Raw genomic sequence first — 115,343 nt, 5'->3', positions numbered from 1 at the left:
GTGGCACATGGCGCAGTTGATGCGGAAGAGCTCGGCGCCGTTGGCGGCGTCGCCCTCGCCGTCGAGGTACTGGCCCTCGGGGATCGCGGGGCCGGGGGCCAGCGACGCGACGTAGGCGGCGAGCTGCTTGACCTGGGTGTCCGTGAACTGGACGGGCTTCTCCTGGGCCTGGACCGTCGTCGCCTGGAGCGGCATGCGGCCGGTGCCGACCTGGAAGTCGACCGAGGCCGCGCCGGCGCCGATGAGGCTGGGCGCGATCTCCGAGCCGGTCGCGTCCATGCCGTGGCAGGTGGCGCAGTTGGAGCCGAAGAGCTTCTGGCCCTCGTCGATGGTCTGCGCCGACTTGAGGTCGACCTCGGCGGAGGCGGTGCCCGACTGGATCAGCGCGTAGGCGCCGCCCGTGAAGAGCAGGCCGATGGCCAGGAGGGCGACGGTGGTCAGGGGACTGCGGCGACCGGTGCGACGGGCGCGTGCTGTGGTGGTGCTCATGCTGTGTTCGATGCTCCCGCTCGGTGCTATTTGAGGACGTAGATGACCAGGAAGAGCCCGATCCAGACGACGTCGACGAAGTGCCAGTAGTAGGACACGACGATGGCGCTCGTGGCCTCCCGGTGCCCCATCGACCGGACGGCGAAGATGCGCCCGATGACGAGGAGGAAGGCGATGAGTCCGCCGGTGACGTGCAGGCCGTGGAAGCCCGTGGTCATGTAGAACGCCGAGCCGTAGGCATTGCTGCTGAGCGTGATGCCCTCCGTGACGAGGGTGGCGTACTCGAAGATCTGGCCGACGACGAAGATCGCGCCGAGGGCGTAGGTGAGGAAGAACCACTCGACCGTGCCCCACTGGCTGGGCTTCCATCCCGTGGCGCGCGCCTGCAGGCGCTCGGCCGCGAAGACGCCGAACTGGCACGTGAACGAGCTCGACACGAGGATCAGCGTGTTCACGAGGGAGAAGGGCACGTTGAGGCGGCCCGCCTCGAACTCCCAGAGGGCGCCGGACGTGGATCGGAGGGTGAAGTAGATCGCGAAGAGACCCGCGAAGAACATCACCTCGCTGCCGAGCCACACGATGGTGCCGACGGCGACCGTGTTCGGCCGGTTCACCACCGGCGCGGTAGATGCTGGGGAGATTGAGGTGGTCGTCACAGGTTCCATTATGTCCCAGCCCGACCGCGCCCGACGCCCACCGGGCCGCCCGTGAGATCCGATCCAGCCTCTCGTTAGGCTGATCCCCATGCCCTCCGCCCCGACCTGGCCCGCGCTGATCACGACCCTGATCGAGGGCCGCCACCTGTCGGTCGCGGAGTCCACCTGGGCCATGCGCCAGGTGATGCGCGGGGAGGCCACCGGCGCCCAGCTGGGCGGCCTGCTGGTGGCGCTCCGGGCCTCCGGCGAGACGGTGGACGAGATCGTCGGTTTCCGGGACGCCGTCCTCGAGGACGCCCTGCCGCTCGACGTGGATCCGCGCGCGCTCGACATCGTGGGCACGGGAGGCGACCCTTACGGCGCCGTCCTCAACATCTCCTCGGTGGCCTCCGTCATCGCCGCGGCGGCCGGCGTGCCGGTCGTCAAGCACGGCAACCGCGCGGCGAGCTCGTCGTCGGGCGCCTCGGACGTGCTGACCGCGCTCGGCGTGGACCTCACCATCCCGCCGGCGCGGGTGGCCGAGGTGCACCGCGAGACGGGGATCACGTACGCGCACGCCGCCGTCTTCCACCCGGGCTTCCGGCACGCGGCCGCCACGCGACGGGAGCTGGGCATCTCCACGCTCTTCAACGTGCTCGGCCCGCTCTGCAACCCCGCGCGTCCCGAGGCGTCGGCGGTGGGCGTCGCCGACCTGACGCGGGTCCCCCTGCTGGTGGGCGTCTTCCGCACCCGCGGCGCGACCGCCCTGGTCTACCGCGGGGACGACGGGATCGACAAGCTCACCACGACCGGCCACAGCCACATCTGGGAGGTGAGCCGGGGCGCCGTCACCGAGCACGACCTCGACCCGCTGGAGCTCGGGATCCCGCGCGCGCCCATCGAGGCCCTCCTCGGCGAGGGCCCGGAGCAGAACGCCGAGGTCATCCGCCGCGTGCTGGCGGGCGAGCGCGGGCCGCAGCGCGACGTCGTGCTGCTGAACGCGGCGGCGGGCCTCGAGTCCTTCGACCTGATGGGCGACCCCGCCCGCGTGCAGCAGCCCATGGCCCGACGCCTGCGCGAGAAGCTCGCCGTCGCGGCCGAGGCCGTGGACTCCGGCCGCGCGGCCGCCAAGCTCGAGGAGTGGGCCGCCGCCACGCGCGCGTGATCGGACGCCGCCCCGGCGACGTCGCCGGGGCGGGGGATGATGGGCGCATGTGCGGGAGATTCGTGGTGGCGCGGGCGACGGGCGACCTCGTCGGGGACTGGGCGGTCGACGACGTCGAGGGCGAGGATCCGGCGCCGTCGTGGAACGTCGCGCCGACGACGACCGTCCGCATGGTCGCGGACCGGCGGCCGCGCGACGACGCGGACGGCGAGGCCCGCCGCGTGCTGACCGCCGCCCGGTGGGGGATCGTCCCGCCGTGGGCGAAGTCCCCTCAGGGTCCGCCGCTCATCAACGCGCGCGTCGAGACGGTGACGGAGAAGCCGACCTTCCGCCGGGCGGTCCTCACGCGTCGCGCGGTCGTGCCGGCCGACGGCTACTACGAGTGGCAGGTCACGGCGAGCGGGAAGCAGCCGGTCTACCTGCACGGCGAGGACGAGGGCACGCTGGCCTTCGCCGCCGTCTACGAGCACTGGCGGGACCCGCGCGTCGCCGAGGGCGAGCCCGGCGCCTGGCTGCGGAGCCTCGCGATCATCACCTCAGCGGCGAGCGATGCGCTGGGGCACATCCACGACCGCACCCCGGTCATCGTCCCGGCGGACCGCCTCGACGACTGGCTGGATGCGGGCACGACCGCCGTCGACGACGTGCGGCACCTGCTCGGATCCCTGCCGGAGCCGCACCTCGTGCCGCGGCTCGTGTCGACGCGCGTCAACAGCGTGCGCAACGACGGCCCCGACCTGGTCGCGCCCGTCGACGACGCCCCCGCGGAGGACGGGCAGCCGACGCTGATCTGACGATCGGGGGAGGTCCGACGGCATCGCGCGCCCGGACGCGCCGCACGCCCCGTCACCGAGGCGAAGGGGCGTGCGGATCGTGCGGGTGCGGTCTACTGCACGTCGTCGTCGACCCAGTCGAAGGTCTTGGTGACGGCCTTCTTCCAGAGGCGCAGCTGGCGCTCGCGCTCCGCGTCGTCCATGTCCGGCGTCCAGCGGCTGTCCTCCTGCCAGTTGCTGCGGAGGTCGTCGAGGTCCTTCCAGAACCCGACCGCGAGGCCCGCGGCGTACGCGGCGCCGAGCGCGGTGGTCTCCGCGACGACGGGGCGGACGACGGGCACGCCGAGGATGTCGGCCTGGAACTGCATGAGCAGGTTGTTGGCGATCATGCCGCCGTCGACCTTGAGCTCCGTGAGGTCGACGCCCGAGTCGGCGTTCACCGCGTCGAGCACCTCGCGGGTCTGGAATGCCGTGGCCTCCAGGGCCGCGCGGGCGATGTGGCCCTTGTTCACGTAGCGCGTGAGTCCGACGAGCGCGCCGCGGGCGTCCGAGCGCCAGTACGGCGCGAAGAGGCCCGAGAACGCGGGGACGAAGTACACGCCGCCGTTGTCCTCGACGGTCGCGGCCAGCGTCTCGATCTCCGCGGCGCTCGACACGAGGCCGAGGTTGTCGCGCATCCACTGCACGAGCGAGCCCGTGACGGCGATGGATCCCTCGAGCGCGTAGTGCGGCTCCGCGTCGCCCAGCTTGTAGCCGAGCGTGGTGAGCAGGCCGTTCTGCGAGTGGATGATGTCGGTGCCGGTGTTGAAGATCAGGAAGTTGCCGGTGCCGTACGTGTTCTTCGACTCGCCCTGGTCGAACGCCGCCTGGCCGAACGTCGCCGCCTGCTGGTCGCCCAGGATGCCCGCGATGGGCACCTCGCGCAGGAGGCTCGAGGACTCGACGGTGCCGTAGACCTCGGAGGAGCTCTTGATCTCGGGGAGCATCGAGCGCGGGACGTCGAAGGCCGTCAGGATCTCGTCGTCCCACTGGAGCGTCTCGAGGTCCATGAAGAGGGTGCGCGACGCGTTGGTGACGTCCGTGACGTGGACGCCGCCGTCGGTGCCGCCCGTGAGGTTCCAGAGGATCCAGGTGTCGGTCGTGCCGAACATGAGCTCGCCGGCCTCGGCCTTCGCGCGGGCGCCGTCGACGTTCTCGAGGATCCAGACGATCTTCGTGCCCGAGAAGTAGGTGGCGAGGGGGAGCCCGACGGTGGGCTTGAAGCGCTCGACGCCGCCGTCGGCCGCGAGGCGGTCGACGATCTTCTGGGTGCGCGTGTCCTGCCAGACGATGGCGTTGTAGACGGGCTTGCCGGTGGTGCGGTCCCACACGACGGCGGTCTCGCGCTGGTTGGTGATGCCCACGGCCTCGACGTCGTGGCGCGTGATGTCGGCCTTGGACAGCGCCTGGCCGATGACCTCGCGGGTGTTGCGCCAGATCTCCATCGGGTCGTGCTCGACCCAGCCTGCGCGGGGGAAGATCTGCTCGTGCTCGAGCTGTCCCGTGGAGACGATGGATCCGGAGTGGTCGAAGACGATGGCGCGCGTGCTGGTGGTGCCCTGGTCGATGGCGACGATGTACTTCTCGCTCATGTGGTCTCTCCTTGTGGGGTCGAGGGGTTCTAGAGGATGGGGAGCAGCGCGTAGGACGCGAGGCCGGCGAGGACGCCGCCGATGGCGGGACCGACGACGGGGACCCAGGCGTAGGACCAGTCGCTCGAGCCCTTGCCCTTGATCGGCAGGATCGCGTGCGCGATGCGGGGGCCGAGGTCGCGGGCGGGGTTGATGGCGTAGCCGGTCGGTCCGCCGAGGGACGCGCCGATGCCGACCACGAGGAGGGCGACGGGGACGGCGCCGAGCGCCGAGAGGCCGGCGGGGGTGGAGGCGTCGGAGTCGGGGTTGTTGGCGAGGCTGAAGCCGAGGATCACGATGACCAGCACGAACGTGCCGATGATCTCCGTGACGAGGTTCCAGCCGTAGTTGCGGATGGACGGGCCGGTCGAGAACACGCCGAGCTTGGTCGCCGCGTCGGGCTCCTCGTCGAAGTGCTGCTTGTAGGCGAGCCAGCAGAACACGGCTCCGATGATCGCGCCGACCATCTGGGCGAGGATGTAGACCGGCACGCTCGCCGGGTCCTCGACCTTGCCGGCCGCCAGCAGGCCGAGCGTGACGGCGGGGTTGAGGTGCGCGCCGGACGCGTACGAGACGGTGACGCCGGCGAAGACCGCGAGGCCCCAGCCGAAGTTGACCATCAGGGTGCCGCCGGCGAGACCCTTCGACTTGATGAGCGCGACGTTCGCCACGACTCCGCATCCCAGGAGGATGAGGAGGGCGGTGCCCACCGTCTCCGAGAGGAATATGACTCCAAGATCCACTGAGTGGTGCTCCGATCGTTCGTCGAGGCGCGGGGGCGGCCTCTGCCGCATCATCGCGGTGCCTCCAACCTAGTGCCGGGGGACTCCCCGCCCGGGCCGTGGCGGGCCGCTCCGCGACGCGGATCCCGGCCCCGCGGCAGGGGTTCGTCCGCGCCCGTCCGCACCGCCCGGGGCTGTCCCCGCGCGTGCCGCCGGGCGTATGTTGGCGGCACGCCCGAGTCGCCGCCGACCGAGTCCCGTCCTCGATCCGGCTCGGATGCGCGGCGGCCCCGCTGCCGCCCGAGACCCGCGAGGAGCCGGCCGTGAAGAAGCTGATCAACGACCCGAGGTCGGTGGCCGAGGAGGCCGTCGCGGGCTTCGCCGCCGCGCACGCCGACCTGGTCGTCCTGAGCGCCGACCCGCTGTTCGTCCGTCGGGCCGAGCCGACCCGATCCGGCCGCGTCGCCCTCGTGAGCGGCGGCGGCAGCGGGCACGAGCCCCTGCACGCGGGGTTCGTCGGGCACGGCATGCTCGACGCCGCCGTGCCGGGACCCGTCTTCACGAGCCCGACGCCGGATCCGGTCGTCGCCGCGACCCTCGCCGTGGACGGCGGGGCGGGCGTGCTGCACATCGTCAAGAACTACACGGGCGACGTCCTCAACTTCGAGACGGCGGCCGAGCTCGCCGAGGCGGAGGGGGTCCGCGTGCGGACCGTGCTCGTCGACGACGACGTCGCGGTCACGGACTCCCTCTACACGGCCGGCCGGCGCGGCGTCGCGGGCACCGTGCTCGTGGAGCGCATCGCGGGCGCCGCGGCCGAGCGCGGGGACGACCTCGACGCGGTCGCCGCGATCGCCGAGCGCGTCGTCGGACGGGTCCGCAGCATGGGCGTCGCGATCCGCGCCTGCACGGTCCCGCACGCGGGCGAGCCGAGCTTCGCGCTGGCCGACGACGAGATGGAGATCGGCATCGGGATCCACGGCGAGCCCGGACGGGTCAAGCTGCCGCTCGAGCCGGTGGACGCCATCGTCGACCGCCTGCTCGACCCCGTGCTCGAGGACCTCGCGGCGCCCGCGGGCAGCCGCGTGCTCCTGCTCGTGAACGGCATGGGCGCCACGCCGCTGTCCGAGCTCTACATCGCGTACCGGCGGGCCGCCGCCGTGCTCGAGGAGGCCGGCCTGACCGTCGCGAGGAGCCTCGTGGGAGACTACGTCACGGCCCTCAACATGGAGGGGCTGTCCCTCACGGTGCTGCAGCTCGACGACGAGCTCACCGAGCTGTGGGACTCACCCGTGCAGACCGCCGCCCTGCGGTGGGGGAGGTAGCTCATGGCACTCGGGACCGACTGGATCGTGGCCTGGACCGCGGAGGCGGCGCGCGTCGTCGCCGAGCGGCGGGGCGACCTCATCGCCCTCGACCGCGAGATCGGCGACGGCGACCACGGCGAGAACCTCGACCGGGGCTACGGCGCCGTCACGGCCAAGCTCGCGGGCCTCGCCCCGGACGCCTCCCCGGCCGACGCGCTCAAGACGGTCGCCACCACGCTGATCTCCACGGTCGGCGGCGCCTCCGGCCCGCTGCTCGGCACGGCGTACCTCAAGGCCTCGGCGGCCGTGGCGGGCCGCGCCGACCTGGACGCGTCCGCCGTCGCCGACCTCCTCGAGGCCGCCGTGGGCGGGATCGTGCTCCGCGGCAAGGCCGAGCGGGGCGACAAGACCATGGTCGACGCCTGGGGTCCCGCGGCCGAGGCCGCGCGTGCCGCCGCAGGTGCCGGGTCCAGCCCCGCCGACGCCCTCGCCGCCGCGGCCGACGCCGCCGAGCGGGGGGCCGAGGAGACCGAGCCGCTCGTCGCCCGCAAGGGCCGCGCCTCCTACCTCGGGGACCGCGCGATCGGCCACCGGGACCCGGGCGCGCAGTCGTCCGCCCTCATCCTCCGCGCCGCGGCCTCGACCGCCCGCGACGCCGACGGGTCGGCCTCGTGAGCGTCGGCCTCGTCCTCGTCTCGCACAGCGCCCTCATCGCGCACGGCCTCGTCGCCCTCGCGCGCCAGATGGCCCCGACGGTCGCGCTCGTGCCCGCCGGGGGATCCGGGGACGGCACGCTCGACGACGCGGGCATCGGCACGAGCTTCGACGTCGTGTCCGCGGCGCTCGCCGCGGCGGAGGGCGGCGACGGCGTGGTCGTGCTCGCCGACCTCGGATCCGCGTACCTGACGGCCGAGACCGCCGTCGACCTCCTCGACGAGGACGCCGCCGCCCGCGTCGTCGTGGTGCGCGCGCCGCTCGTGGAGGGCGCCGTCGCCGCCGCGGTCGCGGCCGAGACCGGGGGCACGCTCGAGCAGGTGGCCGCGGCCGCCGCCTCGGCCGCGGGACCCGATCCCGCGCAGGACGCGGACGCGGGGATAGCACCGGATCCCGAGGTCGCGGGCACGGAGTCCGCTCCGGCGAGCGGCACCGGCACCGTGCGCGGGGAGGCCGTCCTCGTCAATCGCGACGGCCTGCACGCCCGCCCCGCTGCCGACTTCGTCACGCGCGCGTCCACGTACTCCTCCGCCATCACCGTCAACGGCCAGAACGCCGCGTCGCTCCTCGGCGTCATGGCGCTCGGGCTGACCCGGGGCGCGCACGTGGTCGTCGAGGCCACGGGCGACGACGCCGCCGAGGCCGTCACCGCGCTCGTCGAGCTGATCGAGTCGGGCTTCGGGGAGGCCTGAGGACCCTCCAGCCCGTCGGCCGCGCCGCGGTCAGATCGCGTCGACGTAGACCCAGGATCCCGCGTGCCGGGCGAAGCGGCTCGCCTCGCGCTGGCTGCCGCGCCTCCCCTCGTGCCGGTACACGGCCTCGAACTCCACGACCCCGGTGCCGTCCTGCGGTCCGCCGAGCGAGGTCCGCACGATGGTGAGCCGGAACCAGCGGACGGCCGCGTCCAGCTCGAGCTCCGCCGGCCGGGTGGACGGGTGCCAGCTGCGCGCCAGGTACGCCGCGTCGCCACGCGCGTAGGCCGCGAAGCGGGATCGCATGAGCCGCTCGGCGGTGGGGGCCGGGGCGTCACCGCGGTGGAGTGGTCCGCAGCACGCGCCGTACGCGCTCCCGCTCGTGCAGGGGCACCACGCGTCGTCGTCGGGCGTCGACCACGGGGCGTCGGGGGAGAGGCGCGTCATCCCCCGAGCCTCCCATGGCGGAGGACCCGGAGCAGGATGGGGGAGCGGACGCGGACCCGTCCCCGACCCGAGGAGAGCACCATGACCGACGCCACCGACCTGCTCGTGGACGCCTACGGGCGCGTCGGCGGGATCGTGCACGACGCCGTCGACGGGCTCGACGCCGACGACCTCGCCTTCCGCCCGGATGCCGTGGCCAACTCCGTCGGCTGGCTCGTCTGGCACCTCGCCCGCGTCCAGGACGCCCAGGTCGCGGACGTCGCCGGCACCGACCAGACGTGGACGAGCGGCGGATGGGCCGAGCGGTTCGCCCTGCCCTTCGACGACGGCGCCACGGGCTACGGGCAGTCCCCGGAGGACGTGGCCGCGCTCGCGGGCACCGGCCCGGAGCTCCTCACGGGCTACCTCGACGCCGTCCAGGCGGCCACGCTGGCCTACCTCGCCGGCCTCGACGCCGGCGAGCTCGACCGCGTGGTCGACGAGCGCTGGACCCCCGTCGTCACCCTCGGCGCGCGCCTCGTGAGCGTCCTCGCGGACGACCTGCAGCACGCCGGCCAGGCGTCGTACCTCGCGGGCCTGATCGCGCGTCGACGCTGAAGCGCCCCGACCGGATCCGCCGCTCCCGCTCCCGCCGCCGGAGCGGGCCGCGCCGGATCAGCCGGGCAGCCCCGCCTCGATCGCCGCGATGACCTCCGGCGCGTCCGGCTCGACCGTGGGACGGAAGCGGTGGACGGCCCCCGACGGCGCGACCACGAACTTCTCGAAGTTCCACTTCACCCGCCCGGCCTTCCCGTCGGCGTCCGGCGTCTGCGTCAGCTCCGCGTAGACGGGGTGGGCGGACCGGCCGTTGACCTTGACCTTCTCCATCATCGGGAAGGTGACGCCCCAGGTGGTGGAGCAGTACTCGTCGATGGCCTCCGCGGATCCGAGCTCCTGCAGGAACTGGTTGCTCGGGAAGCCGATGACCGTGAAGCCGCGCCCCCCGTAGGTGCGCTGGAGCTGCTCGAGCTTCTCGTACTGCGGCGCGAGGCCGCAGCGCGAGGCGACGTTGACGACGAGCACGACCTTGTCGGCGTACGCGCCGAAGGTGGTGGCCTCGCCCTGGAGCGTGGTGAGCGGGATCGCGTCGAGCCGGGGATGCGTCATGGCCCGACCGTAGACCGCTCGGCTGACAGCGCCCGGCACGCGGCACCGACGCGCTCCCCGGACGCCGAGGAGGCCGGCTGCCTCTCGGCGACCGGCCTCCCGGCTGCGGACGGATCCGCGCGGCGTGACGCTAGTTGGCGAACTCCGTGACGGTCGCGTCGGCCGCGACCTTCGTGGCGCCCACGTCGACGCCGTGGTACGTGCGCAGCGTGTCGACGGTGTCCTGGATCTCGTCGTCCCGCTCGTCGTCGCTCCAGCCGAGCGCCTCCTGCAGCACGTCGGCGATCTCCGCGAGCATCTCGTGGGTCACGCCGCCGACGAACGCGAGGTTCGTGCGGCGCAGGACGACGTCGGCCAGGTGCACCGCGTCCTCGTGCGTGGCGAAGTACGCGATCTCGGCGCGCGTGAGCTGCGGGTCGGTCGCGAGCGGCGTCGAGGGCTGGCCCGAGAGCACGCCGATCACGCTCGTGGCGCGCGTGCCGTAGCGGTTGAGCAGCCGGTCGACCTGGTCGGTGCCGATGCCCTCCGCGCGGGCCGCCTGCGTGGCGATCCAGCGGGCGCGGGCGGTGCTGGAGGACGGGAAGTCCTTGCCGCCGCCGATGGGCATGCCCGTCGTGTCGACCGAGCGCTCGACGCCGAGGCGCGTGGTCGCCTCCGTCGAGAGGTGGGCGGACAGGGCGCGGAACGTCGTCCACTTGCCGCCGACGAGGCTCAGCACCTTCGCGTCGGGCAGGCCGGCGATCTCGGTCTCGACGATGCGGTAGTCGCGGGAGACGAAGCCGGGCGCCGTGTCCTCGTGCCGCGGCAGCGGGCGGATGCCCGAGTAGCGGTACACGATGTGGCCGCGGTTCAGCTCGATCTGCGGGAAGACGTGCTTGACGAGGTCGAAGAAGTAGTCGACCTCCTCCTCGGTGCACACGGCCGGCTCGCGCGGGTCGGCGTCGATGTCGGTCGTGCCGATGAGCACGCGGCCCTTCAGCGGGTAGATGAGGACGATGCGGCCGTCGTTGTTCTCGAAGAAGATCTCACGGCCCTTGGTGGCCTCGAGCAGCTCGGCGTTGTCGACGACGATGTGCGAGCCCTTGGTGCCGCCCATGAACTTCGTGTCGCCGCCCATGGCGTCGTTGGTGAGGTCGGTCCAGGGACCGGACGCGTTGACCACGACGTCCGCCGTCACGACGAACTCGGTGCCCGAGATCACGTCGCGCAGCTTCACGCCGCCGTCCTCGACGCCGACGGCCTCGAGGTAGTTGGCGCTCCGGGCGTGCTCGCCCGCGGCGAGGCCGTCCTTGAGGACGTCGAGCGCGAGGCGCTCCGGCTCGTGCACGGAGGCGTCGTAGTACGTGCCCGTGAACTTCACGTCCTTGTTGAGCGCGGGCATGTCCTCGCGGGCGGCCTTGCCGATGCGGAAGCGGTGTCGGGGGACCGAGCCGCCGTCGCGCGAGAAGGAGTCGTAGAGGGTCATGCCGACGCTGATGAGGAGCGCCCCGCGCTCCTTGGTCGAGCGCTGCTTGTGGGTGAGCATGCGCAGCGGCGCGTTGAGGATGCCGGAGAAGGCGGAGAAGATGGGCATCGTCGTCTGCAGCGGCTTCACGTAGTGGGGCGCGATGCGGATGAGGCCGTTGCGCTCCTCCACGGACTCGCGGACGAGCCGGAACTCGCCGTTCTCGAGGTAGCGGATGCCGCCGTGGATCATGTGCGAGCTGGCGGCCGAGGCGCCCGAGCCGTAGTCGGCGCGCTCGACGAGCACGACGTCGACGCCCTGGAGCGCCAGGTCCCGGAACGTCGCGATGCCGTTGATGCCGCCGCCGATGACGAGCACCTGCGCGCTCGGGCGGTCGTGGATGCGGGCGACGTTGTCCCGGAGGTCGGTCTTCTTCGACGTGGTCACGAGGAGGCTTCTTCCTGTTGTCCTGATGCGTGCGCTGGGCGCGTTCTCCGTCCATCATCCGCCCGCGAACGGATCTCGCGAAGCCCGTGCACGGATGTGCAACCATGACCGGATGGTCGACGGCATCGCGCACGAGCGCACCCAGGACGCGCTGCGGGCGGCGCACCTCTACTACATGCAGGACCTGACGATGGAGGCCATCGCGCGCGAGCTCGGCACGAGCCGGTCCTCGGTCTCGCGTCTCCTGTCCTTCGCCCGGGAGACGGGGCTCGTGGACATCCAGATCCGCTCGCCCCTGGATCTCGCGACCGTCCTGGGCGAGCAGCTGCACGAGCGCTACGGCGTGGTGGCGCACGTGGTGCCCGTGCCCGACCAGACCAGCGACGTCGACCGGGTCGACCGCGTCGCCCTCTCGGCTGCACGGATGCTCACCCAGTACGTGGACTCCAACATGGTCGTCGGCGTCGCGTGGGGCTCCACGGTGAGCGCCGTCAGCCGGTACCTCGTGCCGAAGCCCACGCACAACACCCTCGTGGTGCAGCTCAACGGCGCCGGCAACGTCCGGACCACGGGGATCATGTACGCGAGCGAGATCCTCCGTCGCTTCGGCCAGGCCTACGGCGCCACCGTGCAGCAGTTCCCGGTGCCCGCGTTCTTCGACGACCCCGCCACGAAGCTCGCCCTCTGGCGGGAGCGGAGCACGAAGCGCGTGCTCGAGCTGCAGGAGCGCATGGACATGGTGCTGTTCGGCGTGGGGTCGCCCGTGGCCCTCGTGCCGAGCCACGTCTACTCGGGCGGCTACCTCGAGCGGTCCGACCAGCGGGCGCTCGACGCGGACGGCGTCGTGGGCGACGTCTCCACCGTCTTCTTCCGGGAGGACGGGTCGTCGGCGGACATCGCGATCAACGCGCGGGCGAGCGGCCCGGACCTCGCCACGATCCGGAAGGCGCCCCGGCGCGTGTGCGTGGTCGCGGGCGCGTCGAAGGCGCGGAGCGTCCGCGGGGCCCTGGCGGCGGGGCTCGTCACGGACATCGTGCTCGACGAGGGGACGGCGCGAGCGCTGCTGCAGTGACGCCGCGCGGAGGGGGAGGGGGACGGTGGGCGATACCGGACTCGAACCGATGACCTCTTCCGTGTGAAGGAAGCGCGCTACCAACTGCGCCAATCGCCCGTGCTCGCACCGCGGACGGTGCGGATCCATGATGCCATACCGCGAGGGCGGCCACGGTCACCCGGGGCACGCGCGCGGCGGCCGGCCGTGCCCGCGGGCGCGACACGCCCGGGTCGACCCGCCGCGCGCGTCCACCCGATCCGCGTGAACACGGGGCAGCGGGCCCGTGAACGGGGCCATGCGCGCCCTCCGGCGGCCGTCGTTTTGCACCCGCGCCGGGAGATCGGCTAGAGTCATCGAGCACGCAGGGTCACCGGGAAGCCGGGGACAGCGTGCGGAATGCGGATGTGGCGCAGTGGTAGCGCATCACCTTGCCAAGGTGAGGGTCGCGAGTTCGAATCTCGTCATCCGCTCGAACAGGGGCCCCGAGAGGGGTCCCTTTCACAAGGTGGGAACCACCGGTGGTGGGGTGGCCGAGAGGCGAGGCAGCGGCCTGCAAAGCCGTCCACGCGGGTTCAAATCCCGTCCCCACCTCGAGCAAGTGCATGAGCGATTGGCGCAGCGGTAGCGCGCTTCCCTGACACGGAAGAGGTCGCTGGTTCGATCCCAGTATCGCTCACCACCCAGAAGGCCCCGGGCAACCGGGGCCTTCTGCTTTTCCCGGGCAGCCCGCGGTCGCCTCCGCTCGTCCGTCCGTGCCCGCATGCGCGCGCCTCCCGTCGAGGAGGCCCTCCCGCGCGCCGGTAGTCTGGATCGGTTCCGTCCCCGTCCCGCAAGGAGCCCTCAGTGGTAGACGCCGCCCAGCCCGAGATCCACGACGAGGCCGCGCCCGCGGAGACGACCGCGCAGCCGGTCGAGGCGACGGAGGCGGGCACGGGGTTCACGCTCTTCGCGGACCGCGCCGTCGTCGCGATGCGCATCGACGGGGAGCTCAAGGACCTCGCGGCCGATGTCGCGCCGGGCGACGTCGTCGAGCCCGTCCGCATCGACTCGCCCGACGGGCTCGCGATCCTCCGCCACTCGGCGGCGCACGTCATGGCGCAGGCCGTGCAGCAGATCAACCCGGAGGCGAAGCTCGGCATCGGGCCGCCCGTCACCGACGGCTTCTACTTCGACTTCGACGTCGCCGAGCCCTTCACGCCCGAGGACCTCAAGGCCATCTCCAAGAACATGGAGCGGATCATCCGCCAGGGGCAGCGGTTCACCCGCCGCGTGGTCTCCGAGGAGGAGGCGCGCGAGCTCATGGCCGGCGAGCCCTACAAGCTCGAGCTCATCGGACTCAAGGGCGGATCCTCCGAGGAGCTCGGCGAGGACGGCGAGTCCGTCGAGGTCGGCGGCGCCGAGCTCACGGTCTACGAGAACGTCGACGGCAAGACCGGCGAGGTCTTCTGGCGCGACCTGTGCCGCGGCCCGCACCTCCCGAGCACCCGCATGGTGGGCAACGGCTGGGCACTGTCGCGCGTCGCGGCCGCCTACTGGCGCGGATCCGAGAAGAACCCGCAGCTGCAGCGCATCTACGGCACGGCCTGGCCCACGAAGGACGAGCTGCGCGCATACCAGGGCCGCATCGAGGAGGCGCTGAAGCGCGACCACCGCCGCCTCGGCGCCGAGCTCGACCTCTTCTCGTTCCCGGACGAGATCGGCTCCGGCCTCGCGGTCTTCCACCCCAAGGGCGGCATCATCCGCCGCGAGATGGAGGACTACTCGCGCCGTCGGCACGAGACGGCCGGCTACGAGTTCGTCTACTCGCCGCACATCACGAAGTCGAACCTGTTCGAGACGAGCGGGCACCTCGACTTCTACAAGGACGGCATGTTCCCCGCCATGCACCTCGACGAGGCGCGGAACGACGAGGGCGAGATCACGCGCCAGGGCGCGGACTACTACCTCAAGCCCATGAACTGCCCGATGCACGTGCTGATCTACCGGTCACGTCAGCGCTCGTACCGCGAGCTGCCGCTGCGGCTGTTCGAGTTCGGCACGGTGTACCGCAACGAGAAGTCCGGCGTGATCCACGGCCTCACGCGCGTGCGCGGCATGACGCAGGACGACGCCCACATCTTCACGACGCGCGAGCGCATGGCGGACGAGCTGAAGGGCACGCTGGAGTTCGTGCTGTCGCTGCTGCGCGACTACGGCCTCGACGACTTCTACCTCGAGCTCTCCACGAAGGACCCGGAGAAGTTCGTCGGCTCCGACGAGGTCTGGGAGGAGGCGACCGAGACGCTCCGGCAGGTCGCGATCGACACCGGCCTCGAGCTCGTGCCGGACCCCGCGGGCGCCGCCTTCTACGGGCCGAAGATCTCCGTCCAGGCGCGGGACGCGATCGGGCGCACGTGGCAGATGTCCACGATCCAGCTCGACTTCAACCTGCCCGAGCGCTTCGGCCTGGAGTACACGGCCAACGACGGCACCCGCAAGCAGCCGGTCATGATCCACCGCGCGCTCTTCGGATCGATCGAGCGCTTCTTCGGCGTGCTCACGGAGCACTACGCGGGCGCGTTCCCCGTGTGGCTGTCGCCCGTGCAGGTCGTCGGCATCCCGGTGGCGGAGGACTACGAGGAGTACCTCGGCGGCGTCCTCGACCGCCTCCGCGCGGAGGGCGTCCGGGTGCAGCTCGACACGTCCGACGACCGGATGCCGAAGAAGATCCGCACCCACACCAAGCTGCGCGTACCGTACCAGCTCATCGCCGGCGAGGACGACCGCGCCGCGGGATCCGTGAGCTTCCGCTTCCGCGACGGCACGCAGGTCAACGGCGTGCCCTTCGACGAGGCCGTCGAGCGGATCACGGGTGCCATCGCGCGCCGCGAGCAGGTGGTGACCGCGTGGCCCGTCTGACCCTGTCGGACCACGAGTCCGGGGGAGACGACGAGCAGGGCGCGCCGCGCGTGGACGACCCCGGTCACCTCGCCGGCGTGCCGGACGAGTTCCAGCGCCTGTGGACCCCGCACCGCATGGTCTACATCCAGAAGGGGCAGCAGCCCGACCGCGACGACTGCCCGTTCTGCATCGCGCCGTCGATGTCGGACGAGGACGCGCTCATCGTCGCCCGCGGCGAGCACGCCTACGTGCTGCTGAACCTCTTCCCCTACAACAGCGGCCACCTGCTCGTCTGCCCGTACCGGCACATCGCGACCTACGACCTCGCGAGCCCGGAGGAGGTCGCCGAGATCGGCTCCCTCACGCAGACCGCCATGCGCGTCGTGCGCGAGGTGTCGCGGAACGACGGCTACAACATCGGCATGAACCAGGGACAGGTCGCGGGCGCGGGCATCGCCGAGCACCTGCACCAGCACATCGTGCCCCGGTGGGGGCAGGACGCGAACTTCCTGCCGATCATCGCCAAGACCAAGGCGCTGCCGCAGCTGCTGGGCGACGTCCGTGCATCCATCGCAGCAGCCTGGCCCGCCCCCGCGGGCGAATAGGATGGGACCACAATGACTGACACCAACACCCCCGGACAGGTCGGCTCGAGCCGCGTCAAGCGCGGACTCGCGGAGATGCTCAAGGGCGGCGTCATCATGGACGTCGTCAACGCCGAGCAGGCGCGCATCGCGGAGGACGCCGGAGCCGTCGCCGTCATGGCCCTCGAGCGCGTCCCCGCGGACATCCGCTCGCAGGGCGGCGTCGCCCGCATGAGCGACCCCGACCTCATCGACCAGATCAAGGCCGAGGTCTCCATCCCCGTCATGGCGAAGGCGCGCATCGGCCACTTCGTCGAGGCGCAGGTCCTGCAGTCCCTCGAGGTCGACTACATCGACGAGTCCGAGGTGCTGAGCCCGGCCGACTACGTGAACCACATCGACAAGTGGGGCTTCACCGTCCCGTTCGTCTGCGGCGCCACCACGCTCGGCGAGGCCCTCCGTCGCATCACCGAGGGCGCGGCCATGATCCGCTCCAAGGGCGAGGCCGGCACGGGCGACGTCTCCGAGGCCACCAAGCACATCCGCACCATCAAGTCCGAGATCCGCGCGCTCAGCGCCCTCACGCACGACGAGATCTACGTCGCCGCGAAGGAGCTGCAGGCGCCGTACGACCTGGTGCTCGAGGTCGCGAAGACGGGCCAGCTGCCCGTCGTCCTGTTCACCGCGGGCGGCGTGGCCACCCCGGCGGACGCGGCCATGATGATGCAGCTCGGCGCGGACGGCGTGTTCGTCGGATCCGGCATCTTCAAGTCCGGCAACCCGGTCGCGCGCGCGAAGGCCGTCGTCACGGCGACCGCGCTCTACCAGGACCCCGACGCGATCGCCCAGGCGTCGCGTGGGCTGGGCGAGGCCATGGTCGGGATCAACGTCGCCGACGTCCCGGCACCGCACCGCCTCGCCGAGCGTGGCTGGTAGCACCGGGGCTCCGCACGGCGACGGACCGTTCGTCGGCGTCCTCGCGCTCCAGGGGGACGTCCGCGAGCACGTCCGCGTCCTGGAGGGCTTCGGTGCCCGGACGCGGCTCGTCCGCCAGCCGAAGGACCTGCCGGGGTTGTCCGGCCTCGTGATCCCCGGTGGCGAGTCGACCGTGATGGACAAGCTGTCACGCCAGTTCGGGGTCGCGGAGCCGCTGCGCGCCGCGATCGACGACGGGCTGCCGGTCTACGGCACGTGCGCCGGGCTCATCATGCTGGCCGACGAGATCGTCGACGCGATCCACGGGCAGCGGAGCATCGGCGGCCTCGACGTGTCGGTCCGGCGGAACGCCTTCGGATCCCAGACGGCCTCGTTCGAGGTCGACCTCGACGTCCCGGCGATCGGCGATCCGCCGGTGCACGCCGTCTTCATCCGCGCCCCCGTGGTCGCGTCGGTGGGCGAGGCCGCGACGACGCTCGCCGCGCTCGACGACGGACGCGTGGTCGCGGTCCGGCAGGGCGCGCTGCTCGGCACGTCGTTCCACCCGGAGGTCACGGGCGACCTCCGCTTCCACCGCCTCTTCCTCGACATGGTCGAGGAGTCGGGCCGCACCCTCTGACCTCGCGGCCCCTCGGCGGGGCCGCCCGATGGTCCATCATGGACAGCGATCACACGCCGCGTTAGGAGAACCACCCGTGTCCGGACATTCCAAGTGGGCGACCACGAAGCACAAGAAGGCGATCATCGACTCGCGTCGCGCGAAGTCGTTCGCGAAGCTGATCAAGAACATCGAGGTCGCGGCGAAGATCGGCGGCGCCGACATGTCGGGCAACCCGACCCTCGTCGACGCGGTGCAGAAGGCCAAGAAGACCAGCGTCCCGAACGACAACATCGACCGCGCCGTCAAGCGCGGGGCCGGCCTGCTCGGCGAGGTCGTCGACTACCAGACGATCATCTACGAGGGCTACGCGGCCAACGGCGTCGCCATGCTCGTCGAGTGCCTCACGGACAACAAGAACCGCGCGGCCGCCGAGGTCCGCACCGCCATGAGCCGCAACGGCGGCACCATGGCCGACCCGGGCAGCGTCGCCTACAACTTCCACCGCAAGGGCGTCCTCGCGGTGCCGCACGCGGAGGCCCCCACGGAGGACGACGTCCTCGCGGCGGTCCTCGACGCGGGCGCGGAGGACGTCACCGACCACGGCGAGGTGTTCGAGATCCAGTGCGAGCCCGCCGACATGGTGGCCGTCCGCCAGGCGCTGCAGGAGGCGGGCATCGACTACGACTCCGCCGACGTGGAGTTCGTGCCGCAGGTCAAGGTCGAGGTCGACCTCGACACGGCGCGCAAGGTCAACAAGCTCGTCGACGCCATGGAGGACCTGGACGACGTGCAGAACATCTACATCAACAGCGACGTGCCCGCCGACGTGCAGGCCGCGCTGGACGACGAGGACGAGGAGTAGGTCCTCATCGCCGGGGCGCGGGGGAGCGGCGCGGGCGGCAGCGGCCCGTCCGTGCGGATCCTCGGGATCGACCCCGGCCTGACGCGCTGCGGCGTCGGGGTGGTCGACGTCTTCGCCGACCGCTCCGCGCGAATCGTCGACGTGCAGGTCGTCCGCACGAGCCCCACGGATGAGCTGCACCACCGGCTGATGGCCGTGGGCGACGGCATCGAGGAGCTGGTGGACCGGCACCGGCCGTCGGTCGTGGCCGTCGAGCGCGTGTTCGCGCAGGACAACCTCTCCACCGTCATGGGCGTGGCGCAGATCACGGGCGTGGCGCTGGTCGGCGCGGCACGGCGCGGGCTCGACGTGCGGATGCACACGCCGAGCGAGGTCAAGGCCGCCGTCACCGGCTACGGCCAGGCCGACAAGAAGCAGGTCGCGACCATGGTCGCGCGCATCCTGGGGCTCGACGAGCTGCCCTCTCCCGCCGACGCGTCGGACGCCCTGGCCCTCGCCATCTGCGCGGGGTGGCGCGCCGGGATCTCCCGCGCGGGCATCGCCGGGACGCCCGCCCCGGCTGTTCGCACGGCTGCTCCCGGCGTCGCTCCCGGGTCCCCGGCCGCCGCGGGTCCGACGGCCGCGCAGGCCGCGTGGATCGCCGCCGAGCGTGCGCAGCGGGGTCGGCGCTAGCTCATAGGGTGGGAGGCGTGATCTCCTCCCTCCGCGGCACCGTGCTGTCCGTCTCCGGTCAGACCCTCCTGCTGGAGGTGCACGGGGTGGGCTACGGCGTCTCCGTGACGCCCCGGCACGCGCTCGAGCTGCGGCACGGATCCGAGGCCACCGTCCTCACGTCCCTCGTGGTCCGCGAGGACTCGCTCACCCTCTTCGGCTTCCCGGGGCCGGACGAGCTGCGCGCCTTCGAGCTCCTCTGCGGCGTCACGGGCGTGGGACCCAAGTCGGCCCTCGCGGTGCTGGAGCACCTCGACCCCGAGGCCATGGCGCAGGCGGTCGCCGTCGAGGACGACGCTGCGTTCCGCCGCGTCTCCGGCATCGGGCCGAAGACGGCCAAGCTCATCGTGCTGCAGCTCGCGGGGAAGCTGGTCGTCACGCAGCGCGCACGGGCCACGACGTCCGCCGCCGCCTCCACCGTCACGGCCGACGTCGTCACGGCCCTCATCGGCCTCGGCTGGTCCGAGCGCGTGGCCCGCGTCGCCGTCGACGACGCGGCCGCCGCCGCGGCCGAGCAGGGCGCGCCGGCCGACATGGGGCGCCTGCTGCGCGTCGCGCTGGGGATGCTCGGACCGCAGCAGCCCGCGGGCCAGGCCCCGGCCGGCCAGGCGGCGGAGAGGTGACCGGCATCGCGCACGGCGACGCGGCGAGCCCCGTCCCCGAGTCCGACGCGGAGCTCGCGTTCGAGGGCGCGCTCCGGCCGCGCTCGCTCTCCGAGTTCGTCGGGCAGGTCAAGGTGCGGGGTCAGCTGGAGCTGCTCCTCACCGCCGCCGCCATGCAGAACCGCTCGCCCGACCACATCCTGCTCGCCGGCCCACCCGGGCTCGGCAAGACCACGCTCGCGATGATCGTCGCCGAGGAGAGCCGCCGGCCGCTGCGGCTGACGAGCGGACCGGCGATCCAGCACGCGGGCGACCTGGCCGCCGTGCTGTCCGCGCTCGTGCCGGGCGAGATCCTCTTCGTCGACGAGATCCACCGCATGGCGCGCTCCGCGGAGGAGATGCTGTACCTCGCGATGGAGGACTACCGCATCGACATCATGGTCGGGAAGGGCGCGGGCGCCACGTCCATCCCGCTCGAGCTCTCGCCGTTCACGCTCGTCGGCGCGACCACGCGCTCGGGCATGCTCCCGAGCCCGCTGCGCGACCGCTTCGGCTTCACCGCGCACCTCGAGTTCTACGAGACGCACGAGCTGGAGCAGGTGATCGAGCGGGCCGCCCGGATGCTGCACCTGGAGATCGAGCACGAGGCCGTCGCGGAGATCGCGGGCCGCTGCCGGGGGACGCCGCGCATCGCCAACCGCCTGCTCCGTCGGGTGCGCGACTACGCGCTCGTGCACGGGACGGAGGCGGACCTCGCGTCCGTCCGGGCCGCGCTGGAGCTCTACGACGTGGACCCCCTCGGCCTCGACCGCCTCGACCGCGCCGTCATGCGGGGCATCCTCACGCGCTTCGGCGGCGGGCCCGTCGGGCTCAACACGCTCGCGGTGTCGGTGGGGGAGGAGGCGGAGACGATTGAGTCGGTCGTCGAGCCGTTCCTCGTGCGCATCGGGCTCGTGACGCGCACTCCGCGGGGGAGGGTGGCGACGCCCGCCGCGTGGCGGCACTTCGGCCTGGAGGCACCCGCCGCGCCCGGCTCCGCGGCGCGCGCGTCCGGGGCTCCGGGAGCACCGGGGACCGCCGAGGCCCTCCGGGGCGATGGCCTATGATTCAAGCTGGCCTCCCGCGGAACGTCGCCGGTTCGTCGTGTCCGTCACCCCCCAGAACCTGAAAGGCCCGTCCCGCATGGACCCGTTCACCCTCATCATGTTCGCCGTCCTGGCGCTGCTCATCTTCTTCATGTTCCGCAACAGCCGGAAGCGCCAGAAGGACCTCGCCGACCTGCAGACCCAGATGGTCCCCGGCGCCGAGGTCATGACCGCGTCCGGCATCTACGGCACGCTCGTCTCCTTCGACGAGGAGAACAACCTCGCGTACCTCGAGGTCGCGCCCGGCACCGTGCTGAAGCTGCACCGCCAGACGATCGCCCGCGTGGTCGAGCCGACCACCGCGGTCGCCGACGACGCCTCGGTGCTCGTGGACGACGCCCCCGCCGCAGACGCCCCCGCCGCCGTCATCGACGAGACCGGCACGCCGGACTCCGCCCGTCGCCTCGACGACGGCGACGCGCCGACCTCGCGCCCCTGATCCACCCGGCGGGCGTCCTCGTGACGCCCGCCGCACCCGGGCCGGATCGCGCCCGGGCCAGCTCCCACCCTCCATCCGGGAACCGCGCCGTCGCGGCGGGCTCCCGTGAAGAAAGTCGAGTGTCCAGGTGGCCAAGTCGCCCACACCGGTACGCAAGGCCCGGCGCAAGCTCGTCTGGCTGCTCGTCATCATCGGCCTCCTCGCCGGCGGCAACGCCGCGAGCGTCGCGTTCAGCAACGGCTCGTGGACGCCGAAGCTCGCGCTCGACCTCGAGGGCGGCACGCAGATCATCCTCGCGCCGCAGCTCGACGGCGCATCCTCCGGCCCCACGAGCGAGCAGCTCGCCCAGGCGGTGTCGATCATCCGCCAGCGCGTCGACGCGAGCGGCGTCTCCGAGGCGGAGATCACCACCCAGGGCGGCAGCAACATCGTCGTGAGCCTGCCGGGTGAGCCCGACGCGGCCACCATGCAGCGCCTGCAGTCGTCCGCGAAGCTCGAGCTGCGCCCCGTCCTCGTCGGCGCGGCCGGCACCGCCTCGGTCGGCGCCACGCCCACTCCCGCGCCGACCGACGGGTCCGCCCCCGCGCCCGCCGACGGATCGACGCCCGCCGCCGAGACCCCCGCGGCCGAGGCGACGCCCGACCCCGCGACGCTGTCCGACGAGCCCACCGCCGAGCCGACGGGCCCCAGCGACGTCTCCTGGGTCACGCCGCGGCTCCAGGCCGAGTTCGCCGCCTACGACTGCGCGACCGCCCCGGAGAGCGACGGCCAGTCCGCGCCCGCCGACCGCGCGATCATCGCCTGCTCCGACGACGGAGCCGCGAAGTACGTCCTCGGTCCGGTCGAGGTCGACGGCAGCACCATCTCCGACGCGACGAGCGGCCTCCAGCAGTCCAGCCAGGGCGTCAGCACGGGCACCTGGTCGGTCAACCTCGTCTTCGACGGCGCCGGCACGAAGCAGTTCGGCGACATGTCGACCCGCCTCATCACGCTCGAGTCGCCGCGCAACCAGTTCGCGTTCGTGCTCGACAACGAGGTGATCTCGGCGCCGGTCACCCAGGGCGTCGTCACGAACGGCAAGCCCTCGATCACCGGCAACTTCACGCAGGAGAGCGCCAAGGCCCTGTCCGACCAGCTCAAGTTCGGCGCCCTGCCGCTCAGCTTCACGCTGCAGAGCTCGGACGTCATCTCGGCGACGCTCGGTTCCTCGCAGCTCACGAGCGGCCTCATCGCGGGCCTCATCGGCCTCGTGCTGGTGGTGCTCTACTCGCTCGTGCAGTACCGGGCGCTGGGGATGGTCACCATCGCCTCGCTCGTCATCGCGGCGGTGATCACCTACCTCCTCATCACCCTGCTCAGCTGGCGGGAGGGGTACCGGCTGTCGCTCGCCGGGGTGGCGGGTCTCATCGTGGCCATCGGCATCACGGCGGACTCGTTCATCGTCTACTTCGAGCGGATCAAGGACGAGCTGCGCGACGGCCGCGGCCTCGTCTCGTCCGTCGAGCAGGGCTGGAAGCGCGCGCTGCGCACCATCATCGCGTCGGACACGGTCAACTTCCTCGCGGCCGCGGTGCTGTTCGTCCTCGCGGTGGGCAACGTGAAGGGCTTCGCGCTCACCCTCGGGCTCACGACGATCATCGACCTCATCGTCGTCTCCCTCTTCACGCACCCGATCCTGCAGCTGCTCGCCAACCGGCGGTTCTTCGCCGAGGGGCACCGCATGAGCGGGCTGGACCCGCGCGCTCTCGGCGCGGTCTACCGCGGGCGTGCCACGTTCAAGACGCCCACCGCCCCCACCGGGCGCGGCGCCGCCGCGGCCAAGGAGGCGGCCCGCCGCCAGACCATCGCCGAGCGCAAGGCCGCCCAGGGCGCGCCGGCCGGATCCACGAAGACCGCGACGATCGACGCGCCGCGGGCCGACGACACGAGCAGGGACGACTGATGGCTGGCTTCTCCGAGTTCGGCAACGACCTCTACACGGGCAAGCGCTCGTTCGACATCGTCGGGCGCCGCCGCCTCTGGTACGGCATCGCGGCCGTCTGCATCCTCATCTCGATCCTCGGTCCGCTGATCCGCGGCGGCTTCACCTTCGGCATCGAGTTCACCGGCGGATCCGAGTACACGGTGAGCGGGGTGCAGTCGCAGTCGCAGGACATCGCGAGCGACGCCGTCGCCACCGTCACGCCGGTCCCCGCGCGCGTGTCGTCCGTCGGCGCGGACGCCGTGCGCGTGCAGACCGACCAGCTCGAGCCCGCGGACAGCTCCGCGGTCCGCCAGGCCCTCGCGACCGCCTACGGGGTCGAGACGTCGAGCGTCACCGAGTCGTTCATCGGCCCGTCGTGGGGCCAGGACATCACGCGCCAGGCGCTGTGGGGGCTCGTCGTCTTCCTCGCGCTGGCGGCGGTCGTCATGTCCGTCTACTTCCGCACGTGGAAGATGTCCGTCGCCGCGATCGTGGCCCTCCTGCACGACCTCGTCCTCACGGCCGGCATCTACGGGCTCACGGGCTTCGAGGTCACGCCGGCCGCCGTCATCGGCTTCCTCACGATCCTCGGCTACTCGCTCTACGACACCGTCGTGGTGTTCGACAAGATCCGCGAGAACACGGCGGAGGACGGCCAGGAGTCGCGGCGGACGTTCGCCCAGTCGGTCAACCTCGCGGTCAACCAGACCCTGGTGCGTTCCATCAACACGTCGGTGGTCGCGATCCTGCCGGTCGGCTCGATCCTCTTCATCGGCGCCGTGGTGCTCGGCGCCGGCACGCTGCGCGACATCGCGCTGTCGCTGTTCATCGGCATCATCGTCGGCACGTACTCGACCATCTTCATCGCCGCCCCGCTCTACGCGCACCTCCGCGAGGGCGAGCCGAAGGTGAAGAGGGGCGACGCTCTCGCGGCCACCGCCGCGAGCCGCGCCCAGGCCGAGCGCGCCGCGGCTACGGTGGAGGCATGACCAGCGCACAGGGAGCCGGCGTCCCCGAGGACCTCGACGCCGCCACCGCCAAGGCCCGGACCACCACGGGCGAGTCCTGGCTCCTCGACGTCCGCGAGGACGACGAGTGGGCCGCCGGGCACTCCGCCGTCGCGCACCACATCCCCATGGGCGAGCTCCAGGCCCGCGCCGAGGAGATCCCCACCGACCAGCACATCGCGGTCGTCTGCCGCTCCGGGCACCGCTCGTCGATCGCGACGCAGGCCCTGCTCCGCGGCGGCTTCGCGGCGTCGAACGTCACGGGCGGCATGCAGGCGTGGTCCGAGATGGGCGGCGACGTGGTGACGGACGACGGCGAGCCCGGCCGCGTCGCCTGACCGCAGCTCGACCCCCTCTACCGCTCGGGTGCGCGCACGGCGCCCGGCCTCGACGGCTCCGCGCCGTCGCCCCGTGGTCGGGAGCGCTCGGGCGCGGTGATAATTTGGTCTCCAGCACACGCCTGGGAGGCTGAACGATGACGGAGACGACCTCGAGCACGGCTTCCCTCCGGCGCCTGGTGCCCCGCCTGTTCTCGCGGGCCCAGCCGGCCGGCGCCGTGGAGCAGCTCATCCGCACCGCGCGGCTGCACCACCCGAAGGCCGACATGAGCCTCATCGAGCGCGCGTACGCCGTCGCCGAGCGGGCCCACGACGGGCAGAAGCGCAAGAGCGGCGAGCCGTACATCACCCATCCGGTCGCGGTCGCGCAGATCCTGGCCGACCTCGGCATCGGCCCCAAGACCCTGGCGGCCGCGCTCCTCCACGACACCGTCGAGGACACCGACTACACGCTGGACATGCTCCGGCATGACTTCGGCGACGAGATCGCCATGCTCGTCGACGGCGTCACGAAGCTCGACAAGCTCAAGTACGGCGACAGCGCGCAGGCCGAGACGGTGCGGAAGATGGTCGTCGCGATGTCAAAGGACATCCGCGTGCTCGTGATCAAGCTCGCCGACCGCCTGCACAACGCGCGCACCTGGGGCTTCGTCGAGTCGGCCTCCGCCGAGCGGAAGGCCAAGGAGACGCTCGAGATCTACGCGCCGCTGGCGCACCGCCTCGGCATCTCGACCATCAAGTGGGAGCTCGAGGACCTCTCGTTCGCCGTGCTGTACCCGAAGATCTACGTCGAGATCGAGAACCTCGTGAAGCAGCGCACCCCGCAGCGCGAGCAGTTCGTGCAGCAGGTGATCGACAGCGTCAACGACGACCTGCGCGCCGCCCGCATCCGCGGCAAGGTCGCCGGCCGGCCGAAGCAGTACTACTCGATCTACCAGAAGATGGTCGTGCGCGGCCGCGAGTTCGACGAGATCTACGACCTCGTCGGCATCCGGGTCCTGGTCGACTCCCTGCGTGACTGCTACGCCGTCCTCGGTGCGATCCACGCGCGGTGGACCCCCGTGCCGGGGCGCTTCAAGGACTACATCGCCACCCCGAAGTTCAACCTGTACCAGTCGCTGCACACCACGGTCATCGGGCCCAAGGGGCGTCCCGTGGAGATCCAGATCCGCACGCACGAGATGCACCAGCGCGCCGAGTTCGGCGTCGCCGCGCACTGGAAGTACAAGGAGCGCATGAACGGCGGGCGCGCGACTGAGGTCTCGCCGCAGGGCGACACGGATCTCGCGTGGCTGGCGCACATCTCCGACTGGCAGTCCGAGACGGCGGACCCCGGGGAGTTCCTCGACTCGCTGCGCTTCGAGATCGGCGCGAAGGAGGTCTACGTCTTCACGCCGCACGGCAAGGTGATCGGGCTCCCCGCCGGCGGCACGCCCGTGGACTTCGCCTACGCGGTGCACACGGACGTCGGCCACCGCACGATGGGCGCGAAGGTCAACGGGCGCCTCGTGCCGCTCGAGAACCCGCTCACCACCGGCGACGTCGTCGAGGTCTTCACGTCGAAGAACCCCGACAGCGGTCCCAGCAAGGACTGGCTCGCCTTCGTCAAGAGCGCTCGCGCGCGCAACAAGATCAAGCAGTGGTTCACGAAGGAGCGCCGCGAGGAGGCGATCGAGCAGGGCAAGGACGCCATCGCCCGCGCCATGCGCAAGCAGAACCTGCCGCTGCAGAAGCTCATGAACCAGGACGCGTTCTCGGACGTGGCCCAGAGCATGAAGTACGACGACGTGGCCGCCCTCTATGCGGCCGTCGGCGAGGGGCACGTCTCCACGCAGTCGGTGATCGAGAAGGTGCTCTCGTCCATCCAGGGCGACAGCGGTGGCGAGGCCGAGGAGGTCTTCGCCGTCACGCAGCGCTCGCGCGTCTCGCGGAACAGCGACTCGGGCGTCCTGGTGCGCGGGGCCCCCGACATCCTCGTGAAGCTCGCCAAGTGCTGCACACCCGTGCCCGGCGACGAGATCATCGGGTTCGTGACCCGCGGCGCCGGCGTCTCCGTGCACCAGGCGAACTGCCACAACGTGGACTCCCTCCGCGCGGAGCCCGATCGCATGATCGAGGTCGAGTGGGCGCCGTCGTCGAAGAGCCTCTTCCTCGTCCACATCCAGGTCGAGGCGCTGGACCGGTCGGGGCTCCTGAGCGACGTGACGCGCGTGCTCTCCGAGCACCACGTGAACATCCTCTCGGCATCGGTGTCGACCTCGTCGAACCGTCTCGCGATCAGCCGCTTCGTCTTCGAGATGGGCGACGTCACGCACCTGGACCGCGTGCTCAACGCCGTGCGGCGCATCGACGCCGTGTACGACGTCTACCGCGTCAACGGGGGCTGACGGCGCCGGATCCGCGCCCGTCGTCCGCCGCATCCGCCGGGGTGCGACGGGCGAGGGCATCGAGACGCGTGAGCGCACGCCGCTTGTCGGGCAGGGCCCCCGAGGCCGCCAGGTGCTCGCGCGCCGCGGCTGCGGTGACCCCGGGCAGGGCCAGGAGACCGAGGCAGGCGCTCTCGTACCGCGGGCTGAGGTCCGCGACGGTGCGGGTGATGTCGCACAGCGTGCGCAGCGGCGTGGTGACGCGGAGCCCCGCCAGGACGACCGTGTCGCGCTCGTCGAGGACGACCTCGCGGATGCGGACGTTGCGCAGCGTCGGCGGGTGGCATCGCGCCACCGTGTCGACGCAGTACTCGTGCGTGCGCGGCGGGGTGCGGACGGCGCCGTGCACCCACGCCGCGGTCAACCGCTCGGCGATGAGCCGCGACGGGACCTGCGCGGCCAGCGCCGCGGCGCGGAGCCACGGCGAGGCCAGCTCGTCGACGGGGGAGTAGCAGGCGTCGACCTCGTACACCTCGCCGTCGAGGCGGGCGGAGCAGAGCTCGGCGAGCGGGAGGTCGAGGACGGACAGGACGGGGGCGAGGCGCGGGGACATGGGCGCACCATGCCATCGGCGGGACCGGGACGGACGACGGCCCGGGATCCTGTGGAGGATCCCGGGCCGTCGGGGTCGTGCGGAGGAGCGGCGGGCTAGGAGCCGAGCGCGTCCAGCCATACGCGGCGGGCGGCGAGCGCCTCCTCCGCGTCCTTGATGCGGCGCGCGTCGCCGTCGGCCTTGGCCGCGTCGAGCTCGCGCTGCAGCTTGTCGATGGCCGCGCCGAGCTGGGAGGCGAGGCCCTCGGATCGGGCCTTCGTCTCCGGGTTGTTCTTGCGCCAGAACTCCTCGTCGAGCGTGCGGACGTGCGTCTCGACCTTGCGCAGGCGGTCCTCGACGGTCTTGACGCTGTCGCGGGGGACGCGGCCGATCGCGTCCCAGCGGAGCTGGATCGCCGTGAGCTTGTCGCGCGCCGCGGTGCGCTCGGTGATCTGGAGGACGGGCTCGGCCTCGTCGAGGAGGGCGAGCTTCGCCTGCAGGTTGGCCTGCTGCTCCTCGTCGTCCGCCGCGTCGACCTCGGCCTTGGCGCCGTAGAGCACGTCACCCGCGGCCTTGAACTGCGCCCAGAGCGCGTCGTCGTAGCGCTTGCCGGCGCGGCCGGCGAGCTTCCACTCGTCCAGCAGGCGACGGTAGGCGGGGATGCCGCCGACGCCCTGCGGCTCGAGCGCGCGCGCCTGCTCGACGATGGCCTGCTTCTTGGAGCGGGCGTCCTTGTGCGCGTTGTCGAGCTCGGCGAAGAAGGCCTTGCGCTCGGTGTCGATGGTGGAGCGCGCCGTGCGGAAGCGCTTCCAGAGCTCGTTGGCCTCGTTCTTCGGCAGGCGCGGGCCGGTCTGCTGATGCTGCTGCCACCGGCCGAACAGGGCGTCGACCTCGGCGGTCAGCTGCTTCCACTGGACCTTCGAGAAGTCCTGGCTCGCCAGGCGCTCGGTCTCCTCGACGATGGCGGTGCGCTCGGCGATGGCGCCCTGCACGACCTGCCGCTGCTCCTCGCCCTGCTTCTCGGTGAGCTCGCCCACGGCGGCGGCCAGGACGTCCAGGCGGGCGCGCAGCGCGGCGAGGTCGCCGACCGCGTTGGCGCCGTCCACGGCCTGGATGAGGTGGGCGACGGCCTTGGAGATGTCGGTCGCGGGTGCGCCGCGCTTGGCGCGCTGCTCCAGGAGCGTGACCTGCCCGGCGAGGTCGGTGAACTTGCGCTGGAAGTAGGCCAGCGCCTCCTCGGGGGTCCCGTCGGGGTACTGGCCCACGGCGCGCTCGCCGTCGCCCTCGCGCAGGAAGACGGTGCCCGTCTCGTCGACGCGGCCCCAGGGGGTCTGATCGTTGTCAGCCACGGATTCCACCTTGTTCGTAGGACCGGACGGACCGGTGCGGAGACGTGCACGTCAGCCTAGAGCACCGCTCGCGGACGGGATCGCCCGGGAGCCGGTGCAGGCCGCCGTACCGATCATGCCCCAGCGGCGGTCCGGGCGGCGCGGTCGCGGGCGGAACGGACCCCCGCTCGCAGGCGCTCGTGAGGACCGGCGGCCGGGCCGACGGGTCAGGGGGCCGGACTGGTGGCCGGCGTCGTCGGGGCCGGCTCGGGGGCGGGCGCCGGGGACGACGACGGCGCGGGAGCCGGCGCGCCCGGCCCGGACTCGTACGCGACCTGCGCCCCCACGGCCAGCGCCGCGACGAGGACCAGCCCCACGACCGCGGCGACGTCGTCGCGGCGGCGACGGCGAATCCTGCGCGCGTGCAGCTCCTGCCGGGCCGCGTGGCGGCGGATGCGGGCCTGCGCCTCGCGGGCTGCGCGGTCGTTCCTGGGGGCCACGGCGTCCTCCTGTCGTTCCCGCCCGAGGCGGCGGTACGGGAACCGTAGCCGGTCGCGCCTACCATCGAGGTCATGACCGACACGCGACCGGGCCTCCGCTCGGGGGCCACGCCCCTGGCCGTCCGGATGCGTCCGCGGAGCCTCGACGAGGTCACGGGCCAGCGTCACCTGCTGACGCCCGGGTCGCCGCTCGTGAGCCTCGCCTCGGACGTCGCGGGGGAGCAGGGCTCGGTCTCGATCATCCTGTGGGGTCCGCCCGGCACCGGGAAGACGACGCTCGCGCAGGCCATCGCGCACGGCTCGAGCCGTCGGTTCGTCGAGCTGTCCGCGGTGACGGCCGGGGTGCGCGACGTCCGCCAGGTCATGGAGAAGGCGCTGAGCGACCGCGACCTCTTCGGCGTCTCGACCGTGCTCTTCCTCGACGAGATCCACCGCTTCACGAAGGCCCAGCAGGACGCGCTCCTGCCGGGCGTCGAGAACGGCTGGGTGATCCTCATCGCGGCCACCACGGAGAACCCGTCCTTCTCCGTGATCTCCCCGCTGCTGTCGCGCAGCCTCCTGCTGACGCTCGAGCAGCTCGACGACGACGACCTCGGCGTGCTCGTCGACCGCGCGGTCGCCGACGCCCGCGGGCTCGGCGGGCGGTTCGCCCTGGAGGACGACGCGCGGGCGATGATCATCCGGCTCGCCTCGGGCGACGCCCGGCGCGCCCTCACGGCGCTGGAGGCGGCGGCGGTGTCGGCCCAGGCGGACGCGTCGGGCAAGGCGCGGGCGGCGGCGGACGCGGACGCGGACGACGACGACGACGACGAGGACGAGGACGGCGACAGCGACGAGCGGGACGCGCCGGACGCCGACCCGGCGCCCATCCCCATCTCCACCGAGCAGGTCGCGCTCGCGGTCGACCGCGCGCTCCTCCGCTACGACCGCAACGGGGACGAGCACTACGACGTCATCAGCGCCTTCATCAAGTCCATCCGCGGATCCGACGTCGACGCGGCCCTGCACTACCTGGCCCGGATGATCGAGGCGGGGGAGGACCCGCGCTTCATCGCCCGCCGCATCATCGTCTCGGCGTCCGAGGACATCGGCCTCGCCGACCCCCAGGCGCTCGTCGTGGCGGTCGCCGCCGCGGACGCCGTGCAGCTCATCGGCATGCCGGAGGGCAGGATCCCGCTGGCGCAGGCGGTCGTGCACCTGGCGACCGCGCCGAAGTCGAACGCCTCCTACCTCGGGATCGACCAGGCCATCGCCGACGTCCGCGCGGGCGCGTTCGGCCGCGTGCCGCTGCACCTCCGCGACGCCCACTACCCGGGCGCCAAGCGGCTCGGCCACGGGAAGGGCTACCGCTATCCCCATGACGCCGACATCGGGGTCGTGCGGCAGCAGTACCTGCCCGACGAGCTCGTCGGCCGCACCTACTACTCGCCCACGCAGCACGGGCACGAGCGGGACCTCTCCGCGCGGCTGGAGAAGCTGCGGCGCATCGTCCGCGGGGGATGAGGCCGGCGCGGCGCACCCCCGGGATCACGGCGATCGCGTGCTACGCTTGCTGACGCCTCAATCGGGTGTCGCGTGCGGCTGCGTCGACATCATGATCAAGGGACACGTCCTGTAGCCGGACGACCCGTGGCGAATCCCTCTACTCACGCAGGAACCGCATCAGCGGTGTCGATCGTCGTGCGCCCATGCGTGTGCGCGGACGCCCTGCATCATCCGCAGTCAGAGACTTTCTCCCCTGGAAGGAAAACGTGTCCACCAAGTCACGCACCCGCAGCAAGACCCGCCTCTCCCGCGCGCTGGGCATCCCGCTCACGCCGAAGGCGGCCAAGTACCTCGAGAAGCGCCCCTACGCGCCGGGCGAGCACGGCCGGTCCAAGCGCAAGCAGGACAGCGACTACGCCGTCCGCCTGCGCGAGAAGCAGCGCCTGCGCGCCCAGTACGGCATCCGCGAGGCCCAGCTCAAGATCGCGTTCCAGGAGGCGCGTCGCGCCCAGGGCCTGACCGGTGAGAACCTCGTCGAGATCCTCGAGCAGCGCCTCGACGCGCTCGTCGTCCGCTCCGGCCTCGCGCGCACCACGGCGCAGGCCCGCCAGCTCGTCGTGCACCGCCACATCATGGTCGACGGCAAGATCGTCGACCGCCCCTCCTTCCGCGTGAAGGCCGGCCAGATGATCCACGTCAAGCCGCGCTCCGAGGGCACCGAGCCCTTCCAGGTCGCCGCCGCCGGCGGTCACGCCGACGTGCTGCCGAAGCTCCCCTCGTACCTCGAGGTCGAGCTCGACAAGCTGCAGGCCCGCCTCGTGCGCCTGCCGAAGCGCGCCGAGGTCCCCGTGACCTGCGAGGTCCAGCTGGTCGTCGAGTACTACGCAGCCCGCTAGCACTCCGCTCCACCGTCCGCGAGGCGGGTCGTCCCTTCCGGGGCGGCCCGCCTCGCGGCATTTGCCCTGACGGGCACGGCCCCGGACGGGCACGGCCCCGGCCGAGCGCGGCCCCGACCGGCGGGCCGGACGCGCCGCCGGCCGCCGGTCGCCCGCACCGCGGCCGGTAGGATCGCCCTCGGCCCCCGTGGCCGCACGCCCGGTACGACATCTCCCGGAAGGGGAGCCGCATGAAGAACCTCGTCCTCATCGCCGTGGGGGTCGTCCTCGGCTTCGCCGTCGCCCACGTGGTCGACCGCACGCCCGCCGGGCACCGCCTGTTCCAGGACGTCGATGCCCGGGCCCGGCGCTTCGGGGAGGCCGTCGAGGACGGCTACCGCCGCCGCGAGGCCGAGCTGCGCTCCGCCGTGGGCGAGGCCGAGGACACCATCACCGAGCTGGGAAAGCAGTAGACCGCATGCAGACCGCAGACATCCGCAACGCCTGGCTGACGTACTTCGGCGACCGGGGGCACACCGTCGTGCCGTCGGCGTCGCTCGTGAGCGAGGACCCCACCCTGCTGTTCACGGTGGCCGGCATGGTCCCGTTCGTGCCGTACCTCACGGGCGTCGTGCCCGCGCCGTTCCCGCGCGCCACGAGCGTGCAGAAGTGCATCCGCACGCTCGACATCGAGGAGGTCGGCCGGACGCCCCGGCACGGCACCTTCTTCCAGATGAACGGCAACTTCTCGTTCGGCGACTACTTCAAGGAGCAGGCCATCGCGTACGCGTGGGAGCTGCTCACCACGAGCGAGGCCGACGGCGGGCTGGGCTTCTCGCCCGACGACCTGTGGGTCACGGTCTACCACGAGGACGACGAGGCCCGGCAGGCGTGGAAGCGCATCGCGGGACTGCCGGACGACCGGATCCAGGGCCTCGGCCGCGACACGAACTACTGGCACACGGGCCAGCCCGGCCCGGCGGGCCCCTGCTCGGAGATCTTCTTCGACCGCGGTCCCGCGTACGGCGCCGACGGCGGCCCGGCCACGGACGACGACCGCTACGTGGAGATCTGGAACCTCGTCTTCATGCAGTACCTGCGCGGGCAGGGCACGGGCAAGGCCGACTTCGAGATCCTCGGCGACCTGCCGAAGAAGAACATCGACACCGGCATGGGCCTCGAGCGCGTCGCGTTCCTCAAGCAGGGCGTCGAGAACATGTACGAGATCGACCAGGTGCGCCCGGTCCTCGACCGCGCGTCCGAGCTCGCGGGCCGCCGCTACGGCGCGGACCACGAGGACGACGTGCGCATGCGCATCGTCGCGGACCACGTGCGCTCCTCCCTCATGCTCATGTCCGACGGCGTCCGGCCGTCGAATGAGGGGCGCGGCTACATCCTGCGTCGCCTCATGCGCCGCACGGTGCGGGCGATGCGCCTCATGGGCGTCGACACCGCGACCTTCGGCGAGCTGTTCCCGGCGTCGCGCGACGCGATGAAGGCCGCCTACCCCGAGGTCTCCGACGACTTCGACCGCATCTCCCGTCTCGCGTACGCGGAGGAGGACACCTTCCTCCGCACGCTCGCCGGGGGCACGACGATCCTCGACGTGGCCGTCGGCGAGACGAAGGCGGCCGGCGGCGAGCGGATCGCGGGCGACACCGCCTTCCTGCTGCACGACACGTTCGGCTTCCCCATCGACCTCACGCTCGAGATGGCGGAGGAGAACGGCCTCACGGTCGACCGCGAGGCGTTCGACCGCCTGATGCTGGAGCAGCGCACGCGCGCCAAGGCCGACGCAAGGTCCAAGAAGACGGCGCTCGCCGACCTCACCGTCTACAGCGAGTTCCGCGCGGCCGGCGAGACGCGCTTCACGGGCTACGACGAGCTCGAGACCGGCACGACGATCCTCGGCCTGATCGTGGGCGGCCAGAGCGTCGACCACGCGGTCGTCGGCGACATCGCCGAGGTGATCCTCCCGGAGACGAGCCTCTACGCCGAGTCCGGCGGACAGGAGGCCGACGCCGGCAGCATCGTCGGCCAGGGCTTCGACCTCGAGGTGCTGGACGTGCAGAAGCCCGTGAAGGGCCTCATCAGCCACCGCGTGCAGGTGCGCTCGGGCGAGGTGGGCGTCGGCGACGCCGCCACCACGGTCGTCGACGCGGACTGGCGCCGCGGCGCCACGCAGGCGCACTCGGGCACGCACCTCGTGCACGCCGCGCTCCGCCAGGTGCTCGGCCAGGACGCGCACCAGTCGGGCTCCTACAACCGCGCCGGCTACATGCGGCTCGACTTCGCGTGGAACCAGGCGCTGAGCCCCGAGACCCGCAGCGAGATCGAGGACATCGCCAACGGCGCCGTGCGCGACGACCTGCAGGTCGTCACCCGCGTCATGCCCATCGACGAGGCCAAGCAGCTGGGCGCCATGGCGCTGTTCGGCGAGAAGTACGGCGACACCGTGCGCGTCGTCGACATCGGCGGCCCGTGGTCGCGCGAGCTCTGCGCGGGCACCCACGTGTCCTCGAGCGCGCAGATCGGCCTCATCAACGTGGTGGGGGAGTCGTCCGTCGGATCCACGAACCGCCGCATCGAGTCGCTCGTCGGCCGCGAGGCGTTCCAGGACCTCGCCGTCGAGCGCGCCATCGTGTCGCAGCTCACCTCGAGCCTCAAGACGCCGCGCGAGCAGCTGCCGGACCGCATCGCCGACCTGATGCAGAACCTCAAGACCGCGGAGCGGCGCATCGCCGACTTCGAGGCGCAGGCGCTGCAGCAGCGCGTGCCCGCGCTCGTGCAGCAGGGCGCGCGCGTCGGCGCCGTGACGCTGATCCAGGAGTCGCTCGGCAGCGTCCGCTCGGCCGACGAGGTGCGCCAGCTCGTGACCCTCGTGCGCGAGCGTGCCGGATCCGAGCCCGTCGTCGTCGCCCTCGCGGGCGACGCGGGCGGCAAGCCGACGGTCATCGTCGCCACGAACCAGGCCGCGCGCGACGCCGGCGCCAAGGCCGGGCAGCTCGCCCGCGCGGCGGCGGCGGTGCTCGGCGGCGGCGGAGGCGGCAAGGACGACCTCGCGCAGGGCGGCGGATCCGACGTGGCGGCCATCGGCGATGCCCTCGCCGCCGTCCGCCAGGCGCTCGCCTCCTGATGCGCATCGGCGCGCGGCTCGCGGTGGACGTCGGGAAGGCGCGCATCGGGCTCGCCCGGTCGGACCCGCACGGCCTGATCGCGACGCCCGTCGAGACCGTCCCGCGCGACGCCGGCGGCTCGGCGGACGTGCGGCGGATCCTCGAGGTGGCCGCGGAGGTCGACTGCGTGGAGCTCGTCGTGGGGCTGCCGCTGGCGCTCTCCGGCCGCGCGACGGCGTCCACCGACGACGCGGAGGGCTTCGCCCGGCGACTCGCCGACGCGTCCGAGATCCCCGTCCGGCTGGTCGACGAGCGGCTGTCCACGGTGTCCGCCCAGAGCGCCCTCCGGTCCTCGGGCAGAGGGTCCCGTAAGCAGAAGCCCGTGATCGACCAGGTCGCGGCCGTTATAATCCTTCAACATGCGCTCGAGACCGAGCGCTCCGCCGGCTCACCACCCGGTGCTCTCGTCCCGAGGAACCGAGTCGATCCTGACCGACACGCCTGAGACCGACCCCGCCCGACGCGCCACGACGGCCGCGGGCGGCGGAGCCGACCCCTTCGAGAGCCTCTTCGGCGAAGCCGCTCCGGGGTCCGCGACCCATCCGGCGTCCGCTCCCGGCGGCGATCGCGACGGCGCCCCGAGCGGTGAGCTCGCCGGCACCGGACCCGGTGCGCCCATGACGCGCCGCCAGCTGCGGGCCCTCCGCGAGGCCGCCGAGGCCCGCTCGGCTGCGGCCGACCCCGCTCCCGTCGACGATCCGCAGCCCGCGACCGCGACCGCGCGCGCGGACGACCGCCCGCGCGCGGACGTCGCGGCCGCCGCCACCTCGTCCGCCTCCGCCGCGGCAGCGGACGCGTCGTCCGCCTCGGCCGCCGCCGCGGGTCTCGCGGCCTCCGCCGCCGATCCCGTCGCGACCCGTCCCGCGCCCGCGTACGCCCCCACGGCCTCCTCGGCCCCCCGCCCCGCCGACGGTGGAGGCCGCACGCGCGTGGCACCGATCGCCCCGCCGAGCCCGCCCGCCGCGCCGAAGGCGAAGCGCCGCCACCCCAAGTGGCCGTACGTGCTCGTCCTGCTCGTCGTGCTCTTCGGCGGCGCGGCCGTCATCGCCACCTCGCTCTTCGGCCCGGTCGTGAGCGCGCTCATGACGCCGGCCGAGCCCACCGACTACGACGGCGACGGATCCGGCGAGGTGCAGGTGGTCGTCAAGACGGGCGACACCGGCAGCACCATCGGCGACACGCTCGCCGAGCAGGACGTCGTCAAGACCTCGAAGGCCTTCTACCAGGCGGTGGTCCGCTCCGGCGAGGTCGTGTTCCAGCCGGGGACCTACACGCTGCGGAAGCAGATGAGCGCGGCCTCCGCGCTCGCGATGCTGCAGGATCCGGCGAGCCAGGTGCAGGCCAAGGTCACCATCCCCGAGGGGCAGACCGCCGCGCAGGCGTTCGAGCTCGTCGCGGAGGGCACCGGGACGCCCGTGGCCGACCTCGAGGCGGCCGCCGCCGACCGGGCCGCGCTGGGGATCCCCGCCGAGGCGCCCAGCATCGAGGGCTACCTCTTCCCCGCGACCTACGACTTCCCGCCCGGCACGCCCGCGGCGGACATGGTGAAGGCGATGGTGGAGCGCACCTTCCAGTCGCTCGACCAGGCGGGCGTCCCCGCGGCCGACCGGCACCGCGTGCTCACGATGGCCGCGCTGATCCAGAAGGAGGCGCGCTTCGAGGGCGACTTCTACAAGGTGTCGCGCGTGTTCCAGAACCGCATCGACGTCGGCATGCCCCTGCAGTCCGATGCCACCGTGGCGTACGGCGCGCAGTCCGTCGGCCGGGTCACGACGACCGACGCGGAGCGCGCCGACGACAACCCGTACAACACGTACGTGCACCCCGGGCTGCCCGTCGGACCCATCTCGAACCCGGGCGACCTGGCGATCAAGGCGGCGATGGCGCCGGCCGACGGCCCGTGGCTGTACTTCGTGACGGTCAACACGATCACCGGCGACACCGTGTTCTCCCAGTCCTACGACGAGCACCTCAAGGCCGTCGCGCAGTGGCAGCAGTTCATGAGGGACAACCCGGGCAATGGCTGACCCGCGGACGCCGGCCGTGCGGCTGGCGGTCCTCGGCAGTCCCATCGCCCACTCGCTGTCGCCCCGGCTGCACCGGGCGGCGTACGGGGTGCTCGGGCTCGACTGGTCGTACGAGGCCGTGGAGTGCACGGGCGACGAGCTCGGCGCGTTCGTCGCGGGACTCGGATCCGGCTGGCGCGGCCTCTCCCTGACGATGCCGCTCAAGCGCGACGTGCTGCCGCTCCTCGACCGTGTCGACGACACCGCCCGGCTCGCGGGCGCGGCCAACACCCTGCTCCTCGAGCGGGACGCGGCGGGCACCGCGATCCGCCGCGGCGCGAACACCGACGTGGCGGGCATCGTCCGGGCGCTCCGGATGGCCGGCGTCGAGCGGTCGGCGCGCGCGGTCGTGCTGGGCGCCGGGGCCACCGCCCGCTCGGCCCTGGTCGCGCTCGCCCGGATCGGCGTCGGGGACGCGACGGTCGCCGCACGCCGGCCGGACCGCGCGGGGGACCTCCGACCGCTGGCCGACGAGCTGGGCGTCCGGCTCCGCATCGTGCCGCTGGACGAGGCGGCGGGCCCGCTCCGTGACGCCGACACGGCGATCAGCACCCTCCCGGGCGACGCCGCCGCGACCGTCCCGCTGCCGCGCGACCTGCCGGAGCAGGCGGTGCTCCTCGACGTCGCGTACGCCCCGTGGCCTACCGGGATCGCGTCCGGCTGGGAGCGCGCGGGCGGACGCGTCGTGCCGGGGATCGACATGCTCGTGCACCAGGCGCTCGGCCAGGTGCGCCTGTTCGCGGGAGGGGACGACGAGCGGGAGCTGCCGGACGAGGAGCGCGTGCTCGCCGCCATGCTCGCGAGCGTCCGCCGTGATCCGCGGAGGCCCTGGACCGGCGCCTGACCCGCCGGGCGCCCCCGACCGCTGTGGGAGGATGGGCGCATGCTGCGTTGGCTCACCGCCGGGGAATCCCATGGCCCCGAACTCATCGCCGTCCTGGAGGGCCTCCCCGCGGGCGTGCCCGTGAGCCTCGACGGCATCCGCGCCGACCTCGCCCGTCGCAAGCTCGGCTACGGCCGCGGCGCGCGCATGGGCTTCGAGCAGGACGAGCTGAGCCTGTCCACCGGTGTCGTGCACGGGCGGACGCTCGGCAGCCCCATCGCGGTGCGGATCGGCAACACGGAGTGGCCCAAGTGGGTCGACGTGATGAGCCCCGAGCCCGTGGACCCCGCGAAGCTGCAGGGCGCGCGCGCCGCCGCCCTCACCCGCCCCCGCCCCGGCCACGCCGACCTCGTGGGCATGCAGAAGTACGACTTCGACGAGGCGCGGCCCGTGCTCGAGCGCGCGAGCGCCCGCGAGACCGCCGCCCGCGTCGCGCTCGGCGCCGTCGCCCGCGCGTTCCTCGCCGAGCTCGGCATCACCCTCGTCAGCCACACGCTGTCCATCGGCCCGGTGCGCGTGCCCGAGGGCGCGCCGCTGCCGACGCCCGCCGACGTCGACGCGCTCGACGTGGATCCGCTGCGCTGCTTCCACGCCGAGACGAGCGCCCGCATGGTCGCCGAGGTCGACGACACGAAGGCGAGCGGCGACACGGTCGGCGGCGTCGTCGAGGTCCTCGCCTACGACCTCCCGCCGGGCCTCGGCTCGCACGTGCACTGGGACCGCCGGCTCGACTCGAAGCTCGCGGCCGCGCTCATGGGCATCCAGGCGATCAAGGGCGTGGAGGTCGGCGACGGCTTCCTCACCACGACGCGCCGCGGATCCGAGGCGCACGACGAGCTGTTCTCCACGGCGGCCGGCATCGGCCGGTCCACCGACCGCGCCGGCGGCACCGAGGGCGGCATGAGCACGGGCACGGTCCTCCGGGTCCGCGCGGGCATGAAGCCCATCGCCACCGTCCCGCGCGCCCTCCGCACCATCGACACCGCGACCGGCGGCGCCGCCCCCGCGAACCACCAGCGCTCCGACGTGTGCGCCGTGCCCGCCGCGGGCGTGGTCGCCGAGGCCATGGTCGCGCTCACGCTCGCCGACGCCGTGCTCGAGAAGTTCGGCGGCGACTCCGTGGGCGAGACCCTCCGGAACCTCCGCGGCTACCTCGACGCGATCCCCGAGGGCCGCCGCACCGGCGCCGACCTCGTGGACGAGGCGGACGCCGCGCCGCCGGCGGCGCCCGGGTCCTGACCGTGCCGGTCGTCCTGATCGGCCCGCCGGGCGCGGGCAAGACCACGGTCGGCCGCCGCGTGGCCCGCGCGCTGGTCGCGCCGTTCACGGACACCGACCGCGCCGTGGTGGACGCGCACGGATCCATCGCCGACATCTTCCGCGACCACGGCGAGCCCCGCTTCCGCGAGCTGGAGCGCGCGGCCGTCGCGCGCGCCCTCGCGGACGGCGGCGTCGTGTCGCTCGGCGGGGGAGCGGTGCTCGACCCCGACACGCGCGCGGACCTCGCGTCGCACGTCGTCGTGCTCCTCACCGTGAGCGAGGCGGCCGTGCGGTCGCGGATCCGCGGGGACGACCGCCCGCTCGTCGACGGCCTCGCGAGCTGGCGCCGCATCGCCGCTGACCGCGAGGAGCTGTACCGCTCGCTCGCCGACCTGACCATCGACACCTCCGACCGCCCGCTCGCCCGCATCGCGCGCGAGATCGAGCGCTTCGCCCGGGAGAGGCAGCCATGACCGACCAGAACGCCCCCGACACCGCCCCCGGGACCGCCGGAGAGGCCGCCGCCGGATCCTCCGCCGCCGAGCCGGACGCCCCCACCGTGATCCGCGTCTCCGGCACGCAAGGCTACGACGTGACCGTGGGCCGCGGCCTCGTCGCGGGCGTCGGGCGCCTGCTCGGCCCGCGCGTCCGCAAGGTGCTCATCGTGCACGCGCCCGCCCTCGCCGACGAGGCGTCGCGCCTCCGCGAGCGCCTGCAGGGCGACGTCGAGGTCTACCTCGCCGAGGTGCCGGACGCCGAGGGCGCCAAGCGCATCGAGGTCGCCGCCTTCTGCTGGAAGATCATGGGCACCACCGACTTCACGCGCTCCGACGCCGTCATCACGCTGGGCGGCGGCGCCACCACCGACCTCGGCGGCTTCGTCGCCGCGACCTGGCTGCGCGGCGTCATGCTCATCCAGATCCCCACGACCGTGCTCGCGATGGTCGACGCGGCCGTGGGCGGCAAGACGGGCATCAACACGTCCGAGGGCAAGAACCTCGTCGGGGCGTTCTACGCGCCGACGGCCGTGATCGTGGACCTCGACCTGCTCGCGACCCTCCCGCGGGAGGAGATCGTCACGGGCTTCGCGGAGATCGTGAAGGCCGGGTTCATCGCCGTGCCGGAGATCCTCGACGTCATCGAGCGGGACGTGGCGCGCGTCACCGACCCGACGAGCCCCGAGTTCCGCCGGGTCGTGGAGCTGTCGATCGCCATGAAGGCCGAGGTCGTGGGGGAGGACTTCACCGAGAAGGGCCGCCGCGAGATCCTCAACTACGGGCACACGCTGGGCCACGCCATCGAGCACGCCGAGCGCTACCGCTGGCGGCACGGCGCGGCCGTCGCGGTGGGCATGGTGTTCGCCGCCGAGCTGTCGCGCCTCACCCGCTCGCTCTCGGACGAGGCGGTCGACCGGCACCGGCGGATCCTCGACTCGCTCGACCTGCCCACCAGCTACCCCGTCGGCCGCTGGCCCACGCTCGTCGCGAGCATGAAGCGCGACAAGAAGGCGCGCGGCGACATGATGCGCTTCATCGTGCTCGACGGCGTCGGCCGCGCGAGTGTGCTCAACGGACCCGAGGAGGCGCTGCTCTTCGCCGCCTACCAGGAGATCGGGTCGTGACCGACGACGCGCGTCCCGTCGCGCTCGTCACGGGCGTCGGCCGGGTCGCGGGCCTCGGCGCGGCGATCGCGGAGGACCTGGCGCTCGGCGGCTGGGACGTCGCGTTCTCCTACTGGTCCGCGTACGACGCGCGCATGCCGTGGGGCCGCCAGCCCGAGGACCCGGCCCGGGTCGCCGAGGCCGTCGAGCGCGCGGGCGGCCGGGCGCACGCCATCGAGGCCGACCTCATGGACACCGGGGCCGCCGAGCGGATCCTCGACGAGGTCGAGCGCGGTCTCGGGCCGCTCACGGGCCTCGTCCTCAGCCACGCGGAGTCGGTCGAGGGCGGGCTGCTCGACACCACGGTCGAGAGCCTCGACCGCCACCTGGCCGTGAACGTCCGCGCGTCGCTGCAGCTCATCCAGGGGTTCGCGCGCCGGTACCGCGCGGTGCCCGGCGCCGGTCGCATCGTCGCGCTCACGAGCGACGCCGTCGTGGGCGAGGTCGCGTACGGCGCGAGCAAGGCGGCGCTCGACCGCATCGTCATCGCGGCGGCGCGCGAGCTCGAGGACGTGCGGATCACGGCGAACCTCGTGGATCCCGGCCCCACCGACACGGGCTGGTTCACGCCCGAGATCCGGGAGAGCCTCCGCGAGACCACGCCGCGCGGCCGGCTCGCCGAGCCCCGCGACGCCGCCGCGCTCGTGTGCTTCCTGCTCTCCGCGGAGGGCGGCTGGATCAACGGCCAGCGCATCCGGTCCGACGGCGGCCAGAGCGTCGGCTGACCGCGCCTAGGCTGGGGCGCATGTCACGCGTGCTCGTCCTCAACGGCCCCAACCTCGGACGGCTCGGCAGCCGCGAGCCCGACGTGTACGGCACGGGATCGCTCGACGACCTCCGCCGGGAGCTCGTCGCCTTCGCGCCGGACGACGTGGAGATCGACCTCCGCCAGACCGACGACGAGGCGACCCTCATCGGCTGGCTGCACGAGGCCGTCGACACCCGGACGCCCGTGATCATGAACCCGGCGGCGTTCACGCACTACTCGTACGCGCTCCGCGACGCGGCCGCGCTCGTGACGAAGGCGGGGATCCTCCTCCTCGAGGTGCACCTCTCGAACCCGCACGCGCGCGAGGAGTTCCGGCACCAGAGCGTCATCTCGCCCGTCGCGACGGGCGTCATCGCGGGCCTCGGCCAGGGGTCGTACCTCCTCGCCCTCGCGCACGTGGTGACCGGCACCCGTTAGGCTGATCCCTCGGATCGCCGCACGCGCCCTGCCGGGTGCCCGGAGCCGGCATCCTCCACGCGGCCGCTCGATCGCCGCATCCCGCTCGTCGAACAGGCAAGGACCCTCCCCGCATGGCCTCTACCGCTGACATCAAGAACGGCATCGTCCTCAACATGGACGGCCAGCTGTGGACCGTCATCGAGTTCCAGCACGTGAAGCCGGGCAAGGGCGGCGCGTTCGTGCGCACCAAGGTCAAGAACGTGATGACCGGCAAGGTCGTCGACCGCACGTTCAACGCGGGCGCGAAGATCGAGACCGAGACGGTCGACCGCCGCGACTTCCAGTACCTCTACGCCGACGGCGAGAACTACGTGTTCATGGACACGAGCGACTACGACCAGATCACGCTGTCCGCGGCGCAGGTCGGCGACGCCAAGAACTTCATGCTCGAGAACCAGGACGTGACCGTGGCGCTGCACAACGGCGAGGGGCTCTACGTCGAGCTGCCCGCGTCGGTCGTGCTCACGATCACGTACACGGAGCCGGGCCTGCAGGGCGACCGCTCCACGGGCGGCACCAAGCCCGCGACGGTCGAGACCGGGCACCAGATCCAGGTCCCGCTCTTCCTCGAGCAGGGCACGCGCGTCAAGGTGGACACCCGCACGGGCGACTACCTCAGCCGCGTCACCGACTGACCCCGTGAGCGCACGCACCAAGGCGCGCAAGCGCGCCCTCGACGTCCTGTACGTCGCCGACATCCGCGGGGAGACGATCCCCGCGACCCTCGCGGTCGAGCAGCAGCGGGCCGCGGCCGAGCCCGACCGGCAGGCGTCATGGCAGTACGCCCGTGAGATCGCCGAGGGCGTGGTGGAGCACCAGGACGAGATCGACGAGCTCATCGAGACGTACTCGGTGAACTGGACGCTCGCCCGCATGCCCGCCGTCGACCGCGCGATCCTGCGCATCGGCATCTGGGAGATCCTCTTCAACGCCGACGTGCCCGACGGCGTCGCGATCTCCGAGAGCGTCGACCTCGCGTCCTCGCTCTCGACGGACGAGAGCGCGTCGTTCGTGAACGGCATGCTGGCGCGGATCGCGGCGACGCAGGCCTGATCGGGCGTGAGCGGCATGCTGGCGCGGATCGCGGCGACGCTGGCCTGATCCCGGCCGCCGGTTACGTCGCATGACGCCCGGCGACGGTGTGTGACGGGCCGGGATCCGCGCGGGGGCGCATCGCCCTAGCGTCGGGTCATGCCCGTCACCGCCGCCGCCACGCACCGCGATCCCGCGACGCCCGCCCCGGCCGCCGCCCGGCCGGATCCGGCTCCCGCCTCCGCCGGCGCCGTCGCCCTCCGCGGGGTCGGCCGGTCCTTCGCCGTCGACGGGTCGCGCGCCCGGCGGCCCGTGCTCCGCGACGTCGACCTCGACCTCGCCGCGGGCGACGTCGTGGCGATCCTCGGCCCGTCGGGCTGCGGCAAGTCCACGCTCCTCCGCCAGGTCAGCGGGCTCGACCGGCCCGACGTCGGCACGATCCGCATCGACGGCACGCCCGTGCAGGACGTCGACCAGCGCTCCGCGGTCGCGTTCCAGGAGCCGCGCCTGCTCCCGTGGCGCACGATCCGCGCGAACGTCCGACTCGGCCTGCCCCGCGACGTGCCGCGCGCCGAGGGCGACGCGCGCGTGCGCGACCTCCTCGAGCTCACGGGCCTCGCCGAGGCGGCGGACCTCCGCCCGCGCCAGGTCTCCGGCGGCATGGCCCAGCGCGCCTCGCTCGCGCGCGCCCTCGCCCGGCGGCCGCGCGTCCTCGTGCTCGACGAGCCGTTCGGCGCGCTCGACGCCCTCACGCGCCTCCGCATGCAGGACCTCCTCCTCGACGTGCACGCCGCCATCCCGACCACCGTGCTGCTCGTCACGCACGACGTGGACGAGGCGCTGCACCTCGCCGACCGCGTGGTGCTGCTCGGGCCGGATCCCGCGCCCGGCAGCGCGCCGGGTGCCACCGTCCGCCGTGTGCTCGAGGTGCCCGGCGCCCGGCCGCGGGACCGCGGCGACGCGACCCTCGCCGCGCTGCGCGCCGAGCTGCTCGAGGGGCTCGGCGTGCCCGGGCACCGCGCGGCGGCTCCGCGCGACGCGGGCTGACCCGCCCGACCCCCCGACCTCCCGACCCCGCACCTCCGCCACCCGCACGACCCCTGCACCCACCGCACCTCCGCATCACCCGCCCCGCCCGCACCCCGACACCGCACCGAGGACCCACCGTGACCCGTCTCCTGCCCCGCAGATCCGCCCTCCCCGCGCTCGCCCTCGCGAGCGCCGCCGTGATGCTCCTCGCCGGCTGCGCCGCGGGCGAGGGCTCCGCCGTCGCGCCGGCCGCCGCCGACGCGTCCGCCGCCCCCGCCGGCTGGAGCGCCGACACGCTCACGGTCGACTGGGCCACCTACAACCCGCTCAGCCTCATCGTGAAGGACCAGGGCCTCCTCGAGGAGCGCCTCGGATCCGACGTGGCGGTGGAGTGGGTGCAGAGCGCCGGGTCCAACAAGGCCAACGAGCTGCTCCGTGCGGGCGCCGTCGACGTCGGTTCGACCGCGGGATCCGCCGCGCTGCTCGCGCGCGCCAACGGATCGCCCATCCGCACGATCGACGTGTACTCGCAGCCGGAGTGGACCGCGATCGTCGTGCCGCAGGGGTCGCCCATCACGAGCGTCGACCAGCTCCGCGGCGCCGACATCGCGGCGACGACGGGCACCGACCCGTACTTCTTCCTGCTGCAGACCCTCGACGAGGCCGGCATCCCGGCGTCCGAGGTGACGATCCAGAACCTCCAGCACGCGGACGGTCGCGCGGCCCTCGAGAACGGCTCGGTCGACGCGTGGGCCGGACTCGACCCGCTGATGGCGGCGAGCCAGGCGCAGGCGGGATCCACGCTCCTGTACCGGAACGTCGACTTCGCGACCTACGGCTTCCTCAACGCCACCGAGTCGTTCCTCGACGCGTCGCCCGACCTCGCGCAGGCCGTCGTCGACGCCTACGAGCAGGCGCGCGCCTGGGCGGTGGAGCACCCGGAGGAGACCGCGGTGATCCTCGCGCAGGCCGCCGCGATCGACCCGGCCGTCGCGTCCACCGTGATCGACCGGACGAACCTCGGCGTCGACCCCGTGCCCGGCGCCGCCCAGCGCTCCGTGCTCGAGCGCGTCGGGCCGATCCTCGTGGACTCGGGCGACGTGACCGATGAGGGGAAGGTCGACGCGGCGATCGACGAGCTGTTCGAGCCGCGCTTCGCGGAGTCCGCCGATCCCGCCGCCGGGACGGCCGGATGACCGCCGTCGGCCAGGCGTCGGTCGCGACGGACGACCTCCACCTCCCGGACGCGCGCGCCGGCGCGGCCCGTCGCTCCGCCGGCGGCCGGCTCGCCCGCGCCGGACTCGGGCTCGTCGTCCCCGTGCTCGTCGTCGGCGTCTGGGCCGTCGTCACCGCGACGGGCGCCGTCCCGCCGCACCTGCTCCCGGCGCCGCTCGACGTCGTGCGGGCCGGGGTGCAACTCGCCGAGCAGGGGATCCTCGGGCAGTACGTCGCCATCTCGCTGCAGCGCGTGCTCCTCGGCTTCGCGCTCGGCGCGACGGTCGGGCTCGTGCTCGGCGCGGTGGTCGGGCTCTCCCGCATCGGCCGGCTCCTCCTCGCGCCCACCGCGGGCGCGTTCCGCACCGTGCCATCGCTCGCGTGGGTGCCGCTGCTCCTGCTCTGGATGGGGATCAACGAGGACTCGAAGGTGACGCTCGTCGCCATCGGCGCGATGTTCCCCGTGTACACCACCGTCGCGGGCGCGCTCCGGCACGTCGACCCGCACCTCGTCGAGGTCGGCCGCGCGTTCGGGCTCGCCCGGATCCCGCTGCTCGTCACCGTGCAGCTGCCCGCCGTGCTGCCCGCCGTGGTCTCGGGCCTCCGGCTCGCGCTCGCGCAGTCGTGGCTCTTCCTGGTCGCGGCCGAGCTGCTCGCCGCGTCGATGGGGCTCGGCTACCTGCTGACGGAGTCGTCCGCGAACGGGCGCGTCGACCGGGTGCTGCTCGCGATCGTGCTGCTCGCGGTGCTCGGGGCGGTCACCGACGCCGTCGTGGGGGTCGTCGAGCGCCTGCTCGTGCGCCGCTGGGGCTGATCCCGCCGTCCCACGTGTCGTCGCGTGACGCGCCGGTTCCGGATCCTGGCCCCGGCGCACGTAGCGTCGGCGCATGACCTCCCCGCGCACCGAGCAGGCCGAGACCGTCCCCGCGACCGACGCTGACGAGCGGGACCTGTTCCCGCCGCCCGCCGCGCTCGCCCGGGCCGCGAACGTCACGGCGGAGGCGTACGCGCGCGCCGAGGCGGATCCCGTCGCCTTCTGGGAGGAGGCCGCCCGCCGCCTCGACTGGGAGACGCCGTGGGAGACCGCGCACACGTGGATCCCGCCGGTCGCCGACGACGGCACGCCGCAGGTCCCGGCCGCCACCTGGTTCGCGGGCGGCCGCCTCAACGTCGCCGCCAACTGCGTCGACCGGCACGTCGCGGCCGGCCGCGGCGCGAAGGTCGCGCTGCACTTCGAGGGCGAGCCGGGCGACCGCCGGACGGTGACCTACCTCGACCTCCAGGAGGAGGTGTCGCGCGCCGCGAACGCGCTCACGGCCCTCGGCGTCGGACCCGGCGACCGCGTCGTGATCTACCTGCCCGTGCTCGTCGAGACGGTCGTCGCGACGCTCGCGGTCGCCCGCATCGGGGCCGTCCACTCGCTCGTGTTCGGCGGCTTCTCCGCCGAGGCGCTGCGCTTCCGCGTCGAGGACACGGGCGCGAAGCTCCTCATCACGAGCGACGGGCAGAACCGCCGCGGCACCGCCGTCGCCACCAAGCCGCAGGCCGACGAGGCCGTCGCCGGCGTCGCGTCGGTCGAGCACGTGCTCGTCGTCCGCCGCACCGGGCAGGACGTGCCGTGGACGGAGGGCCGCGACGTCTGGTGGCACGACGCCGTCGGATCCGCGTCGCCCGTGCACGCGCCGGAGGCCTTCGACGCCGAGCACCCGCTCTTCGTGATCTACACGTCCGGCACCACCGGGCGCCCCAAGGGCCTCGTGCACACGTCCGGCGGGTACCTCACCCACGCGTCGTGGGCGCACTGGGCCCACTTCGACGCCAAGCCCGACGACGTGCACTGGTGCACGGCCGACCTCGCCTGGGTCACCGCCCACACCTACGAGATCTACGGCCCGCTCTCCAACGGCCTCACGCAGGTGATCTACGAGGGCACGCCCGACACGCCCCACCGCGGCCGGCACCTGGAGATCATCGAGCGGTACGGCGTCACGACCTACTACACGGCCCCCACGCTGATCCGCTCGCTCATGAGCTGGTACCCCGACGGCGTCGCCGGGCACGACCTGTCGAGCATCCGCCTGCTGGGGTCGGTGGGGGAGGCGATCAACCCGGCCGCCTGGCGTTGGTTCCACCGGGAGGTCGGCGGCGGGCGCGCGCCTGTGGTCGACACCTGGTGGCAGTCGGAGACGGGCGCCGCCGTGATCGCGCCCCTGCCCGGCGTCTCGACCCTGAAGCCCGGGCACGCGGGCCGCGCCCTGCCCGGGTTCCTCGTCGACGTGGTGGACGACGCCGGCGAGCGCGTCGCCGCGGGGGAGGGCGGCCTCCTCGTGATCCAGCGCCCCTGGCCCGGCATGGCCCGCACCGTGTGGGGCGATCCCGACCGCTACCGCAGCGCCTACTGGGAGCGCTTCGCCGACCGCGGCTGGTTCCTCGCGGGCGACGGCGCCCGGCGCGATGCGGACGGCGACGTGGCGCTCCAGGGGCGGATCGACGAGGTCGTCAACGTCTCCGGCCACCGCCTCTCGACCATCGAGATCGAGTCCGCGCTCGTCGCGCACCCGCGGGTGGGGGAGGCCGGGGTCACCGGCGTCGCCGACGACCTCACCGGCCAGCGCGTGGTCGCGTTCGTCGTGCCGCGCGGCGACGACCGCCCCGCGGACGACGACGCCGCGGGCTGGGCGGCGCTCGCCGCGGAGCTGGGACCCGTCCTCACGGCCCACGTGGCGCGCGTCATCGGCCCCGTCGCGAAGCCCCGGCGCGTCGTCGCGGTGCCGGACGTGCCGAAGACGCGCTCGGGGAAGATCATGCGGCGGCTCCTCGCCGACCTGGTCGAGGGGCGGACGCTCGGCGACGCGACGAGCCTGCAGGACGCCGCCGTGCTGGGACGGATCCGCGCGGTGCTCGACGCGTCGGCCGGCTGAGGACACGCGCGGGCGGCCCGCCCGCCGCGCGCCGCCGCGGGCACCCGGTAGAGTGGCCGGCGGAACAGACCACCTTTAACATCCGTCCCGAGAGGCGGGGAAGGAGGTCGGATTGCCTCAGCGCGTCGTGCTGCAGCCCTCTGACATCACCCGTGCGCTCACGCGCATCGCCCACGAGATCCTCGAGTCGAACCGCGGCCCCGCCGGCCTGCTGCTCCTCGGCATCCCGACCCGCGGCACCGTGCTCGCCGAGCGCATCGGCCGGATCATCGCCCGCCTCGAGCCCGACGCCCCCGCCGACCTGGTGGGCTCGCTCGACGTCACGATGTACCGCGACGACCTGCGCCGGAACCCCACCCGCGCCCCGGCGCCCACGCGCCTCCCCGCCGGCGGGGTCGACGGCCGCACGGTCGTGCTCGTCGACGACGTGCTCTTCTCCGGCCGCACGGTGCGCGCCGCCCTCGACGCCATCGGGGACCTGGGCCGCCCGACGGCCGTGCGCCTGGCCGCGCTCGTCGACCGGGGCCACCGCGAGCTCCCCATCCGCGCCGACTTCGTGGGCAAGAACCTGCCGTCGAGCCTCGCCGAGCGGATCTTCGTCCGCCTCGACGAGATCGACGGCGAGGACGCCGTCACCATCCAGGGTCCCGACCACGAGGGGGGCGACCGATGAGGCACCTGCTCTCCACCCGCGACCTGTCGCGCGACGAGGCCGTCCGCATCCTCGACGTGGCCGAGGACATGGCCGACGTCGGCACGCGCGAGATCAAGAAGCTCCCCGCGCTCCGCGGCCGCACGGTCGTCAACCTCTTCTTCGAGGACTCGACGCGCACCCGCATCTCGTTCGAGGCCGCCGCGAAGCGCCTCTCGGCCGACGTCATCAACTTCAGCGCCAAGGGGTCGAGCGTGTCCAAGGGTGAGAGCCTCAAGGACACCGCGCAGACCCTGCAGGCGATGGGCGCCGACGGCGTCGTCGTCCGCCACCCGTCCTCGGGCGCGCCGCACACGCTCGCGGGCAGCGGCTGGATCGACGCCGGCATCGTCAACGCGGGCGACGGCACGCACGAGCACCCCACGCAGGCGCTCCTCGACGCGTTCACCATCCGCCGCCGGCTGCACGGGCCCGCCGCCCGGGGGAGGGGCCTCGACGGCGCGCGCGTCGTCATCGTGGGCGACATCCTCCACTCCCGCGTCGCGCGCTCGAACGCGTGGCTGCTCACGACGCTCGGCGCGGAGGTCACGCTCGTCGCGCCGCCCACGCTCGTGCCGGTGGGCATCGGGTCCTGGCCGGTCGCCGTCCGCTACGACCTCGACCGGGCCCTCCGGGAGGTCCGGCCGGACGCCGTGATGATGCTCCGGATCCAGGCCGAGCGCATGCGCGCCGCCTTCTTCCCGAACCCGCGCGAGTACGCGCGCATCTGGGGCCTCGACGACGCGCGGCTCGCGCTCCTCGGGCCCGATACGATCGTCATGCACCCGGGGCCCATGAACCGCGGGCTCGAGATATCCGCCGCCGCCGCCGACTCGGAGAGGTCCACGGTGCGCGAGCAGGTCGCCAACGGCGTCTCGGTGCGCATGGCCGTCCTCTACCTCCTGCTGTCCGGCGACGGGAAGGCCGACCGATGACCCAGAACGCGATGACCATGGACGACACCCACCTGATCCGGGGCGCGACCCTGCCCACGGGCGAGCGCGCCGACATCCTCCTCGCGGACGGGCTGATCCGCGCGATCGGCCCGGACCTCGTCGCCCCGGCCGGCGCACGCGTCGTCGAGGCGGACGGCCTCGTCGCCCTCCCCGGCCTCGTCGACCTGCACGTGCACCTCCGGGAGCCCGGCTACGAGCAGAGCGAGACCGTGCTCACGGGGTCCCGCGCCGCGGCCCTCGGCGGCTTCACGGCCGTCTTCGCGATGGCCAACACCATGCCGGTGCAGGACACCGCGGGCGTGGTCGAGCAGGTCAAGGCGCTCGGCGACGCCGCCGGGTACGCCACCGTCCGCCCCATCGGCGCGGTGTCCGTCGGCCTCGCGGGGGAGTCGCTGGCCGAGATCGGCGCCATGGCGTCGAGCCGCGCCGCCGTCCGCGTCTTCTCCGACGACGGGAAGTGCGTCTCCGACCCGCTCCTCATGCGCCGCGCGCTCGAGTACGTGAAGGCGTTCGACGGCGTCATCGCGCAGCACGCGCAGGACCCCCGCCTCACCGAGGGCGCCACCATGAACGAGGGCGCGCTGTCCGGCGAGCTCGGCATCACGGGCTGGCCCGCGGTCGCCGAGGAGTCGATCATCGCGCGCGACGTGCTGCTCGCCGAGCACGTCGGATCCCGCCTCCACGTCTGCCACGTCTCGACCGCCGGCTCCGTCGACGTGATCCGCTGGGCCAAGGCCCGCGGGGTCGACGTCACCGCGGAGGTCACGCCGCACCACCTGCTCCTCACGGAGGACCTGGTCGCCGGCTACGACGCCCGCTACAAGGTGAACCCGCCGCTCCGCCGCCTGGAGGATGTGGAGGCGCTCCGCCTCGCGCTCGCCGACGGCACGATCGACGTCGTCGCCACCGATCACGCGCCGCACCCGACGGAGGCGAAGGACTGCGAGTGGGACGCGGCCGCGTTCGGGATGGTCGGCCTCGAGTCGGCGCTCTCCGTGGTCCAGCTCGCGATGGTCGACACGGGCCTCCTCGACTGGCAGGGCGTCGCGCGCGTCATGTCGCACGCGCCCGCGCGCATCGGCCGCCTCGCCGAGCACGGGCACGCGCTCGAGGCGGGATCCCCGGGCGACGTCACGCTCTACGACCCCGCCGCCTCGCGCGTCTTCGGCCGCGCCGACCTCGGCGGCCAGAGCGTCAACTCGCCGTACCTGGAGATGACGCTGCCCGGCCGCGTCGTCGCGACGTTCCACCGCGGCTACCCGACCGTGCTCGACGGCGCGCTCGTCGACCGCGACGAGGTCGCCCGCGCCGCCGTGCTCCGCGACCGCGCCGACGCCGACGCCCGCTCGGCCGCCGCGGCCGCCGGCGCCGCCGCCGCCGCGGCCCCCGACGCCCCGGCGGGACGCGCATGAGCGACCGCATCGGACCCGCGGTCAGCGTGATCGCGCTCCTCGTCCTGCTGCTCGGCCTCATGGCGCTCGGCTGGCGCGCGCGCCGCCGTCGACAGCGCACGCTGCCCGAGCCGCCGCGCCCGCCCGCCGGGCTCGCGACGCCGACGCTCGAGGTCGACGTGCTCTACGTCGCCACGACCACCGCGGGCCAGCCGCTCGACCGGCTCACGGTCCGCCCCCTCGGCTTCCGGGGACGCGCGGCGGCCCGCGTGCACGACGCCGGGCTCGTGCTCGCGATCGACGGCGAGCGCGAGGTGCTCGTGCCCGCCGACCGCATCACCGGCTCCGGCCTCGCGACCTACGCGATCGACCGCGTCGTGGAGGAGGGCGGCCTCGTGGCCGTCACCTGGATCCTCGACGAGGCCGCCGGGACCTCGGTCGACACGTACCTCCGGGTGATCGATCCGCGCGAGAAGACCGCGCTCGTCGACGCCCTCCACCGGATCCCGCGCCTGGCGCACGACGACGACAACGAAGGGAAGTGACCGACATGGCCCGACACGAACCTGCTGTCCTGGTACTCGAGGACGGACGGAGGTACGTCGGACGCGCGTACGGCGCCCGCGGCACCAGCCTCGGCGAGGCCGTCTTCGCCACCGGCATGACCGGCTACCAGGAGACCATCACCGACCCGTCCTACGCGGGCCAGATCGTGCTCCAGACGGCGCCGCACATCGGCAACACGGGCATGAACGACGAGGACATGGAGTCCCGCCGCATCTGGGTCGCCGGCTACGTCGTCCGCGACCCCTCCCGCGTGGTCTCCAACTTCCGCGGCACCCGCACGCTCGAGGACGACCTCGTCGCGCAGGGCGTCGTCGGCATCTCCGGCATCGACACGCGCGCCGTCACGCGCCGGATCCGCGACGAGGGCGCCATGCGCGCCGGCGTCTTCTCCGGCGAGGCCGCGTCGCTCAGCGACGAGGAGCAGCTCGCGCAGGTGCGGCAGGCGCCCGACATGACGGGCCGCAACCTCTCCGCCGAGGTCTCCACGCAGGAGACGTACACGATCCCCGCGGTGGGCGAGCGCATCGGCTCCGTCGCGGTGCTCGACCTCGGCATCAAGACCGCGACCGTGAAGCACCTCGCCGCCCGCGGCCTCGACGTGCACGTGGTGCCGCAGTCGATCACCACCGAGGAGCTCGCCGAGCTCGCGCCCACCGCCGTCTTCTACTCGAACGGCCCCGGCGACCCCGAGGCCTCGCAGTACCACGTGGAGCTCCTGCAGGACGTGCTGCGGAAGGGCATCCCGTTCTTCGGGATCTGCTTCGGCAACCAGCTCCTCGGCCGCGCCCTCGGGTTCGACACCTACAAGCTGCCGTTCGGCCACCGCGGGATCAACCAGCCCGTGCTCGACCGCCGGACCGGCCGCGTCGAGATCACGAGCCAGAACCACGGCTTCGCGGTCTCCGCGCCGCTCGACGGCCCCGTGGAGAGCCCCGCCGGCTTCGGCCGCGCGGAGGTCAGCCACGTCTCGCTCAACGACCAGGTGGTGGAGGGGCTCAACTGCCTCGACATCCCGGCCTTCTCCGTGCAGTACCACCCGGAGGCGGCCGCCGGCCCGCACGACTCGTCGTACCTCTTCGACCGGTTCGTCCAGCTGATCCACGACGCGTCGGGCACCGCTCCCGCCGCCGCGACCCCCCAGGAGACCGTGTAATGCCCAAGCGCGCCGACATCAACTCCGTCCTCGTCATCGGCTCCGGGCCGATCGTCATCGGGCAGGCGGCCGAGTTCGACTACTCCGGCACCCAGGCCTGCCGCGTGCTTCGCGAGGAGGGCGTGCGCGTCATCCTCGTGAACTCCAACCCGGCCACGATCATGACCGACCCGGACTTCGCGGACGCCACGTACATCGAGCCGATCACGAGCGAGGTGCTCGAGAAGATCATCATCAAGGAGAAGCCGGACGCGGTCCTCCCCACGCTCGGCGGCCAGACCGCCCTCAACGCGGCCATCCGCCTCGACGAGCTCGGCATCCTCGCCAAGCACGGCGTCGAGCTCATCGGCGCCAAGGTCGAGGCCATCCAGAAGGGCGAGGACCGCCAGCTCTTCAAGGACCTCGTGATCGAGTCCGGCGCCGACGTCGCCCGCTCGCACGTCGCCAAGACGCTCGAGCAGGCGGTGGAGTACGCCGAGGACCTCGGCTACCCGCTCGTGATCCGCCCCTCCTTCACCATGGGCGGCCTCGGCTCCGGCTTCGCGCACACCCGTGCCGAGCTCGAGCGCATGGTCGCCGACGGCCTGCAGTCGAGCCCCACCACCGAGGTGCTCCTCGAGGAGTCGATCCTCGGCTGGAAGGAGTACGAGCTGGAGCTCATGCGCGACACGGCCGACAACACGGTCGTCGTCTGCTCCATCGAGAACGTCGACCCCGTCGGCGTGCACACGGGCGACTCGATCACGGTCGCGCCGGCCCTCACGCTCACCGACCGCGAATACCAGCACATGCGCGACATCGGCATCGACATCATCCGCCGGGTGGGCGTCGACACCGGCGGCTGCAACATCCAGTTCGCGGTCGACCCCGCGGACGGCCGCCTCATCGTCATCGAGATGAACCCGCGCGTCTCCCGCTCCAGCGCGCTCGCGTCGAAGGCCACGGGCTTCCCGATCGCGAAGATCGCGGCGAAGCTCGCCATCGGCTACCGGCTCGACGAGATCCCGAACGACATCACCAAGGTCACGCCCGCGAGCTTCGAGCCCACGCTCGACTACGTGGTCGTCAAGGTCCCGCGCTTCGCGTTCGAGAAGTTCCCGGCCGCCGACGCCGAGCTCACCACCACCATGAAGTCGGTGGGCGAGGCCATGGCCATCGGCCGCAACTACTCGACCGCCCTGCAGAAGGCGCTGCGCTCGCTCGAGAAGCGCGGATCCTCCTTCCACTGGGGCCCGGAGACCCGCTCGGTCGACGAGCTCCTCGAGGTGAGCCGCACGCCCACCGACGGCCGCATCGTCACCGTGCAGCAGGCGCTCCGCGCCGGCGCGACCGCCGAGCAGGTCTTCGACGCGACGAAGATCGACCCCTGGTTCATCGACCAGATCGTCCTCATCAACGAGGTCGCGGACGCCGTCCGCGACGCCGACGAGCTCGACGCGGACACGCTGCGCGAGGCGAAGGACCACGGCTTCTCCGACGTGCAGATCGCGGAGATCCGCGGCCTCGCCGAGCAGGAGGTGCGCGACGCCCGCCACGCGGCGGACATCCGCCCCGTGTTCAAGACGGTCGACACCTGCGCGGGCGAGTTCCCGGCCCTCACGCCGTACCACTACTCCAGCTACGACTCCGAGACGGAGATCGTGCCGTCGGACCGCCGCAAGGTGATCATCCTGGGCTCGGGCCCCAACCGCATCGGCCAGGGCATCGAGTTCGACTACTCGTGCGTGCACGCGTCCTTCGCGCTGGCCGACGCCGGGTACGAGACGATCATGATCAACTGCAACCCGGAGACGGTCTCGACCGACTACGACACGAGCGACCGGCTCTACTTCGAGCCGCTCACGCTCGAGGACGTGCTGGAGATCGTGCACGCGGAGCAGCAGGCGGGCGAGCTCGTCGGCGTCGTCGTGCAGCTCGGCGGCCAGACCGCGCTCGGGCTCGCCAAGGGCCTCGAGGCCGCGGGCGTCCCGATCCTCGGCACGAGCCCGTCGGCCATCGACCTCGCGGAGGAGCGGGGCCTGTTCTCCGGCATCCTCGACGCGGCCGGCCTCGTGGCCCCGCGGAACGGCACGGCCACCGTCATCGAGGAGGCCGTCGTCGTGGCCGAGGAGATCGGCTACCCCGTCCTCGTCCGCCCGAGCTACGTGCTCGGCGGCCGCGGCATGGAGATCGTCTTCGACACCGCCACGCTGCACGACTACTTCCTCCGCATGGCCGACCAGGGCATCATCGGCGCGGGGAAGCCCCTCCTCATCGACCGGTTCCTCGACGACGCCATCGAGATCGACATCGACGCCATCTACGACGGCACCGAGCTGTACGTCGGCGGCGTGATGGAGCACATCGAGGAGGCCGGGATCCACTCGGGCGACTCGAGCTGCACGCTCCCGCCCGTCACGCTCGGCCGCGGCCAGATCCAGCAGGTCGTGGACGCCACGCGCGCCATCGCCGAGGGCGTCGGCGTGCGCGGCCTCCTCAACGTGCAGTTCGCGATCGGCGCGGGCGTGCTCTACGTCCTCGAGGCGAACCCGCGCGCGAGCCGCACGGTGCCGTTCGTCTCCAAGGCGCTCGGCATCCCGCTCGCGAAGGCCGCGTCGCTCGTCATGGTCGGCACCTCCATCGCGGAGCTGAAGGCCTCGGGCCTCCTGCCCGAGCGCGACGGATCCGACGTCCCCATGGACTCGCCCGTCGCCGTCAAGGAGGCCGTGCTGCCCTTCAAGCGGTTCCGCACGAAGGACGGCCTCATCGTCGACTCCGTGCTCGGCCCGGAGATGCGCTCCACGGGCGAGGTCATGGGCATCGACCGCGACTTCCCCCGCGCCTTCGCGAAGAGCCAGGAGGCGGCCTTCGGCGGCCTCCCGCTCTCGGGCACGGTGTTCGTCTCGGTCGCCGACCGCGACAAGCGCTCGATCGTGCTCCCGGTGCTCCGGCTCCAGCAGCTCGGCTTCGAGGTGCTGGCGACCGCGGGGACGGCCGAGATCCTCAGCCGCAACGGGATCCAGGCGCGCGTCGTCCGCAAGTACAGCGAGTCGCCGGCCGAGGGGGACTCGCCGTCGATCGTCGACCTCATCAACCGCGACCAGGTCGACGTCGTGATCAACACGCCCTCGGGCCGCACGGCCCGCGCCGACGGCTACGAGATCCGCGCGGCGGCCGTCGCGGCGGACAAGCCGCTGTTCACGACCATCGCGCAGCTCACGGCCGCGGTCGCGTCCTTCGACGCCATCCGCGCCGGGTTCGACGTGACGAGCCTGCAGGACTACGCGATCGCCCGCGAGGCCCGCCGGTGACGACCGCGGACGGCGGGGCGACGCAGGTCGCCCCGCCGTTCGGCGCGCGCCTCGCCCGCGCGTTCCGCGAGCACGGCCATCTCTGCGTCGGCATCGACCCGCACCGGTCGCTGCTCGACGCGTGGGGCCTCGCGGACGACGCGCAGGGCCTCGCGGAGTTCGGCCTCCGCGTGGTCGAGGCGACCGCGGGGCGGGCCGGCATCGTCAAGCCGCAGGTCGCGTTCTTCGAGCGCCACGGATCCGCGGGCTACGCCGCCCTCGAGCGCGTCCTCGCCGCGGCGCACGACGCCGGCCTCCTCGTGATCGCCGACGCCAAGCGCGGCGACATCGGCTCCACGGTCGACGCGTACGGCGCGGCCTGGCTCGCGCCGGACAGCCCGCTGCGCGCCGACGCCGTGACCCTCACGGCGTACACGGGCGTCGGGTCCCTCGACGGCGTGCGCGCCGCGGCGGACGCGTGGGGCGCGGGCGTCTTCGTCCTCGCCGCCACCTCGAACCCGGAGGCCGAGCGGCTCCAGCGCGCGCTGCTGCCCGCCCACGGATCCGCCGGCGCCGGCCGCACGGTCGCCCGCGGGATCCAGGACGCGGCCGTCGCCGCCAACGGCCCCCGCGACGACCCCGCCGCGGATCCCGGCGCCTTCGGCCTCGTCATCGGCGCCACGGTCGACGCCGCCGACGCCGGCCTCGACCTCGCCGAGCTCACCCGCACGCCCATCCTCGCGCCCGGCTTCGGCCACCAGGGCGCGCTCCTCGGCGATGTCCGGAAGCTGTTCGGCCCCGCGTCCGGCGTTGTGATCGCGAGCGCCTCGCGGAGTATCCTCGCGACTGGGCCACGGCGTGTCGCGGAGGCCGTCACCGACCACGCCGGACGACTCGAAGAGGTGCTGCCATGAGGCCCGAACCACCCGAGGTCGACCGCATCGCCGCCTCCCAGGCCGCCGTCGCGGCCCGCCGCGCCCGCGCGCAGGTGAAGAGCGACATCGTCACGGGGGAGCGCACGCCGCTCGGCGTGCTCGACGCGTCGGCCGACCCCGCGCGTCGTGCCGAGGCCACGCTCCGCGTCACCGAGTTCCTCACGAGCATCCCGAACATCGGCCCCACCAAGCTCGAGCGGATCCTCGGCGAGCTCGGCATCTCCACCGCCAAGCGCCTCGGCGGGCTCGGCGTCCACCAGCGCGTGCGCCTCACCCGCTTCCTCGAGGAGTGGCAGGCCGCGAAGCAGATCGTCGAGCCGAGCAGGCTCGTCGTGCTCGCGGGCCCCACCGCGGTCGGCAAGGGCACCGTCTCGACCTTCATCCGCGAGAACGAGCCCGACGTGCTCCTGTCCGTCTCCGCCACGACGCGCGCGCCGCGTCCCGGCGAGGTCGAGGGGGTCAACTACTACTTCGTCTCCGACGCCGAGTTCGACGCGATGGTCGAGCGGGGCGAGCTGCTCGAGTGGGCGAAGGTCCACAACGCGCACCGCTACGGCACGCCGCGCGCGCCCATCGACGTGGCGCTGGCCGAGGGCCGCAGCGTCCTGCTCGAGATCGACATCCAGGGCGCGCGCCAGGTGAAGGCCGCCATGCCCGAGGCCCGGCTCGTGTTCCTGCTGCCGCCCACCTGGGAGGAGCTCGTGCGCCGCCTGGTCGGCCGCGGCACGGAGGGACCCGAGGAGCAGCAGCGCCGGCTCGACACCGCGAAGGTCGAGCTGGCCGCCCAGGACGAGTTCGACCACCTCGTCGTGAACCGCGATGTCGCGGAGGCCGCGCGCGAGGTCGTAGAATTGATGAAGACCAGGAAGGCCGTCGGTCCGTGAACCGGACCCGGACGGCCTTCGTCCATGTAATGAGGAAGCGGCACATCCATGGTTGACAAGACCCAGGGCATCATCGACCCGCCCATCGACGAGCTCCTCTCGAAGGTCGACTCGAAGTACGCGCTCGTGATCTTCGCCTCCAAGCGGGCCCGCCAGATCAACGACTACTACGCCGACCTGCACGAGGGCAGCCTGTTCGACAACGTGGGGCCGCTCGTCGACTCCACCATCGACGACAAGCCCCTCTCGGTCGCCATGCACGAGATCAACGAGGACAAGCTCATCGCCACGCCCATCGTGGAGCCCGCGGCCTCCTAGCCGCCCGCCGTCCCGGATGACCCGCGCCGACCGCACGCCGCACGAGCCCCCGGCCCCCGAGCCCCGGAGCGCAGCCGCGTGATGGTCGTCGTGGGGATCACGGGCGGCATCGCGGCCTACAAGGCCGTCGGCGTGGTCCGCGGCCTGGTGCTGCTCGGCCACGACGTGCACGTCGTGCCCACCGAGGCCGCGCTCCGCTTCGTCGGCAAGCCGACGCTGGAGGCCGTGAGCCGGAACCCGGTCACGAGCGACCTCTACGACGGGGTCTCCGAGGTGCGCCACGTCGCGCTCGGCCAGAAGGCCGACCTCATCGTCGTCGCCCCGGCCACCGCCCACACGCTGGCGTCGATGGCCCTCGGCCTCTCCGACGACCTGCTCGGCACCACCATCCTCGCGAGCCGCGCGCCCCTCGTGATCGCCCCGGCGATGCACACCGAGATGTGGCAGCACCCGGCCACCCAGGCGAACGCGGCCATCCTGCGCGCGCGCGGCGCCACGCTCATCGGCCCCACGTCGGGACGCCTCACCGGCACCGACTCCGGGCCCGGCCGCATGGCCGAGGTCGAGGACGTGCTGGCCGCCGCCCTCGCCGCCGTCCGCCCCGGCGGGCGCGACCTCCAGGGCCGGCGCGTCGTCGTGTCCGCGGGCGGCACGCGCGAGCCGCTGGATCCGGTGCGCTTCCTCGGCAACCGCTCCTCCGGCCGGCAGGGCGTCGCCCTCGCCATTGCCGCGCGCGACCGCGGGGCCGACGTCGTGCTCGTGGCCGCGCACCTCGAGGTGCCCGCGCCGACCGGCCTCCGCGTGGTGCCCGTCTCCACCGCGCTCGAGCTCGAGGACGCCATGGTGCGCGAGGCCGAGGGGGCCGACGTCGTCATCATGGCCGCGGCCGTCGCCGACTACCGGCCCGTCGCGGTGTCCGCCGGCAAGATCAAGAAGGAGGAGGCGGGGGACGAGCTCTCCGTCGCCCTCGTGCGGAACCCGGACATCCTGCAGCGCCTCGCGGCCGAGGCCGCCGTGCCGCGCGCGGACGGCACGCACCGCCTCGTCGTCGGCTTCGCGGCCGAGACCGAGGAGGACCCGGCCGAGCTGCTGCGGATCGGCCGTGCGAAGCTCGCGCGGAAGGGCTGCGACCTGCTCGTCCTCAACAGGGTGGGGTGGTCCGAGGGGTTCGCCACGGAGGGCAACACGATCACGGTGCTCGGGAGGACCGGAGATACACTGGCCGAGGCCTCCGGCTCCAAGGAGCAGGTCGCCCATCGAATTCTCGACGTAGTGGGCACGCCGACGCCTGAGTAGCGGACGGCGCGCGACCACGCGATCCCCCTGGAGCTCCCCCCGTGACCGACCTGCGCCTGTTCACCTCCGAGTCCGTCACCGAGGGCCACCCGGACAAGATCTGCGACCAGATCTCGGACAGCATCCTCGACGCGCTCCTCACGCAGGACCCGGCGAGCCGCGCGGCCGTCGAGACGCTCGTCACCACGGGCCTCGTGCACGTGGCGGGCGAGGTCACCACGTCGGGCTACGTCGACATCCCGCAGATCGTGCGCGACCGCATCCGGGACATCGGCTACGACTCCTCCGAGGTCGGCTTCGACGGCAGCAACTGCGGCGTCACGGTCTCCATCGGCGCGCAGTCGCCCGACATCGCGCAGGGCGTCGACCGCTCGTACGAGTCCCGCTCGGGATCCGCGTCCACCGACGCGCGCGACCTCCAGGGCGCGGGCGACCAGGGCCTCATGTTCGGCTACGCCTCGCGCGACACCCCCGTCTTCATGCCGCTGCCCATCTACCTCGCGCACCGCCTCGCCGAGCGCCTCGCGGCGGTCCGCCACGCGGGCGAGCTCGCGTACCTGCGGCCCGACGGCAAGACGCAGGTCACCATCGGTTACGAGGGGCTCGTCCCGCGCACGGTCGACACCGTCGTGCTCAGCACGCAGCACGGCCCGCAGGTCTCCCAGGAGGACCTCCGCCGCGAGGTCGAGGAGCACGTCATCCGGCCCGTGCTCGCCGAGGCGGCCGAGATCGGCATCGAGCTCGACTCGCGCGACGCCACGATGCTCATCAACCCGACGGGCAAGTTCGAGATCGGCGGGCCGAAGGGCGACGCCGGGCTCACGGGACGGAAGATCATCGTCGACACCTACGGCGGGTTCAGCCGCCACGGCGGCGGCGCGTTCAGCGGCAAGGACCCGTCGAAGGTCGACCGCAGCGCCGCGTACGCCATGCGCTGGGTCGCGAAGAACGCGGTCGCCGCGGGACTCGCCGACCGGCTCGAGGTGCAGGTCGCCTACGCCATCGGCAAGGCCGCGCCCGTGGGGCTCTACGTCGAGACGTTCGGCACGGCGCACGTGCCCGAGGACCGCATCGTCCGCGCGATCCGCGAGACCTTCGACCTGCGGCCCGCCGCCATCGTCGAGCAGCTCGACCTGCTCCGCCCCATCTACGCGCAGACCGCCGCCTACGGGCACTTCGGCCGCGAGCTGCCGGACTTCACCTGGGAGGCGCTCGACCGTGTCGCCGACCTGCAGAGCGCCGCGGGGCTCTGACGCGCCCAGCCGCCCGGGCCGCCGCGTGAGCGGGGGAGCGCGATGACGGCGGCGGCGGACGGGGCGAACGTGGACGGTGCGTCGCCCGCTGCGGTGCCGGTGCCCGCTCCTCTGCCCGCGGCCGGGCCCGCGCGCCCGCCCGTGGTGCGGGTCATGGTCGACTCGCCGCTGCCGCAGCTCGACCGGCTGTTCGACTACGCGGTGCCCGAGGCGCTGCGCGCGACGTGCGTGCCCGGCGTGCGCGTGCGCGTGCCGCTCCGGTCCGCGGGCCGCGTGGCCGACGGCTACGTCGTCGAGGTCGGCGACGCCGGCGGGTACGACGGCGCGCTCAGCGAGGTCGAGCAGGTCGTGTCGCCCCTGCCCGTGCTGCGCCCGGAGATCTGGACGCTCGCCCGGGAGGTCGCCGACCGGCAGGCCGGGACCGCGTCCGACGTGATCCGGCTGGCCGTGCCGCCGCGCCAGGTCCGCGTCGAGAAGGCGCACCTGGCCGCCCTGGAGGCCGCCGCGGTGGCCGCCGAGTCGGAGGCCACCGAGTCCGACGCGGCCGACGCCGGTCCCGCCGAGGCGGCCGCCGCAGCAGCTCCCGCCCCGGCCTCCCCGGACGACGCCCCCGTCGACCCCGCCGCCCTCCCGCCCGTCGACGGCTACGCGCCCGAGGGCCTCGCCGCCGCGGTCGACGGATCCGGACGCGTGGCCGTCGACGCGATCCCCGAGGTCGTCGAGCTCCCCGGCGGCGCGTGGGCCGGCCGCTGGGCGGTCACGCTCGCCCAGGCCGCCGCGCGCGTGCTCGCGTCCGGACGCAGCAGCATCCTCGTGGTGCCCGACTACCGGGACCAGGACCAGCTCGAGGCCGCCCTCGCGGCGCACGCGCCGGCCGGATCCGTGCTGCGCACCGACGCGCGCCAGTCCGGCCCCGACCGCTACCGCTCGTTCCTCGCGGGCCTCGGGGACGCGCCCCGCATCGTCGTCGGCAACCGGTCGGCCGTGTACGCGCCCGCTCCGCGCCTCGGCCTCGTGGCCCTGTGGGACGAGGGCGACCCGCTGCACGCCGAGCCGCTCAGCCCCTACGCCCACGCCCGCGACGTCGCGCTCCTCCGCAGCCGGCAGCAGGGCACCGCGCTCGTGCTCCTCGCGCACTCGCGGAGCACCGAGGTCGAGCGGCTCGTCGCGATCGGGTACCTCGGCACCGCGTCGCCCGTGGTCACCCGGCCGCCGCGCGTGATCCCGACCACCTCGCAGACGGGCGACGAGGGGTTCGCCCGGCAGGCGCGGATCCCCTCGGGCGCCTGGCGCGCCGCGAAGGACGCCGTCGAGCACGGGCCGGTCCTCATCCAGGTCGCGCGCCCCGGCTACGCGCCGCTCGTCGCGTGCCGGGCCTGCCGCCAGGCCGCGCGCTGCACCGTCTGCACCGGCCCGCTCGGCATGTCGACCGCCACGAGCACGCCCACGTGCGGCTGGTGCGGGCACCTGGCCGGCGACTGGCGCTGCGCCAACTGCGGATCCGACGAGCTGCGCCTCGTCACCATCGGCGCCGGCCGCACGGCGGAGGAGCTGGGTCGGGCGTTCCCCGGCGTGCAGGTGGTGCTGGCCGACGGCGAGCGCCACGTGCAGGAGGTCGACGCGGAGTCCCGGCTCGTCGTCGCCACGCGCGGCGCCGAGCCCGTGGCCGCGGGCGGCTACCGGGCGATCCTCCTCCTCGACGGCGAGCGGATGCTCGCGCGGGAGAGCCTGCGGGTGGGGGAGGACGTGCTCCGGCAGTGGTCGAACGCCGCGGCCCTCGCGGCTCCCCGCGCGCCCGTGATGCTCGTGGGCGTCGGCGGCCAGGTCGCCCGCGCCCTCGCCACCTGGCAGCAGCCGCGGTACGCGCGCGAGGAGCTGCTCGAGCGCCGCGCCCTGCGGTTCCCGCCCGCCGTGCGCGCGGCGAGCGTCGAGGGGCTGCCGGACGCCGTCGGCGCCGCGGTCGAGCGGCTCGACGGGCTCGCCGGGGTCGACGTCCTCGGTCCCGTGCCCACCGAGGGCGGCAAGGTGCGGGCCATCGTCCGGCTCGACTACGCGAGCGGCGCCGACGCCGCGCGCGAGCTCAGGGCGGCCGTCGTGCGCAACGCCTCCAGCCGACGGAAGCCCGTCGCGGGCCGCACCGGGTTCCGGCCCACGGTCCCGCTCCGTGTACGGTTCGACGACACGGGCCTGTTCTGATCCGCGTCCGACGCGCCGCCCGCGCCCCGGGCGCCGTCGCTCCCGCACCCGCCTCCTCCGCTCACCCCGCACGCCGTCCCCGGGAGGGATCCGCATGAGACTCGTCTTCGCCGGCACGCCCCTCGCGGCCGTGCCCTCGCTCCAGCTGCTCGCGGCGTCCGGCCACGAGGTCGCGCTCGTCGTCACGCGCGCGGACGCGCCGCTCGGCCGGAAGCGCGTGCTCACCCCCTCGCCCGTCGCCGCCGAGGCCGAGCGCCTCGGCATCCCGACGCTCCGGACGAACCGGCTCGACGAGGAGGCGACGGCCCGCATCGCGGCGGTCGGGGCGGACCTCGGCGTCATCGTCGCGTACGGCGGACTCGTCCGCGAGCCGCTGCTCTCGACGCCCGCGCGCGGCTGGATCAACCTGCACTTCTCGCTGCTCCCGCGCTGGCGCGGTGCCGCGCCCGTCCAGCGGTCGATCATGGCGGGCGAGCGCGTCACGGGCGCGAGCGTCTTCCAGCTCGAGCGCGGCATGGACACCGGACCCGTCTTCGCGATGGAGGAGCGGCCCACGGGCGACCACGAGACGGCCGGCCATGTGCTCGAGGCCCTCGCGGTCCAGGGCGCCGACCTGCTCGTCCGCACGGTCGACCGGATCGCCGACGGCACCGCCGTCGCGCGCCCGCAGGAGGGCGAGCCGACCCTCGCGCCGAAGACGACCATCGAGGACGGCCGCGTCGACTGGGCGCGCCCCGCCGACGCGGTGCTGGCGCGGATCCGCGGCGTGACGCCCGAGCCCGGCGCGCACACGTCCGTGGGCGACGTGCGCCTCAAGATCCACCGCGCCGCGGTCCTCCGCGACGCCGCGCCGCTCGAGCCCGGGCGCCTCGCGTCCGTCGGCGGCCGCGTCGTCGTCGGCACCGCCGGCCACCCCGTCGAGCTCATCCAGGTGCAGCCCGCGGGCAAGAGCCCCATGCCCGCCGCCGACTGGTGGCGCGGCGTCACCGAGGAGGACGTCACCGCACGATGAGCGACAGCACCGGATCCCCCGCCCGCCGCCCGGGCGGCCGCCGGCCCGCCGGAGGAGGCGGCCGCCGGCCCGACGACCGCGGCCGCGCTCCCGAGCGCGACCGCGCCGACGTCGGCGGCCCCGCGACGGTCAGCCCCGCCCGCCGCGTCGCCTACGAGGTGATCAGCGCGGTCCGCGAGTCGGACGCGTACGCGAACCTCCTGCTGCCCGTGCGGATCCGCCGCGCGGCCCTCTCCGCGCAGGACGCGGCCCTCGCCACCGAGCTCGCCTACGGCACGCTCCGCATGTCCGGCTACTACGACCGCGTGATCGAGCTGGCCGCCGGCCGCCCCGTCTCCGCGATCGACGCGCCCATCCTCGACGTGCTGCGCCTGTCGGTGCACCAGCTGCTCAGCATGCGCGTCGCCACGCACGCGGCCGTCAACGAGGGCGTCGACATGGCGCGCGCGGTCGGATCCCGCTCCGCCACCGGCTTCGTCAACGGCGTGCTCCGCACCATCACGCGCTCCGAGCCCGGGGAGTGGCGCCAGCGCGTCCTCGACAGCGCCGCGAGCGACGACGAGCGCCTCGCGCTCGAGCACTCCCACCCGCTGTGGGTCCTGCGCGCGCTCCGCCAGGCGCTCGCCCGCGAGGGCCTGGCCGACGAGCTCGAGGACCTGCTGCGCGCCGACAACGTCGCGCCCGCCGTCAGCCTCGTGGCGCTCCCCGGCCTCGCGACCGTCGAGGAGACGGGCGAGCAGCCGGCCGCCTTCTCGCCCGTCGGCGCGTACCTCGAGGGCGGCGACCCGATGGACGCCCCGGGCGTCGCCGAGGGCCGCGTCCGCGTGCAGGACGAGGGCTCGCAGCTCGCCGCCCTCGCGCTCAGCCGCGCGCGCGTCGTGACCCCCGGCGAGCGCTGGCTCGACCTCTGCGCGGGCCCCGGCGGCAAGGCCGCGCTGCTGGCCGCCGAGGCCGGCCGGTCCGGCGCCCTGCTCACCGCGAACGAGCTCGTCCCCGCGCGCGCCGGGCTCGTCCGCGACGCCCTCCGCGCCGTCCCCGGCGACACCGAGGTGTGGGAGCTCGACGGCACGACCGTGGGGGAGGAGCACCCGCACGCGTTCGACCGGATCCTCCTCGACGCCCCGTGCAGCGGCCTCGGCGCGCTCCGCCGCCGTCCGGAGGCGCGCTGGCGCAAGTCCCCGCGCGACGTCGCGGGCCTCGGCGCACTGCAGACGGGCCTCATCGACTCGGCGATCGGCGCGCTCGCGCCCGGCGGGATCCTCGCCTACGTCACGTGCTCGCCGCACCTCGCCGAGACCCGCGCCATCGTGCAGGCCGCGCTCCAGCGCCACCCCGACGTCACCGCGCTCGACACCCGCGCGGTGCTCGCCGAGGTGGCCGACGGCGACCTCGAGCTGCCGGAGGCGGAGGGCGACGCCGCCGACCGCGGGTCCAGCGTGCAGCTCTGGCCGCACCGGCACGGCACGGACGCCATGTTCATCGCCCTCCTGACCCGCGGGTAGGGTCGGGGCATGCCCGTCCGCATCGAACCGAGCATCCTGTCCGCCGACTTCGCGAACCTGGAGCGCGAGATCCAGCGCCTGGCGACCGCCGACCTCGTGCACGTCGACATCATGGACAACCACTTCGTCCCGAACCTCACGTTCGGGCTGCCCATGGTCGAGCGCCTCCAGCAGGTGACGCCGGTGCCGCTCGACATCCACCTGATGATCGACGACGTCGACCGCTGGGCCCCCGGGTACGCCGAGGCGGGCGCCGCGAGCGTCACCTTCCACGCCGAGGCCACGCGCGAGCCCGTCGCGCTCGCCCGCCGGCTCCGTGACATCGGCGCGCGCGCCGGCATCGCGCTGAAGCCCGGCACGCCCGTCGACGACTACCTCGACCTCCTGCACGAGTTCGACCAGGTGCTCGTGATGACGGTGGAGCCCGGGTTCGGCGGCCAGTCCTTCATGCCCGAGACGATGCCGAAGCTCCGCGCCCTCCGCGCGCGCCTCCGCGACAGCGGCCACGACGTGTGGCTCCAGGTCGACGGCGGCATCGACGTCGAGACCATCGGCCGCGCGGCCGAGGCCGGCGCCGACACGTTCGTCTCCGGATCCGGCGTCTTCCGCGGCGGCGACCCGGAGTCCGCCATCGCCGAGCTGCGCCGCGCCGCCGAGGGACACGTCCACGCGCACTGAGGGCCCCCGGGCACGGGTGCGCCCGGCGCGATCTGCTTGACTGGATCCATGACCGACAACACGAAGCCCGAGGTCGAGCCCGTCGACGGCCCGGCGCCCGCAGAGCTCACCATCTCCGACATCACCGTGGGCGACGGCCCCGAGGCCCAGCCCGGCGACACCGTCGACGTGCACTACCTCGGCGTCGACTACGAGACCGGCGAGGAGTTCGACTCCTCGTGGAGCCGCGGCCAGTCCGTGAACTTCCCCCTCCGCAGCCTCATCGCCGGCTGGCAGCAGGGCATCCCCGGCATGAAGGTCGGCGGACGCCGCCAGCTCGTCGTGCCGCCGGAGCTCGCCTACGGCCCCGCCGGCGGCGGCCACCGCCTCTCCGGCCGCACCCTGATCTTCGTGATCGACCTGCAGGGCGTGGGCTAGGACCCGTCCGCACCACCACCGGGAGGCCGGGAGCCGAGGGGCTCCCGGCCTCCCGTCGTCGTGCGGCGGGCGCGCGCCCGGCCTGTACCCTGGAGCACGTGAAGACCTTCGATGACCTGTTCGGCGAGCTGACCCGCATCGCCGCCGAGCGGCCCGAGGGGTCCGGCACCGTCCGCGAGCTCGACGGCGGCGTCCACGCGATCGGCAAGAAGGTCGTCGAGGAGGCCGCGGAGGTCTGGATGGCGGCCGAGCACGAGTCCGACGACCGCGCCGCCGAGGAGATCTCGCAGCTGCTGTACCACGTGCAGGTCATGATGATCGCGCGCGGCCTCACCCTGGAGGACGTCGGCCGACATCTGTGACGCGCGAGTCACCCGTCGACCCCCTCCAGAGAAGAAGTGATCCCCATGCTCCGTGTCGCCGTGCCCAACAAGGGCTCGCTCGCCGAGACCGCCGCCCAGATGCTCGCGGAGGCCGGGTACGCCGGCCGTCGTGACCCGAAGGAGCTCTACGTCCTCGACGCGCGCAACGACGTCGAGTTCTTCTACCTCCGCCCGCGCGACATCGCGACCTACGTCGGTTCCGGCGCGCTCGACGTCGGCATCACGGGCCGCGACCTCCTCATCGACTCGTCGTCCGACGCGACCGAGACCGCCGAGCTCGGCTTCGCGGGGTCCACGTTCCGCTTCGCCGGCCCCGTCGGCCGCTTCGCGGACCTGGCCGACCTCGCGGGCGTCCGCATCGCCACCAGCTACCCCGTCCTCGTCGGCGGCTTCCTCCGGGAGCACGGCGTCGAGGCGCAGCTCATCCGCCTCGACGGCGCGGTCGAGTCGGCCATCCAGCTCGGGGTCGCCGACGCGATCGCCGACGTGGTCGAGACCGGCACCACGCTGCGCAAGGCCGGGCTCGAGATCTTCGGCCCCGTGATCCTGCGCTCCACCGCCGTGCTCATCTCGGGATCCGAGGAGAAGCCCGGCGCGTCCACGCTGCTGCGGCGCCTCGAGGGCGTGCTCGTCGCGCGCCGCTACGTGCTCATGGACTACGACGTGCCGCTCGACCTGCTCGACGCCGCGACCGCCATCACGCCCGGCATCGAGTCGCCCACCATCTCGCCGCTGCAGGACCCCGCCTGGGTCGCCGTGCGCTCGATGGTGCCGCGCGACGACACGAACCAGATCATGGACCGCCTGCACGAGGTCGGCGCGCGCGCCATCCTCGTCAGCCCGATCCACGCCGCCAGGATCTGACCGTGGCCGCCGCATCGGACCGTCCCGCCGCGGAGCTCGCCGTCCGCGTCATACCGTGCCTCGACGTGGCCGCCGGCCGCGTCGTCAAGGGCGTCAACTTCCTCGACCTGCAGGATGCGGGCGACCCCGTCGAGCTGGCGCGCCTCTACTACGAGCAGGGCGCCGACGAGCTCACCTTCCTCGACGTCACCGCCACGGTCGAGGACCGCTCGACCATGTACGACGTCGTCAGCGCGACCGCCGAGCAGGTCTTCATCCCGCTGACCGTGGGCGGGGGAGTGCGCAGCGCCGACGACGTCGCCCGCCTCCTCGCGAGCGGCGCCGACAAGATCGGCGTCAACAGCGCGGCCATCGCCCGACCCGACCTCGTGGGCGAGATCGCCGACCGCTTCGGCGCGCAGGTCTGCGTGCTCTCGCTCGACGTGACCCGCGGCGACACGGAGTCCGGCTTCGTCGTCACCACGCACGGCGGCCGCACCCGCACGAGCATCGACGCCGTCGCCTGGGCCCGCGAGGCCGTGGAGCGCGGCGCGGGCGAGCTGCTCGTCAACTCCATCGACGCCGACGGCACGCGCGACGGCTTCGACCTCGAGCTCGTGGCCGCGATGCGCGCCGCGAGCCGCGTGCCCGTCATCGCCTCGGGCGGCGCGGGCGAGCTCGACCACTTCGCGCCCGCCATCGAGGCCGGTGCCGACGCCGTGCTCGCCGCGAGCGTCTTCCACTCCCGCCGGTTCACGATCGGCGACGTCAAGGGCGCCCTGCGGGACGCCGGTCAGGTGGTCCGACGATGAGCGGCTCCGTCGCCCTCCCCGACGTGGACGGGATCCTCGCCCGCGCCTCCTTCGCCGACGACGGGCTGCTGCCCGCCGTGATCCAGCAGCACGACACGCGCGAGGTGCTCATGCTCGGCTACATGGACCGGGAGGCCCTCCGCCGCACGCTCACCACCGGGCGCGTCACCTTCTGGTCCCGCTCCCGTCGGGAGTACTGGCGGAAGGGCGACACCTCCGGCCACGCCCAGTACGTCCGCGACGCGGCCCTCGACTGCGACGGCGACACGGTCCTCGTCCAGGTCGACCAGGTAGGAGTGGCGTGCCACACCGGCACGCGCACGTGCTTCGACGCCGACCACCTCCACCCCGTCACGGCCGTGTGCCCCGCCGCCGACGAAGGGCCCCTCGCATGACCACGACCCCGCGCGCCGCGTCGTCCGCCCCCGCTCCCGGCACCACCACGCGCGAGGGCTTCCGCGCCCTCGCGACCGACCACCGGGTCATCCCCGTGCTCCGCGAGGTCTTCGCCGACGGCGAGACCCCCGTGGGCGTCCACCGCAAGCTCACCGCCGGTCGCCCGGGCAGCTTCCTGCTCGAGTCCGCCGGCCAGGGCGGCATCTGGACCCGCTTCTCCTTCGTCGGCGTCTCGTCGTTCGGCGTGCTGACGCAGCACGGCGACTCCGCGCGCTGGCTCGACTACGGCCTCGACGAGCGACGCGCCCTGGGCGACGACGCGCCCGACGGCCCGCTGGCCGCCCTCGCCGCGCTCTACGCGCGCTGGGAGACGCCGCGGATCCCCGGCCTGCCGCCCCTCACCGGCGGCCTCGTCGGCTTCATCGGCTGGGAGGCCGTGCGCCAGATCGAGCGCCTCCCGGACCGCCCGCCGGCCGAGGTGCCCGTCCCCGGCCAGGCCCTGTCCTTCGTGTCCGAGCTCGCCGTCCTCGACCACCGCCGCGGCACCGTGACCCTCGTGGCCACGGCCCTCAACGACGGCGTCGACGACGAGGACGCCATGTGGGCCGACGCGCAGGCGCGCCTCGACCGCATGCAGGCCGACCTCGCGCGCCCCGCCGAGACGTTCCTCGCCGAGGTCGACCTCCAGGCGCAGCCCTCGCCCACGCTCCGCACCGCGCCCGCCGACTTCCACGCGTCCATCGCGCGCAGCAAGCACCACATCCACGAGGGCGACGTGTTCCAGGTGGTCGTCTCGCAGCGCTTCGACCAGCCGACCACGGCCGACCCCATCGACGTCTACCGGATCCTGCGCGTGCTCAACCCGAGCCCGTACATGTACCTCCTCACGCTCGAGGACGCCGACGGCAAGCCGTACTCGATCGTCGGCTCGTCGCCCGAGGCGCTCGTCACGGTCACCGACGACCACGTCTACATGCACCCCATCGCCGGGTCCCGCCCGCGCGGCGGCACCGTGGAGGAGGACGTCGCGCACGAGGAGTCGCTCCTCGCGGACCCGAAGGAGCGCGCCGAGCACCTCATGCTGGTGGACCTCGCGCGCAACGACATGCTGAAGGCCTGCGCCCCGGGATCCGTGGAGGTCACCGAGTTCATGCGCGTCGAGCGCTTCAGCCACATCATGCACCTGGTCAGCTCGGTCGAGGGCACGCTGCGGCCCGGCGTCTCGAGCATCGACGTCTTCCGCGCCACCTTCCCGGCCGGCACGTTGTCGGGCGCGCCGAAGCCCCGCGCGCTGCAGATCATCGACGAGCTCGAGCCCGCCCAGCGCGGCGTGTACGGGGGAGTGGTGGGGTACTTCGACTTCGCGGGCGACGCCGACCTCGCCATCGCGATCCGCACGGCCACCATCGTCGACGGCGTCGCGCACGTGCAGGCCGGCGGCGGCATGGTCGCCGACTCCGACCCCGACGCCGAGTACCTCGAGTCGCAGAACAAGGCGGCCGCGCCGCTGCGCGCCGTCGCCGTCGCCGAGGCCATGCGGCGCGTGCGCTGATGCGCGTCACCCGCCGCACGAAGTCGCTCGCCCTCCTGCTCGTCCTCGCGACGAGCGCCGCCACCTTCCTCGGCTGGTCGCAGGACTGGTCGACGCTCCGCATCGGCGGGCAGGCCCCCGCGCTCGTCCCCGTCCCGGGCAGCGTCGCGGCGCCCGCGCTCAGCGCGCTCGCGCTCTCCAGCCTCGCCCTCGCCGGCGCGCTCGCCATCGCGGGCCGCGCGCTCCGCGTCGTCCTCGGCGTGCTGCAGGCGCTCATCGGCGCGACGGTCGCGCTCACGGCCCTCGCGGCCGTCGCCGGTCCCGTGCAGGCGGGCGAGGCCGCGGTCACGACCGTCACGGGCGTCGCCGGATCCGCGCCCGTCGCCGACCTCGTCGTCGGCTGGACCACGACGCCGTGGGGCCACGTCACGCTCGCCGCGGGCATCGCCTCCGCGCTCACGGGCCTGCTCGTCGCCGTCACCGGCCCGCGCTGGCCCACGCGCCGCTCCCGCTACGACGCGCCGACCGACGTCCCGGCCCGCCGCATCGTCCCGCGCGAGGACCCCGTCGCCGCCTGGGACAGCCTGAGCGGCGGCGCGGACCCGACGCGCCGCGAGGCGGGCGACGCGGACGACGCGCCCGCCGACGCCCCGTCCGGCGAGGCCGGCGGCACGCGCCCGGACGCCCCCGCCGCGCGTCCCCAGGCCGACGGCCGCCCCGGCGACGCCCGGTAGACTCGACCCGTCCCGACCGCACGACCCCCGAGGAGCACGCATGTCCACAGAGTCCGCAGAACCCGGCCACGGCAACTCGCCGGCGGCCTGGACGGCTGTCGTCATCATGCTCGTGGGCTTCACCGTCGGCACCATCGCGTTCTGGTTCGCCATCGAGCCCGTCGTGTGGATCTCCGCGGTCGTCGTCCTCCTCGGCTGGATCACCGGCGGCGTCATGAAGAAGCTCGGCTTCGGCGTGGACGGCCACCGCACGGCGCCCACCAAGGCGCACTCCTAGATGCTGGGCGACCTGCTCGCCGGCGCCCTGGAGGACGCGGCCGCCCGCCGCGAGCTGCGCCCCCTCGCCCAGGTCGAGGCCGACGCGCTCGCGCGCCCGGCGGCCCTCGACGCGCTGAGCGCCCTCGCCCCGGCCGACCGCGTCAAGATCATCGCCGAGGTCAAGCGCTCGAGCCCCTCGCGCGGCGCCCTCGCCGAGATCCCCGACCCCGCGCTCCTCGCCTCCCGCTACGAGACCGGCGGCGCCAGCGCCATCAGCGTCCTCACGGAGGGCCGCAGGTTCGGCGGCTCGCTGCACGACCTCGAGCAGGTCCGCGACACGGTCTCCATCCCCGTGCTCCGCAAGGACTTCATCGGCGAGGCCTACCAGGTGCTCGAGGCCCGCGCGTCCGGCGCCGACCTCGTCCTCCTCATCGTGGCCGCGCTCGACCAGCCCACCCTCGTCGAGCTGCACGCCCTCATCGGCGAGCTCGGCATGACCGCCCTCGTCGAGACGCACTCGGCCGAGGAGGTGTCCCGCGCGCTCGACCTCGGCGCGCAGGTCGTCGGCGTCAACGCCCGGGACCTCACCACCTTCGAGCTCGACCGGGACCTGTTCGGCCGCCTCGCCGACTCGATCCCCGCGGGCGTCGTCCGCATCGCCGAGTCCGCGGTCAAGACCGCGGACGACGTGGCCCACTACCGCCGCGCCGGCGCCGACGTCGTCCTCGTGGGCGAGGCCCTCGTCACGGGCGACCCCGTCCGCACCCTGTCCGAGTTCCTGGAGACCCGCCCATGACCGACCTCCGCAGCGTGACCGGCCCGTACTTCGGCGAGTTCGGCGGGCGCTACGTGCCCGAGTCGCTCGTCGCGGCCCTCGACGAGCTGTCGGAGGCGTGGGACGCGCTCAAGGTCGACCCCGGCTTCATCGCGGAGCTCCGGGAGCTGCACCGCAGCTACACCGGCCGTCCCTCGCTCATCACCGAGGTGCCGCGCTTCGCCGAGCACGCGGGCGGCGCCCGCATCATCCTCAAGCGCGAGGACCTCAACCACACCGGCTCGCACAAGATCAACAACGTGCTGGGCCAGGCGCTGCTCACGAAGAAGATCGGCAAGAAGCGCATCATCGCCGAGACGGGCGCGGGCCAGCACGGCGTCGCCACCGCCACGGCGGCTGCGCTGTTCGGGCTCGACTGCGTCATCTACATGGGCGAGGTCGACACCGAGCGCCAGGCCCTCAACGTCGCGCGGATGCGCCTGCTCGGCGCCGAGGTCATCCCGGTCCGCTCGGGCTCCCGCACGCTCAAGGACGCCATCAACGACGCCATGCGCGACTGGGTCACCAACGTCGAGACCACGAACTACGTCTTCGGCACGGTCGCGGGCCCGCACCCGTTCCCGGCCATGGTCCGCGACCTGCAGAAGGTCATCGGCGAGGAGGCGCGCGAGCAGGTCCTCGCGCTCACCGGGCGGCTGCCCGACGCGGTCGCCGCGTGCGTCGGCGGCGGGTCCAACGCCATCGGCATCTTCCACGCCTTCCTCGACGACGCCGACGTCGCCCTCTACGGCTTCGAGGCCGGCGGCGACGGCGCGGACACCCCGCGCACGGCCGCCACCATCACGAAGGGCCGCCCGGGCATGCTGCACGGCGCGCGCAGCTACCTCCTCCAGGACGAGGACGGCCAGACCATCGACTCGCACTCGATCTCCGCCGGCCTGGACTACCCGGGCGTGGGCCCGGAGCACTCGTGGCTGTCGGACCTCGGGCGGGCGACGTACCGCCCCGTCACGGACGACCAGGCCATGAGCGCGCTCCGCCTCCTCAGCCGCACCGAGGGCATCATCCCGGCCATCGAGTCGGCGCACGCCCTGGCCGGCGCGCTCGAGCTCGGGAAGGAGCTCGGCCCGGAGTCGATCATCCTGATCAACCTCAGCGGCCGCGGCGACAAGGACATGGAGACCGCGGGCGCGTACTTCGACCTCATCGACGCCGGGGCGGAGCAGTCGTGAACGCGGCCGCCCACGCCGCGCCCGCCCAGGGCAGCCCCGTCGAGCGCGCGATCGCGCTGCGCCGCGAGCAGGGATCCGGCGCGCTCGTCGGCTACCTGCCCGTCGGCTTCCCGGACGTCGCCACGAGCATCGAGGCCGCCGTCGCGCTCGTCGAGAACGGCGTCGACGTCATCGAGCTCGGCCTGCCGTACAGCGACCCCGTCATGGACGGGCCGGTCATCCAGCGGGCCACGCAGACGGCGCTCGCACAGGGTTTCCGCCTCCGCGACGGCTTCGACGCCCTGCACGCCATCACGCAGCGCGTCGACGCGCCCGTCCTCCTCATGACGTACTGGAACCCGGTCGTGCAGTACGGCGTCGAGCGCTTCGCGGACGACATCGTCGCCGCGGGCGGCGCCGGCCTCATCACGCCCGACCTCATCCCGGACGAGGGCGCCGACTGGCTCGCGGCCTCGGAGCGCACCGGCCTCGACCGCGTGTTCCTCGCGGCGCCGTCGTCGAGCGAGGCGCGCCTGCACCAGGCCGTCGAGCGCAGCCGCGGCTTCGTGTACGCGGTCTCCACCATGGGCATCACGGGCGCGCGCCAGGACGTCGACCAGGCGGCCCGCGGGCTCGTGTCGCGCCTCCGGGACGCGGGCTCCACGAGCGCGTGCGTGGGCATCGGCATCTCCACGGGCGACCAGGTGCGCGAGGTCCTCGGCTACGCCGACGGGGCCATCGTGGGATCCGCGCTCGTGGCCGCCCTGGCCGACGGCGGCGTCCCCGGCGTGGCCCGCGCCGCGGCCGATCTCGCGCGGGGAACCGCGCTACAGTAGCCCCCGGCCCGCGGTCCCGCCGCGCCCGCCGATCCCCCTGCGAAAGTGAGCGCCATCCGTTGTACGCCCCGATGAGCATCCCCAGCCCGGATCCGTCCGACACCCGGTTCGACGTCACGGCGTGGCTCCAGGGCTTCGGCATCGACCTCCCGCTCACCTTCGTCATCCACGCGTACGCCGTGTGCATCCTCATCGGCATCGTCGTCGCCGCGTTCGTCACGAACCACCGGCTCACCAAGCGCGGGGCGGAGCGATGGGTGACCATCGACTTCACGCTGTGCGCGCTCGTCCTCGGCATCATCGGCGCCCGCGCGTTCCATGTGCTCACCCACCCGGGCGACTACTTCTACGACGGCGCGAACCTCTGGCGCGTGCTCTTCGTGTGGGAGGGCGGCATCGCCATCTTCGGCGCCCTCATCGGCGGCGCCGTGGGCGTGTGGCTCGGCTCCAAGTGGACGGGCGTCCGCTTCTGGACCTTCGCCGACGCGCTCGCCCCCGGCCTGCTCCTCGCCCAGGCCGCCGGTCGCATGGGCAACTACTTCAACCAGGAGCTGTTCGGCACCCCGACGACGCTCCCGTGGGGACTCGAGGTCGACCCGACCAACGCCGCCTTCCCGGCAGGTCTTCCCGCCGGCACGCTCTTCCACCCCACCTTCCTGTACGAGATCGTCTGGAACGTGGCGGGCGCCATCCTCATCATCGGCCTCGGCCGCGCGGTCCGACTGCAGTGGGGTCGCGGCCTCGCCGTCTACCTCATGTGGTACGGCCTCGGGCGCATGGTGTTCGAGTCCATCCGCATCGACCCGAGCGAGATCATCCTCGGCATCCGCACCAACGTGTGGGCCGCGTTCCTCGCCGTCGCGATCGGCCTCGTCCTGTTCCTCGTGCAGACCCGCCGCCACGTCGGCAGCGAGCCCGGGCCGTACCTGCCGGGCCGAACCCCTGAGTCCGTGAGCGGGCGTGCGAAGGCGGGCCGCGACGGCGAGGTAGCATCGGTGTACACGGATTCGGATTTCACCGACGGCGACGCCGATCGGGCATCCACCGGGTCGGACTCCCACGCTCTCCCCGCCACAAGCGGACGCGGCGCCTAGTCCCCAGCGCGGGCACCCCCGCGGTCACCGCCTCCTGCTCCTGCGAGGCGGTCCCCACCACAGGGCCAGCGTCGTCCCTCCGCAGTGCACCTAGGACGGTTCCCATGGCGTTCTCCTCCACCTCCCCTCCCGGCGGCGCGTTCCCCGCGAAGCAGGGCCTCTACGACCCCGCGTTCGAGAAGGACGCGTGCGGCCTGGCCATGGTGGCCACCCTGCGCGGCACCCCCGGCCACGACATCATCGTGAACGCGCTCGACGCGCTCCGGAACCTCGAGCACCGCGGGGCCATCGGCTCCGACGCGGGCACCGGCGACGGCGCCGGCATCATGACGCAGATCCCGGACGAGTTCCTCCGCGGCGTCGTCGGCTTCGACCTGCCGCCCGTGGGGGAGTACGCCGTCGGCATGGCGTTCCTCCCCACGGACGACGCGGAGCGCGAGGAGCTCCAGGCGGGCATCGAGCGCCTCGCGGGCGACGAGCGCCTGCGCGTGCTCGGCTGGCGCGAGGTGCCGGTCGACGCGGCCCACCTCGGCAACCTGGCGCGCAAGGCCATGCCCGCGTTCCGCCAGCTCTTCCTCGCCTCGGACGCCCCGGAGTCCTCCGCCGAGCGCCCCGCGGGCCTCGTCCTCGACCGCCTGGCCTTCCGCCTCCGCAAGCGCGCGGAGCGGGAGCTCGGCGCCTACTTCATCTCGCTGTCCTCGCGCACGCTCGTCTACAAGGGCATGGTGACGACGCTCCAGCTGGAGCCCTTCTACCCGGACCTCTCCGACGAGCGCTTCGCCTCCAAGCTCGCCATCGTGCACTCCCGCTACTCGACGAACACGTTCCCGTCGTGGCCGCTCGCGCAGCCGCTGCGGATGATGGCGCACAACGGCGAGATCAACACGGTCGCGGGCAACCGCAACTGGATGCGCGCCCGCCAGTCCCAGCTGGAGTCGGAGCTGCTCGGCGACCTCTCCCCGCTGCTGCCCATCGTCACGCCCGGCGCGAGCGACTCCGCGTCCTTCGACGAGGTGCTGGAGCTCCTCAGCCTCAGCGGTCGCAGCCTCCCGCACGCGATGATGATGATGGTCCCCGAGGCGTGGGAGAAGCAGACGGACATCGACCCCGTCCGCCGCGACTTCTACGAGTACCACTCCATGGTCATGGAGCCGTGGGACGGCCCCGCCGCGCTCACGTTCACCGACGGCACGCTCGTCGGCGCCACGCTCGACCGGAACGGCCTGCGCCCCGGCCGCTACCTCGTCACGCACGACGGGCTGGTGGTGCTCGGCAGCGAGATCGGCGTGCTCGAGATCGACCCGGCGCGCATCGCGCGCAAGGGCCGCCTGCGCCCCGGGAAGATGTTCCTCGTCGACACCGAGGCCGGCCGCATCATCGAGGACGACGAGATCAAGTCCCAGCTCGCGGCCAGCGCGCCGTGGGGCGAGTGGCTCGAGAACCGCATCCACCTCCAGGACCTGCCGGAGCGCGAGCACATCGTGCACACCCCCGCGTCCGTCGTCCGCCGCCAGCGCACCTTCGGCTACACCGAGGAGGAGGTGCGGATGCTCCTCATGCCCATGGCGAAGGTCGGCGCCGAGCCCCTCGGCGCCATGGGGTCGGACACGCCCATCGCCGTGCTCTCGCAGCGCCCGCGCCTGCTGTTCGACTACTTCACGCAGCAGTTCGCGCAGGTCACGAACCCGCCGCTCGACTCCATCCGCGAGGAGGTCGTCACCAGCCTCCGCCAGGGCCTCGGCCCGCAGCGGAACCTCCTCGACGCCGGCCCCGAGCACACCAAGCAGGTCGTGCTCGACTTCCCGGTCATCGACAACGACGAGCTCGCGAAGGTCATCCACATCGACCACCGCCCCGGGAGCCGCACCACCACGATGGTGAGCGGCCTCTACCGCGTCGACGACGGCCCGCTCGCCATGCAGAGGCGCATCGACGCCATGTGCGAGCAGGTCGACCGCGCGATCGAGCACGGCGCGCAGTTCATCGTGCTCTCGGACCGCGACTCCAACCGCGACCTCGCGCCCATCCCGTCGCTCCTCATGATCGCGGCTGTGCACCACCACCTCATCCGCAAGCAGACCCGCATGAAGGTCGGCCTCGTGGTCGAGGCGGGCGACGTGCGCGAGGTGCACCACATCGCGCTGCTCATCGGCTACGGCGCCTCGGCGGTCAACCCGTACCTCGCCATGGAGTCGTGCGAGGAGCTCGTCCGCAACGGCATGCTCACGGGCGTGACGCCGGAGAAGGCCACGCGGAACCTCATCAAGGGGCTCGGCAAGGGCGTGCTGAAGATCATGTCCAAGATGGGCATCTCCACGGTGGCGTCGTATGCCGGCGCGCAGTGCTTCGAGGCGGTCGGCCTCTCCCAGGAGCTGGTGGACCAGTACTTCTCGGGCACCACCACGCGCCTCGGCGGCGTCGGCATCGACGTCATCGCGGCCGAGAACGCCGCGCGCCACCGCAGCGCCTACCCGACCGACGGCGCCGTGCTCTCGCACGAGCGCCTGCAGACGGGCGGCGAGTACCAGTGGCGCCGCGACGGGTCCCCGCACCTCTTCAACCCGGACACGATCTTCCGGCTGCAGCACGCCACCCGCATGCGCCGGTACGACATCTTCCGCGAGTACACGTCCATGGTCGACGCCCAGTCGAAGGACCTCATGACGCTGCGCGGCATGTTCCACCTCAGGACCGGCACGCGCCCCGCGGTGCCGCTCGACGAGGTGGAGTCCATCTCCGACATCGTCAAGCGCTTCTCCACGGGCGCGATGAGCTACGGCTCGATCTCCGAGGAGGCGCACGAGACGCTCGCGATCGCGATGAACCGCCTCGGCGCGAAGTCGAACACGGGCGAGGGCGGCGAGAACGTGGAGCGCCTGCTCGACCCCGAGCGCCGCAGCGCCATCAAGCAGGTCGCGTCCGGGCGCTTCGGCGTCACGAGCATGTACCTGACGCACGCCGACGACATCCAGATCAAGCTCGCGCAGGGCGCCAAGCCCGGCGAGGGCGGGCAGCTGCCGCCCGGCAAGGTGTACCCGTGGGTGGCCCGCACGCGCCACGCGACCGCGGGCGTCGGCCTCATCTCGCCGCCGCCGCACCACGACATCTACTCGATCGAGGACCTCAAGCAGCTGATCTTCGACCTCAAGCGCGCGAACCCGTCCGCCCGGATCCACACGAAGCTCGTCAGCCAGTCGGGCATCGGCGCGGTCGCGGCGGGCGTCGCGAAGGCGCTGAGCGACGTGATCCTGGTCTCCGGCCACGACGGCGGCACGGGCGCGAGCCCGGTCAACTCGCTCAAGCACGCGGGCACCCCGTGGGAGCTGGGCCTCGCCGAGACGCAGCAGACCCTCCGCCTCAACGGCATGCGCGACCGCGTGGTCGTGCAGGTCGACGGGCAGATGAAGTCCGGCCGCGACGTCATCGTCGGCGCGCTGCTCGGGGCCGAGGAGTTCGGCTTCGCGACGGCGCCGCTGGTGGTCTCGGGCTGCATCATGATGCGCGTCTGCCACCTCGACACCTGCCCCGTCGGCGTCGCCACGCAGAACCCGGAGCTGCGCAAGCGCTTCCCCGGCAAGGCGGACCACGTCGTCAACTTCTTCGAGTTCATCGCGCAGGAGGTGCGCGAGCACCTCGCGGCGCTCGGCTACCGCTCGCTCGACGAGATCGTCGGCCGCAACGACCTGCTGGGCGTCGAGGACGCGGTCGACCACTGGAAGGCGTCGGGCCTCGACCTCTCGCCGATCCTCGTGGGCCCGACCTTCGCGGAGGGCGAGCCGATGAAGCACGCCCGATCGCAGGACCACGAGCTCGAGGACCACTTCGACAACGAGCTCATCCGCCTGAGCCGCGACGTGCTCGACCACGGCGGCCGCGTGGAGATCGACCTGCCCGTGCGGAACACGGCGCGCGCGGTCGGCACGATGCTCGGCCACCTGGTCACCAAGGGCCACGGCGAGGACGGGCTGCCGGCGGGATCCATCGACGTCACGCTGCGCGGCTCGGCCGGCCAGTCCTTCGGCGCGTTCATGCCCGCGGGGATCACGCTGCGCCTCGTCGGCGACAGCAACGACTACCTGGGCAAGGGCCTGTCGGGCGGCGACATCGTCGTCCGCCCCGACGCGAGGGCCGGCTTCCCCGCGGAGGAGAACGTCATCGCGGGCAACGTCATCGGCTACGGCGCCACCCAGGGCACCATGTTCATCCGCGGCATGGTGGGGGAGCGGTTCCTCGTCCGCAACTCCGGCGCGACCGCGGTCGTCGAGGCCGTGGGCGACCACGCCCTCGAGTACATGACGGGCGGACTCGCGCTCGTGCTCGGCGGCACCGGCCGGAACATCGGCGCGGGCATGTCGGGCGGCACCGCCTACGTGATCGACCTCGACCGCGACCGCATCAACACCGACGCGCTCGCGTCGGGCGAGCTCGAGCTCCACCCCCTCGGCAGCGCCGACGCGGAGATCGTGCTCGACCTGCTCCGCCGGCACCTCGCCGAGACCGGCTCGACCGTGGCCGAGCGCCTGCTCGCCGACCCGGAGACCTCCATGGAACGCTTCACCAAGATCCTGCCGCGGGACTACGCGGCCGTCCTCGCCACCCGCCAGACCGCGGTGGACGAGGGCATCGACCCCGACGGCGACGTCGCCTGGAAGCGCATCCTGGAGGTGACCGGTGGCTGACCCCAAGGGCTTCCTCAAGGTGACGGAGCGCGAGCTCCCCAAGCGCCGACCCGTCTCGGTCCGGCTCATGGACTGGAAGGAGGTGTACGAGCAGCAGGAGCGCGGCGAGCTCGTGCGCCAGGCCGGCCGGTGCATGGACTGCGGCATCCCGTTCTGCCACCAGGGCTGCCCCCTCGGCAACCTCATCCCGGAGTGGAACGACCTCACGTGGCGCGGCGAGGGCCGCCAGGCGATCGAGCGCCTGCACGCGACGAACAACTTCCCGGAGTTCACGGGACGGCTGTGCCCCGCGCCCTGCGAGAGCTCGTGCGTGCTCGGCATCAACCAGCCGCCCGTGACCATCAAGCAGGTCGAGGTGTCGATCATCGACGACGCCTTCCAGAACGGCTGGGTCGAGCCGCACCCGCCCGAGCGCCTCACGGGCAAGACCGTGGCGGTCGTGGGATCCGGTCCCGCCGGCCTCGCCGCCGCCCAGCAGCTCACGCGCGCCGGCCACACGGTCGCGGTGTTCGAGCGCGACGACCGCATCGGCGGCCTGCTGCGCTACGGCATCCCCGACTTCAAGATGGAGAAGCGCCACCTCGAGGCGCGCCTCGCGCAGATGACCGCCGAGGGCACGCGCTTCCGCGCGGGCGTCGACATCGGCACGGACATCACCTGGTCCGACCTGCGCCTCCGCTACGACGCGGTCGTCGTCTGCACGGGCGCGCTCGTGCCCCGCGACCTCGACATCCCGGGTCGCGACGTCGACGGCGTCCACTTCGCCATGGACTACCTGCGCCAGTCGAACCACGCGACCGCCGGCGACCAGGTGCCCGGGCAGATCCACGCGGAGGGCAAGCACGTCGTCGTCCTCGGCGGCGGCGACACCGGCGCGGACTGCATCGGCACGGCCCACCGCCAGAAGGCGGCCTCCGTCACCAACCTCGCCATCGGCCAGCAGCCGCCGTCGGAGCGCCAGGCGAACCAGCCGTGGCCGACGTACCCGACCCTCTTCGAGGTGTCGAGCGCGCACGAGGAGGGCGGCGAGCGCCACTACCTCGCGTCCACGGTCGAGTTCCTGAAGGACGACGACGGGCACGTGCGCGCCGTCCGCGTCGCCGAGACCGAGTTCCGCGACGGCCGCCGCGTCCCCAAGTCGGGCACCGAGCGGGAGATCCCCGCCGACCTCGTGCTGCTCGCGCTCGGCTTCACGGGACCCGAGAAGGACGCCCTGGAGTCGCAGCTCGCGGTGCCCTTCGACGACCGCGGCAACGTGGCGCGCGACGAGGACTACCAGACCGACCAGCCCGGCGTGTTCGTCGCCGGCGACGCGGGTCGCGGGCAGTCGCTCATCGTCTGGGCCATCGCCGAGGGGCGTTCAGCGGCGTCCGCCGTCGACCGGTACCTTGAGGGGGACACGGAGCTCCCGTTCCCGGTCCGTCCCACGGACCGCGCTCTCTCCATCTGACCCGGCCGCCGCGCACGCGTGCGCGGCCGCTCACCCGAACCGCGTCCGTGTGCGACGCAGAAACGCGAGACAGACAGAGCATGACCAGACGAGCGAAGATCGTCGCGACCCTCGGGCCCGCGACCAGCTCCTATGAGAGCATCCGCGCCATCATCGACGCCGGCGTGGACGTGGCCCGGATGAACCTGAGCCACGGCACCTACGACGTCCACGAGGGCATCTACTCCACCATCCGGAAGGCCGCCGACGACGCGGGTCGCGCGGTCGCGGTCCTCGTCGACCTGCAGGGCCCGAAGATCCGCCTCGGCAAGTTCTCCGACGGCCCGCACGACCTGGCCTTCGGCGACACGTTCGTCATCACCGTCGAGGACATCCTCGGCACGAAGGACATCTGCTCCACCACCTACAAGGGCCTGCCGGGCGACGTGAAGGCGGGCGACCCGCTCCTCATCGACGACGGCAAGGTCACGCTCCGCGTGGTCTCCACCGACGGCACCCGCGTCACGACCACGGTCGAGGTGGCCGGCACGGTCAGCAACAACAAGGGCATCAACCTCCCGGGCGTCGCGGTCAACGTGCCCGCCCTCTCGGAGAAGGACGAGGCGGATCTCCGCTGGGGCCTCCGCCTCGGCGCCGACCTCATCGCCCTGAGCTTCGTGCGCGACGCGTCCGACATCGTCCGCGTGCACGAGATCATGGACGAGGAGGGCCGCCGCGTCCCCGTCGTCGCCAAGGTCGAGAAGCCGCAGGCCGTCGACGCGCTCGAGGAGATCGTCGACGCGTTCGACGCGATCATGGTCGCCCGCGGCGACCTCGGCGTCGAGCTGCCGCTCGAGGCGGTGCCGATCGTGCAGAAGCGCGCCGTCGAGCTCGCCCGCCGCAAGGCGAAGCCCGTCATCGTGGCCACGCAGATGCTCGAGTCGATGATCACGAGCCCGCGCCCGACGCGCGCCGAGGCCTCCGACTGCGCCAACGCCGTCCTCGACGGCGCCGACGCGCTCATGCTGAGCGGCGAGACGAGCGTGGGCGAGTTCCCCGTCGTCACCGTGAAGACGATGGCGCGCATCATCGAGTCCACCGAGGAGCACGGGCTGGAGCGCATCCCCGCGCTCGGCTCGCGCCCCTTCACGCAGGGCGGCGCCATCACGCTCGCGGCCGCCGAGGTCGCCGAGTTCGTCGAGGCGAAGTTCCTCTGCGTCTTCACCGAGTCGGGCGACTCCGTCCGCCGCATGACGCGCCTGCGCAACGGCATCCCGATCCTCGCGTTCACGCCGAACGAGGGCATCCGCCGTCGCCTCGCGCTGTCGTGGGGCGTGCAGTCCTACCTCGTCGAGCCGGTCACGCACACCGACCAGATGTTCCACCAGGTCGACGACGTCCTCCTCGCGGAGGGCCTCGCCGAGGTCGGCCAGAAGGTCGTCGTCATCGCCGGGTCCCCTCCCGGCATCGCGGGCTCGACGAACGAGCTGCGCGTCCACGTCGTCGGCGACGCCGTGAACGAGGCGGCTCCCGCGTACGAGAAGTAGCGCACCACCGCGGGGCATCGCCCCCGCGGGAGCACGAGAGAGGGCGGGCGACCACGTGGGTCGCCCGCCCTCTCGCATGTCCTCGCGGACCGGTGCCGGATGTGGGACTCGAACCCACACGCCCTCACGGACAGAGCATTTTGAGTGCCCCGCGTCTGCCATTCCGCCAATCCGGCGCACCTCGGTGCGACCGCGGTCCGGCGGGCATCCCGCGGATCCGCCGCGCACCGGCCCGCCCGACGATACCGTAGGCTCCTATCCGTGAGTGACCAGGAAACAGCCCCCGCAGCCCCCCGCCGTGTCGTCGTCGCCGAGGACGAGTCGCTCATCCGCCTGGACATCGTCGAGACCCTCCGCGACAACGGCTTCGAGGTCGTCGGCGAGGCCGGGGACGGTGAGACCGCCGTCGCGCTGGCCACGGAGCTGCGTCCGGACCTCGTCATCATGGACGTGAAGATGCCCCAGCTCGACGGCATCTCCGCGGCCGAGCGGCTGAACCGCAACCACATCGCGCCCGTCGTCCTCCTCACGGCCTTCAGCCAGAAGGAGCTCGTGGAGCGCGCGGGCGAGGCAGGGGCCCTGGCCTACGTCGTCAAGCCGTTCACGCCGAACGACCTGCTGCCCGCGATCGAGATCGCACTGGCCCGCTACGCCCAGATCATCACGCTCGAGGCCGAGGTGTCCGACCTCGTCGAGCGCTTCGAGACCCGCAAGCTCGTCGACCGGGCCAAGGGCCTGCTCAACGAGAAGATGGGGCTCACCGAGCCCGAGGCGTTCCGCTGGATCCAGAAGGCGTCCATGGACCGCCGCCTCACCATGCACGACGTGGCCCAGGCCATCATCGAGCAGCTGAGCGCCAAGAAGTCCTAGCCGCCGCGACGCGACGTCCCGCCTGTCGTCGGGCGGGCCGCTCGCCCCGCGGATCCCGTCAGCGCCGTGCGCGCTCGCGGATGATGTTCGTGATGCGCACCGTGGAGAGACGTCGGCCCTCGTCGTCGGTCAGCACGATCTCGTGCGTCGTCAGCGTGCCGCCGAGGTGGATCGCCGTGCAGGTGCCCGTGACCGTGCCGGATGACGCGCTCCGCGTGTGGCTCGCGTTGAGCTCGATGCCGAAGGCCACGCGGTCGGGGCCCGCGTGGACGTTCGCGGCCATGGACCCGAGCGACTCCGCGAGCACCACGTAGGCGCCGCCGTGCACGACGCCGTAGGGCTGCGTGTTGCCCTCGGCCGGCATGGTGGCGACCGCGCGCTCGGGGCTGAGCTCCTGGAAGACGATGCCCATCTTCTCGGCGAGCGCGCCCACGTCCTGGGGCTGCCGGAGCCGGCGGTCCGGGGTCTCGTCCTCGGGTGCGGGCTGGGTCATGGGGATCCTCCGTGGCCGGGTCCGAGGTCGGGAGCCCTCTATAGGGTGGACCCGTGCCGAACACGGAAAAGCCTACCCTCCTCGTCATCGACGGCCATTCCCTGGCGTTCCGGGCCTTCTACGCCCTGCCGGCGGAGAGCTTCCAGAACCGCGAGGGGCAGCACACGAACGCCGTGCACGGCTTCATCGCGATGCTCATCAACCTCCTGCAGAAGGAGAAGCCCACGCACGTCGGCGTCGCGTTCGACATCTCGCGCTTCTCGTTCCGCACGCGCGAGTACCCGGAGTACAAGGGCACGCGCGGCGAGACGCCGGCGGAGTTCACGGGCCAGGTGCCGCTGCTCGAGCGGGCGCTGAAGACCATGAACATCCCCACCCTCACCAAGGAGGACCACGAGGCGGACGACATCCTCGCGACGCTCGCCACGCAGGGCCGCGAGCAGGGCTTCCGGGTGCTCGTCGTCTCGGGCGACCGCGACGCCATCCAGCTCGTCAACGACGACGTCACGCTGCTCTACCCGTCCACGCAGGGCGTCTCGCAGCTCACCCGCTACGACGCCGAGAAGGTGTTCGAGAAGTACGGGGTGCAGCCCGAGATGTACCCGGACATCGCCGCCCTCGTGGGGGAGACGAGCGACAACCTCATCGGCGTGGACAAGGTCGGCCCGAAGACCGCGGTGAAGTGGCTGAACCAGTTCGGCTCGCTCGACGCCGTCATCGAGCACCGGGACGAGATCACTGGCAAGGTCGGCGACAACCTCCGCGCGCAGTACGAGAACGTCCTCCGCAACCGCCGCCTCAACCGCCTCCTCACCGACGTGGAGCTGCCCCTCGGCCCGGCGGACCTCGAGCGCAAGCCCATCGACGAACCGGCGCTCCGCGAGGTGTTCGCGGTGCTCGAGTTCAAGCAGCTGCTCGAGCGCGTGCTGAAGCTCGAGGGATCCGGCGCCTCCGCGTCGAGCGAGGGCACGCCCGTCGGCGCCCTCGAGCAGGAGCCGTCCACGGCGCCCGCCGCCCCGAAGGCGCAGCAGCTCCTCGACGAGGAGCTGGAGAAGTGGATCCGCACGCAGAGCGCCGCCTCGCCGCACGGCCTCGGCCTCACGGTCGAGACGCAGGACGGGAAGCCCGTCGGCTTCGGCCTCGCGAGCGCGACCGAGGCGGTCACCCTGCCGTGGCAGGAGGGCCGCGCCGACTACGCGCCCTTCGAGCGGTGGCTCGCGAGCGACGCGCCCAAGATCATGTCGGACGCCAAGGTGCAGGTGAAGGCCATGCGCCGCGCCGGCCTCGCGTTCTCCGGGCTCGCCTTCGACGTGCTGGTCGCCGGCTGGCTCCTCCGGCCGGGGTTCACCGACAAGACGCTCGCCGCGCTCGTCAGCCGCTACCTGCTGGAGGACCTGCCCGAGCCCGACGCCAACCAGCTCGTGCCCGAGACGGAGGCGCTCACGGCGCCCGTCGAGGCCTGGTACACGCTGCGCGTCGAGCACGCGCTCCGCGAGGTGCTCGACGAGCGGACCCTCGGGGTGCTCGTCGACATCGAGATGCCCACGCTCCTCGTCCTCGTCGAGATGGAGCTGCGCGGCGTCGCGACCGACCGGGCCGGGCTCGCCGAGCTGTCGGCGCAGCTGCTGGAGCGCATCACCGACCTCGCCGAGCGCGCCTTCGCCGAGATCGGCAAGGAGATCAACCTCGGCTCGCCCAAGCAGCTGCAGGAGGTCCTCTTCGACCAGCTCGGCATGCCGAAGACGCGCGCGAACAAGACGGGCTTCTCCACGGACGCGGGCGCCCTCGCCGACCTGCAGGCGTCGAACCCGCACCCGTTCCTCGACCTGCTCCTCGAGCACCGCGACGCGAGCAAGCTGCGCCAGATCATCCAGACGCTCGAGCGCGGCATCGGCGACGACGAGCGGATCCACACCACGTACGTGCAGACCGGCACGACCACCGGCCGCATCTCCTCCAACGACCCGAACCTGCAGAACATCCCCGTCCGCACCGAGGAGGGCCGCCGCATCCGCAGCGCCATCCGGGTGGGCGAGGGGTACGAGACGCTGCTCACGGCCGACTACTCGCAGATCGAGATGCGGATCATGGCGCACCTCTCGGGCGACGAGGGCCTCATCGAGGCGTTCGCGGCGGGGGAGGACCTGCACCGGTTCGTCGGCTCCCGCATCTTCGGCGTCGAGCCCGCGGACGTGAGCCCCGAGATGCGCACCAAGGTCAAGGCCATGAGCTACGGGCTCGCGTACGGGTTGAGCGCGTTCGGGCTCTCGAAGCAGCTGCGCATCCCGTCGTCCGAGGCGAAGCAGCTCATGACCGACTACTTCGCGCGCTTCGGCTCCGTGCGCGACTACCTCCGCCAGGTGGTGGAGGAGGCGCGCGCCGCCGGGTACACGGAGACCATCTTCGGTCGCCGCCGGCCTTTCCCCGACCTCACGAGCCCCAACCGCGTGCTCCGCGACAACGCCGAGCGCGCCGCCCTCAACGCGCCCATCCAGGGGTCGGCCGCCGACATCATGAAGATCGCGATGATCCGCATCGAGGCCGACATGCGCGCGCGCGGCATGGCCTCGCGCATGCTGCTGCAGGTGCACGACGAGCTCATCCTCGAGGTCGCCGCGGGCGAGTGGGACGCGCTCGAGGAGATCGTCACCGACCGCATGGCGCACGCGGCCGACCTCCGGGTGCCGCTCGAGGTCCAGGTGGGCCGCGGCGACTCGTGGGCCGCGGCCGCCCACTGACCGGCGGCGCCGGCCCCATCCACCCCCAGCACGAGGAGCACCAGCGCATGACGAACGCACGACTCTCGGACCTCCTCGCGGACGGGTCCATCCGGCTCGACGCGCGCGCCGACGACCGCGAGGCCGCCATCCGGCAGGCCGGCGAGGCGCTCGTCGCGTCCGGCGCGGTGGAGCCCGGCTACGTGGACGCCATGGTCGAGCGCGAGCGCTCGGTGTCCACGTTCGTCGGGGAGGGCGTCGCGGTGCCGCACGGCTCGTTCGCCGCGGGGCGCGACCTCGTGACGGCGGACGCGATCAGCGTCCTGCGCCTCCCCGACGGCGTCGACTGGGATGGGCACGACGTCCGCATCGTCATCGGGATCGCGGCCACGGGCGGCGGCCACATCGCCCTGCTGTCCCGGCTCGCGGAGATCCTCCTCGACCCCGTGCGCGCCGAGCAGCTGCGCGGCGCCACCGATCCCGCGACCGTCCGGGCGCTCCTGGGAGCCGGTACGGTCGAGGGATGACGACGACGCCGAAGGCCCCCCGACCGCAGACGGAAATCGACCGCATCGCCGAGGGGTGGATCGACGCCTCGCTCGACCTGCACCCCGAGGAGCGTGTGTACCTCGGCCGTCCGGGGCGCGAGGGGGAGTACGGCGACCACTCGCCCGCGGGCCACGCGGCGCACGCGGAGGCGGCGCGGGAGGTCATCCGGCAGCTCGACGGGGCGACGCCCGTCGACGCGGTCGACGAGGTCACGCGCATGGACCTCACGCGCGAGCTCCAGCTCGACGTCGAGATGCACGTCGCCGGCGTCCACCTCTCCGACCTCAACGTCATCGCATCGCCCGCGCAGGGCATCCGCGACGTCTTCGACATCTCGCCCACCGCGACCGAGGACGACTGGTCGCACCTCGCCACCCGCCTCGGCAACGTCGCCGGCGCGGTCGACGGCTACATCGAGACGCTGCGCGAGGGCGTGCGCCGCGGCCAGACGCCGGCCCGGCGCCAGATCCGCGAGGTGCTCGGCCAGGTCGAGCGCCAGGCGGCACCCGACGGCTTCTTCCGCTCCTTCGCCGAGGACGCCCGGCCCGACTCCGGCGAGCTGCCCGCCTCGCTCCGTCGGGACCTCGGCGCGCGCGCCGAGGAGGCCCGCGCCGCCTACGAGCGCCTCGCCGGCTTCCTCGGCTCGGAGCTCGAGCCCGCCGGCCGCGAGGCGGACGCCGTGGGCCGCGAGCAGTACGCCCTCCGGTCGCGCTCCTTCCTCGGCGCCGAGGTCGACCTCGACGAGACGTACGAGTGGGGCGTCGGCGAGCTGGCGCGCATGGTGGAGGAGCAGGAGTCCATCGCCCGCGAGATCCTCCCCGGCGCGAGCGTGCTGGAGGCCATCGCGCACCTCGACGGCGACGCGTCCCGCAAGCTCCACGGCACCGACGCCCTCCGCGCCTGGATGCAGGAGACGAGCGACCGTGCCGTCGAGGAGCTCGGCCGCACGCACTTCGACATCCCCGAGGAGATCCGCGCGCTCGAGTGCATGATCGCCCCCACGCAGGAGGGCGGCATCTACTACTCCGGCCCCGCGGACGACTTCAGCCGTCCCGGCCGCATGTGGTGGTCGGTGCCCGAGGGCGTGACCGAGTTCGACACCTGGCGCGAGCTCACCACCGTGTACCACGAGGGCGTCCCCGGCCACCACCTGCAGATCGCGCAGGCCACCTACAACAAGGCCGAGCTCAACACCTGGCGCCGCTTCGCCGGCACGTCCGGCCACGCGGAGGGCTGGGCGCTCTACGCCGAGCGCCTCATGCAGGAGCTCGGCTACCTCGACGACCCGGCCGACCGCCTCGGCATGCTCGACGGCCAGCGCATGCGCGCCGCCCGCGTCGTGCTCGACATCGGCGTGCACCTCGGCAAGCGCGTGCCCGACGGCGACGCCGTGTGGGACGCGGAGTACGCGTTCGACTTCATGGGCCGCAACGTGAACATGGATCCGTCGTTCGTGCGCTTCGAGGTCAACCGCTACCTCGGCTGGCCGGGCCAGGCCCCGTCCTACAAGGTGGGCCAGCGCATCTGGGAGGACCTCCGCGACGAGACGCGCCGCCGGGAGGGCGACGCGTTCGACGTCCGCGAGTTCCACCGCCGTGCGCTCGACGTCGGCGGCGTCGGCCTCGACACCCTGCGCGCCGCTGTCCTCCGCTGATCCCCGTCCCGGCTCGCGCGGCGCGGTTGTCGCGCCTCCCGGGCCGGGTCTAAGATCGACTGTCGCAGTTCTGCGACGACCCATCCGTCCGCCGCTCGACCGGTACCCGCGCGGGTCCGCGCCAGCGGCCTTATTCATGCCCATCCTGGAGCACTAACTACATGACAATCGCAACGACCGACAAGGCGCCCAAGCAGGTCGCGATCAACGACATCGGATCTGCTGAGGACTTCCTCGCCGCGGTCGAGAAGACACTGAAGTTCTTCAACGACGGGGACCTCATCGAGGGCACCGTCGTGAAGATCGATCGGGACGAGGTCCTGATCGACGTCGGCTACAAGACCGAGGGCGTCATCCCCTCGCGTGAGCTGTCCATCAAGCACGACGTCGACCCCACGGAGGTCGTCAAGGTCGGCGACACCGTCGAGGCCCTCGTCCTCCAGAAGGAGGACAAGGAAGGCCGTCTGATCCTGTCGAAGAAGCGCGCGCAGTACGAGCGTGCGTGGGGCGACGTGGAGAAGATCAAGGAGTCCGACGGCGTCGTCACCGGCACCGTCATCGAGGTCGTCAAGGGCGGCCTCATCGTGGACATCGGCCTCCGCGGCTTCCTCCCGGCCTCGCTCATCGAGCTGCGCCGCGTCCGCGACCTCACGCCGTACCTCGGCCAGGAGATCGAGGCGAAGATCCTCGAGCTCGACAAGAACCGCAACAACGTGGTCCTGTCGCGCCGTGCGCTCCTCGAGCAGACGCAGTCCGAGAGCCGCAGCACGTTCCTCAACAACCTCCAGAAGGGCCAGGTCCGCAAGGGTGTGGTCTCCTCGATCGTCAACTTCGGTGCGTTCGTGGACCTGGGCGGCGTCGACGGCCTCGTGCACGTCTCCGAGCTCAGTTGGAAGCACATCGAGCACGCCAGCGAGGTCGTCGAGGTGGGCCAGGAGGTGACCGTCGAGATCCTCGAGGTCGACCTGGACCGCGAGCGCGTCTCGCTGTCGCTCAAGGCGACGCAGGAGGACCCGTGGCAGGTCTTCGCCCGCACGCACGCCATCGGCCAGGTCGCGCCCGGGAAGGTCACCAAGCTGGTGCCGTTCGGTGCGTTCGTCCGCGTGGCCGAGGGCATCGAGGGCCTCGTGCACATCTCGGAGCTGTCCGGCAAGCACGTCGAGCTCGCGGAGCAGGTCGTGTCCGTCGGCGACGAGGTGTTCGTCAAGGTCATCGACATCGACCTCGAGCGTCGCCGCATCTCGCTGAGCCTCAAGCAGGCCAACGACGGCGTCGACCCCGAGGGCACCGAGTTCGACCCCGCCCTCTACGGCATGCTCACCGAGTACGACGACCAGGGGAACTACAAGTACCCCGAGGGCTTCGACCCGGAGACCAACGAGTGGAAGGAGGGCTTCGAGGCCCAGCGCGAGACCTGGGAGCAGCAGTACGCCGCCGCTCAGGCCCGCTGGGAGGCCCACAAGAAGCAGGTCGCGGCAGCAGCCGAGGCCGAGGCGGCCGACACGGGCATCACGTCCGCCGGCCCCGGCTTCACGAGCGACTCGACGGGCGCCGGCACGCTGGCGGACGACGAGAGCCTCGCCGCCCTGCGCGAGAAGCTGTCCAGCTCGAAGTAGTCCCACCCGCACCACGACGAGGCGGCTCTCCCTTCCGGGAGGGCCGCCTCCGTCGTTCCCGGGGGAGCCGCCCGCCTAGGCTGGATCCATGCGCGTGATCGGACTGACGGGCGGCATCGCCGCGGGCAAGACGGTGGTGGCCGACCGGCTGGCGGAGCTCGGGGCGGTGCGCATCGACGCCGACCGGCTCGCCCGCGAGGTCGTCGAGCCCGGCACGCCGGCGCTGGCGGAGATCGCGCGGCGCTTCGGGTCCGGGGTCATCGCCGCCGACGGCACGCTCGACCGGCCGGCCCTCGGCGCGATCGTGTTCCAGGACCCGGACGCCCGTCGCGACCTCGAGGCCATCACCCATCCCGCCGTCCGCGCCCTGTCCGCGCGCCGGATCGCCGAGGCGGGGGAGGCGGATCCCGACGCGGTCGTCGTGTACGACATCCCGCTCCTCGTCGAGTCCGGCCGAGTGGACGAGTTCGAGCGGATCATCGTGGTCCACGCGCCGCGCGAGGAGCGGATCCGCCGTCTGGTGGAGCTCCGCGGCATGGCCCGCGAGGAGGCCGAGCGCCGCATCGCGTCCCAGGCCGCGGACGAGGACCGGCTCCGGATCGCCGACGACGTCATCGACTCGGGGGAGTCGCTCGCGAGCACGCTCGCGCAGACGGATCGGCTCTGGGCGAACATGTCCGGCGGTGTCGGGGGCCGCTCGTAGACTCGAGAGCATGCAGCCCACCCGGTCCGTGCGCCCGTTCAAGGTCGTCAGCGAGTACTCCCCGAGCGGCGACCAGCCCACGGCCATCGCCGAGCTGGCCGGCCGCGTCAACGCCGGCGAACCCGACGTCGTCCTCCTCGGTGCCACCGGCACCGGCAAGTCGGCGACGGCCGCCTGGCTCATCGAGAAGGTGCAGCGGCCGACGCTGATCCTGGCGCACAACAAGACCCTGGCCGCGCAGCTGGCCACCGAGTTCCGCGAGCTCATGCCGGACAACGCGGTCGAGTACTTCGTCTCGTACTACGACTACTACCAGCCCGAGGCGTACGTCCCGCAGACGGACACCTTCATCGAGAAGGACTCGTCGGTCAACGCCGAGGTCGAGCGCCTCCGCCACTCCACCACCAACTCGCTGCTCAGCCGGCGTGATGTCGTGGTGGTCAGCACCGTCTCCTGCATCTACGGCCTCGGCCAGCCCGAGCAGTACATGAACGCCATGATCGCGCTCCAGGTCGGCATGCAGATCAACCGGGACACGCTCATCCGCAAGTTCGTCTCCATGCAGTACCAGCGCAACGACGTCGACTTCTCGCGCGGCAACTTCCGCGTGCGCGGCGACACCATCGAGATCATCCCGATGTACGAGGAGCTGGCCATCCGCATCGAGATGTTCGGCGACGAGATCGAGGCGCTCTACACGCTGCACCCGCTCACGGGCGACGTGGTCCGCAAGATGGACTCGGTCTCCGTCTTCCCCGGGTCGCACTACGTGGCCGAGACCGAGGTCATGCAGCGGGCCATCGGCACCATCCAGCAGGAGCTGGAGGAGCGGCTCGCGGTGCTCGAGCGCGAGGGCAAGCTGCTGGAGGCCCAGCGGCTGCGCATGCGCACCAACTTCGACATCGAGATGATGCAGCAGATCGGCTTCTGCTCGGGCATCGAGAACTACTCGCGCCACATCGACGGGCGCTCGCCCGGCGAGGCGCCGCACTGCCTGCTCGACTACTTCCCGGACGACTTCCTGGTCGTCATCGACGAGTCGCACGTCACCGTCCCGCAGATCGGCGCCATGTTCGAGGGCGACTCGTCGCGCAAGCGCACGCTCGTGGAGCACGGCTTCCGCCTGCCGAGCGCCCTCGACAACCGGCCGCTGAAGTGGAACGAGTTCACCGAGCGCGTCGGCCAGACCGTCTACATGTCGGCCACGCCCGGCAAGTACGAGCTCGGCATGGGCGACGGCGTGGTGGAGCAGATCATCCGCCCGACCGGCCTCATCGACCCGGCCATCGTGGTCAAGCCCACCAAGGGCCAGATCGACGACCTCCTCGAGCAGATCCGCATCCGCGTCGAGAAGGACGAGCGCATCCTCGTCACCACCCTCACGAAGAAGATGGCCGAGGAGCTCACCGACTACTTCGCCGAGGCGGGCGTGCGCGTGCGCTACCTGCACTCGGACGTCGACACGCTCCGCCGGGTGGAGCTGCTCTCCGAGCTGCGCGCCGGCGTCTACGACGTCCTCGTCGGCATCAACCTCCTGCGCGAGGGCCTCGACCTGCCGGAGGTGTCGCTCGTCGCGATCCTCGACGCCGACAAGGAGGGCTTCCTCCGGTCGTCCACGTCGCTCATCCAGACCATCGGCCGCGCGGCGCGCAACGTCTCGGGCGAGGTGCACATGTACGCCGACGTGCTCACCGACAGCATGAAGCGCGCCATCGACGAGACCGACCGCCGCCGCGAGCGGCAGGTGGCCTACAACACCGAGCACGGCATCGACCCGACGCCGCTGCGGAAGCGCATCGCCGACATCACCGAGATCCTGGCGCGCGAGGGCGAGGACACGAAGAAGATGCTCGAGGGGCGCGGCGGCGGCAAGCGGTCGCCTACGCCGAACCTCCGCCGCGAGGGCAAGGCGGCGGCCGGCGCGAACGAGCTGGAGACGATCATCTCCGACCTCAACGACCAGATGCTGCAGGCCGCGGGCGAGCTCAAGTTCGAGCTGGCGGCGCGCCTCCGCGACGAGCTGGGCGACCTCAAGCGCGAGCTGCGTCAGATGGAGAAGGCCGGGCACCTGTCCTGAGGTGGAGCGGGGGAGCGGGGGAGCGGGGGAGCGCGCCGCCGGAGGCCGCCGCCGCTCCCCTCCGTCTGCTCTGTCGGTGGCGGCGCATACGATGGACGGGTGTCAATCTCCCCCGTCGAGTCCTCCTCCCTCCTCAGCGTCCGCGGTGCCCGTGTCCACAACCTCCGTGACGTCGACCTCGACATCCCGCGCGACTCGCTGGTGGTCTTCACGGGCCTCTCGGGGTCCGGCAAGTCGTCCCTCGCGTTCGACACGATCTTCGCCGAGGGCCAGCGCCGCTACGTCGAGTCGCTCTCCGCGTACGCGCGCCAGTTCCTCGGCCAGGTCGACCGGCCCGACGTCGACTTCATCGAGGGCCTGAGCCCCGCGGTCTCCATCGACCAGAAGTCGACGAACCGCAACCCCCGGTCCACGGTCGGCACCATCACCGAGATCTTCGACTACATGCGCCTGCTCTGGGCCCGCATCGGCGTCGCGCACTGCCCCGTCTGCGGGGAGCGCATCTCGCGCCAGACCGTGCAGCAGATCGCCGACCAGCTCATGGAGCTCGAGTCCGGCACGCGGTACCAGATCGTCAGCCCCATCGTGTCGCAGAAGAAGGGCGAGTTCGTCGACCTGTTCGCGGAGCTCGCCTCCGGCGGCTACTCGCGCGCCATCGTCGACGGGGAGCTCATCCAGCTCAGCTCGCCGCCCAAGCTCAAGAAGCAGTACAAGCACGACATCTCCGTCGTGGTCGACCGCCTCGTCGCGAACGACGACATCCTCGGGCGCCTCACCGACTCGCTCGAGACCGCGCTGCGCCTCACCGACGGCATCGTCATGATCGACTTCGTCGACGTCGAGGGCCCCGGCGGCCTCCGCACGTACTCCGAGAAGCTGTCCTGCCCGAACAACCACCCGATCCAGCTCACCGAGATCGAGCCGCGCACCTTCTCGTTCAACGCGCCGTTCGGCGCCTGCCCCGAGTGCTCCGGCCTCGGCACGCGCATGTCGGTCGACCAGGAGCTCCTCATCGGCGACGAGTCGCTGAGCATCGCCGACGGCGTGATCCTGCCCTGGACCACGCAGGGCAAGGGCCTGTTCCAGTACTACGAGAAGCTCCTCGCCGGCCTCGCCCGCGACCTCAAGTTCTCGCTCACCACGCCCTGGCGGAAGCTGTCGGAGGAGGTCCGCGAGGCGGTCCTCCGCGGCAACGACTTCGAGGTGCAGGTCAAGTGGAAGAACCGCTACGGCCGCGAGATGACCTACTCGTCCGGCTTCGAGGGCGTCATGCCCTACATCGAGCGCCAGTTCGCGCAGGCGGAGACCGACAACCAGCGGGCGCGCTGGGGCGAGTACCTCCGTGAGATCCCGTGCCCGGTCTGCGACGGCAAGCGGCTGAAGCCCGAGGTGCTCGCGGTGCTCGTGCACGGGGCGAACATCGCCGACGTCGCCGAGATGAGCCTCTCGGACGCCCAGGCGTTCATGGCGCAGCTCGAGCTCACGGACCGCGAGGCGCACATCGCCGCCCAGGTGCTGCGGGAGATCCGCGTGCGCCTGGAGTTCCTCATCGAGGTCGGCCTCAACTACCTCAACCTCGCGCGGGCGGCCGCGTCGCTCTCCGGCGGCGAGGCGCAGCGCATCCGCTTGGCCACGCAGATCGGCTCGGGCCTCACCGGCGTGCTGTACGTGCTCGACGAGCCGAGCATCGGCCTGCACCAGCGCGACAACCGCCGCCTCATCGAGACCCTCGTCAAGCTGCGCGACCTCGGCAACACGCTCATCGTCGTGGAGCACGACGAGGACACCATCCGCACGGCGGACTGGGTCGTCGACATCGGACCGGGCGCGGGCGTGAACGGCGGCAAGGTCGTCCACTCCGGCTCCTACGAGGGCCTCCTCGAGAACCGCGAGTCGCTCACGGGCGACTACCTCGCCGGGCGCCGCGCCATCGCGACGCCGACGAAGCGCCGCAAGATCGACAGGAAGCGGCAGATCCAGGTCGTGGGTGCGCGGGCCAACAACCTGCAGAACGTCAACGCGTCGTTCCCGCTCGGCACGCTCACGGCCGTCACGGGCGTCAGCGGATCCGGCAAGTCGTCCCTCGTCAACGACATCCTCTACCGGGTGCTCGCCAACGAGCTCAACGGCGCCCGCAAGGTGCCGGGCAAGCACTCCCGCGTCACGGGCCTCGAGAACCTCGACAAGGTCGTCCACGTCGACCAGAACCCCATCGGCCGCACCCCCCGCTCGAATCCCGCCACGTACACGGGCGTCTTCGACCGGATCCGCACCCTCTTCGCCGAGACCACCGAGGCGAAGGCGCGGGGCTACCTCCCCGGCCGCTTCAGCTTCAACGTCAAGGGCGGGCGCTGCGAGGCGTGCTCGGGCGACGGCACCATCAAGATCGAGATGAACTTCCTGCCCGACGTGTACGTGGCCTGCGAGGTCTGCGGGGGAGCGCGCTACAACCGCGACACCCTCAGCGTCCACTACAAGGGCAAGAGCATCGCGGAGGTGCTCGACATGTCCATCAGCGAGGCGGCGGAGTTCTTCGAGCCCATCCAGGCCATCCACCGCTTCATGAAGACGCTGGTCGACGTGGGCCTCGGCTACGTGCGGCTCGGCCAGAGCGCGACCACGCTCTCCGGCGGCGAGGCGCAGCGCGTCAAGCTGTCCACCGAGCTCCAGCGCCGCTCCAACGGCCGGAGCATCTACGTGCTCGACGAGCCGACGACGGGCCTGCACTTCGAGGACGTGCGGAAGCTCCTCCTCGTGCTCAACGGGCTGGTCGACAAGGGCAACACGGTCATCGTCATCGAGCACAACCTCGACGTCATCAAGTCCGCCGACTGGCTGATCGACATGGGCCCCGAGGGCGGCGCGGGCGGCGGCACGGTGCTCGCCACCGGCACGCCCGAGCACCTCGCCACGGTGCCCGAGAGCTACACCGGCGGCTTCCTCCGCGAGGTGCTCGAGGCCGAGGCCGAGGCGTCGGCGGCCGGGTCCACGCGTGCGCGCGAGGAGCGCGCGGCCGTCTGATGGCCCGCACCGACACGGTCGGCTACCGTCCGGCGGCGGGGGAGATCCCCACGTCGCCGGGCGTGTACCGCTTCCGCGACGCGGCTGGCCGCGTGCTCTACGTGGGCAAGGCGAACAACCTGCGCGCGCGCCTCGCCAACTACTTCGCGCCGCTCGAGAGCCTGCACGAGCGCACCCGGCGCATGGTCACGTCCGCCGCGGGCGTGGAGTGGACGGTCGTGGGCAGCGAGTTCGAGGCGCTGCAGCTCGAGTTCACGTGGATCAAGGAGTTCGACCCGCCCTTCAACGTCAAGTTCCGGGACGACAAGTCGTACCCGTACCTGGCGGTGACGCTGGGCGAGGAGTACCCCCGGGTCGTGGTCACCCGCAACCGCAAGATCCGGGGCGCGAAGTACTTCGGGCCCTACACGAAGGTCTGGGCCATCCGCGAGACGGTCGACCACATGCTCAAGGTGTTCCCGATGCGGTCGTGCTCGGAGAGCACCTTCAAGCGCGCCCGGCAGACCAACCGCCCCTGCCTCCTCGGCGACATCGGCCGCTGCGCCGCGCCCTGCGTCGGCCGGGTCTCCGAGGAGGAGCACCGCGAGATCGCGGACGACTTCGTCAGCTTCATGGCCGGCAACGACTCGAAGTACGTGGGCCAGCTCACCCAGCGGATGAAGGACGCCGCGGCGGAGATGGACTACGAGGCCGCCGCCCGGCACCGGGACGACATCGGCGCGCTCGAGGCGGCCCTCTCCAAGACGGCCGTCGTGTTCGACGACCGGGTCGACGCCGACGTGTTCGGCATCGCCGCCGACGAGCTCGCCGCCGCCGTGCAGCAGTTCATGGTCCGCGGCGGCCGCATCCGCGGCACGCGCACGTGGGTCGTCGACAAGGAGCTCGACATCGGCATCGGCGAGCTCGTCGAGACCGTCCTGCACAACGCCTACGAGGACGAGGCGCACCCGCCGCGCGAGGTCCTCGTCCCCGAGCTGCCGGCGGACGCGGCCGAGCTCGAGCTGTGGCTCAGCCAGCGCCGGGCCGCCGGGGAGGACGACGGGACCGTGCGGCGCGGCCGACCGAGCTCCTGGCAGGTCGACCTGCGGGTCGCCCAGCGAGGCGACAAGGCGGCGCTCGCGCAGACCGCCGCCACCAACGCGCAGAACGCCCTCATGCTCTACAAGACGCGACGCAGCTCCGACTTCACCACCCGGTCGAAGGCCCTCGCCGACATCCAGGAGGCGCTCGGCATGCCCGACGCGCCGCTGCGGATGGAGTGCTACGACGTGTCGCACCTGAGCGGCACCAACATCGTCGCGTCCATGGTCGTGTTCGAGGACGGCCTGCCGCGGAAGGACCAGTACCGCCGGTTCAACATCGCCGACTCCACGGACGACACCGAGTCGATCCACCAGGTCATCACCCGCCGCCTCGCGTACCTCGGCAAGGAGACGGAGGTCCCGGCCGACGCGGCGCCGCCCGAGCTCGGCGAGGCGCCTCCCGTGAACAAGTTCTCGTACAGCCCGAACCTGCTCATCGTCGACGGCGGGCAGCCGCAGGTGGCGGCAGCCCAGCGGGCGCTCGAGGAGTCGGGCGTCACGGGGATCCAGCTGGCGGGCATCGCCAAGCGCCTCGAGGAGATCTGGCTGCCGGACTCCGACTACCCGATCATCCTGCCGCGCAACAGCGATGCGCTCTTCCTCATCCAGCGCATCCGCGACGAGGCGCACCGCTTCGCGATCACGCATCAGCGCGCCCGGCGCAAGCGCGACATCACGTCGGTGCTCAACGAGATCCCCGGCCTCGGCCCGTCGCGCGTGCAGCGCCTGCTCCAGCAGTTCGGGTCGGTCGCGAAGCTCAAGCAGGCCGAGGTCGACGAGATCGCCGCGGTCCGCACCATCGGACCCACGCTCGCGCAGGCGGTCTACGAGCGGCTCCGCTCGTGACCCGGGCCCGGCCCGGTGTCGCGGGTCCCACCTAGACTGGATCCACCGACCAGCGCGACGAGAGGTGCAGCCCCGCATGAGCGTGGAGATCCCCCAGCAGGACGTCATGATCGTGACGGGGATGTCCGGCGCGGGCCGCTCCACCGTCGGCAACGCGCTGGAGGACCTCGGCTGGTACGTCGTCGACAACCTCCCGCCGCAGATGCTCAAGCCGCTCGTCGAGCTCGCGGGGCGGGCGGGCACGTCCCTGCCCAAGATCGCGGCGGTGGTCGACGTCCGCGGCGGGGACTTCTTCTCGGAGCTGCGGGATGTCCTGCAGACGTTCGGCACGGGTCCGCGGCTGCGGGTCCTGTTCCTCGAGGCCACGGACGCGGCGCTCGTGCGGCGCTTCGAGCAGGTGCGCCGGCCGCACCCGCTGCAGGGCAACGGCACGCTGCTCGACGGCATCGCCGCCGAGCGCGCCCGGATGATCGAGATCCGCGAGGCGAGCGACATCGTCATCGACACGTCCGAGCTCAACATCCATCAGCTCGCCACGACCATCACCGAGCAGTTCAGCGGCGCCGACGACGCCGGCGTGCGCGTCACCGTCATGAGCTTCGGCTTCAAGTACGGCACGCCCGCGGACGCCGACATGCTGGCCGACATGCGCTTCCTGCCGAACCCCTTCTGGACCCCCGAGCTCCGCCCGCTGACCGGCCGCGACAAGGCCGTCAGCGACTACGTGCTGGGGCAGGAGGGGGCGGAGGAGTTCGTCCACGCCTACGCCGGCGCCTTGGCCCCGGTGCTCGCCGGCTATCAGCGCGAGAACAAGAGACACGCTACGATCGCTATCGGCTGTACCGGCGGCAAGCACCGCTCGGTCGCCGTCGCCGAGGAGCTCTCCAGCCTCCTCCGCGCCCTTCCCGGCGTCGCTGTCAGCACCAAGCACCGCGACCTCGGCCGGGAGTAGGGCACCCATCTCATCAAGGGAGTAAGCATTTGCCTCTGACCTCGGACGTCAAGGAAGAGCTGTCACGCGTCGAGGTCAGCAAGACCACGGTGAGGGCCGCCGAGCTGGCCACCATCCTGCGCTTCTCCGGCGGTCTGCACCTCATCTCGAACCGCATCGCGGTCGAGTCCGAGCTCGACACGCCGCTCCTCGCCCGCCGCGTCCGCAAGGACCTCGCGGAGCTCTACGGGGTCCGCAGCGACATCTCCGTCATCCCCGCGTCCGGCATGCGCCGCGCCACCCACTACCTGGTCCGGGTGATGGAGGGCGGCGAGACCCTCGCCCGCCAGACCGGCCTGCTCGACGCCCGGCGCCGCCCCATCCGCGGGCTCCCCAACCGCCTCACCACGGGCTCCCGCGAGGAGATCGCGGCCGTGTGGCGCGGGGCGTTCCTCGCGGCCGGCACGCTGACGGATCCCGGCCGCTCGGCCGCGCTCGAGGTCACCTGCCCCGGCAACGAGGCGGCCATGGCGCTCGTCGGCGCGGCGGGTCGGCTCGACGTGAGCGCGAAGGCGCGGGAGGTCCGCGGCGTGCACCGCGTCGTCATCCGCGACGGCGACGCCATCGGCCAGATGCTGCGGGCCATGGGCGCGCAGGGCACGGTCGTGAACTGGGAGGAGATGCGCCAGCGCCGCGAGGTGCGGGCCACCGCCAACCGCCTCGTCAACTTCGACGACGCCAACCTCCGCCGCTCCGCCCAGGCCGCCGTGGCCGCGTGCGCGCGCGTGGAGCGGGCCATGGAGATCCTCGGCCCGGACATCCCCGAGCACCTCAAGTACGCGGGCGACCTGCGCCTGCGCTTCCGCGACTCCAGCCTCGACGAGCTCGGCCACCACGCGGACCCGCCCATGACGAAGGACGCGGTCGCGGGCCGCATCCGCCGCCTGCTGGCGATGGCCGACAAGAAGGCCGTCGACGAGGGCCTGCCCGGCACCGACGCCAACCTGCCGGCCGACCTCGACGACGTCTGATCCCCTCGCCTCCGGTGCGGACGACGGGGCGGGACCGCGTCGCCGTCGCCGGTGATCCGCCGGACGCCGGGCGTCATCCGGCCAGGTGGCGCGGAGGGCCGCCGGACTAGACTCGATCCGTCACCCACCCCCGGCCTCTGGCCGGGAGCCCCCGGGCAATGAAGAGGAGATACACCTATGGCTGACTACACTCTCGTCGACCTCCCGTACGACTACTCGGCCCTCGAGCCGAACATCAGCGGCCGCATCATGGAGCTGCACCACGACAAGCACCACAAGACGTACGTCGACGGCGCGAACACCGCCCTCGTCAAGCTCCAGGAGGCGCGCGACGCCGGCGACCTGACCTTCGTCAACAAGTTCCAGAAGGACCTCGCGTTCAACCTCGCGGGCCACGTGAACCACACCGTGTTCTGGAACAACCTCAGCCCGGACGGCGGCGACAAGCCCACCGGCGAGCTCGCCGCGGCCATCGACGAGTTCTTCGGCTCGTACGACAAGTTCCAGGCGCACTTCACCGCGTCCGCCCTCGGCATCCAGGGCTCCGGCTGGAGCATCCTCGCGTGGGACTCGCTGGGCCAGAAGCTCATCATCGAGCAGCTGTACGACCACCAGGGCAACCTCGCGGCGGGCACCGTTCCGATCCTCCTGCTCGACATGTGGGAGCACGCCTTCTACCTCGACTACGTCAACGTCAAGGCGGACTACGTCAAGGCGTTCTGGAACATCGTCAACTGGGCCGACGTGCAGGCGCGCTTCGAGGCCGCCCGCACCAAGACGCAGGGCCTCTTCCTCCTCTCGTAGCCGCATCCGCGGGCGGCCGGCCGGGAGACCCCGGCCGCCCGCGGATCCGCACGGCAGGCTCCCCGAAGACCCTCGACCTCCACCACCCACCGCCGCCCCCGAGCGCGCAGAACATCAGGAGAACACGTGACCGTCAAGATCGGCATCAACGGCTTCGGCCGCATTGGCCGCAACTACTTCCGCGCCGCGCTCGCCAAGGGCAGCGACATCGAGATCGTCGCGGTGAACGACCTCACCGACAACAAGGCGCTCGCGCACCTGCTCAAGTACGACTCCGTCAACGGCCGCCTGGACGCCACCGTCGAGCTGGACGGCGACAACATCGTCGTCAACGGCAAGGCCATCCGCGTCCTCGAGGAGCGCGACCCCGCGAACCTCCCCTGGGGCGAGCTCGGCGTCGAGATCGTCATCGAGTCGACCGGCCGCTTCACCAAGGCGGAGGACGCGCGCAAGCACATCGCCGCCGGTGCCAAGAAGGTCCTCGTCTCCGCGCCCGCCACGGGCGACAACGTCGCGACCCTGGTCCTCGGCGTCAACGAGGGCACCTACGACCCCGCCACGCACGACGTCATCTCCAACGCGTCCTGCACCACGAACTGCCTCGCGCCCCTCGCCAAGGTCTTCCTCGACGAGTTCGGCATCGAGCGCGGCCTCATGACGACGGTCCACGCGTACACGGCCGACCAGAACCTGCAGGACGGCCCGCACAGCGACCTCCGCCGTGCCCGCGCCGCCGCGCTCAACATCATCCCCACGTCGACGGGCGCCGCGAAGGCCCTCGGCCTCGTGATCCCCGAGCTCGTCGGCAAGCTCGACGGCTACGCGCTCCGCGTGCCCGTGCCCACCGGCTCGATCACCGACCTCACCATCGAGACCACGGCGAACGTCACGGTCGAGCAGGTCAACGCCGCGTACAAGGCCGCCGCCGAGGGCCCCCTCAAGGGCATCCTCAAGTACACCGAGGACCCCATCGTCTCCAGCGACATCGTCAACGACCCGCACTCCTCGATCTTCGACGCCGGCCTCACCAAGGTCATCGGCTCGCAGGTCAAGGTCGCGTCGTGGTACGACAACGAGTGGGGCTACTCCAACCGCCTCGTCGACCTCACCGAGTACGTCGCCGACCGCCTGTAACCGGCCGTGGCACTCCGCACCATCGATTCCTTGGGGGATCTCCGGGGACGCCGCGTCATCGTGCGCTGCGACCTCAACGTCCCCCTGAAGGACGGCGTGATCGGTGACGACGGGCGCATCCGCGCCTCGCTGGGGACCCTCACGGGTCTCCGCGAGGCCGGGGCCCGCGTCGTCGTCATCTCGCACCTCGGCCGTCCCGACGGCACGCCGGATGAGAAGTACAGCCTGCGGCCCGTCGCGGCCCGCCTCGGCGAGCTCCTCGGAGCCGACGTGGCCTTCGCCGCCGACACCGTGGGCGACTCCGCCGCCGCGGCCGTCGCGGCCCTCGACGACGGCGACGTCGTCGTGCTCGAGAACCTCCGCTTCCACGCGGAGGAGACGAGCAAGGACGAGTCCGTCCGCCGCGGCTTCGCGGAGCGGATCGCCGAGCTCGGGGACGCGTTCGTGTCCGATGGCTTCGGCGTCGTCCACCGAAAGCAGGCCAGCGTGTTCGAGCTCGCGTCCGCGCTCCCCAGCGCGGCCGGCTCGCTCATCGCCAGCGAGCTCGAGGTGCTCGACCGCCTGACGGAGAACCCGGAGCGGCCCTACACGGTCGTCCTCGGCGGATCCAAGGTGTCGGACAAGCTCGGCGTGATCGGCCACCTGCTGCCGCGCGTCGACTCGCTGCTCATCGGCGGCGGGATGCTGTTCACGTTCCTCAAGGCACAGGGCCACGAGGTGGGAGCCAGCCTCCTCGAAGAGGACCAGGTCGAGACCGTCCGGGGCTACCTGGCCGAGGCCGAGGAGCGGGGCGTCAAGATCGTCCTGCCGACCGACGTGGTCGTCGCGGACGGGTTCTCCGCCGACGCCGCGCACGAGGTCACCCGCGCCGACGCCATCGAGGGGACGCCCGCGGGCGCGAAGGGGCTGGGGCTCGACATCGGCCCCGAGACCGCCGACGCGTTCGCGACGATCATCCGCGGCTCCACGACCGTGTTCTGGAACGGCCCCATGGGCGTCTTCGAGCTGGAGCCGTTCGCGGCCGGCACGAAGACGGTCGCCGACGCGCTCACGCGCGTCGAGGGGCTGTCCGTGGTCGGAGGCGGCGACAGCGCCGCGGCCGTCCGCGCGCTCGGATTCGATGATGACCGCTTCGGTCACATCTCGACCGGAGGCGGCGCGAGCCTCGAGTTCCTCGAGGGGAAGCGCCTGCCGGGACTGGAGGTCCTCGGATGGCAGTGACCGATCGCCCGCAGGGGCGCACGCCCCTCATCGCGGGCAACTGGAAGATGAACCTGGACCACCTCCAGGCCATCGCCTTCGTGCAGAAGCTCGCGTGGAGCCTCAAGGACGCGAAGCACGACTACGCGGAGGCGGAGGTCGCGGTGTTCCCGCCGGCCACCGACATCCGCAGCGTGCAGACGCTCGTCTCGGCGGACAAGCTCGAGCTGGCGTACGGCGCGCAGGACGTCTCCGAGCACGAGTCCGGCGCGTACACGGGGGAGATCTCCGCGGCGTTCCTGGCGCAGCTCGCGTGCCGCTACGTGATCGTCGGGCACTCCGAGCGGCGCACGCTGCACGGCGAGACCGACGAGCAGGTGGCGGCGAAGTCCGCGGCGGCCGTCCAGCACGGCATCGTCCCGGTCATCTGCGTGGGCGAGACCGCGGCGGACCTCGAGGAGCACGGCGCCAGCGCCGTCCCCGTCGCCCAGCTGCGCGTCGCGCTGCAGGGGCTGCCGAAGGGCGCCGACGTCGTCGTCGCCTACGAGCCCGTGTGGGCGATCGGGTCCGGCAAGGCCGCGACGCCCGAGCAGGCCCAGCAGGTCGCGGCGCCCCTGCGCGCCGTGGTCGCCGAGCTGCTCGGCGACGAGGCCGCGAAGGCCACGCGCATCCTGTACGGCGGATCCGTCAAGTCGGGCAACATCGCGGGCTTCCTCCGCGAGCCGGACGTCGACGGCGCCCTCGTCGGCGGCGCCAGCCTCGACGTGCAGGAGTTCTCCGCCATCGCGCGGTTCCGCTCCCACGTCGGCGTCTGAGCCGCACGCGCATCCCGAGCCGTCCGCGCCCCACCGGGCGCGGACGGCTCGCCGCATCCAGCCTGCCGCTATAATCGACAACGGCCCATCGGCCGATCACGGTCGACTCGGCCACAGCACCGCGCACCCGAAAGGCCGCACGTGGAAATCCTCCAGGTAGTCCTGCAGGTGGTTCTGGGAATCACCAGCCTCCTGCTGACCATGCTCATCCTCCTGCACAAGGGGCGGGGCGGCGGTCTGTCCGACATGTTCGGGGGCGGCACCACGTCGAGCCTCGGCTCGTCGGGCGTGGCCGAGCGGAACCTGAACCGCATCACCGTCATCCTCGGTCTGATCTGGGTCACGTGCATCGTGGTCCTCGGACTGATCACCAAGTTCGACACCGGATTGTAGGGAGCAGCCACATGGCATCAGGAGGAAGCGCCATCCGCGGTTCGCGCGTCGGCGCGGGCCCCATGGGCGAGCAGGACAGGGGCTTCCACGCGGAGCGCATCTCGATCTCGTACTGGGACGCCCTCGGCAACGAGACCGTCCGCCACTTCGCGGCGAACCTGCCCGAGGACGAGATCCCCGTCACCATCGACTCGCCGCAGTCGGGTCTCCCGGCCGGGCGCGACAAGGCGAACCCGCCGTCGGTCGCCAAGCTGGAGCCGTACAAGACGCACCTCGCGTACGTGAAGGAGCGTCGCAGCGAGGAGGAGGCGAGCCAGCTCCTCGAGGAGGCGCTCGAGCAGCTCCGTGCGCGTCGCGGGACCGTCAAGGCCACGAAGTAGGCCGCAGCCCCCTCTCGTCGAACGCCCCCGTCCCTGTGGACGGGGGCGTTCTGCATGCCGTCGCGAGGACGTGCCGTGGCGGACGACGAAGGGCGGGTCCCGGAGGACCCGCCCTTCGTCGTGCCTGCGCCGGTCAACCCGGCACCGTCGTCAGTAGGACGACAGCATCAGGTTCTCCGGCACGTCCGCGGCGGCCTCGCGGTCGATGAAGAACACCGTGCGCTTGCGCCCCTTGATGCCCGCGACGGGCACCTCGGTGCGGTCGGCACCCGCGAGGGCGAGACCCAGCGCGAACGCCTTGTCCGGCCCGGCGAGCACCATCCAGATGCGCAGCGACGAGTTCAGCACCGGCAGCGTGAGCGAGATGCGCTCGGCCGGCGGCTTGGGGGAGTTGCGCACGGGGATCACCGCGGCGTCCATCGTGCGGATCCCCTCGCTGTCGGGGAAGAGCGACGCGACGTGCCCGTCCGGTCCGACGCCGAGGAACGTGATGTCGAAGCGTGGGAGACCGGAGTCGCCGTTGGCGTGAACGGCGAGCTCCGCGCGGTAGGCCGCGACGGCCTCCTCGAGGCTCAGCCCCTGGTCGCTCGCGCCCATGGCGTGGATGTTCTCCGCGGGCACGTCGATGTGGTCGAGCAGGGCCTCGCGCACCGTGGTGTCGTTGCGCTCGGGATCGCCCTGGGGCAGCCACCGCTCGTCGCCGAACCAGAAGTGGACACGGGTCCAGTCGACGCTGTCACGCGCCGCGGACTCGTTGACGGCCGCGAGGATGCTCGGGCCCACCGTCCCCCCGGTGAGGACGACGTTGGCCGTCTCCTCCTCATCCAGGATGTCGACGAGCTTCGTGAGGAAGCGCGCGGCGACGGAGCCGGTCATGGCCTTCTTGTCGGGGTGCACGAGCACCCTGCGGTCGTTCGTCATCAGTCGTCCGAGTCCTTCCGTGCGGTCGTCGACGCGGTGATGTAGCCGTGCCCCGCCGTCGCCCGCTCGAGGCCGTGACGGATCACGTCCCCGTAGAGGGAGTCGGGGTCGAGGCGCCGCAGCTCCTCCGCCAGGCAGTCACGGAGGCTCCGGCGGGGGAGGCTCACGTCGTGCGTCGGCTGGTTCGGCTGCTTGAGCGTCGCGACGTTGGCGATCGGCCGGTCGAGGTCGATGACCCCCGACGCACGGTGCAGCCGCACGCCGTGGATCCCGCTCGAGCCGGTGGCCCGGGTGGTGACCTCGTGCAGCACGGGCACCTGCAGCTGCAGCCCGAGCCAGGCCGCGAGCAGCACCGTGGAGGGCGAGTCGGCGGCGCCGGACACCTCCACCTGCGTGACGGGCTCGTACGGCGGCTGGTCGAGCACCGCGGCGAGCAGGGCCCGCCACAGCGTCAGGCGCGTCCACGCGAAGTCCGTGTCGCCGGGGGCGTACGTCTCGGCGAGGTGCTGCAGGGTCACGCGCGGGTTGCTGCTCGTGGACGAGTCCGTGATGCGGCGCTGCGCGATGCGGCCGAGCGGCGACTGGCTGACGACCGCGGGCGCATCGTGCGGCCACCACGCGACGACGGGCGCGTCGGGGAGGAGGAGGCCGGTGACCAGGCTCTCCTCGTCCTCGGCGGCCGCGCCGTACACGCGGAGGACGACGACCTCGCTCGCGCCGGCGTCGCCGCCCACGCGGATCTCGGCGTCGACCCGGGCCGTCTCGGTGGTCGTCTCCCGGGCGGCTCCGCGCTCGGTCGAGATCACGATGACGCGCATGGGGTGCTCGCGCGACGCGTCGTTGGCGGCCTCGATGGCCTCCTCCTCGCTGCCGAGCGAGGTGGAGATCACGAGCGTCAGGACGCGGCCGAGGGCGACGGCGCCGCCCTCCTCGCGGATCTTGACGAGCGCCTTCGAGATCTTGGCGGTTGTGGTGTTCGGCAGATCGACTCTCATGGCCGCCTCCAGGTCCGTCCGTCGCGGGCGAGGAGCTCGTCGGCCGAGGCCGGCCCCCAGGTGCCCGGACGGTACTGCTCGGGCTGGCCCTGCGTGCGCCAGAATTCTTCGATGGGGTCCAGGATCTTCCAGCTCAGCTCGACCTCCTGGTGGCGGGGGAAGAGCGGCGGGTCGCCGAGCAGCACATCGAGGATGAGCCGCTCGTACGCCTCCGGGCTCGCCTCCGTGAAGGCGTGGCCGTAGCCGAAGTCCATGGTGACGTCGCGCACCTGCATCCCCGCGCCGGGCACCTTGGAGCCGAAGCGGATGGTGACGCCCTCGTCGGGCTGCACCCGGATCACGAGCGCGTTCTGCCCGAGCGCCGAGGTCTGGTCCTCCGCGAACAGGTTCTGCGGGGCGCGCTTGAACACGACCGCGATCTCCGTCACGCGGCGGCCGAGGCGCTTGCCCGCCCGCAGGTAGAACGGCACGCCCGACCAGCGACGCGTGTTGATGTCGAGCCGCATGGCCGCGTAGGTCTCGGTCGAGGACTGGGGATCCATCCCCTCCTCGTCGAGGAAGCCCACGACCTCCTCGCCGCCCTGCCATCCGCCGGCGTACTGCCCGCGGGCGGTGGCGGTGGAGAGGTCCTTCGGCAGGCGCACCGCAGACAGCACCTTCTCCTTCTCGTCCCGGAGGCTCGACGCGTCGAACGCGACGGGCTCCTCCATGGCCGTGAGGGCGAGGAGCTGCAGGAGGTGGTTCTGGATCACGTCGCGGGCCGCGCCGATGCCGTCGTAGTAGCCGGCACGGCCGCCCACGCCGATGTCCTCGGCCATGGTGATCTGCACGTGGTCCACGTAGTTGGCGTTCCACAGGGGCTCGTACAGCTGGTTGGCGAAGCGCAGCGCCAGGATGTTCTGGACCGTCTCCTTGCCCAGGTAGTGGTCGATGCGGAACACCGAGTCCGGCGGGAAGACCGACTCGACGACCGCGTTGAGCTCGCGGGCCGTCTTGAGGTCGCTCCCGAAGGGCTTCTCGATGACGACGCGGCGCCAGTGACCCTCCTTCTGGTCCGCGAGGCCCGAGCGGCGGAGCTGCTCGGTGACCAGCGGGAAGGACTTCGGCGGGATCGACAGGTAGAACGCGTGGTTGCCCATCGTGCCCCGCTCACGGTCGAGCTCCTCGGTGATGTCCTTCAGCGTCTGGAACGCCTCGTCGTCGTCGAAGGTGCCCTGCACGAAGCGGATGCCCTGCGCCAGCTGGCGCCAGACGTCCTCGTCGAACTTGGTGCGCGAGTACTGCTTGACGGCCTCGTACACGACCTGCTCGAAGTCCTGGTCCTCCCAGTCCCTCCGGGCGAAGCCGATGAGCGCGAAGCCGGGGGGCAGGAGCCCCCGGTTGGCGAGGTCGTAGACGGCCGGCATCAGCTTCTTGCGCGACAGGTCACCCGTCACGCCGAAGATGATGAGGCTGCTCGGCCCCGCGATGCGGTTCAGCCGACGATCGGCCGGGATCCGCAGGGGATTGAATTCCGGGGTGATATCCACCGGCGACATGTAACTCCTCGATCTGCCGGACGGATCCGGCGATGCGGTCATTCGAGCGTCGAGAGCAGGGCCCGGGCGTCCGTGGTGGGGTCGGTCAGGTTCAGTCGCAGGACCGGACGGCCGTGCTCGGCGAGCACGGTGGCGTCGCCGGCGGCCTGGGCCTGGATGAGCTCGCCGAAGGTGAAGGGACGGTCGGGGATCGCGAGATCCTCGGCCGCGTCCGCGGTGATCTGCAGGAACACGCCGACGGGGGTGCCGCCCTTGTGGAACTGCCCCGTGGAGTGCAGGAAGCGGGGTCCCCAGCCGAACGTGACCGGACGGCCGACCTTGCGGGCGACGGCGTCGCGGAGGCGCTCGAGCTCGGGGAGGGCGAGGCGGTCGACGAAGGCCTGGACGGCGACGTAGCCCGTCGGGCCGACCTGCGCGAGCAGGGCGTCGATGGCGGACGAGACGTCGGTCGCGCCCTCGGTGACCTCGCTCGTGCCGCGGACCTCGATGCCGTCCGTCGTGACCACGGGGGCCTCGGGGGCGGGACGGTCGTCGAGCAGGCCGCGCGCAGCGACCTTGGCGGCCTCCACGTCGGGCTGGTCGAAGGGGTTGATCTCGAGCAGGCGTCCCGCGACGGCGACGGCGTACTCCCACGTGAGGATCTGCGCGCCGAGCGTGCCGCTGATGACGATCTCGCCCTCGGCCGCCGCGTGCGCGTCGACGTCGGCGACGAGCCGCGCGATCTGCAGGTCGGCGAGGTCGAGGCCCAGCTCGGGCGCGTCGGTCGACAGCACGACGGGCAGGAGGCCCGTGCCGAGCTTGCCGGTCGACTCCGCGATGAGCTGCTCGACCCAGTCGCCGAAGCCCACGATGTGCGTGCCGTCGGAGACGATGCCGAGCTTGTCCTTGAGCGGCGAGGTGCCGGCGATCGCGGCGCCGAGCACGAGGCCCGGGTTCGACACGTCGTCGACGGCGAGCTGCGCGGACGCGGCCTCGGCCTCGTCGAGCAGGCCCGAGATGTCGGCGCCGGCGAGGCCGGACGGCACCAGGCCGAACGCGGTCAGCGCGCTGTAGCGGCCGCCCACGTCGGGGTCAGCGTTGAAGACGCGGTAGCCGTCGGCGCGCGCCGACTGGTCGAGCGGGGAGCCCGGGTCGGTCACGATGACGATGCGCGTGGTCGGGTCGATGCCCGCCTCGCGGAACGACGTCTCGTAGACGCGCTTCTGGCTGTCGGTCTCGAGCGTGGAGCCGGACTTCGACGAGATGACGACGGCCGTGCTCGCGAGGCGGTCGCCGAGGGCGGCGAGCACCTGGCCCGGGTCGGTCGAGTCGAGGACCATGAGCTCGACGCCCGCGGTGCGGGTGATGACCTCGGGCGCGAGCGACGATCCGCCCATGCCGCCGAGGACGATGTGGTCGACGCCCTGGCCGCGGAGCTCCTCGCGGAGCGCGGTGATCTCGGCGACGAGGGGACGGGAGACGGTGACCGCCTGCGTCCAGCCGAGGCGCTTGGTGGCCTCGGACTCGGCGTCCGGGCCCCACAGCGTGCCGTCGAGCCCGGTGATGCCGGACGCGACGTGCGCCTCGACGAGCGCGGGGACGTGGGTCTCGACGGCCGTGGCCGCCGCGCCGCTCAGCGCGATGCGGACGCTCACTTGGCGCCGTCCAGGGCAGTGGTGACGGTCTCGATGAGCTCGCTCCACGACACCTTGAACTTCGCGACGCCCTCCTCCTCGAGGAGCTCGGTGACCTCCTTGTAGGAGATGCCGAGCGCGTCGACGCGGTTGAGGACGTCGTTCGCGGCGTCGTAGGAGCCCGTGATGGTGTCGCCCTCGATGACGCCGTGGTCGAAGGTCGCGTCGAGCGTCTTCTCCGGCATCGTGTTGACGACGTCCGCGGCGACGAGCTGCGTGACGTACAGGGTGTCGGGCAGGTCGGGGCTCTTGACGCCCGTCGAGGCCCAGAGGGGGCGCTGCTTGTTCGCGCCGGCGCCGAGGAGGCCCTGGGCCCGCTCGGACGCGAAGGACTGCTCGAACGCCTGGTACGCGAGCTGCGCGTTGGCGACGCCGGCCTTGCTCTTGAGCGAGGTGGCCTCCTCGGTGCCGAGCGCGTCGAGGCGCTTGTCGATCTCGGTGTCGACGCGCGACACGAAGAAGGACGCGACCGAGTGGATGGTCGACAGGTCGATGCCCGCCGCCTTGGCCTTCTCGAGGCCGGTCAGGTACGCGTTGATGACCTCGCGGTACCGCTCGAGCGAGAAGATCAGGGTGACGTTGACGCTGATGCCGGCGCCGATGACCTCGGTGATCGCCTCGAGGCCCTCGCGGGTCGCGGGGATCTTGATCATGACGTTGGGCTCGGCGATCTTGTCCCAGAGCTTGTGGGCCTCGTCGATCGTGGCCTGGGTGTCGTTGGCGAAGTCGGGGGAGACCTCGATGGAGACGCGGCCGTCGAAGCCGGCGGTGCGGTCGTACACGGGGCGGAAGATGCGCGCGGCCTCGCCGACGTCGCGGGTGGTGATCTCGAAGACCGCGCGGTCGACGTCGGCGCCGTCGGCCGCGAGCTCGCGGACCTGGGCGTCGTACGCCTCGCCCTTGGCGAGGGCCGACGCGAAGATGGTGGGGTTCGTCGTGATGCCGACGACGTCGCGCTCGGCGATCACCTTCTCGATGCCCTTGGCATCGATGCGCTCGCGGGACAGGTCGTCGAGCCAGATGCTGACGCCCGCGGCGGAGAGCTGCGCGGTGGGGGAAGTGGTGTCGGTCATGTTGCCTTCTTCATGCTGGTTGTGAGGTTCAGGGGGAGGGGCGGTTCGTCGCCCCTCCCGGGACCCGTCCGGCCGCCGGAGTGGCGGGCCGGTCGGGGCGAGCCGGCGGGGAGCGGAGCAGCTCGGCCGCCCCGCTCCTCGTCAGCTTCTAGAGGGAGGCGATGGACTCCTTGGCGGCGGCCACGACGGCCTCCGTCGTGATGCCGAACTCGCGGTACAGGACCTCGTACTCGGCGCTGGCGCCGAAGTGCTCGATCGAGATGCTGCGGCCGTGGTGCCCGACGTACTGCTTCCAGGAGAGCGAGACGCCCGCCTCGACGGAGACGCGCGCGGCGACCGCCTGGGGGAGCACGTGCTCCTTGTACGCCGCGTCCTGCTCCTCGAACCACTCGAGGCTCGGGGCGCTGACGACACGGGCCTGGACGCCGTCCGCGGCGAGGGCCTCGCGGGCCTCGACGGCGAACTGCACCTCGGAGCCCGTGGCGATGAGGATCACGTCGGGCGTGCCCTCGGTGTCGGCGAGGATGTACGCGCCCTGGGCGACGCCGGCGGCCGAGGCGAACTCGGTGGCCGTGGCCTCACCCGCGCCGCGCTCGAGGACGGGCAGGTTCTGGCGCGAGAGCGCGATGCCGGCGGGTCCCATGCGACGCGTGAGGATCGTCTTCCACGCCTGCGCGGTCTCGTTGGCGTCCGCGGGGCGGATGACGTCGAGGCCCGGGATGGCGCGGAGGCTGGCGAGCTGCTCCACCGGCTGGTGCGTGGGCCCGTCGCCGCCGAGGGCGACCGAGTCGTGCGTCCAGACGAAGATCGACGGCGCCTTCATGAGCGCGGCGAGACGGACCGCCGGGCGCATGTAGTCGCTGAAGATGAGGAACGTGCCGCCGAAGGGGCGCGTGTTGCCGTGGAGGACGATGCCGTTGAGGATCGCGCCCATGGCGTGCTCGCGGATGCCGAAGTGGAGGACGCGGCCGTAGGGGTCGCCCTTCCACATGTCGGTCGAGCGCTCGGCCGGCACGAAGGACGGCGCCGACTCGATGGTCGTGTTGTTCGACTCGGCGAGGTCGGCGGAGCCGCCCCACAGCTCCGGCATGACCTCCGCGATGGCGTTGATGACCTTGCCCGACGCGGCGCGCGTGGAGACGGCCTTGCCGGCCGGGAACACGGGGAGCGCGTCGTCGAGGCCCTCGGGGGCGTCGCCCTTGAGGACGCGATCGAGCAGCGTCTTGCGCTCGGGGTTCGCCTCGGCCCACGCGGCGAGCTTCTCGTCCCACTCGCGGTGCTGCTCCTGGCCGCGCTCGACGGCCTGGCGGGTGTGCTCGAGGACGCCGTCCGGCACCTCGAAGCTCTTCTCGGGGTCGAAGCCGACGATCTCCTTGACGGCCGCGAGCTCCTCGGCGCCGAGGGCGGAGCCGTGGATCTTGCCCGAGTTCTGCTTCTTCGGGGAGGGCCAGCCGATGATCGTCTTCAGGATGATGAGCGACGGCTTGCGCGTCTCGGCCTTGGCGGCCTCGACGGCGTCGAACAGCTCCTGCACGTCCTCGACGTACTCGCCGGTCTTCTTCCAGTCGACGAGCTGGACGTGCCAGCCGTAGGACTCGTAGCGCGCGGCGACATCCTCGGTGAAGGCGATGTCGGTGTCGTCCTCGATCGAGATCTGGTTGCTGTCGTAGATCGCGATGAGGTTCCCGAGCTCCTGGTGCCCCGCGAGGGAGGAGGCCTCGGAGGTGATGCCCTCCTGCATGTCGCCGTCGCCGGCGATCACGTACACGAAGTGGTCGAAGGGGCTCTCGCCGGCCGGGGTCTCCGGGTCGAAGAGGCCGCGCTCGTAGCGGGCGGCGTAGGCGAAGCCCACGGACGAGGCGAGGCCCTGGCCGAGGGGGCCGGTGGTGATCTCGACGCCGTCGGTGTGGCCGTACTCGGGGTGGCCCGGGGTCTTGGAGTCCCACGTGCGGAGCGCCTGGAGGTCCTCGATCTCGAGGCCGTAGCCGCCGAGGAAGAACTGCGTGTACTGCGTGAGCGAGCTGTGGCCCACCGAGAGGATGAACCGGTCGCGACCGATCCAGGTGCTGTCGGACGGGTCGCGGCGCATGACCTTCTGGAACAGGAGGTAGGCCGCGGGGGCCAGGCTCATGGCGGTGCCGGGGTGACCGTTTCCGACCTTCTCGACCGCGTCCGCGGCGAGGATCCGTGCGGTGTCGACCGCCTTGCTGTCGATGGGGTCCCATTGCAATGCTGCCACTTGGTTCTAGCCCTTCTGAAGATGGGGGAGGCCCAGCCGGACCGCCTATCAGTATAGGGAACACCCACTTGCCCCTCGGTGTTCCGATGCGCCTCGGACGACCCCCGCGCGGCTCGGCTCGCAGGTGCCGTGGCCTACCATGGGGAGGGAATGTCCGGCGAGTTAGAGGTGCGATGAACGTTGCGGTGCAGAGTCGGGTCGATCGGGAGACGATCGGCGTGGCGAGGAAGACCAAGGCGTACGTCGCACTGACGAAGCCGCGCGTCATCGAGCTCCTGCTCGTGACGACCGCGCCCGTCATGATCCTCGCGCAGGGCGGCCTCCCGAACCTCTGGCTGGTCCTCGGCGTCCTCGTCGGCGGGGCGCTCAGCGCCGGGAGCGCGAACGCGTTCAACTGCTACATCGACCGCGACATCGACCGCGTCATGAAGCGCACGCAGCGCCGCCCCCTCGTCACCGGCGAGCTGACCGACCGCGAGGCCCTGGTCTTCGCCTGGATCATCGGCGTCGCGAGCATCGTGTGGCTCGGCGTCATCGCCAACTGGCTCGCCGCCGCGCTGTCGCTCGCCGCGATCCTCTTCTACGTCTTCGTCTACACGCTGTGGCTCAAGCGCCGCACGCCGCAGAACATCGTGTGGGGCGGGGCCGCGGGCTGCATGCCCGTCCTCATCGGCTGGGCCGCCGTCACGGGCGACATCTCGTGGGCGCCCGTCATCCTCTTCATGATCGTGTTCCTCTGGACCCCGCCGCACTACTGGCCGCTGTCCATGAAGTACCGGGACGACTACGCCTCCGTCAACGTGCCGATGCTCGCGGTCGTGCGCGGCCGCGCCGCCGTGGGCCTCCAGACGATCCTCTACGCGTGGGCCACGCTCGCCTGCTCGCTCCTGCTCATCCCCGTCGCCGGCATGGGCCTCGTCTACACGCTCGCGGCCCTCGCGGGCGGCGGCTGGTTCGTCTACGAGACGCACCGCCTCTACGACCTCGCCGTGCGGCACGAGCCCATCAAGCCGATGCGCGTGTTCCACGCGTCCATCTCGTACCTCTCGCTGCTGTTCCTCGCGGTCGGCATCGACCCGCTGCTCCCGTTCTGATCCGCGCGGTCACCGCCGCGGGCTGAGGTCCGGCGGATCCCCGGCGGCGCCCGACGCGA

103 protein-coding genes and 5 tRNA genes (1 of these 108 cut by a window edge) are annotated in these 115,343 nt (G+C 72.6%); 89 read left to right on the top strand and 19 right to left on the bottom strand.

The genetic code is table 11. The features are described from left to right. Together qcrC and ctaE are read right to left on the bottom strand one after the other, a co-directional pair. On the bottom strand, positions 1-489 hold the 5' portion of the coding sequence (qcrC, locus tag ACT7CP_RS09620) for a cytochrome bc1 complex diheme cytochrome c subunit (RefSeq protein ID WP_413962741.1). 312 nt of this gene lie to the left of the window's left edge; 489 of the gene's 801 nt are visible here — the first part of the coding sequence; the start codon lies at positions 487-489; its stop codon lies beyond the left edge, outside the window. A gap of 26 nt (positions 490-515) precedes the next feature. After that, positions 516-1,154 (bottom strand): aa3-type cytochrome oxidase subunit III, encoded by a 639-nt coding sequence (gene ctaE, locus ACT7CP_RS09615; protein WP_081001874.1) that lies wholly within the window; start codon positions 1,152-1,154, stop codon positions 516-518. A gap of 79 nt (positions 1,155-1,233) precedes the next feature. Between ctaE and trpD the strand changes: the two genes are divergently transcribed. After that, the gene (trpD, locus tag ACT7CP_RS09610) at positions 1,234-2,289 is read left to right on the top strand and encodes an anthranilate phosphoribosyltransferase (protein ID WP_445442038.1); all 1,056 of its coding nucleotides are present in this window, start codon (positions 1,234-1,236) and stop codon (positions 2,287-2,289) included. Positions 2,290-2,336: 47 nt separating this feature from the next. Next, positions 2,337-3,083 (top strand): SOS response-associated peptidase, encoded by a 747-nt coding sequence (locus ACT7CP_RS09605; protein WP_445442037.1) that lies wholly within the window; start codon positions 2,337-2,339, stop codon positions 3,081-3,083. Between the two features lie 92 nt (positions 3,084-3,175). On the opposite strand, the gene glpK is transcribed toward ACT7CP_RS09605, so the two are convergent. Together glpK and ACT7CP_RS09595 are read right to left on the bottom strand one after the other, a co-directional pair. Further along, the gene (glpK, locus tag ACT7CP_RS09600) at positions 3,176-4,693 is read right to left on the bottom strand and encodes a glycerol kinase GlpK (RefSeq protein ID WP_445442036.1); all 1,518 of its coding nucleotides are present in this window, start codon (positions 4,691-4,693) and stop codon (positions 3,176-3,178) included. A gap of 29 nt (positions 4,694-4,722) precedes the next feature. Continuing rightward, complete coding sequence (locus ACT7CP_RS09595; RefSeq protein WP_413962745.1) at positions 4,723-5,529, bottom strand: MIP/aquaporin family protein; 807 nt, start codon at positions 5,527-5,529, stop codon at positions 4,723-4,725. 248 nt (positions 5,530-5,777) lie between these two features. Between ACT7CP_RS09595 and dhaK the strand changes: the two genes are divergently transcribed. From dhaK to dhaM, 3 genes are read left to right on the top strand one after another with little or no spacing between them, the layout of a single operon-like run. Further along, positions 5,778-6,779 carry a dihydroxyacetone kinase subunit DhaK gene (dhaK, locus tag ACT7CP_RS09590; protein WP_445442035.1) on the top strand — a complete coding sequence of 334 codons (1,002 nt, stop codon included), beginning with the start codon at positions 5,778-5,780 and terminating at the stop codon, positions 6,777-6,779. A gap of 3 nt (positions 6,780-6,782) precedes the next feature. Then, positions 6,783-7,436, top strand: a complete 654-nt coding sequence (dhaL, locus tag ACT7CP_RS09585; protein ID WP_445442034.1) for a dihydroxyacetone kinase subunit DhaL — start codon at positions 6,783-6,785, stop codon at positions 7,434-7,436. Continuing rightward, on the top strand, positions 7,433-8,167 hold the full coding sequence (gene dhaM / locus ACT7CP_RS09580) for a dihydroxyacetone kinase phosphoryl donor subunit DhaM (protein WP_445442033.1): 735 nt from the start codon (positions 7,433-7,435) through the stop codon (positions 8,165-8,167). The genes dhaL and dhaM overlap by 4 nt, the downstream gene beginning before the upstream one ends. A 30-nt stretch (positions 8,168-8,197) precedes the next feature. Here dhaM and ACT7CP_RS09575 read toward each other — a convergent pair whose 3' ends face one another. Then, positions 8,198-8,614: a YchJ family protein gene (locus tag ACT7CP_RS09575; RefSeq protein WP_445442032.1), complete on the bottom strand. Its 417-nt coding sequence runs from the start codon at positions 8,612-8,614 to the stop codon at positions 8,198-8,200. A gap of 81 nt (positions 8,615-8,695) precedes the next feature. On the opposite strand from ACT7CP_RS09575, the gene ACT7CP_RS09570 reads away from it, so the two are divergent. After that, on the top strand, positions 8,696-9,211 hold the full coding sequence (locus tag ACT7CP_RS09570) for a mycothiol transferase (RefSeq protein ID WP_445442031.1): 516 nt from the start codon (positions 8,696-8,698) through the stop codon (positions 9,209-9,211). A 57-nt stretch (positions 9,212-9,268) separates the two neighbouring features. Here the strand turns inward: ACT7CP_RS09570 and ACT7CP_RS09565 are convergent, their stop codons facing one another. Both ACT7CP_RS09565 and ACT7CP_RS09560 read right to left on the bottom strand, forming a co-directional pair. Beyond that, positions 9,269-9,760 carry a glutathione peroxidase gene (locus ACT7CP_RS09565; RefSeq protein ID WP_445442030.1) on the bottom strand — a complete coding sequence of 164 codons (492 nt, stop codon included), beginning with the start codon at positions 9,758-9,760 and terminating at the stop codon, positions 9,269-9,271. 130 nt (positions 9,761-9,890) lie between these two features. Next, on the bottom strand, positions 9,891-11,651 hold the full coding sequence (locus ACT7CP_RS09560; protein ID WP_445442029.1) for a glycerol-3-phosphate dehydrogenase/oxidase: 1,761 nt from the start codon (positions 11,649-11,651) through the stop codon (positions 9,891-9,893). A gap of 112 nt (positions 11,652-11,763) precedes the next feature. Here ACT7CP_RS09560 and ACT7CP_RS09555 point away from each other — a divergent pair, with 112 nt between their 5' ends. After that, on the top strand, positions 11,764-12,723 hold the full coding sequence (locus tag ACT7CP_RS09555; protein WP_445442028.1) for a sugar-binding transcriptional regulator: 960 nt from the start codon (positions 11,764-11,766) through the stop codon (positions 12,721-12,723). Between the two features lie 26 nt (positions 12,724-12,749). On the opposite strand, the gene ACT7CP_RS09550 is transcribed toward ACT7CP_RS09555, so the two are convergent. Then, positions 12,750-12,822: transfer RNA gene (locus ACT7CP_RS09550), tRNA-Val, on the bottom strand. A 281-nt stretch (positions 12,823-13,103) separates the two neighbouring features. On the opposite strand from ACT7CP_RS09550, the gene ACT7CP_RS09545 reads away from it, so the two are divergent. From ACT7CP_RS09545 to ACT7CP_RS09470, 16 genes are all read left to right on the top strand, one after another. Further along, positions 13,104-13,175, top strand: a tRNA-Gly gene (locus ACT7CP_RS09545). Between the two features lie 50 nt (positions 13,176-13,225). Next, positions 13,226-13,296, top strand: a tRNA-Cys gene (locus ACT7CP_RS09540). 13 nt (positions 13,297-13,309) lie between these two features. After that, positions 13,310-13,384, top strand: a tRNA-Val gene (locus tag ACT7CP_RS09535). Between the two features lie 164 nt (positions 13,385-13,548). Next, on the top strand, positions 13,549-15,603 hold the full coding sequence (gene thrS / locus ACT7CP_RS09530; RefSeq protein ID WP_445442027.1) for a threonine--tRNA ligase: 2,055 nt from the start codon (positions 13,549-13,551) through the stop codon (positions 15,601-15,603). Positions 15,604-15,653: 50 nt separating this feature from the next. Next, positions 15,654-16,190, top strand: coding sequence for an HIT family protein (locus ACT7CP_RS09525; RefSeq protein ID WP_307507640.1), 537 nt, complete (start codon positions 15,654-15,656; stop codon positions 16,188-16,190). A 12-nt stretch (positions 16,191-16,202) separates the two neighbouring features. After that, on the top strand, positions 16,203-17,105 hold the full coding sequence (gene pdxS / locus ACT7CP_RS09520; RefSeq protein WP_307500881.1) for a pyridoxal 5'-phosphate synthase lyase subunit PdxS: 903 nt from the start codon (positions 16,203-16,205) through the stop codon (positions 17,103-17,105). After that, positions 17,095-17,724: a pyridoxal 5'-phosphate synthase glutaminase subunit PdxT gene (gene pdxT, locus ACT7CP_RS09515; protein WP_445442026.1), complete on the top strand. Its 630-nt coding sequence runs from the start codon at positions 17,095-17,097 to the stop codon at positions 17,722-17,724. The genes pdxS and pdxT overlap by 11 nt, the downstream gene beginning before the upstream one ends. A gap of 76 nt (positions 17,725-17,800) precedes the next feature. Further along, positions 17,801-18,568, top strand: a complete 768-nt coding sequence (locus ACT7CP_RS09510) for a YebC/PmpR family DNA-binding transcriptional regulator (RefSeq protein WP_445442025.1) — start codon at positions 17,801-17,803, stop codon at positions 18,566-18,568. A gap of 51 nt (positions 18,569-18,619) precedes the next feature. Then, positions 18,620-19,240: a crossover junction endodeoxyribonuclease RuvC gene (gene ruvC / locus ACT7CP_RS09505; RefSeq protein ID WP_445442024.1), complete on the top strand. Its 621-nt coding sequence runs from the start codon at positions 18,620-18,622 to the stop codon at positions 19,238-19,240. A 17-nt stretch (positions 19,241-19,257) separates the two neighbouring features. Next, positions 19,258-19,902, top strand: a complete 645-nt coding sequence (ruvA, locus tag ACT7CP_RS09500; protein ID WP_445442023.1) for a Holliday junction branch migration protein RuvA — start codon at positions 19,258-19,260, stop codon at positions 19,900-19,902. Further along, positions 19,899-20,987 (top strand): Holliday junction branch migration DNA helicase RuvB, encoded by a 1,089-nt coding sequence (gene ruvB / locus ACT7CP_RS09495; protein ID WP_445442022.1) that lies wholly within the window; start codon positions 19,899-19,901, stop codon positions 20,985-20,987. Before ruvA ends, ruvB begins: the two co-directional genes overlap by 4 nt. A gap of 76 nt (positions 20,988-21,063) precedes the next feature. Further along, entirely contained in the window at positions 21,064-21,465 is a 402-nt protein-coding gene (gene yajC / locus ACT7CP_RS09490) for a preprotein translocase subunit YajC (RefSeq protein ID WP_445442021.1), read from the top strand. 127 nt (positions 21,466-21,592) lie between these two features. Next, a complete protein-coding gene (gene secD, locus ACT7CP_RS09485; RefSeq protein WP_413962761.1) occupies positions 21,593-23,407 on the top strand; it encodes a protein translocase subunit SecD in 1,815 nt (604 codons plus the stop codon). After that, positions 23,407-24,417, top strand: coding sequence for a protein translocase subunit SecF (gene secF, locus ACT7CP_RS09480; RefSeq protein ID WP_413962762.1), 1,011 nt, complete (start codon positions 23,407-23,409; stop codon positions 24,415-24,417). Before secD ends, secF begins: the two co-directional genes overlap by 1 nt. Then, positions 24,414-24,773: a rhodanese-like domain-containing protein gene (locus ACT7CP_RS09475; RefSeq protein WP_413962763.1), complete on the top strand. Its 360-nt coding sequence runs from the start codon at positions 24,414-24,416 to the stop codon at positions 24,771-24,773. Before secF ends, ACT7CP_RS09475 begins: the two co-directional genes overlap by 4 nt. A 137-nt stretch (positions 24,774-24,910) precedes the next feature. Continuing rightward, entirely contained in the window at positions 24,911-27,160 is a 2,250-nt protein-coding gene (locus tag ACT7CP_RS09470) for a RelA/SpoT family protein (protein ID WP_445442020.1), read from the top strand. Here ACT7CP_RS09470 and ACT7CP_RS09465 read toward each other — a convergent pair. The 3 genes from ACT7CP_RS09465 to ACT7CP_RS09455 form a co-directional block, all read right to left on the bottom strand. Continuing rightward, the gene (locus tag ACT7CP_RS09465; RefSeq protein WP_445442019.1) at positions 27,147-27,752 is read right to left on the bottom strand and encodes a type IV toxin-antitoxin system AbiEi family antitoxin; all 606 of its coding nucleotides are present in this window, start codon (positions 27,750-27,752) and stop codon (positions 27,147-27,149) included. The genes ACT7CP_RS09470 and ACT7CP_RS09465 overlap by 14 nt on opposite strands. Positions 27,753-27,847: 95 nt before the next feature. After that, a complete protein-coding gene (locus ACT7CP_RS09460; RefSeq protein WP_413962766.1) occupies positions 27,848-29,080 on the bottom strand; it encodes a DUF349 domain-containing protein in 1,233 nt (410 codons plus the stop codon). A gap of 206 nt (positions 29,081-29,286) precedes the next feature. After that, positions 29,287-29,559, bottom strand: a complete 273-nt coding sequence (locus tag ACT7CP_RS09455; protein WP_445442018.1) for a dioxygenase — start codon at positions 29,557-29,559, stop codon at positions 29,287-29,289. Between the two features lie 72 nt (positions 29,560-29,631). Between ACT7CP_RS09455 and ACT7CP_RS09450 the strand changes: the two genes are divergently transcribed. The 48 genes from ACT7CP_RS09450 to pyk all read left to right on the top strand — a co-directional run bounded on the left by ACT7CP_RS09450 (position 29,632) and on the right by pyk (position 83,435). Further along, complete coding sequence (locus tag ACT7CP_RS09450; RefSeq protein WP_445442017.1) at positions 29,632-31,062, top strand: replication-associated recombination protein A; 1,431 nt, start codon at positions 29,632-29,634, stop codon at positions 31,060-31,062. Positions 31,063-31,310: 248 nt separating this feature from the next. Further along, positions 31,311-31,940, top strand: a complete 630-nt coding sequence (gene rpsD / locus ACT7CP_RS09445) for a 30S ribosomal protein S4 (RefSeq protein ID WP_413962769.1) — start codon at positions 31,311-31,313, stop codon at positions 31,938-31,940. Between the two features lie 230 nt (positions 31,941-32,170). Continuing rightward, entirely contained in the window at positions 32,171-32,392 is a 222-nt protein-coding gene (locus ACT7CP_RS09440; RefSeq protein ID WP_191146800.1) for a hypothetical protein, read from the top strand. 5 nt (positions 32,393-32,397) lie between these two features. Continuing rightward, positions 32,398-35,055 carry an alanine--tRNA ligase gene (alaS, locus tag ACT7CP_RS09435; RefSeq protein ID WP_445442016.1) on the top strand — a complete coding sequence of 886 codons (2,658 nt, stop codon included), beginning with the start codon at positions 32,398-32,400 and terminating at the stop codon, positions 35,053-35,055. After that, positions 35,055-35,540 carry a Holliday junction resolvase RuvX gene (gene ruvX / locus ACT7CP_RS09430; RefSeq protein ID WP_445442015.1) on the top strand — a complete coding sequence of 162 codons (486 nt, stop codon included), beginning with the start codon at positions 35,055-35,057 and terminating at the stop codon, positions 35,538-35,540. Before alaS ends, ruvX begins: the two co-directional genes overlap by 1 nt. A 172-nt stretch (positions 35,541-35,712) precedes the next feature. Beyond that, positions 35,713-37,122: an endolytic transglycosylase MltG gene (mltG, locus tag ACT7CP_RS09425; RefSeq protein WP_445442014.1), complete on the top strand. Its 1,410-nt coding sequence runs from the start codon at positions 35,713-35,715 to the stop codon at positions 37,120-37,122. After that, entirely contained in the window at positions 37,115-38,005 is an 891-nt protein-coding gene (locus ACT7CP_RS09420) for a shikimate dehydrogenase (protein WP_445442013.1), read from the top strand. Before mltG ends, ACT7CP_RS09420 begins: the two co-directional genes overlap by 8 nt. A gap of 39 nt (positions 38,006-38,044) precedes the next feature. Then, positions 38,045-39,283, top strand: coding sequence for a chorismate synthase (aroC, locus tag ACT7CP_RS09415; protein ID WP_445442012.1), 1,239 nt, complete (start codon positions 38,045-38,047; stop codon positions 39,281-39,283). Positions 39,284-39,285: 2 nt separating this feature from the next. After that, the gene (locus ACT7CP_RS09410; protein ID WP_445442011.1) at positions 39,286-39,777 is read left to right on the top strand and encodes a shikimate kinase; all 492 of its coding nucleotides are present in this window, start codon (positions 39,286-39,288) and stop codon (positions 39,775-39,777) included. Then, a complete protein-coding gene (aroB, locus tag ACT7CP_RS09405) occupies positions 39,774-40,925 on the top strand; it encodes a 3-dehydroquinate synthase (RefSeq protein WP_445442010.1) in 1,152 nt (383 codons plus the stop codon). The genes ACT7CP_RS09410 and aroB overlap by 4 nt, the downstream gene beginning before the upstream one ends. Next, positions 40,922-41,689 (top strand): SDR family oxidoreductase, encoded by a 768-nt coding sequence (locus ACT7CP_RS09400; protein WP_445442009.1) that lies wholly within the window; start codon positions 40,922-40,924, stop codon positions 41,687-41,689. The genes aroB and ACT7CP_RS09400 overlap by 4 nt, the downstream gene beginning before the upstream one ends. Before the next feature lie 20 nt (positions 41,690-41,709). After that, positions 41,710-42,150 (top strand): type II 3-dehydroquinate dehydratase, encoded by a 441-nt coding sequence (locus ACT7CP_RS09395; RefSeq protein WP_307500906.1) that lies wholly within the window; start codon positions 41,710-41,712, stop codon positions 42,148-42,150. Positions 42,151-42,263: 113 nt separating this feature from the next. After that, complete coding sequence (efp, locus tag ACT7CP_RS09390; protein WP_307500907.1) at positions 42,264-42,827, top strand: elongation factor P; 564 nt, start codon at positions 42,264-42,266, stop codon at positions 42,825-42,827. A 4-nt stretch (positions 42,828-42,831) separates the two neighbouring features. Next, positions 42,832-43,245: a transcription antitermination factor NusB gene (nusB, locus tag ACT7CP_RS09385; protein WP_307500908.1), complete on the top strand. Its 414-nt coding sequence runs from the start codon at positions 42,832-42,834 to the stop codon at positions 43,243-43,245. Between the two features lie 138 nt (positions 43,246-43,383). Continuing rightward, entirely contained in the window at positions 43,384-44,271 is an 888-nt protein-coding gene (locus ACT7CP_RS09380) for an ABC transporter ATP-binding protein (RefSeq protein ID WP_445442008.1), read from the top strand. Positions 44,272-44,390: 119 nt separating this feature from the next. After that, positions 44,391-45,449: an aliphatic sulfonate ABC transporter substrate-binding protein gene (locus tag ACT7CP_RS09375; RefSeq protein ID WP_445442007.1), complete on the top strand. Its 1,059-nt coding sequence runs from the start codon at positions 44,391-44,393 to the stop codon at positions 45,447-45,449. After that, the gene (locus ACT7CP_RS09370; protein WP_445442006.1) at positions 45,446-46,282 is read left to right on the top strand and encodes an ABC transporter permease; all 837 of its coding nucleotides are present in this window, start codon (positions 45,446-45,448) and stop codon (positions 46,280-46,282) included. Before ACT7CP_RS09375 ends, ACT7CP_RS09370 begins: the two co-directional genes overlap by 4 nt. 73 nt (positions 46,283-46,355) lie before the next feature. Then, on the top strand, positions 46,356-48,389 hold the full coding sequence (acs, locus tag ACT7CP_RS09365; protein ID WP_445442005.1) for an acetate--CoA ligase: 2,034 nt from the start codon (positions 46,356-46,358) through the stop codon (positions 48,387-48,389). A 112-nt stretch (positions 48,390-48,501) separates the two neighbouring features. Beyond that, complete coding sequence (gene pyrR, locus ACT7CP_RS09360) at positions 48,502-49,062, top strand: bifunctional pyr operon transcriptional regulator/uracil phosphoribosyltransferase PyrR (RefSeq protein ID WP_307500913.1); 561 nt, start codon at positions 48,502-48,504, stop codon at positions 49,060-49,062. Further along, positions 49,059-50,015: an aspartate carbamoyltransferase catalytic subunit gene (locus tag ACT7CP_RS09355; RefSeq protein WP_445442004.1), complete on the top strand. Its 957-nt coding sequence runs from the start codon at positions 49,059-49,061 to the stop codon at positions 50,013-50,015. Before pyrR ends, ACT7CP_RS09355 begins: the two co-directional genes overlap by 4 nt. Positions 50,016-50,032: 17 nt before the next feature. After that, a complete protein-coding gene (locus tag ACT7CP_RS09350) occupies positions 50,033-51,448 on the top strand; it encodes a dihydroorotase (protein ID WP_445443976.1) in 1,416 nt (471 codons plus the stop codon). Then, entirely contained in the window at positions 51,445-51,972 is a 528-nt protein-coding gene (locus tag ACT7CP_RS09345; RefSeq protein WP_445442003.1) for a PH-like domain-containing protein, read from the top strand. The genes ACT7CP_RS09350 and ACT7CP_RS09345 overlap by 4 nt, the downstream gene beginning before the upstream one ends. A 5-nt stretch (positions 51,973-51,977) precedes the next feature. Beyond that, positions 51,978-53,147, top strand: a complete 1,170-nt coding sequence (carA, locus tag ACT7CP_RS09340; RefSeq protein ID WP_445442002.1) for a glutamine-hydrolyzing carbamoyl-phosphate synthase small subunit — start codon at positions 51,978-51,980, stop codon at positions 53,145-53,147. Next, complete coding sequence (carB, locus tag ACT7CP_RS09335; RefSeq protein ID WP_445442001.1) at positions 53,147-56,437, top strand: carbamoyl-phosphate synthase large subunit; 3,291 nt, start codon at positions 53,147-53,149, stop codon at positions 56,435-56,437. The genes carA and carB overlap by 1 nt, the downstream gene beginning before the upstream one ends. Further along, positions 56,434-57,330 carry an orotidine-5'-phosphate decarboxylase gene (gene pyrF, locus ACT7CP_RS09330; protein ID WP_445442000.1) on the top strand — a complete coding sequence of 299 codons (897 nt, stop codon included), beginning with the start codon at positions 56,434-56,436 and terminating at the stop codon, positions 57,328-57,330. The genes carB and pyrF overlap by 4 nt, the downstream gene beginning before the upstream one ends. Continuing rightward, positions 57,327-58,235 carry a guanylate kinase gene (gene gmk / locus ACT7CP_RS09325; protein WP_445441999.1) on the top strand — a complete coding sequence of 303 codons (909 nt, stop codon included), beginning with the start codon at positions 57,327-57,329 and terminating at the stop codon, positions 58,233-58,235. The genes pyrF and gmk overlap by 4 nt, the downstream gene beginning before the upstream one ends. Positions 58,236-58,283: 48 nt before the next feature. Then, positions 58,284-58,553, top strand: coding sequence for a DNA-directed RNA polymerase subunit omega (rpoZ, locus tag ACT7CP_RS09320; RefSeq protein WP_413962789.1), 270 nt, complete (start codon positions 58,284-58,286; stop codon positions 58,551-58,553). Positions 58,554-58,631: 78 nt separating this feature from the next. Beyond that, positions 58,632-59,849 carry a bifunctional phosphopantothenoylcysteine decarboxylase/phosphopantothenate--cysteine ligase CoaBC gene (coaBC, locus tag ACT7CP_RS09315; protein ID WP_445441998.1) on the top strand — a complete coding sequence of 406 codons (1,218 nt, stop codon included), beginning with the start codon at positions 58,632-58,634 and terminating at the stop codon, positions 59,847-59,849. Between the two features lie 41 nt (positions 59,850-59,890). Continuing rightward, complete coding sequence (metK, locus tag ACT7CP_RS09310) at positions 59,891-61,102, top strand: methionine adenosyltransferase (protein ID WP_307500920.1); 1,212 nt, start codon at positions 59,891-59,893, stop codon at positions 61,100-61,102. Between the two features lie 42 nt (positions 61,103-61,144). Next, positions 61,145-63,298: a primosomal protein N' gene (locus ACT7CP_RS09305; RefSeq protein WP_445441997.1), complete on the top strand. Its 2,154-nt coding sequence runs from the start codon at positions 61,145-61,147 to the stop codon at positions 63,296-63,298. 94 nt (positions 63,299-63,392) lie between these two features. Then, positions 63,393-64,310, top strand: a complete 918-nt coding sequence (gene fmt, locus ACT7CP_RS09300) for a methionyl-tRNA formyltransferase (protein WP_445441996.1) — start codon at positions 63,393-63,395, stop codon at positions 64,308-64,310. After that, positions 64,307-65,812 carry an RsmB/NOP family class I SAM-dependent RNA methyltransferase gene (locus ACT7CP_RS09295; RefSeq protein WP_445441995.1) on the top strand — a complete coding sequence of 502 codons (1,506 nt, stop codon included), beginning with the start codon at positions 64,307-64,309 and terminating at the stop codon, positions 65,810-65,812. Before fmt ends, ACT7CP_RS09295 begins: the two co-directional genes overlap by 4 nt. 9 nt (positions 65,813-65,821) lie before the next feature. Next, positions 65,822-66,490 (top strand): ribulose-phosphate 3-epimerase, encoded by a 669-nt coding sequence (gene rpe, locus ACT7CP_RS09290; RefSeq protein ID WP_413962795.1) that lies wholly within the window; start codon positions 65,822-65,824, stop codon positions 66,488-66,490. A 48-nt stretch (positions 66,491-66,538) separates the two neighbouring features. Next, a complete protein-coding gene (locus ACT7CP_RS09285) occupies positions 66,539-66,907 on the top strand; it encodes an FKBP-type peptidyl-prolyl cis-trans isomerase (protein ID WP_413962796.1) in 369 nt (122 codons plus the stop codon). 98 nt (positions 66,908-67,005) lie between these two features. After that, positions 67,006-67,269, top strand: a complete 264-nt coding sequence (locus tag ACT7CP_RS09280; protein WP_012038459.1) for a phosphoribosyl-ATP diphosphatase — start codon at positions 67,006-67,008, stop codon at positions 67,267-67,269. A gap of 45 nt (positions 67,270-67,314) precedes the next feature. Beyond that, positions 67,315-68,154 carry an ATP phosphoribosyltransferase gene (hisG, locus tag ACT7CP_RS09275; RefSeq protein WP_445441994.1) on the top strand — a complete coding sequence of 280 codons (840 nt, stop codon included), beginning with the start codon at positions 67,315-67,317 and terminating at the stop codon, positions 68,152-68,154. A gap of 2 nt (positions 68,155-68,156) precedes the next feature. After that, positions 68,157-68,945: an imidazole glycerol phosphate synthase subunit HisF gene (hisF, locus tag ACT7CP_RS09270; RefSeq protein WP_445441993.1), complete on the top strand. Its 789-nt coding sequence runs from the start codon at positions 68,157-68,159 to the stop codon at positions 68,943-68,945. Further along, positions 68,942-69,340: a phosphoribosyl-AMP cyclohydrolase gene (gene hisI / locus ACT7CP_RS09265; protein WP_445441992.1), complete on the top strand. Its 399-nt coding sequence runs from the start codon at positions 68,942-68,944 to the stop codon at positions 69,338-69,340. The genes hisF and hisI overlap by 4 nt, the downstream gene beginning before the upstream one ends. After that, on the top strand, positions 69,337-70,893 hold the full coding sequence (locus ACT7CP_RS09260; RefSeq protein ID WP_445441991.1) for an anthranilate synthase component I: 1,557 nt from the start codon (positions 69,337-69,339) through the stop codon (positions 70,891-70,893). Before hisI ends, ACT7CP_RS09260 begins: the two co-directional genes overlap by 4 nt. After that, on the top strand, positions 70,893-71,606 hold the full coding sequence (locus ACT7CP_RS09255) for a Trp biosynthesis-associated membrane protein (RefSeq protein ID WP_445441990.1): 714 nt from the start codon (positions 70,893-70,895) through the stop codon (positions 71,604-71,606). The genes ACT7CP_RS09260 and ACT7CP_RS09255 overlap by 1 nt, the downstream gene beginning before the upstream one ends. A 40-nt stretch (positions 71,607-71,646) precedes the next feature. After that, a complete protein-coding gene (locus ACT7CP_RS09250; RefSeq protein ID WP_413962802.1) occupies positions 71,647-71,883 on the top strand; it encodes a DUF6704 family protein in 237 nt (78 codons plus the stop codon). After that, complete coding sequence (trpC, locus tag ACT7CP_RS09245; RefSeq protein ID WP_445441989.1) at positions 71,884-72,660, top strand: indole-3-glycerol phosphate synthase TrpC; 777 nt, start codon at positions 71,884-71,886, stop codon at positions 72,658-72,660. After that, complete coding sequence (gene trpB, locus ACT7CP_RS09240; protein ID WP_413962804.1) at positions 72,657-73,871, top strand: tryptophan synthase subunit beta; 1,215 nt, start codon at positions 72,657-72,659, stop codon at positions 73,869-73,871. Before trpC ends, trpB begins: the two co-directional genes overlap by 4 nt. Then, on the top strand, positions 73,868-74,686 hold the full coding sequence (gene trpA / locus ACT7CP_RS09235; protein ID WP_307500933.1) for a tryptophan synthase subunit alpha: 819 nt from the start codon (positions 73,868-73,870) through the stop codon (positions 74,684-74,686). Before trpB ends, trpA begins: the two co-directional genes overlap by 4 nt. A 71-nt stretch (positions 74,687-74,757) precedes the next feature. Then, positions 74,758-75,780, top strand: a complete 1,023-nt coding sequence (lgt, locus tag ACT7CP_RS09230) for a prolipoprotein diacylglyceryl transferase (RefSeq protein ID WP_445441988.1) — start codon at positions 74,758-74,760, stop codon at positions 75,778-75,780. A gap of 104 nt (positions 75,781-75,884) precedes the next feature. Beyond that, a complete protein-coding gene (gltB, locus tag ACT7CP_RS09225; RefSeq protein WP_445441987.1) occupies positions 75,885-80,459 on the top strand; it encodes a glutamate synthase large subunit in 4,575 nt (1,524 codons plus the stop codon). Then, complete coding sequence (locus tag ACT7CP_RS09220) at positions 80,452-81,909, top strand: glutamate synthase subunit beta (RefSeq protein ID WP_413962808.1); 1,458 nt, start codon at positions 80,452-80,454, stop codon at positions 81,907-81,909. Before gltB ends, ACT7CP_RS09220 begins: the two co-directional genes overlap by 8 nt. 80 nt (positions 81,910-81,989) lie before the next feature. Continuing rightward, positions 81,990-83,435 carry a pyruvate kinase gene (gene pyk, locus ACT7CP_RS09215; RefSeq protein ID WP_307500936.1) on the top strand — a complete coding sequence of 482 codons (1,446 nt, stop codon included), beginning with the start codon at positions 81,990-81,992 and terminating at the stop codon, positions 83,433-83,435. Positions 83,436-83,528: 93 nt separating this feature from the next. Here the strand turns inward: pyk and ACT7CP_RS09210 are convergent. Beyond that, positions 83,529-83,611, bottom strand: a tRNA-Leu gene (locus tag ACT7CP_RS09210). A gap of 85 nt (positions 83,612-83,696) precedes the next feature. On the opposite strand from ACT7CP_RS09210, the gene ACT7CP_RS09205 reads away from it, so the two are divergent. Then, complete coding sequence (locus ACT7CP_RS09205) at positions 83,697-84,305, top strand: ANTAR domain-containing response regulator (RefSeq protein WP_191146761.1); 609 nt, start codon at positions 83,697-83,699, stop codon at positions 84,303-84,305. 58 nt (positions 84,306-84,363) lie between these two features. Here the strand turns inward: ACT7CP_RS09205 and ACT7CP_RS09200 are convergent, their stop codons facing one another. Beyond that, positions 84,364-84,798, bottom strand: a complete 435-nt coding sequence (locus ACT7CP_RS09200) for a PaaI family thioesterase (protein WP_413962809.1) — start codon at positions 84,796-84,798, stop codon at positions 84,364-84,366. Positions 84,799-84,851: 53 nt separating this feature from the next. On the opposite strand from ACT7CP_RS09200, the gene polA reads away from it, so the two are divergent. The 16 genes from polA (at position 84,852) to ACT7CP_RS09120 (ending at position 105,751) form a co-directional block, all read left to right on the top strand. After that, positions 84,852-87,536 (top strand): DNA polymerase I, encoded by a 2,685-nt coding sequence (polA, locus tag ACT7CP_RS09195; RefSeq protein ID WP_445441986.1) that lies wholly within the window; start codon positions 84,852-84,854, stop codon positions 87,534-87,536. A gap of 47 nt (positions 87,537-87,583) precedes the next feature. Continuing rightward, positions 87,584-88,042: a PTS mannitol transporter subunit IIA gene (locus ACT7CP_RS09190; RefSeq protein ID WP_413962811.1), complete on the top strand. Its 459-nt coding sequence runs from the start codon at positions 87,584-87,586 to the stop codon at positions 88,040-88,042. Next, a complete protein-coding gene (locus ACT7CP_RS09185; RefSeq protein WP_445441985.1) occupies positions 88,039-89,718 on the top strand; it encodes a DUF885 domain-containing protein in 1,680 nt (559 codons plus the stop codon). Before ACT7CP_RS09190 ends, ACT7CP_RS09185 begins: the two co-directional genes overlap by 4 nt. A 161-nt stretch (positions 89,719-89,879) precedes the next feature. Next, positions 89,880-91,334 carry a 30S ribosomal protein S1 gene (rpsA, locus tag ACT7CP_RS09180; RefSeq protein ID WP_086513559.1) on the top strand — a complete coding sequence of 485 codons (1,455 nt, stop codon included), beginning with the start codon at positions 89,880-89,882 and terminating at the stop codon, positions 91,332-91,334. A gap of 88 nt (positions 91,335-91,422) precedes the next feature. After that, complete coding sequence (gene coaE, locus ACT7CP_RS09175; RefSeq protein WP_445441984.1) at positions 91,423-92,037, top strand: dephospho-CoA kinase; 615 nt, start codon at positions 91,423-91,425, stop codon at positions 92,035-92,037. A gap of 10 nt (positions 92,038-92,047) precedes the next feature. Then, positions 92,048-94,114, top strand: a complete 2,067-nt coding sequence (gene uvrB / locus ACT7CP_RS09170; protein ID WP_413962814.1) for an excinuclease ABC subunit UvrB — start codon at positions 92,048-92,050, stop codon at positions 94,112-94,114. 99 nt (positions 94,115-94,213) lie between these two features. After that, positions 94,214-97,135: an excinuclease ABC subunit UvrA gene (gene uvrA, locus ACT7CP_RS09165; protein WP_445441983.1), complete on the top strand. Its 2,922-nt coding sequence runs from the start codon at positions 94,214-94,216 to the stop codon at positions 97,133-97,135. Then, positions 97,135-99,063 carry an excinuclease ABC subunit UvrC gene (gene uvrC / locus ACT7CP_RS09160; protein ID WP_413962816.1) on the top strand — a complete coding sequence of 643 codons (1,929 nt, stop codon included), beginning with the start codon at positions 97,135-97,137 and terminating at the stop codon, positions 99,061-99,063. Before uvrA ends, uvrC begins: the two co-directional genes overlap by 1 nt. A 76-nt stretch (positions 99,064-99,139) precedes the next feature. Continuing rightward, positions 99,140-100,015: an RNase adapter RapZ gene (rapZ, locus tag ACT7CP_RS09155; RefSeq protein WP_413962817.1), complete on the top strand. Its 876-nt coding sequence runs from the start codon at positions 99,140-99,142 to the stop codon at positions 100,013-100,015. Between the two features lie 29 nt (positions 100,016-100,044). Beyond that, the gene (gene whiA / locus ACT7CP_RS09150) at positions 100,045-101,025 is read left to right on the top strand and encodes a DNA-binding protein WhiA (RefSeq protein WP_012299318.1); all 981 of its coding nucleotides are present in this window, start codon (positions 100,045-100,047) and stop codon (positions 101,023-101,025) included. A 177-nt stretch (positions 101,026-101,202) separates the two neighbouring features. Next, positions 101,203-101,829: a superoxide dismutase gene (locus ACT7CP_RS09145; protein WP_307500945.1), complete on the top strand. Its 627-nt coding sequence runs from the start codon at positions 101,203-101,205 to the stop codon at positions 101,827-101,829. 126 nt (positions 101,830-101,955) lie between these two features. Then, positions 101,956-102,963 carry a type I glyceraldehyde-3-phosphate dehydrogenase gene (gap, locus tag ACT7CP_RS09140; RefSeq protein WP_307500946.1) on the top strand — a complete coding sequence of 336 codons (1,008 nt, stop codon included), beginning with the start codon at positions 101,956-101,958 and terminating at the stop codon, positions 102,961-102,963. A 6-nt stretch (positions 102,964-102,969) separates the two neighbouring features. Further along, positions 102,970-104,184 carry a phosphoglycerate kinase gene (locus ACT7CP_RS09135; RefSeq protein ID WP_445441982.1) on the top strand — a complete coding sequence of 405 codons (1,215 nt, stop codon included), beginning with the start codon at positions 102,970-102,972 and terminating at the stop codon, positions 104,182-104,184. Continuing rightward, a complete protein-coding gene (gene tpiA, locus ACT7CP_RS09130) occupies positions 104,175-104,978 on the top strand; it encodes a triose-phosphate isomerase (RefSeq protein ID WP_413962821.1) in 804 nt (267 codons plus the stop codon). The genes ACT7CP_RS09135 and tpiA overlap by 10 nt, the downstream gene beginning before the upstream one ends. 141 nt (positions 104,979-105,119) lie before the next feature. Beyond that, complete coding sequence (gene secG, locus ACT7CP_RS09125; protein ID WP_012299313.1) at positions 105,120-105,371, top strand: preprotein translocase subunit SecG; 252 nt, start codon at positions 105,120-105,122, stop codon at positions 105,369-105,371. Positions 105,372-105,382: 11 nt separating this feature from the next. Next, complete coding sequence (locus tag ACT7CP_RS09120; protein ID WP_307500949.1) at positions 105,383-105,751, top strand: RNA polymerase-binding protein RbpA; 369 nt, start codon at positions 105,383-105,385, stop codon at positions 105,749-105,751. 150 nt (positions 105,752-105,901) lie between these two features. Here the strand turns inward: ACT7CP_RS09120 and pgl are convergent, their stop codons facing one another. From pgl to tkt, 6 genes are all read right to left on the bottom strand, one after another. Next, on the bottom strand, positions 105,902-106,672 hold the full coding sequence (gene pgl / locus ACT7CP_RS09115; protein WP_445441981.1) for a 6-phosphogluconolactonase: 771 nt from the start codon (positions 106,670-106,672) through the stop codon (positions 105,902-105,904). Beyond that, the gene (locus ACT7CP_RS09110; RefSeq protein WP_307500951.1) at positions 106,672-107,667 is read right to left on the bottom strand and encodes a glucose-6-phosphate dehydrogenase assembly protein OpcA; all 996 of its coding nucleotides are present in this window, start codon (positions 107,665-107,667) and stop codon (positions 106,672-106,674) included. The genes pgl and ACT7CP_RS09110 overlap by 1 nt, the downstream gene beginning before the upstream one ends. Beyond that, positions 107,664-109,205 carry a glucose-6-phosphate dehydrogenase gene (gene zwf, locus ACT7CP_RS09105; RefSeq protein WP_413962823.1) on the bottom strand — a complete coding sequence of 514 codons (1,542 nt, stop codon included), beginning with the start codon at positions 109,203-109,205 and terminating at the stop codon, positions 107,664-107,666. Before zwf ends, ACT7CP_RS09110 begins: the two co-directional genes overlap by 4 nt. Before the next feature lie 38 nt (positions 109,206-109,243). Next, complete coding sequence (locus ACT7CP_RS09100) at positions 109,244-110,839, bottom strand: glucose-6-phosphate isomerase (protein ID WP_445441980.1); 1,596 nt, start codon at positions 110,837-110,839, stop codon at positions 109,244-109,246. Continuing rightward, the gene (gene tal / locus ACT7CP_RS09095) at positions 110,836-111,951 is read right to left on the bottom strand and encodes a transaldolase (RefSeq protein WP_445441979.1); all 1,116 of its coding nucleotides are present in this window, start codon (positions 111,949-111,951) and stop codon (positions 110,836-110,838) included. Before tal ends, ACT7CP_RS09100 begins: the two co-directional genes overlap by 4 nt. Before the next feature lie 148 nt (positions 111,952-112,099). Next, positions 112,100-114,190, bottom strand: coding sequence for a transketolase (gene tkt / locus ACT7CP_RS09090; protein WP_413962826.1), 2,091 nt, complete (start codon positions 114,188-114,190; stop codon positions 112,100-112,102). 173 nt (positions 114,191-114,363) lie between these two features. On the opposite strand from tkt, the gene ACT7CP_RS09085 reads away from it, so the two are divergent. Continuing rightward, the gene (locus tag ACT7CP_RS09085) at positions 114,364-115,284 is read left to right on the top strand and encodes a heme o synthase (RefSeq protein WP_413962827.1); all 921 of its coding nucleotides are present in this window, start codon (positions 114,364-114,366) and stop codon (positions 115,282-115,284) included. Positions 115,285-115,343 lie beyond the last annotated feature (59 nt).

It is taken from the genome of Clavibacter rahimiani (assembly GCF_052654495.1).
The sequence above is the reverse complement of the archived record's forward strand: the minus strand, read 5'-3'. Positions and strand labels throughout refer to the sequence as shown.

What these genes read in the sequence shown, in the direction of transcription:
- ctaE (WP_081001874.1), bottom strand. Translation starts at nt 1,154, where the DNA reads ATGGAACCTGTGACGACCACCTCAATCTCCCCAGCATCTACCGCGCCG.
- trpD (WP_445442038.1), top strand. Translation starts at nt 1,234, where the DNA reads ATGCCCTCCGCCCCGACCTGGCCCGCGCTGATCACGACCCTGATCGAG.
- ACT7CP_RS09605 (WP_445442037.1), top strand. Translation starts at nt 2,337, where the DNA reads ATGTGCGGGAGATTCGTGGTGGCGCGGGCGACGGGCGACCTCGTCGGG.
- glpK (WP_445442036.1), bottom strand. Translation starts at nt 4,693, where the DNA reads ATGAGCGAGAAGTACATCGTCGCCATCGACCAGGGCACCACCAGCACG.
- ACT7CP_RS09595 (WP_413962745.1), bottom strand. Translation starts at nt 5,529, where the DNA reads ATGATGCGGCAGAGGCCGCCCCCGCGCCTCGACGAACGATCGGAGCAC.
- dhaL (WP_445442034.1), top strand. Translation starts at nt 6,783, where the DNA reads ATGGCACTCGGGACCGACTGGATCGTGGCCTGGACCGCGGAGGCGGCG.
- ACT7CP_RS09575 (WP_445442032.1), bottom strand. Translation starts at nt 8,614, where the DNA reads ATGACGCGCCTCTCCCCCGACGCCCCGTGGTCGACGCCCGACGACGAC.
- ACT7CP_RS09570 (WP_445442031.1), top strand. Translation starts at nt 8,696, where the DNA reads ATGACCGACGCCACCGACCTGCTCGTGGACGCCTACGGGCGCGTCGGC.
- ACT7CP_RS09565 (WP_445442030.1), bottom strand. Translation starts at nt 9,760, where the DNA reads ATGACGCATCCCCGGCTCGACGCGATCCCGCTCACCACGCTCCAGGGC.
- ACT7CP_RS09555 (WP_445442028.1), top strand. Translation starts at nt 11,764, where the DNA reads ATGGTCGACGGCATCGCGCACGAGCGCACCCAGGACGCGCTGCGGGCG.
- pdxS (WP_307500881.1), top strand. Translation starts at nt 16,203, where the DNA reads ATGACTGACACCAACACCCCCGGACAGGTCGGCTCGAGCCGCGTCAAG.
- yajC (WP_445442021.1), top strand. Translation starts at nt 21,064, where the DNA reads ATGGACCCGTTCACCCTCATCATGTTCGCCGTCCTGGCGCTGCTCATC.
- secF (WP_413962762.1), top strand. Translation starts at nt 23,407, where the DNA reads ATGGCTGGCTTCTCCGAGTTCGGCAACGACCTCTACACGGGCAAGCGC.
- ACT7CP_RS09475 (WP_413962763.1), top strand. Translation starts at nt 24,414, where the DNA reads ATGACCAGCGCACAGGGAGCCGGCGTCCCCGAGGACCTCGACGCCGCC.
- ACT7CP_RS09470 (WP_445442020.1), top strand. Translation starts at nt 24,911, where the DNA reads ATGACGGAGACGACCTCGAGCACGGCTTCCCTCCGGCGCCTGGTGCCC.
- ACT7CP_RS09465 (WP_445442019.1), bottom strand. Translation starts at nt 27,752, where the DNA reads ATGTCCCCGCGCCTCGCCCCCGTCCTGTCCGTCCTCGACCTCCCGCTC.
- ACT7CP_RS09450 (WP_445442017.1), top strand. Translation starts at nt 29,632, where the DNA reads ATGACCGACACGCGACCGGGCCTCCGCTCGGGGGCCACGCCCCTGGCC.
- ACT7CP_RS09440 (WP_191146800.1), top strand. Translation starts at nt 32,171, where the DNA reads ATGAAGAACCTCGTCCTCATCGCCGTGGGGGTCGTCCTCGGCTTCGCC.
- alaS (WP_445442016.1), top strand. Translation starts at nt 32,398, where the DNA reads ATGCAGACCGCAGACATCCGCAACGCCTGGCTGACGTACTTCGGCGAC.
- ruvX (WP_445442015.1), top strand. Translation starts at nt 35,055, where the DNA reads ATGCGCATCGGCGCGCGGCTCGCGGTGGACGTCGGGAAGGCGCGCATC.
- mltG (WP_445442014.1), top strand. Translation starts at nt 35,713, where the DNA reads ATGACGCGCCGCCAGCTGCGGGCCCTCCGCGAGGCCGCCGAGGCCCGC.
- ACT7CP_RS09420 (WP_445442013.1), top strand. Translation starts at nt 37,115, where the DNA reads ATGGCTGACCCGCGGACGCCGGCCGTGCGGCTGGCGGTCCTCGGCAGT.
- aroC (WP_445442012.1), top strand. Translation starts at nt 38,045, where the DNA reads ATGCTGCGTTGGCTCACCGCCGGGGAATCCCATGGCCCCGAACTCATC.
- aroB (WP_445442010.1), top strand. Translation starts at nt 39,774, where the DNA reads ATGACCGACCAGAACGCCCCCGACACCGCCCCCGGGACCGCCGGAGAG.
- ACT7CP_RS09395 (WP_307500906.1), top strand. Translation starts at nt 41,710, where the DNA reads ATGTCACGCGTGCTCGTCCTCAACGGCCCCAACCTCGGACGGCTCGGC.
- efp (WP_307500907.1), top strand. Translation starts at nt 42,264, where the DNA reads ATGGCCTCTACCGCTGACATCAAGAACGGCATCGTCCTCAACATGGAC.
- ACT7CP_RS09380 (WP_445442008.1), top strand. Translation starts at nt 43,384, where the DNA reads ATGCCCGTCACCGCCGCCGCCACGCACCGCGATCCCGCGACGCCCGCC.
- ACT7CP_RS09370 (WP_445442006.1), top strand. Translation starts at nt 45,446, where the DNA reads ATGACCGCCGTCGGCCAGGCGTCGGTCGCGACGGACGACCTCCACCTC.
- acs (WP_445442005.1), top strand. Translation starts at nt 46,356, where the DNA reads ATGACCTCCCCGCGCACCGAGCAGGCCGAGACCGTCCCCGCGACCGAC.
- ACT7CP_RS09355 (WP_445442004.1), top strand. Translation starts at nt 49,059, where the DNA reads ATGAGGCACCTGCTCTCCACCCGCGACCTGTCGCGCGACGAGGCCGTC.
- ACT7CP_RS09350 (WP_445443976.1), top strand. Translation starts at nt 50,033, where the DNA reads ATGGACGACACCCACCTGATCCGGGGCGCGACCCTGCCCACGGGCGAG.
- ACT7CP_RS09345 (WP_445442003.1), top strand. Translation starts at nt 51,445, where the DNA reads ATGAGCGACCGCATCGGACCCGCGGTCAGCGTGATCGCGCTCCTCGTC.
- carA (WP_445442002.1), top strand. Translation starts at nt 51,978, where the DNA reads ATGGCCCGACACGAACCTGCTGTCCTGGTACTCGAGGACGGACGGAGG.
- carB (WP_445442001.1), top strand. Translation starts at nt 53,147, where the DNA reads ATGCCCAAGCGCGCCGACATCAACTCCGTCCTCGTCATCGGCTCCGGG.
- gmk (WP_445441999.1), top strand. Translation starts at nt 57,327, where the DNA reads ATGAGGCCCGAACCACCCGAGGTCGACCGCATCGCCGCCTCCCAGGCC.
- rpoZ (WP_413962789.1), top strand. Translation starts at nt 58,284, where the DNA reads ATGGTTGACAAGACCCAGGGCATCATCGACCCGCCCATCGACGAGCTC.
- ACT7CP_RS09305 (WP_445441997.1), top strand. Translation starts at nt 61,145, where the DNA reads ATGACGGCGGCGGCGGACGGGGCGAACGTGGACGGTGCGTCGCCCGCT.
- fmt (WP_445441996.1), top strand. Translation starts at nt 63,393, where the DNA reads ATGAGACTCGTCTTCGCCGGCACGCCCCTCGCGGCCGTGCCCTCGCTC.
- ACT7CP_RS09295 (WP_445441995.1), top strand. Translation starts at nt 64,307, where the DNA reads ATGAGCGACAGCACCGGATCCCCCGCCCGCCGCCCGGGCGGCCGCCGG.
- rpe (WP_413962795.1), top strand. Translation starts at nt 65,822, where the DNA reads ATGCCCGTCCGCATCGAACCGAGCATCCTGTCCGCCGACTTCGCGAAC.
- ACT7CP_RS09285 (WP_413962796.1), top strand. Translation starts at nt 66,539, where the DNA reads ATGACCGACAACACGAAGCCCGAGGTCGAGCCCGTCGACGGCCCGGCG.
- hisG (WP_445441994.1), top strand. Translation starts at nt 67,315, where the DNA reads ATGCTCCGTGTCGCCGTGCCCAACAAGGGCTCGCTCGCCGAGACCGCC.
- hisI (WP_445441992.1), top strand. Translation starts at nt 68,942, where the DNA reads ATGAGCGGCTCCGTCGCCCTCCCCGACGTGGACGGGATCCTCGCCCGC.
- ACT7CP_RS09260 (WP_445441991.1), top strand. Translation starts at nt 69,337, where the DNA reads ATGACCACGACCCCGCGCGCCGCGTCGTCCGCCCCCGCTCCCGGCACC.
- ACT7CP_RS09255 (WP_445441990.1), top strand. Translation starts at nt 70,893, where the DNA reads ATGCGCGTCACCCGCCGCACGAAGTCGCTCGCCCTCCTGCTCGTCCTC.
- ACT7CP_RS09250 (WP_413962802.1), top strand. Translation starts at nt 71,647, where the DNA reads ATGTCCACAGAGTCCGCAGAACCCGGCCACGGCAACTCGCCGGCGGCC.
- trpC (WP_445441989.1), top strand. Translation starts at nt 71,884, where the DNA reads ATGCTGGGCGACCTGCTCGCCGGCGCCCTGGAGGACGCGGCCGCCCGC.
- trpB (WP_413962804.1), top strand. Translation starts at nt 72,657, where the DNA reads ATGACCGACCTCCGCAGCGTGACCGGCCCGTACTTCGGCGAGTTCGGC.
- lgt (WP_445441988.1), top strand. Translation starts at nt 74,758, where the DNA reads ATGAGCATCCCCAGCCCGGATCCGTCCGACACCCGGTTCGACGTCACG.
- gltB (WP_445441987.1), top strand. Translation starts at nt 75,885, where the DNA reads ATGGCGTTCTCCTCCACCTCCCCTCCCGGCGGCGCGTTCCCCGCGAAG.
- pyk (WP_307500936.1), top strand. Translation starts at nt 81,990, where the DNA reads ATGACCAGACGAGCGAAGATCGTCGCGACCCTCGGGCCCGCGACCAGC.
- ACT7CP_RS09200 (WP_413962809.1), bottom strand. Translation starts at nt 84,798, where the DNA reads ATGACCCAGCCCGCACCCGAGGACGAGACCCCGGACCGCCGGCTCCGG.
- ACT7CP_RS09190 (WP_413962811.1), top strand. Translation starts at nt 87,584, where the DNA reads ATGACGAACGCACGACTCTCGGACCTCCTCGCGGACGGGTCCATCCGG.
- ACT7CP_RS09185 (WP_445441985.1), top strand. Translation starts at nt 88,039, where the DNA reads ATGACGACGACGCCGAAGGCCCCCCGACCGCAGACGGAAATCGACCGC.
- rpsA (WP_086513559.1), top strand. Translation starts at nt 89,880, where the DNA reads ATGACAATCGCAACGACCGACAAGGCGCCCAAGCAGGTCGCGATCAAC.
- coaE (WP_445441984.1), top strand. Translation starts at nt 91,423, where the DNA reads ATGCGCGTGATCGGACTGACGGGCGGCATCGCCGCGGGCAAGACGGTG.
- uvrB (WP_413962814.1), top strand. Translation starts at nt 92,048, where the DNA reads ATGCAGCCCACCCGGTCCGTGCGCCCGTTCAAGGTCGTCAGCGAGTAC.
- uvrC (WP_413962816.1), top strand. Translation starts at nt 97,135, where the DNA reads ATGGCCCGCACCGACACGGTCGGCTACCGTCCGGCGGCGGGGGAGATC.
- rapZ (WP_413962817.1), top strand. Translation starts at nt 99,140, where the DNA reads ATGAGCGTGGAGATCCCCCAGCAGGACGTCATGATCGTGACGGGGATG.
- ACT7CP_RS09145 (WP_307500945.1), top strand. Translation starts at nt 101,203, where the DNA reads ATGGCTGACTACACTCTCGTCGACCTCCCGTACGACTACTCGGCCCTC.
- tpiA (WP_413962821.1), top strand. Translation starts at nt 104,175, where the DNA reads ATGGCAGTGACCGATCGCCCGCAGGGGCGCACGCCCCTCATCGCGGGC.
- ACT7CP_RS09120 (WP_307500949.1), top strand. Translation starts at nt 105,383, where the DNA reads ATGGCATCAGGAGGAAGCGCCATCCGCGGTTCGCGCGTCGGCGCGGGC.
- pgl (WP_445441981.1), bottom strand. Translation starts at nt 106,672, where the DNA reads ATGACGAACGACCGCAGGGTGCTCGTGCACCCCGACAAGAAGGCCATG.
- ACT7CP_RS09110 (WP_307500951.1), bottom strand. Translation starts at nt 107,667, where the DNA reads ATGAGAGTCGATCTGCCGAACACCACAACCGCCAAGATCTCGAAGGCG.
- zwf (WP_413962823.1), bottom strand. Translation starts at nt 109,205, where the DNA reads ATGTCGCCGGTGGATATCACCCCGGAATTCAATCCCCTGCGGATCCCG.
- tal (WP_445441979.1), bottom strand. Translation starts at nt 111,951, where the DNA reads ATGACCGACACCACTTCCCCCACCGCGCAGCTCTCCGCCGCGGGCGTC.
- ACT7CP_RS09085 (WP_413962827.1), top strand. Translation starts at nt 114,364, where the DNA reads ATGAACGTTGCGGTGCAGAGTCGGGTCGATCGGGAGACGATCGGCGTG.